Below are 111,386 nucleotides of genomic sequence, written 5' to 3' on the forward strand. Positions count from 1 at the left end.
CCCGAAAAAACGGCCGCCTGCCTGCATCAGCCGGGTTTGCGATGCCCGGCTGATGCATCCAGTAAACCACAAATCCTCCACACAAGCCCGAGCATGACGGAGGTGAGGTCTTGCGCCTTTCTCACCCTCATGGCCGGAGCGATCCGGCCATTTTTTTGTCCACCCTCATAATAGTCGGTTCCCGCCATTCACACGATGCGCTAGAGCTTGATCGATCATGATCATGCGGAGGGATCTATGCTGGAACTGATTTGGCGCGGCATTGCCATGGGCATTGGCGGCACCGTGTTTATGGATATATGGGCAATCGTGCTGCACCGGTTCTTCGGCCAGTCCGCGCCGAACTGGGCGCCGATCGGCCGCTGGTTCTGGCATGTGCCGAAAGGTACGATATTTCACGACAGTATCGCCACGGCTGAACCCTATGAACATGAGCTGGCGCTCGGCTGGATTTCACATTACGCCGTCGGCATTGTTTATGGCGTCATTCTCGCGCTGGTGGTTCCGGCCGCGTGGTTTGCCGACCCCTCCTTCATTGAGCCGTGGATCGTCGGCATCATAACGGTGGGCGCGGGCTGGTTCCTGTTGCAGCCGGGGCTCGGCATTGGCTGGGCGGCGTCGAAGACCCCCAACCCGAACAAGGTCCGCTTTCTCAACCTCGTGGCCCATACGGTTTTCGCCCTCGGCATGTATGCCGTGGCGCTTTTGATGCGCTAAATGAAAAGGGGGCTGAAAAGCCCCCTCTACTGTCCGGTTCTCAGATATTCGCCGAGAACGTATCGCAATCTTCGACACGGCCGCTCTGGAAACCGCGCTTGAACCATTCCGCGCGCTGTGCCGAGGTGCCGTGGTTGAAACTGTCAGGCACCACATAGCCCTGGGTCTGCTTCTGCAGCGTATCGTCGCCGATCTGGTGGGCGGCGTTCAGCGCTTCCTCAAGGTCACCGGTTTCGAGAATACCCTTCTGCTCGGTGAACTTGCCCCAGATGCCGGCATAACAATCCGCCTGAAGCTCGACACGCACCGACATCTTGTTGGCATCCACCTGGCTCATCGACTGGCGGCGGCGGTTGAACTCCGGCAGAACGCCGGTCAGGTTCTGGATGTGGTGGCCCACCTCATGCGCAATCACATAAGCCTGCGCGAAATCGCCGGCCGCGCCGAAACGCTGGTCCAGTTCCTTGAAGAAGCTGGTGTCGAGATAGACCTTGCGGTCGCCCGGGCAATAGAACGGGCCGCTGGCGGCGGAAGCATAACCGCAGGCGGAAGACACCTGACCGGAGAACAGAACCAGCGTCGGCTTCTGATAGGTCTCACCGGCGGACTGGAAAATGCCGCTCCACGTATCTTCCGTTTCGGCCAGCACGGTGCGCACGAAAGCCGTCGTCTCGTCCGATGACTGGCCTTGCGGACGCGTACCCGCCTGCTGGCCGCCGGATTGCTGCGTCGTACCGCCGCCATCCAGTGAAATATCGCCGCCCGAAAGCAGCGTCAGCGGGTTGATGCCGAGCACCCAGCTTATCAGCAGGATGACCAGAATGCCGCCAATACCGATACCGCCGCCGCGCCGCCCGATAGGCACACGCATTCCGCCACGGGAAAAAGGATCGTTGCCCGACGGCCCCGATCCCGCCGACATGCCGCGCCGGTCCTCGATATTGTCCGACTGGCGGCGCCCTCTCCATTCCATGCTATTCTCCCGGCGGATATCGCCTTAACAAGCTGCCTTATAACGGCACTATAATACATCTTGTTCCGGAAGGAAGCAGAGGCAGTAAACGGAGTCTTTCATGCGGCTCTGCGTCTTTGTTTCAACACGGTCAGAAACAGGAAGACAAACAGGAGAGCGCCGGCGGAAAAGGCCACAAATCCGGCTCTGCCATCACCAAAAGCAACCTCATGCATGATGCGGCCGGGAACGAAGGTAAAACCTCCGGCAATCACGATGCCGCCGAGATAAACGCTCTGCATGATCCGCATATGGCGTCTGATATCGCCGCGGCGCGCGAAATAGATCGATTGAAAACAGCCATATATCGTGAAGGCGGAAAGCAGGTGGATCGGGCTGAAACCGTAAAACATCCTCAATTCATGGATGAAGAACGTCGACACGGACGTCGTGACCATCAGCATCACCCAGATCTTGCCGAACAGCCGGTGGATGGCAGTTCCCTTGGGGCGCAGGAAGATGAAGGCGCCGAGAATGGCCGCAGGCACGACGGTGGCGACATGGAACTGCACGGCAAGCGGTGCGTCTAACAAAGGCTGGAATGACATGGGTGCTGTTTCGGCTCGGTTGAAATCACCGGCAATTTCGGCAAAACATGCGCTCAAGAAAAACGGATTGACGCCAACCGCAGGAAAACTTCGTGGATCACCCATATCTGCAATCCACGCTTCGTGAAATGCACGCCATTCTGCAATCGCGCAGGCTGTGGCTGACGTTTCTCGCCGTGCTGGCGATCTTCATCGTGACCGGACCTTTCGGAACGAGCGAAACCATGAGCTTCGCCGACCGGCTGCTTTACTGGACGATCATACAGGCCAGCGCCTGGACATTCGCCATATCCTTTTCCATCATCGCCAACAGCATCCTTGCCGGCAGCATCGAAAATATGCTGACGCGCATGATGATCGGCTCGCTGACGGCCGCCCTGCCGATCGGGCTGCTGCTCACCATCACGAACCGGGTCTTTTCAGGCAAGGAAATGGGTTTCGGCCCCTTTTTACAAAGCAGCCTGTCGTCTCTGCCTCTCTGCGCCATCTTCTGCCTGCTAAGTTATCTCACCGCCTGCCAGTCGCTCGAAACAGCGGCCAATGCCGCTACAGACACGGGCGAAGATACCAGACGCGAGGTAAAGGGCGTCGTACCGCTGCTGGAGCGGCTACCGCCGCAAAAGCGCGGAGAATTGCTGCGACTGTCGGTGCAGGACCACTATACTGAAATCGTCACCACGCGCGGGCATCAGCTCGTTCTGCTGCGTTTTTCCGATGCGCTGAAAGAAATAGGCCAGACGGGAGGCTTGCAGGTGCACCGGTCGCACTGGATTGCTGATGCCGACGCCGTCTCGCTGCGCAAACAGGCCGGTCGTCTGCATGTCATCACAAGAGACGGCACGGAAATTCCCGTCAGCCGCTCCTATAGTGCAGCGGTCCAGGCTCGTTTCAACGCACACGCCCCTGCCGGTTAAGAGTTTCTGTCGATTCCGGAATTTATGGGGTTCCGTTCTCAAAAACATTTGCCTATAAGCCGCTTCTAGCCTGAAAACATTTGAATTGCGCCCCCCGGCCGGTGATCCTTCACCCTGGCCGGTGTTTTGCGCAACCGAAAAGCGGAACGAGAGAGCCATGCCGAAGCGCCAAGATATCAAGTCCATCCTCATCATCGGCGCGGGACCGATCGTCATCGGTCAGGCATGTGAATTCGACTATTCCGGCACCCAGGCCTGCAAGGCGCTGAAGGAAGAGGGTTACCGGGTCATTCTGGTCAACTCCAACCCGGCAACGATCATGACCGATCCGGGCCTTGCCGACGCCACTTACGTCGAGCCGATCACGCCTGAAGTCGTGGCGAAGATTATCGCCAAGGAGCGTCCGGATGCGCTTCTGCCGACCATGGGCGGCCAGACCGCGCTCAACACCGCGCTCTCTCTCAAGCGCATGGGCGTTCTCGACCGTTACAATGTCGAAATGATCGGCGCGAAGCCCGAAGCCATCGACATGGCCGAAGACCGCGCCCTCTTCCGCGAAGCCATGGCCCGCATCGGCCTTGAAACCCCGCGCTCCATGCTCGCCAACGCCACCGAAATCAAGGATGCCGACCGCAAGAAGCACGAGGCGGCGCGCACCGAGCTGAAAGGCAAGCTTTCCGGTCCCGATCTCGACAAGGCGCTGGACGATCTCGAGAACCAGTGGAACCTTGGCGAGACCGACCGCAAGCAGCGCTACATGGCGCATGCCATGGCGATTGCCGCTCAGGCCATCGATCATGTCGGTCTGCCGGCCATCATCCGCCCCTCCTTCACGCTCGGCGGCACCGGCGGCGGCATTGCCTATAACCGCTCGGAATTCTTCGACATCGTGTCCGGCGGTCTCGACGCCTCGCCGACGACAGAAGTTCTGGTCGAAGAATCGGTTCTCGGCTGGAAGGAATATGAGATGGAAGTCGTCCGCGACAAGGCGGACAATTGCATCATCATCTGCTCCATCGAAAACATCGATCCGATGGGTGTCCACACCGGCGACTCGATCACCGTTGCGCCGGCGCTGACCTTGACCGACAAGGAATATCAGATCATGCGCAACGCTTCGATTGCGGTGCTGCGCGAGATCGGCGTTGAGACCGGCGGCTCGAACGTCCAGTTCGCCGTCAACCCGAAGGACGGCCGCCTCGTCGTCATCGAAATGAACCCGCGCGTCTCGCGTTCCTCCGCTCTCGCCTCCAAGGCAACCGGCTTCCCGATCGCCAAGATCGCCGCCAAGCTCGCCATCGGTTATACGCTGGACGAGCTGGAAAACGACATCACCGGCGGCGCGACACCTGCTTCGTTCGAACCTTCCATCGACTACGTCGTCACCAAGATCCCGCGTTTCGCCTTCGAAAAGTTCCCCGGCGCTTCCCCGATCCTCACCACCGCCATGAAGTCGGTCGGCGAAGTCATGGCCATCGGCCGCACCTTCGCGGAATCGCTGCAGAAGGCGCTGCGCGGCATGGAAACCGGCCTTACCGGTCTCGATGAAATCGAAATCCCCGGCTATGAGGAAGGCGAAGGCTCCAAGAACGCCATCCGCGCCGCCATCGGCACGCCGACGCCGGACCGCCTGCGCATGGTCGCCCAGGCGCTGCGCATGGGCATGAGCGAAGAGGAAGTCCACGAGAACTCGAAGATCGACCCGTGGTTCATCGCCCAGTTCAAGGCCATCGTCGACATGGAAGCCCGCATCCGCGAGCACGGCCTGCCGCAGGATGCCGAAAACCTGCGCATGCTGAAAGCCATGGGCTTCTCCGACGCCCGCCTCGCCAGCCTGACGTCAAAGCGCCCGAAGGAAGTGGCCGAGCTGCGCAACAGCCTGAACGTTCGTCCGGTCTTCAAACGCATCGACACCTGCGCGGCCGAATTCGCTTCGCCGACCGCTTACATGTATTCGACCTATGAAATTCCCTTCGTCGGTGCCGCCCGCTCGGAAGCGCAGGTTTCCGACCGCAAGAAGGTGGTCATCCTCGGCGGCGGTCCGAACCGTATCGGCCAGGGCATCGAGTTCGATTATTGCTGCTGCCATGCCGCCTTCGCGCTGAAGGATGCCGGTTTCGAAGCGATCATGATCAACTGCAACCCGGAAACGGTTTCCACCGACTACGACACGTCCGACCGCCTCTATTTCGAGCCGCTGACGGCCGAAGACGTGATCGAGATCATGCGCGCCGAACAGGAAAAGGGCGAATTGGTCGGCGTCATCGTGCAGTTCGGCGGCCAGACCCCGCTGAAGCTCGCAGAAGCGCTGGAAAAGAACGGCATCCCGATCCTCGGCACTGCACCCGACATGATCGATCTTGCCGAAGACCGCGACCGCTTCCAGAAGCTGCTGATGAAGCTCGATCTTGCCCAGCCGAACAACGGCATCGCCTATTCGGTCGAGCAGGCCCGCCTCGTCGCTTCGGAAATCGGCTTCCCGCTGGTCGTTCGCCCGTCCTACGTTCTGGGTGGCCGCGCCATGCAGATCATCCATTCGGAAGGCCAGCTCCAGACCTATCTGCTCGATACCGTTCCGGGCCTCGTACCCGAGGACATCAAGCAGCGTTACCCGAACGACAAGACCGGCCAGATCAACACCCTGCTCGGCAAGAACCCGCTGCTGTTCGACAGCTACCTGACCAACGCCGTCGAAGTGGACGTCGATGCGCTGTGCGACGGCGAAAGCGTCTTCGTCTCTGGCATCATGGAGCACATCGAAGAAGCCGGCATCCATTCGGGCGACTCGGCCTGCTCGCTGCCGGTCCGTTCGCTGTCGAAGGAGATCGTCGACGAGCTGGAACGCCAGACGACGGCGCTTGCCAAGGCGCTCAATGTCGGCGGCCTGATGAACGTGCAATATGCCATCAAGGACGGCACGATCTACGTTCTCGAAGTCAATCCGCGCGCCTCGCGCACCGTGCCTTTCGTGGCGAAGACAATCGGTGCGCCGATCGCCAAGATCGCCGCCCGCGTCATGGCCGGCGAGAAGCTCGATCCGGCGATTGCCGCTTACGGCGAAAAACCCGATCCGCGCAACCTGAAGCACATCGCCGTCAAGGAAGCCGTCTTCCCCTTCGCCCGCTTCCCCGGTGTCGACATTCTGCTCGGACCGGAAATGCGCTCGACCGGCGAAGTCATCGGCCTCGATACCGATTTCGCGCTGGCCTTCGCCAAGAGCCAGCTCGGCGCCGGCGTCGACCTGCCCCGCTCCGGCGCGGTCTTCGTCTCGGTGCGTGACGAGGACAAGGAAGGCGTTCTGCCCGCCATCCGCATTCTCGTGGAAAGCGGCTTCAAGGTGCTGGCCACCGGCGGCACCCAGCGTTTCCTCGCCGAAAAGGGCATCAACGCCGAAAAGATCAACAAGGTGCAGGAAGGCCGTCCGCATATCGAAGACGCTATCCGCAACCGTCAGGTCCAGCTCGTCATCAACACGACAGACAGCAACAAGGCGATTTCTGACTCGAAGTCGCTGCGCCGCGCGACGCTGATGCAGAAGGTGCCTTACTACACGACGATGGCCGGCGCGGAAGCGGCAGCGCTTGCCATCAAGGCGCTGAAGGCCGGCAATCTGGAAGTGAAGCCGCTGCAGAGCTACTTCCAGTAAGCTGCGCGAACCGCAGGTTCCAGCGCTGAATGAAAACAAAGCGCCGCGGGTCACCATGCCCGCGGCGTTTTGCATTGCGTAATCCTGCTGCAATTCATTGCCGGTATCAAAACATCAGGTTCGAACGAGGCCCATGATGTCCCTATTGCTCAATGACGGATCGCCCGCAGCCATTCGCCGCGCCGTTGCCAAAGCTCCGGTCAAACGCTCCATGAATATACTGAAGCGCCCCGCCATCGGGTCCCGGCAATGGGAACACCTTGCCCCGACAGGCCAAAGCACCGCCTTGAGGGACTGATCATGGCTGGACGTCCACCGGGACCGGAGCGGGTGGCTTTTCCGCTGCGGATCGAACCCGCAATATTGAACATGATCCGGCACACCGCGAGCGGTGAATTGCGCAGCGTCAATGCCCAGATCGAGGTTCTTCTGAAAGAGGCCCTGTCCCGCCGCGCCACGGCGGATAAAGCAGACAAGCCGCCCTTTTAGACCGAAGGGCAACAACGCGCTACACGCCACAAAAATGCGGTGCGTACCCACGGGAAAACGACGGCCCGCATCACTGCCCTATGCCGCCTGCGCCTCCCGAACGCAATTGCGCCCTTCCATTTTCGCGCGGTAAAGTGCGCGATCCGCCATTTCCGCGAGCGTCTGGAGATCGCAGCGCATCTCGCCAGTGGCGGCAACGCCGATGCTGATGGTGACGCCGACACGCAGACCGCCGCAATCGACCTCGGTTACCGCAATCGCATCGCGAATGCGCTCGCCGATCATGCAGGCCTTGCGAACGCCGGCGCCCGGCAGGTAGATGATGAATTCCTCTCCGCCGTACCGGGCCAGCACATCCCCGCCGCGGATGCTGCCGCCGATGCGCTTCGCCACTTCCTGCAGCACACTATCGCCGACGGCGTGGCCAAAACGGTCGTTGATCGACTTGAAGTGATCGATATCCAGCAACATGGCCGCATCGGCGGGATCGGGCGTCGCAGGCATGGTCTGGAAAAAGAAACGCCGATTCTTCACGCCCGTCAGCGGGTCGGTATTCGCAAGAACCAGCAGTTTTCGTTCCGACCGCTCGGCCACGAACATCATCACGAACAGGGCAATGGCGAAGTTCAGCATGATGATGAAGAAGAACGCATTGACCAGATTGATGGTGGCAAAATCGGGGAAAAGCACGCTTTTCACCACCGATAGTGAAATGAGACCGGAGACGCCGGTGATGCCACCCAGCGCCAGGCGCGAAAGCAGCGGCTCCCTGCGCCATCTGGCGAAAAGCACCGATGCCCCGGCGAGATAGGCAAGCGATGCGCAGCCGTTGAAGAGCGCCGCGCGATACGCATTATTGTCCGCCACCTGCTGCGCGACCACCATCGCCAGTACGGAGATGAGGCAGACAATGGATACGGTTCGTCGGTCGACGGAGCGTCCATCGCTCAACGCCTTCAAGCCGAGCCAGATCAGCGCGTAACCCACAATGCCGAAAACGACACTGCCGAGCCGCCACAGGGCCGGCGACAATATTCCCCATTCGCCGTAACCGGCAAGCGTGGAGCCAATCGCCATAGAGGCGAAACCCGCCGCAAGGGGGACGGGACCGCGCAAGCCGCGATTGGTCATTTTCAGATAGATAAAACTCAAAAGCCCAACGATGTAAGAACACTTTTGCATCAGTATGACTGTCGCAAGGTCGAGTTCACCCAACATGATTTGTCCATACGGTAAATAAATTCGGAGAACTTAATTATAATATTAAGTATAAAATTTCAATAAAAATAACAGATAAATAATCAGTAAATGACACTACTGCAAGTTATGGCTCGAATCCTGAATAAATCTCCAGCGCGTAAATGGAAATTTATTCGAATATTCTAATAAAACTAATATCCTTCTTGAACCGCATCATTTCCGCCTCTTTCACCTGCCCATCGGCAAGGCGCAGGAGATAGGACGGGTGCACGGTAACAAAAAGCGTTCGACCTTCCTCCATCGGCAGAGGACGGCTCCGAATCTCCGAGAGCTTTTCCTTGCCGCCGGTCAGCGCATAAAGCGCCGTTGCGCCCATGGCAACGATCAGTTTCGGTCGGACGAGCGCGATTTCCTGATTGAGCCACCAGCGGCATTGCTCCACTTCGCCCGCATTCGGCCGCTGATGGATGCGCCGTTTGCCGCGCGTTTCATATTTGAAGTGCTTGACGGCATTGGTGATGTAGAGCTTTTTACGCTCGATACCGACATCGGCAAGAGTCCGGTCGAAAAGCTGGCCGGCCGGGCCGACAAAAGGCTTTCCGGCCAGATCCTCATGATCGCCCGGCTGTTCGCCAACGATCATGATTTCCGCATCCTCCGGCCCCGCACCGAAAACCGTTTGCGTGGCGCTGCAATGCAGGGGGCAGCGGGTGCAACGGCCGGCCTCGCGCGCCAGCGACGCGAGCGTGCCGTCCGGCACGGGTTGCGGCATCTCCCGTGCAGCGACCGCAGCCTGCAGGCGATGGTGAAAAAGCTGCGGCTGGCTTGCCGCCCTGGCGGCCATCTCCAGCACCCGCGCCTCCGCGCCGAGGATGAGGTCGGGAATGAGATCGGCTTCCGGCAGGTTCTTCCAGTATTTCTTCGGCATCTCCGCCGTCATGGCTTTGATCTTGAGGCGCGCCGGATTGAATATATTGGCATAATAGGTCCGCCAGAGTTCATCCGTCTCGTCCGTCAGATCAGGCTTCGCCGCCGCCTCCCGTGAGGTTTGCAGCTCGCTTCCATCCCATCGGGCGGACCCTTTCGGCGTGGCGATCAGCCAGTCCATATCGGTAAACCGTCGCTGGAAAAACGCTGCCGTTCGCTCGACGATGAAATGATCCGGCTCGAACCAGGCCACGAACCGCCGTCGCCCGCCCTGCCCCTGCGGCAAGAGCAATTCCTTGAAACGGACGAAGGCCGTCATCTTGTGACAATCCCGGCGCACCGATTTCTCGAGCAAGCGGGCCTCTGCAACATCCGGATCGGACTTGAACTGCAACAGGGCGCGATCCCGCTTCAGCCGCCACAATAACCGGTAAAGCAACGCAAACCGGCCGGGATCGCCATGGCAGATGACGGCCTGCGCCAGCGCCACGAACGAGGCCGGAACGGAAACCTGCCCATTGCCGGCATCGACGGTCGGCAATGACTCACCGGCGAAATCCAGCAGCCCTGCCCCGTCATCCCGCAACCGCCAGTCAATCGTCTCCGGCGGAATATCGGCGGCAAGGGCCGCACGCGCGGCATCGCGCCACTCGCCGAAATCGCCCCGCCCTTCCAGAACCGGGCCATACATCACAACAGCGATAATTGTTCGGGCTGCGGTGCAAACATCGCCCGCAAATCCGGCCTCTCGGTCAGCTTGCCCGGTGTCCAGCCCTCGGCGACGATGAAAGCCTTCACCTTTTTCAGGGAAACGCCGAAACGCGCGATATCCTCCAGCCGCAGCCGCCGGAACCGCCGTGACGATAGAACGGAGGCCACCGTCTTGGTGCCGAAACCGGGCACACGCAGCAGCATTTCCCGATCCGCCGCATTGACGTCCACCGGGAAACGGTCGCGATGTTTCAGCGCCCAGGCGAGTTTCGGGTCGATATCGAGATCAAGCATGCCGTCACCCCCGATTGCCGTTATCTCGCTGATATCGAAGCCATAAAAGCGGTAAAGCCAGTCGGCCTGATAAAGCCGGTGTTCCCGCATCAGCGGCGGCTTGATGAGCGGCAGGTTTTTCGACGAATCGGGAATGGGGCTGAAGGCCGAATAATAGACGCGTCGCAAACCGTAACTGCCATAAAGCCGGGCGCTGGTGGAGAGAATGGTGCTATCGTCCGCGCCATCCGCCCCCACGATCATCTGCGTGCTCTGCCCGGCCGGCGCAAAGCGCCTGGTCTTGCGTGTCCGGACGGTCGGCTCCCCGGCCTCCTCGATCTTCAGGCGGATATCGGCCATGGAGCGGCGAATATTGACGGGCTGCTTTTCCGGCGCGAAACGGCCAATGCCGCTATCGGTCGGCAATTCGATATTGATCGAGAGACGATCCGCATAGAGCCCTGCCTCCTCGATGAGCCTGGGCGATGCTTCGGGAATGGATTTCAGGTGGATATAACCGCGAAAACCATGGGTAACCCGCAACTCCCGCGCCACGCGCACCATCTCCTCCATCGTATGATCGGAGGAACGGATGATGCCGGAGGACAAAAACAGCCCTTCGATATAGTTGCGCCGGTAAAACTCCAGCGTCAGCCAAACCACCTCTTCCGGCGTGAACCGCGCCCGCTCGACATTGCTGGAGGAACGGTTGATGCAATAGGCGCAATCATAGATGCAGAAGTTGGTGAGCAGGATTTTCAAAAGCGAAATGCAGCGCCCGTCCGGCGCATAGGCATGGCAGATGCCCGACCCTTCCGTGGAGCCCAGACCGCCCGATGCTGCGGAGTTGCGTTTTGTCGTGCCGCTGGATGCGCAGGAGGCATCGTATTTCGCCGCGTCTGAGAGAATGGCCAGCCGTTGCCTGATCGACTTCTTCATGGGTATGTTCACTATATGTTCCATAGACGAATGTCAATGAAATAGGGTAAGATATTGATTAAGTGAGGAAATATGCGCACCTCAAATTTGCTGGCATTTCGCTGTCGTCTTCTGATATAGTCGGCTCAGTTATGATTTTGGCATGGTTCCGGAGTTCCCCTCCGGAACCTGTTTCTTTTTGTGTCTGCAAGTAACGCGACCGGAATGCGAAGGATAAAAAAATGGTAGAAAAAGTACCGATGACTCAGGGTGGATTCGTCAAGCTGCAGGAGGAGCTGCGCTGGCGCCAGCAGGAGGAACGCCCCCGTATCATCGAGGCGATTGCGGAAGCGCGCGCCCATGGCGACCTTTCGGAAAACGCCGAGTACCATGCTGCCAAGGAAGCACAGAGCCACAATGAAGGCCGCATCACCGAACTCGAAGACCTGACCGCACGCGCGGAAGTCATCGATCTCTCCAAGATGTCGGGCTCGAAGATCAAGTTCGGCGCCACCGTGAAGCTGGTGGACGAGGATAGCGACGAGGAAAAAACCTATCAGATCGTCGGCGACCAGGAAGCCGATGTGAAGGCCGGCCGCATCTCCATCTCCTCGCCCATCGCCCGCGCCCTCATCGGCAAGGAAGTCGGCGACAGCATCGAAGTCAACGCTCCGGGCGGCGCCAAGGGCTACGAGATTCTCGCGGTTCAGTGGGGCTGATGCCCTCACATGCAATGCGCCCCATGCGGGCGCATTGCTTTTCTTGACGTCTTCATTCCCCCGAATTAGCCGCAAAGACGGAAGCCCATCTTGTCCCACGTCAGTCTGAAAGATGTGCAGGTGCTTGCGCCGAACTTCAAACGCAGGCTCTCCGGCGTCACCTCCACCATCGTTCAACTTATTCCGGTGCAGAACCGGCTGGGACAGAAGGTGGCCGTCATCGGCCCCGGCCTGCCGCCGCATCTGCCGCATGTGCGCTTCCGCGATCTGTGGCGGCTCTGGCAAAACGGCCCGCAGGGTGGCCCGCGCATCTGGCATGCCCGGCGCAACCTCGAAATGTTGCCGGGTCTTTTCATGCGTGACGTGCTGCGCATGAAGGTGAAGCTGCTGTTCACCTCGGCCGCACAGAGGCGGCATTCCGCCTATACCCGGTTTCTGATTTCGAAGATGGACGCCGTGGTTGCGACCAGCACCCGCTCCGGCTCGTTTCTGGAAGTACCCCATCGCGTTGTCATGCATGGTGTCGATACCGACCTGTTCCATCCGGCAACCGGCCCGGAAGACGCAATCGCGGCAACCGGCCTGCCGGGACAATATCTCATCGGCTGCTTTGGACGGGTGCGCCACCAGAAGGGCACCGATCTCTTCGTGCGCGCCATGATCGAGCTTTTGCCCGCCCATCCGCAATGGACAGCCATTGTTTCCGGCCGGGTAACGGCGGAACACAAGGCTTTTGCCGAGGCACTCGGGGCCGATGTCAAGGCCGCCGGCCTTTCGGACCGCATCGTGTTTCAGGGTGAGGTGGACGACATCAAGCCCTGGTACCGGCGGTTGACGCTCTATGTCGCCCCATCCCGCAACGAAGGTTTTGGCTTGACGCCGCTCGAGGCCATGGCATCGGAAACGGCCGTCGTCACCAGCACCGCCGGCGCCTATGAGGAAATGATCGTCAGGGGCGAAACCGGCGCAGTCGTCGAGGCGGGTGACTATGCATCGCTCAGGGATGCGATAAGGACCTATCTTGCCGACCCGGCTCTGGCCGAGAGCCATGCAAAGGCCGGCCTTTCACATGTACGCAGCACATTTCCGCTTGAGAAAGAGGCCACGAGTCTCGGCGAAGTCTATGAGGCTTTGCGGCGCGGGTAACGCGTCTTAAGGTCACCGCAAAGCCTGCCGCTCAGATTTCCACGAGACCGACGCGCTTGACCTGCCGGATGGTGAGCATGGTGCGCACCGTATCGACGTTTTCGTCCGCCGTCAGAACCTCGATGACGAAATCCTGAAACTCGGTCAGGTTCTTCGCCACGCAGTGCAGCAGGAAATCGCTTTCGCCCGACACCATCCAGGCCTGCCGCACCAGCGACCAGCCGGCGGTTGCCGCCGCAAAAGCCTTCAAATTGCTGTCCGCCTGGCGCTTGAGACCGACCATGCAGAAGGCGACGAGATCGAAACCGAGCTTCGGCGCGTTCAACATGGCGTGATAACCTTCGATCACGCCCGCCTCTTCCAGCTTGCGGACGCGCCGGAGGCAGGGCGGCGCGGAAATACCGACCCTTTCGGCCAGTTCCACATTGGTCATGCGCCCGTCGCGCTGCAATTCGCGCAGGATTTTCAGATCGATGGCATCGAGTTCGACGCTGGTCACGGAGGAGTACCTCGTTAAGCTGTGGAACTTCCTTGTACTATTCGGCGCGGGATTCGCAACATTATGCCACCGCCCGGTCACAAAATTGCGCGCGCATCCACAACTGCCTTGTTGGTAACGCAAGGCTGCCCTTGAATAAAGACACTAGACAACCTTAAATACCGGGCAACGAAGGGGTTGTGGCCTGTCCGCCGTCATGCGGCTCCAGGGCCCGGTGCCGAAAGGCGCTGCCAGGGAAAGGCCCCGTTATTGAAAGGAACGCTTCCATGTCTGCCCGCCACACGAAGGTATTGATCATCGGCTCCGGTCCCGCCGGTTATACCGCGGCGATCTACGCGGCCCGCGCAATGCTGAAACCCGTGCTGATCGCCGGCATGGAACAGGGTGGCCAGCTGATGATCACCACCGATGTCGAGAACTATCCGGGCTTTGCCGATCCGATCCAGGGTCCGTGGCTGATGGACCAGATGCTGAAGCAGGCAACGCATGTGGGCGCGGAAATCGTCAGCGACCTCGTCACCGAAGTTGAAACCAACGTACGGCCTTTCGTCGTCAAGACCGATTCCGGTCAGGTCTGGACCGCCGATACGCTGATCATCGCCACCGGCGCCAAGGCCAAGTGGCTCGGCATTGAGAGCGAGCAGCATTTCCAGGGCTTCGGTGTTTCCGCCTGCGCCACCTGCGACGGTTTCTTCTATCGCAACAAGGATGTGATCGTGGTCGGCGGCGGCAACTCCGCCGTGGAAGAAGCGCTGTACCTCGCCCATATCGCCAAGTCGGTCACCGTCGTTCACCGCCGCGATAGCTTCCGCTCGGAAAAAATCCTACAGGAACGTCTGTTCGCCAAGGAAAACGTCAAGATTCTCTGGAACACGGAAATCGCCGAAATTACCGGCGCGCCCGCAAAGCCGCCAATGCCGCCTTCCGTCTCCGGCGTGAAGCTGCGTGACACCAAGACCGGCGCGATCAGCGAATTCCCCATCGACGGCGTCTTCGTCGCCATCGGCCATGCGCCGGCAGTCGAGCTGTTCAAGGGCAAGGTGAAGCTGAAAGACAACGGCTACATGTGGACCGCCCCCGATTCCACGGCGACCGACGTGGAAGGCATTTTCGCGGCTGGCGACGTCACCGACGACATCTACCGTCAGGCGATCACCGCCGCCGGCATGGGCTGCATGGCCGCGCTGGAAGCGGAACGTTATCTCACCGCGCATCAACCGCTTGCTGTCGCAGCGGAATAACCGAAAGGCAGGGTAGGCATGGCAATGCCATTGGACTGGGATAAACTGCGCATTTTTCATGCGGCTGCCGAAGCGGGGTCTTTCACCCATGCTGCCGACAAGCTGCATTTGTCCCAGTCGGCCATCAGCCGTCAGGTCAGCGCGCTGGAGCAGGATGTCGGCGTCAAGCTGTTCCATCGCCACGCTCGCGGTCTCATCCTCACCGAACAGGGCGAGTTGCTATACCGCACCGCCCATGACGTGCTGCTGAAGCTCGAAACCGTCAAGATGCAGCTCACCGAAACGACGGAGAAGCCAAGCGGCAAGCTGCGCGTGACGACGACCGTTGGTCTCGGCCAGGGCTGGCTGACGGACAAGGTACAGGAATTCCTGCAGCTCTATCCGGAAATGTCGATCCAGCTCATCCTCGACAATGAGGAGCTGGACGTGAACATGCGTCACGCCGATTGCGCCATCCGCCTGCGCCAGCCGCAACAGTCGGACCTCATTCAGCGCAAGCTGTTCACCGTGCACATGCACGTCTATGCCGCGCCGTCCTACATCAACCGCCATGGTGAGCCGCAGTCGATCGAGGATCTCGACAATCACCGCATCATCTCCTTCGGCGAACCGGCGCCCAACTATCTGCTGGACGTTAACTGGCTGGAAAATGCCGGACGTTCTTCCGACAATACGCGCACGCCGCATCTGCAGATCAACAGCCAGACCTCGATCAAGCGCGCCTGCCTGTTGGGAATCGGCATCGCCTGCTTGCCGGATTATATCGTCGGCCGCGATCCGGGCCTTATCCAGCTATCGCTCGCCGCAGATATTCCGTCCTTCGATACCTATTTCTGCTATCCCGATGAGATGAAAAACGCTGCAAAGCTGAAAGCCTTCCGTGACTTCATCGTCGCAAAGGCGCGGAACTGGAACTTCTGACGTTAAAATAATCGGCGTTCGGTTATAGTCTTTAAATTTCAATAACTTATATGGCGCGACACCCGAGCGGCGCACCTGCGCCGCCCGGGAGCATTGCGCATAAAATATACCGGAAATATCGAGGGCTGCGTGGTGCGCATGCCTGACCTGCACAAAAAAGAGTTGTTTCGTGCACAAAAAAGCACCATATCGCTCTCAGCTGATGCACACGGTGGCTTTTCCTCCCAGTTCCACCGCATCAGCTGTTCCCCTCTGGAGGTTTTTGACCTTCACACTTAAAGGGCCCTGGATCCATCCGGCGGCCCTCTTTTTTTACCCGCAAGAATTTTCTCCGAATTGGCGAAATATCGCATGATGCAACCTTGTTTTGCATTATTCCCACACCCATATTTTAGTCAGCTGTCACGCTCGCCCAAGGCACGCGACAGCTGTTCCCCTCTGGAGGTTTTGACCTTCAAACTTATCAGGCCGCGGAGATATCCAGCGGCCTTCTTTTTTGGAAATGCCTGCCCGCCCCTCGATCCTCACAGAGACGTGACTTGTATATCGATAATGACCGATATAAATATCGGACATGCCAGATATTGAAGAAGCGCCGATGAACCCGGAGGAAATCCTCAAAGCCCTTTCGCACCCCGCAAGGCTGAAATTCCTGGAATGGCTGAAGTCTCCGGAAAGTCACTTCTGCCAGGAGCATCCCCTCAGCATGGGTGTATGCGCCAACCAGTTTCAGATTAGCGGCCTGTCGCAATCCACCGTCTCGTCGCATCTGGCGGTGTTGCAGGCAGCCGGCCTCATAAGGTCGAAAAAGGTCGGGCAATGGGTGTTTTTCGAACGTAACGAGGAAACCATCGACGCCTTCCGCAATTATCTGCGAGCCAATCTCTGAGCCTCCCAAGCTTTGAGCCTCGGGGTGTCGGACCGGAAACCGCAAGGCGGTTTTCATTCCGGCACCCAGACAGAAAGACAGCGCGTCCCCCGCGCAATTTCGCCAACCGACCAGAAAGTGAAGTCGCATGACCAGTCTTTTCGAACCGGCACAGGCCGGCGATATCGCACTCGCCAACCGTATCGTCATGGCTCCCCTCACCCGCAACCGTTCGCCGGGCGCCATTCCCAACAATCTCAACGCCACCTATTACGAGCAGCGCGCCACGGCCGGGCTGATCGTCACCGAAGGCACGCCGATTTCTCAGCAGGGTCAGGGTTACGCTGACGTTCCCGGCCTCTACAAGCGGGAAGCGATCGCGGGCTGGAAACAGGTTACCGATGGCGTGCATTCGGCCGGTGGCAAGATCGTCGCACAGATCTGGCATGTGGGCCGCATTTCCCACACCTCGCTGCAGCCGCATGGCGGCCAGCCGGTCGCGCCTTCCGCCATTCCGGCCAAGTCGAAGACCTATATCATCAATGATGACGGCACCGGCGCTTTTGCCGAAACCTCCGAGCCCCGCGCGCTCACCATCGACGATATCGGCCTCATCCTCGAGGATTACCGCAGCGGCGCCCGCGCAGCACTGGAGGCCGGTTTCGACGGCGTCGAAATCCATGCCGCCAATGGCTACCTGATCGAGCAGTTCCTGAAATCCAGCACCAACCAGCGCGCGGATGATTATGGCGGCTCTATCGAAAACCGCGCCCGCTTCCTGCTCGAAGTTGTCGATGCGGTGGCGGAAGAGATCGGCGCAGGCCGTACCGGCATTCGCCTCTCGCCCGTAACCCCCGCCAACGACATTTTCGAAGCCGATCCGCAGCCGCTTTATAATTACGTGGCGGAACAGCTCGGCAAGCGCAATCTCGCCTTCATCCATGTCGTTGAAGGCGCAACCGGCGGCCCGCGCGATTTCAAGCAGGGCGACAAGCCTTTCGACTATGCCGCCTTCAAGGCCGCTTATCGCAATGCCGGCGGGAAGGGTCTGTGGATCGCCAATAATGGCTACGACCGTGAGAGCGCCATCGAGGCGGTTGAAAGCGGTAAAGTCGACGCCGTGGCTTTCGGCAAGGCCTTCATCGCCAATCCGGATCTGGTGCGCCGCCTGAAAAACGACGCGCCGCTCAACGAACCGAACCAGCCGACCTTCTATGGCGGCGGAGCCGAAGGTTACACCGACTATCCGGCGCTTGCCTGATAAAGGATAAAGCAAAGACGCCGCACTGCCCGAAAGCGGTGCGGCGTTTTCTTTCAGCGCAGGCTTCGCGCCTGCCGCGCGGCAAAATCGGAAAACGCACCCATGACGAAGGCGTTGGGCACATGCAGCGCCTGCAGGAAGCCATAGCCCGTTTCCCGGCCGATGCTCATCAGGGCCACCTGAAGACAGTAAAGACCAAGCAGGACCAGCGTGCGGGCAAGGTTCGGCCGCAGATCGTCATATAGAGAAGCGAGAACCGCCAGCGACAGGATTGGAACGGCGATCAGAAAGCCGAGCCCCTTGTGCAGCGAAAGCAGCGATCCATCGTAATAGATCGACAGCCCGGCCAGCAGCACCTGCGCGAAGATCAGCACCGGCACGCTTGCCGAAATCACGGCAAACACGCGACGCCGGGCCGACATCCCATTCGCAACCGCGGCCATCACACCCTGCCCCCGGCATCGGCCGGATGCGGAAGGCTCGACGGCTGCGGCCTCTGTTCAAGGCAGCCGAGGCTCGCAAGCGTCGTCGCTACCGCGATGTCGAGCGATGTTCTGGGTTCCGTTCCGAGGAAATCTGTCAGCCTGCGATTGCTCATCCGGATCGGCATCTGCCAGAGATATTGCATTTCCAGCACTTCGCGGAACAGGGGAACGAAGGGAGCGGCCAATTTGATGCCCGACCAGGATAGCTGCCGCCTCTTGACCGGATGCCCGACAACCCGCTCGATGGCTTCAACCAGTTGCAGCCCGTCGAAATCCCAGAAACCTTCCATGTGATAGACGGCGAAAGCCGGAAGCTCGCCTGCGCGGTCCAGCAGCCGGCCAATGGTTTCCGCGACATCCGGCAGATAGGCCCATTGATGCCCGGCATAGGGCGCGGCGGGATTCTGGACACTCCGGACCGGCTTTCCGGGCTTCACCAGCATCTGCGAAAACCAGTTGTTTCTCGCGTCCGGCCCAAAGAAATCCCCGGCGCGGACGATCAGCACCGGCACGCCGCGCATCGACGCCATTTTCAGCCGCCGCTCCATCTCCACACGCAATGCGCCCTTGCGGGTAAAAGGCTTTTGCGGGCTGTCTTCCGTCAGAAGCGGAAAGGCGTCCGGGCCGAAATTATAGACGCTGCCCGGAAAGACGATCCTCGCCCCGCAGGCCTCGGCGGCGGCGATGCTATTGTCGAGCATCGGCAGCACCTGGCTTTCCCAGTTGCGATATCCGGGAGGATTGACCGCATGGACGATGAGGCTCACGCCTTTTGCCGCATCCATCACATCCTGCCGGTTCATGGCGTCCCCGGTCACACGTTCGACGCCGTCCGTGGCGCCCGTTGACGTCCGCTGGCGCGTCATCGCCCTCACCCGCCATCCCCGTTGCTGCAGCATTCTGGAGACCTGACTGCCGACACCGCCATTCACCCCCAAAATCAGGGCCAGAGGCCGTTCATTACGCGCTGTATTTGCGTTGTTTTCATATATCATCGCCGTACTCCTTGTTGTGGGCTGGAGTATCGTCCCGTTCCGCGATATACGAAATTATCGAAATGAGTGGAGCAGCTATACAAAATCTTATGACCAGAAACCGTGACATCAGCTGGGATTTCTATCGCACCTTCCTCAGCGTGCTGAGCGACGGTTCGCTGTCCGCGGCCGCCCGCGAGCTTGGCATCACCCAGCCGACGGCAGGACGTCATATCGGCGCGCTGGAAGAGGCCGTCGGCTTTCCGCTGTTCATCCGCTCGCCGCACGGGTTGATGCCGACGGAAGCAGCGCTTGCGCTCCGCCCCTATGCGGAAAATCTCGCGGCGACGACCGCCGCCCTCATGCGCGCGGCCTCCGGCGAAGTCGGCAAGATCGAAGGCACGGTGCGCATCAGCGCATCCGATATCATCGGCGTGGAAATGCTGCCGCCGATCATCACGGCCATGCAGGAGGTTCACCCGCGGCTTGAGATCGAGCTTTCGCTCTCCGATACGCTGGAAGACCTTTTAAGGCGCGAGGCGGATATCGCCATTCGCATGACCGAACCGCAGCAGGATGCGATCGTGATGCGTTATATCGGCAATTTCCGTCTGGGATTTCATGCGACTCGCGACTATCTGGCAAGAGCCGGCACCCCGAAGAACATGGAAGATCTGAACCATCACCGGATGGTCGGTTTCGACCGCAAGACGCCTTTCATCCGGGCGGCCATCCAGCGGATGCGCTCGCTCGATCCGGACATACCCGATATTGAGGAAATTTCCTTTGAAATCCGCGCCGACAGCAATCTCGCCCAGCTTGCCATGATCCGCGCCAGCGCAGGCATCGGCGTCTGTCAGATCGGTCTGGCACGCAAGGACCCCCGGCTCGTTCAGGTTCTTCCAAAAATCGACATCCCGCTCCATACCTGGGTCGCGATGCATGAAAATCTCAAGACCTCGCCGCGATGTCGTGCCGTGTTCAGCGCCCTCGTCGAAGGCCTCAAGGGTCATCTTAAAGAAACCGATCCAGGCGCCCCGCCGAAACGGCGCTAATGCCGATCCCGCATCGATGCCACGCAACCCTGCATCCGCAACTGCCTGAAAGAGGCCGGCGGAATACGCAAAGTGATCCCGGCGTTGCTGGAAATCCACGGGTCGCCGATCAAAACGGTCTGGCCTGCTGCGTCGTCTTGTCGACCACCTCGGCTTCCGGCCGGTCGCCACCCTGGCTGTATTCTTCATGCCAGTGGCCGCTCTCATCCTGATAGCTGATTTCCTCGTCATCGCCCCCCACCTGCTGTTCGGCGGCAACGATGCGCGCAGCTTCGACGGCATCCGCATAAGAAGGGAATGTTTCGGAATAAGCGCCGTTCATGCGGTAGGCGAAGCCTCCGTCATGTTCGACAATTTCATATACCACTTTGGTCATGCATGGTCCTCCTGTCTCGGTAGGCGACATGGCAACCACAACCGCGTTTCAAGCATTGCACCCGATGGGACACCGCGGCATGAGCAGCATGTCCTGCAACACCACTATCCTACCAAAAGCATTCAAGCGCAAATCCTGCTTGATCTGGGGGACGATACGTCACAGCCTGAGCCGATCAGGGGGAAGGGAAATCGATGGCGGGTTCTATTCTGAAACAGGAGCGCATGCTGCTGCTGGCAATACCGGCGGCAATCGTCGCCTATCTGGCCGAACATGCAATATTCGAAGCCGGAAAAACGGCGGCGCTTATCGCCGCAGTCGCGCTGATCGGGCTCATCGTCCTGGTCTCGATGCGAGTTGCCCATCACGCCGAAATCCTCGCCACCAAGGTCGGCGACCCTTACGGCACCATGATCCTGACGCTGTCGGCCGTCGCGGTGGAAGTGCTGATCCTCGCCATCATCATGAGCGAATCCAGCTCGCCCACTCTGGTGCGCGATACGATCTATTCCGCCGTGATGATCGACATCAATGGCATTCTCGGTCTCGCGGCGCTGCTCGGCGGTCTTCGCCACGGCGAGCAGCCCTATAATGACGATTCCGGCAAGACCTATGGCGTGATGATCCTCACCGCCATGGGTATTTCGATGATCGTGCCGGAATTCATCCCCAATGAAAGCTGGCATGTCTACTCCGCCTTCACCATCGTCGCGATGATCGCGCTTTATGCCCTGTTCCTCAAAATGCAGGTCGGCCCGCACAGCTATTTCTTCAGCTACGCCTATCCCCGCAAGGCGCATCCGGCCGGGCAGGCATCGGACGGCCATGCGGAAGAGGAGGACGAAGGCAGCGTATCGCTCTCCATCGGCCTCATCATCACTGGCGTGGTGCTGATCGGTGTGCTGGCGGAATTCATGTCGGCCTTCTTAAGCGAAAGCCTCGAGGGCACCAGCGCGCCGCAGGCGCTGATGGCGGTGGTGGTGGCGACCATCTCGGCATCACCGGAAATCCTCACCGCGCTTCGGTCCGCCTTGCGAAACCGCATGCAGGCCGTGGTCAATATCGCCATGGGCGCGTCGCTGTCGACGGTCATCCTGACCGTGCCCGTCATGGAGGGTATAGCGCTTTATACCGGCCAGCCTTTCATCATGGCGATGACGCCGGTTCAGACCGTCATGGTTTTCATCACCCTCATCGCCGCGGCCATCAATCTCAATGACGGCGAGACCAACGCGATCGAAGGAATGACGCATTTCATTCTCTTCGCCACCTTCATCATGCTGCTGTTTCTGGGGCTTTGACCAAAACGAAAAAAGCCCGGCATCGCTGCCGGGCTTCTTCATTTGAGATCACAACCGATCAGCGGCAATCGGCGCAGAAGCGCTGGATGCGCTTGCAGGCCTCTTCCAGCAGCGCCTCCGACGTGGCGTAGGAAATGCGGAAGTTCGGGCCGAGGCCAAAAGCCGATCCCTGCACGACGGCGACGCCTTCGGCTTCCAGAAGCTCGGAAACGAAATCCGTATCCGTCTCGATGACCTTGCCCGACGGTGCGGTCTTGCCGATCAGGCCGGCGCAGGAAGGATAAACGTAGAATGCGCCTTCCGGAGCCGGGCAGCTGATGCCCTTTGCCTGGTTGAGCATGGAAACGACGAGATCGCGGCGGCCTTCGAAGATTTTCTTGTTGGCCGGAATGAAATCCTGCGTGCCGTTCAAGGCTTCGACGGCGGCCCATTGCGCAATCGAGCTTGCGCCCGAGGTCTGCTGGCCCTGGATCATGTCCATGGCCTTGATCAGCGGCAGCGGGCCAGCAGCGTAACCGATACGCCAGCCGGTCATGGCATAGGCCTTGGAGACGCCGTTCATCGTCAGCGTGCGGTCATAGAGCGAAGGCTCGACTTCAACCGGCGTGACAAATTTGAAATCGCCATAGGTCAGGTGCTCATACATGTCGTCCGTCAGCACCCAGACATGCGGATGCTTGACGAGCACGTCGGTTAGCGCCTTCAGCTCGTCATGCGAATAGGCGGCGCCCGACGGGTTGGACGGCGAGTTGAACACGAACCACTTGGTCTTCGGCGTGATCGCCTTTTCCAGCGCTTCCGGCTTCAGCTTGAAATTGTCTTCCAGCGTGGCGTCGACGAAAACCGGCGTACCGCCGCAGATCGCCACCATTTCCGGATAGCTGACCCAGTAGGGCGCCGGAATGATGACTTCATCGCCGGGGTTCAGCGTGGCCATGAAGGCGTTGAAAAGAATCTGCTTGCCGCCCGTGCCGACAATCGTCTGCTCCGGCTTGTAGTCCAGGCCGTTTTCACGCTTGAACTTGTCGGCAATCGCCTTGCGCAGTTCCGGAATACCCGAAACCGGCGTGTATTTCGTTTCGCCGCGCTTGATGGCGTCGATGGCCGCTTCCTTGATATTTTCGGGCGTATCGAAATCCGGCTCGCCGGCGCCAAGGCTGATCACATCGCGGCCCTTCGCTTTCAGCTCACGGGCTTTCTGGGTAACGGCGATGGTGGCGGATGGCTTTACGCGGGAGAGAATGTCGGCAAGGAAGGCCATTTTTAATCGGTCCTATTGGGGTTGACATCAGCAGAGGTTGGAAAACTTGTCATCTGCGGCATTTTCTATGTCGAAAGACAGGCCTTCTTTCAAGGTCAAAAGCCGGCTTATGTGCTGCATCGCAGAATTTAAACCTTCCTTAACCCGGAAGTAACGCTTGATACGCTACATTCGCGAGCCTAGAGGTCGTGTCTCTATAGCTGGTTGAAAAATGGCGCTCAAAAGCATCTTTTCCAGTCTTGTCCGCGAGGTCGATGGCACATGGTCCACGGCCTATAGCACCTTCAACCTGAAATCGGCCCTGCAGCCCATTTTCCGCCGCACGGCGAGCGGTATTCTCGACATCGATTCCTTCGAGGGTCTGGTGCGTCCCCATCGCAATGGCGAGCCGGTGACGCCGGGCGAATTCTTCTCGCTGGTCGCGCCGGAAGATATCGAAAATATCGACAGCATCCTGCGCACGATCCACATTCTCAACACCGGCAGGCTCAACCGGTCCCGCGCCCGCATCTTCGTCAACTTCCATCCGGGCCTGTTCCAGACCCCGGCCAAGATGCGCCAGGAAGTGGAGCGCATGCGTCTTGCCGCCCACGAGGCCGGCATGACGGCGGATCGCATCGTCTGCGAAATCTCCGAGAAAAAAGCCTCCGACACGCAGATGGTCGCCGACTTCGCCTACCACATGCACGATATCGGTTTTCGCGTGGCGCTCGATGACTATGGCGCCGGCGATTCCGACATCGACCGGGTGAAGCTCATCAAGCCGGACTATGTGAAATTCGAAGCCGGCTGGGTGCGCGATTTCATGCAGAATTCGGCGGGTGCTGCCCTTCTGCGCGTCATCGTCAGCCAGTTTCGCGCCGATGGCATAGAGCCGGTCTTCGAAGGACTGGAAGCCGCATGGCAGGTCGATCTGTGCGAGGAACTCGGCGTCCTGTTGATGCAGGGTTACGTGCTGGCAAAGCCCGAGCTTGCCCCGACCAGTTTCGACACACGTTTCCCGGAACTCGGCAGTGAATATTTTGCCCCATCAAGGGCGGAAAGAGGCCCTGCGCCACCGGCATTTTTCCGGGAAGAACGCCCCGCCGATCCGCACCCGCTGCGCCAGACCCGGACCTTCGGAAAACGCGGCCTCTGACGCCAAATCCGGCCAAACGGCTCTCCTGACCGGCTTTGCCACAATATTGCCGCAATAAATGCCGCGGAACGCCAGAATTCGGTCTCCAAGCCGTCCATTTCGAAGCCTCTTTTATCCTTTAAGAACAGGGACAAGAGGCGACAGCCATGTTTACCAACGATCGGACTTCCGTTGAAAGGTTAAGGGCGCAGAGAACGCTGTTTTCCCTCTGGATGGCCGTTGCGGCTTTTCTTGTCATCGTCACCATGGCCGCCGGCATAGCAACCTCGGCCAATGCGGCTGCCCAGGCGATCGATACCCTGCATACTTCCGCCATCCCGCAGGTGGCGACGACGACGAAAGCGGGTCCCCACATCCTGCTCATCGTCCTTTCGGCCGCGGCCTTCATCGGCCTCGGCATTGGCGGCCTGACGCTCACCCGGCGCAGCCTGAAGGACGAGGCCCGCCGCTACAAATAAGCGGCCCTTCCCTCGACTTGCGGCATCGGCAGGTTGCTGCTAAAGCACCCGGAAACAGTCATCCGCATCGCGGATCGATATTTCAAAAATCCCCGAATTGCCACGGCCGCGACTGAATGATCTTCCGGCCCTGCCGTGCTGGTGCCAACAATGACGCGTATTCAGGCCAATATGCTGCTTCTGCTCGCCGCAGCAATCTGGGGAGGCGGCTTCGTCGCGCAATCCTCCGCCATGGCCTCTATCGGCCCGTTCTGGTTCGTCGGCCTGCGTTTCGCCATCGCCGCCATCGCCGTGCTGCCCTTCGCGCTCATGGAAACAAGGTCGCTGAAATCGCCGCCGCGCCGGCGCGAAATCGGCAGCTTCATCCTCGTGGGTCTGGCCCTGTTCGGCGGCGCCACCACCCAGCAGGTCGGGCTCCTGACCACGACCGTCACCAATTCCAGCTTCCTGACCGGGCTTTACGTCATCTTCGTACCCGTGATCGCCGTCGTGCTTTACCGCCGTCACCCCCACTGGATCGTCTGGCCATGCGCGCTGATGATGCTGGGCGGCATATTCCTGCTCTCCGGCGGCGCATTCGAGGCACTGACCACGGGCGATATTCTCAGCATCATCTGCGCCTTCTTCTGGGCGATCCAGATCACGCTGGCCGGGCGCTTCGTCTCTGAAAGCGGAAGGCCGCTGGCGCTTTCCTGCACCCAGTTCGCCGTTTGCTCCCTTCTTAGTTGCATGATCGGCGTTGTGTTCGAACCGATCAGCATGGCCTCCATCGAGGCGTCGCTGGCGGAAATCCTCTATGTCGGCCTCGTCTCCTCCGGCCTCGCCTTCGTGCTGCAGGTCATCGGCCAGCGTTACACCACCGCCCCGCAGGCCGCGATATTCCTGTCTTCGGAAGCGCTTTTCGGCGCTTTGCTGGCTTCGGTGTTCCTGAAGGAAACCATTTCAAGCGCCGGCTATATCGGCTGCCTGATCATATTCGTCGCGATCCTGATCGTGGAACTGGTGCCGGAATTGACGCGCAAACGGCAAAAATCCATGGCTGGAGCGGCCTGACGCAAAAAGAACTTATTTTTCTCGTTCCGCCATAAATCCAGATAGGGCATTCAAATTTTGCCGTGAAATCCTGCGGCAAACGGCAATTATTTCATCAATTGTCGCTTCTGCGGAAAAAATATGCGATTGCGCGATGTTATTCTACCGCAGGTTTTTTATCTGACAAAAAGCCCGTGAAAACTTTTGCTTGCCAATTTTCGATAAACGCATCACTCTACCGCGGTTCGGGCAATTTGCGAGCATGGGAAGGCCTATAATTTTGCGCACTGGGGACGCTATAAACCTCGGGCGGTGGGACGAAAAACGTTGGATGAGAACGCCATTACTTCCCGCTGCGAAGGTCCATTTTCTCAATAGTCAAAAACTGCCTGCCAACGCCCACGCGGGGCAAAACTGTAATGCTGCCTGTAGCTGAACGCGGGCAGAGCGAAAAGGACCTGATGCATGGCCGAAACTGGCACCGTAAAATTCTTCAATACAGACAAAGGCTTCGGCTTCATCAAGCCAGACAATGGTGGCGCTGATATCTTTGTTCACATCTCTGCCGTACAGGCTTCTGGCCTGTCCGGACTTTCAGAAAATCAGAAAGTGAGCTTCGACACGGAACCGGATCGTCGCGGCAAGGGGCCGAAGGCAGTCAATCTGCAGATTGCTGGCTGACCCTAAAACGGCTTTCTTTTCTAGTTGAAGCCCGGCAGGAATGCCGGGTTTTTTTGTGCGTCCTGCAGGCCTTAGAGCATTTCCAGGAAAAGTGGAAAACTCTAATGGGCCGGCACTCAGAGCCCCTTGAGATAGGGGTTGGTGAGCCGTTCCTCACCCAGCCGTCCACCCGGGCCATGGCCGCAGATGAAACCGACATCGTCACCCAGCGGCAAAAGCTTGTCGCGGATGGAGGCCATCAATTGCTCGTGGTTTCCGCCCGGCAGGTCCGTGCGCCCCACCGATCCCGAAAACAGCACGTCGCCGACATGGGCGAAGTTCTGGTCGCGGTTGTAATATATGACGTGGCCGGGCGCATGGCCCGGGCAATGATACACCTCGAAGACATGATCCCCGAAGGATACCCTGTCGCCGTCCTTCAGCCATTTGTCGGGCGCGACGTTCCGAAGACCGCTAATGCCGTATTTTTCTGCCTGCGCCTCAACTCTTTCGAGCAAGGGCCGGTCGTCCTCATGCGGCCCGATGACCGGCAGCGACAGCTTTTCACGCAGTTCATCCGCGCCACCGGCATGATCGAGATGCCCGTGCGTCAGCCAGATTTCTTTCAGCGCGATGCCGTTTTCAGACACGACCTGGAGAATGACGTCCACATCCCCACCGGGATCGACGACGACGCCCTCCTTGGTATCCTGATCGAACAGGATGGTGCAATTCTGCTCGAATGGCGTGACCGGAATAATGCCCGCCTGCAATTTTCCCATATCCTGTGTCTCCTGTCTGAAAGCTCCTGCCTCCTATAGCCCGCGACCGGTGGCGGCACAATGGCGGCGGAAAAGACGCCGGCTTTCAGTGGCTGGACCAGTCTAAAAACCACCATGGAAACAGTGAGATAGCAATAAATCTTCGGCGGATGGCGGGAATTGCCGGCAAAAAATGTGGAACGCCCCGATGGTTGCGACGTTCTAGCTCCAGTCTTGAAAGGAGTGAGACACATGGACAAGACGCTTAAAATGCTCATGGCTGGCGGCGCCTTCGCCTTGATGGCCGGTTTCGCGAACGCCGCCATGGTCGCCACCACCGCATCGGATATTTCCGTTCGCTCAGGCCCCGGTGAAGACTATCCCGAAGTGGGACTGGCCACCCGCGGCAGCAATGCGGTTCTGGATGGCTGCATGGAAGGCAGCAGCTGGTGCCGGATCGAAGTCAACGGCCTGCGCGGCTGGGCCCATGCCGATTATCTGAACGTCATGTATGAGGGCTCGCCGGTCATCCTCGAGCAGCGCCGCTCGGAACTCAGCGTGCCGGTCGTGACCTATGAAACAACCTCGAGCGTGCAGGCAGAACCCAATCCCGGCGATCCGAACCTCGGCCGCGTCGGCGAAGTCGATCCACCGCAATCGGTGATGACCTATATTGACGAACATCCCGCAGACACCGTCACCTATGACGGCGATATAGCCGTCGGTAGCGTGTTGCCGTCGGATACACGTCTCGTTGAAATTCCGGACTATCAATATCGTTATGTCCAGGTGAACGACGTGCCGGTTCTGGTCGAACCTTCGACGCGACGGATCGTCTACGTCTATCAGTAAACGCACGGCGGACATCAAGAGACGGATAAAGAGCGCGGAGTTTCCGCGCTCTTTTCTATTTCCGGTAAAGGTCACTCAGGATTCCAGTTGCACCCGCACCCGCGCCATATTATCCACCGCAACAGAAAATGATCGCGGCATTCTCCCGAGCGGACGCATTTTCGGCTATGTTTACAGAATATTGGCGCATCGACGCCTGTCAGCCTATGATCAGACAGCCGCAGAATATGAAGGAACCGCAGTGCCACCGCAATCGCTCAAAACCGCCGCCGCCAGGCAGACACCGGCACTCCCGAAGGTTGACGACGGCAAGATCGACTTCGACACGATCGAGGCGCTGTTCTTCGCCTATCGCGATTTCGTCTCAGATCCCGATGTCATTCTGTCGAAACTGGAATATGGGCGGGCGCATCACCGAGTAGTCTATTTCGTCAGCCGGCAGCCGGGTATGACGGTGGCGGATCTGCTCGATACGCTGCAGATTACCAAGCAGAGCCTTGCCCGTGTGCTGAAGCAATTGATCGACGACGGTTACATCCGCCAGATGGCGGGCCCGGAAGATCGCCGCCAGCGCAGGCTCTACCCAACGCTGACGGGTCGCGAACTGGCGCTGGCGCTGAGCGAGCCGCAATCGCGCCGCATCGACCGCGCGCTGGAAGGCCTCGGGCCGGACGCCCGCGCCTGCGTGCGCAAGTTCCTGGCGCAGATGCGCAGCCCGACGACGACGACAACCGTGGAGGACGAGTGACGATGGCGACAGCACCGACAAAACGTCCGCCGGCGGATGACGATGCGGCCCATCTCCTGATCGTCGACGACGATGCCCGCATTCGCGATCTCCTGCAGCGCTTTCTGGGCGACAAGGGCTATCGTATCTCCGTGGCGGCCGATGCCGCCGAAGCCCGGCGCAAAATGGTGGGCATCCGCTTCGATCTGCTCATCCTCGACGTGATGATGCCGGGCGAAAACGGACTTTCGCTGACCCGCTCGCTGAACGAGGACAAATCCGTGCCGGTCATCCTTCTGACCGCCCGGTCGGAAGCGGATTCGCGCATCGCCGGGCTGGAAGCGGGAGCGGACGATTATCTCGCCAAACCTTTCGACCCGCGCGAGCTCGTCCTTCGCATCAACAATATCCTGCGGCGCAATACCTCGCCCGATACGCCCAAGATCGAACAGATCATGTTCGGCCCCTACAGCTTCTCCATCCCCAAAAAGGAATTGCGGCGCGGTCCCGAAACGATCCGCCTGACGGATCGCGAGCAGGAGATCATGCTGCTTTTTGCGCTGCGCGCCGGCGATACCATTCCCCGCCACGAGCTGGTGGAAGCGGAATCGGAAGTGGGCGAAAGAACCATCGACGTGCAGATCAACCGTCTTCGCCGCAAGATCGAGGACGACCCTGCCAATCCTGTCTATCTGCAAACGGTGCGCGGCATCGGTTACCGCCTGAGCGTGGACTGACGAGCACCCAACGAAGGGCGAACGCACGGCCATGGCGAGCCTCGATTTTCTCAGCACAGTCAGAAACAGCGGCGCGGCCAAGGCCTGGCGCATGTCGGGCAGATGGCTGCGCCACTGGCTGCCAACCGGCCTCTACACCCGTTCGCTGCTTATCATCATCCTGCCCATGATCCTGCTTCAGGGCGTGGTCGCGGCCGTCTTCATGGAACGCCACTGGCAGCTCGTGACGGAACGCCTCTCCGCCGCCGTAACACGCGATATCGCCGCGATCATCGAGCTTCTGCAGACGGACCCGGAGGAAGACGACTATCAACGCGTCATCCGCATCGCCCGCGACAAGCTGGATCTCAGCGTCTATATCGAACCGAAGACAGACCTGCCGGCCCCGAGACCGGAGCCGCTGTTTTCGATCCTCGACAGGATCCTCGCGGATCAGCTGACGCAGCAGATCGGCAGGCCGTTCTGGATCGATACCTATGGCAATGGCTCACTGGTGGAAATCCGCATCCAGCTGGAAGACAAGACCCTGCGCGTCTTCACCCGCCGCAGTTCGGCCTATGCCTCCAACACCCATATCTTCCTTGTCTGGATGGTCGGGGCATCGCTGGTGCTGATCGCCATCTCCATCCTTTTCCTGCGCGGGCAGATCAAACCCATCGAAGCGCTCGCCAAGGCGGCGGAAAACTTCGGCAAGGGCCAGAAGATCAGCGGCTATTCCCCCCGCGGTGCGGATGAGGTGCGGCGCGCCGGCCTCGCCTTCATCCTGATGCGCGAGCGTATCGAGCGGCAGATGGAACAGCGTACCGCCATGCTGAACGGCGTTAGCCACGACCTGCGCACCATCCTCACCCGTTTCAAGCTGCAACTGGCGCTCGCGGGTGACAATCCCGACCTCGAGGGGCTCGACAAGGATGTCGAGGACATGCAGTCGATGCTCGAGGCCTATCTGACCTTCGCCCGTACCGATGTCGAAGAGGATGTCGGCACGCTGGAGCTTCCAGCCCTTCTCGAAAAAATCGGCCATGATTTCGAGCTGCACGGCAAGAAATTCAGCTACGAGCTTTATAATATCGAGCGGATCATCGCGCGGCCGAATGCGCTGTCCCGGCTCGTCGCCAATCTGGCCGAAAATGCACGGCGCTACGCCGGCAATCTCCACATCGATATCCGCAAGGCGCCGCGTTCCATCATCATGACCTTTGACGATGACGGGCCGGGCATTCCGGAGAACTCACGCGAGGATGTGTTCAAGCCGTTCTTCCGGCTGGACGAGGCGCGTAACCTCAATGCTTCGGGCACCGGCCTTGGCCTTTCCATCGTCCGCGATATCGCCCGCAGCCACGGCGGCGATGTGACGCTCGATGAAAGCCCGATGGGCGGATTGCGGGTAATCGTCAAAATTCCGGCTTAGAGTTTTTTCGCTTTTCTTCGAATCGCGAAAACACTCTAACTCCTTGTTTCGGCGCATTTCCGGACGGAAAACCGGGCTCCACTTTTCCTGGAAATGCTCTAGAGCACCGGAGCGAAAAGTGTGACACGGACTTGCTGTTTCCGTCACCTCGGCACTGAGCCGTCAGTTCTATCAGCACATTTTCTCGCCGTTCGGCACCGGCCGCTCGACGGCGGCAAGCACGATATCGCCATTGGCATCGGCAAAACCGAGCGTCAGGACCTCGGACCGGAAAGGGCCGATCTGGCGCGGCGGAAAATTCACCACGCCCAGAACCTGCCGGCCGACAAGGCTTTCCAGCGTATAATGCACCGTGATCTGCGCCGAGGATTTCTTGACGCCGATCTCCGGCCCGAAATCGATCTTCACCTTGAAAGCGGGCTTGCGCGCTTCGGGAAAAGGCTCCGCTTCGATGATGGTGCCGACACGGATATCGACCTTCTCGAAATCGGCATAGGAAATTTCACCGCTCATGGCCCGCCCCTTCAGCCCGCCAGCTCTTCGGCGCGGTTTTTTGCGGCAGCGACCGCCCTGTCGAACAGCGGTTGCATGCCGTCTTCGGCCATCAGCACGGATAGCGCCGCAGCCGTGGTGCCGCCCGGCGAGGTGACATTCTGGCGCAGGCGCGCCGCCTCGTCGGAGGACTGATGCAGCAGCTCGCCGGCGCCGGCCACGGTTTCGCGCGCCAGACGCATGGCCACATCCGCCGGCAGACCGGCCTTGCGGCCGGCTTCGGCCATGCATTCCACCAGATAGAAGACATAGGCCGGGCCGCTTCCCGAAACCGCGGTCACCGCGTCGATATCGCTTTCGGCATCCACCCATTCGACCGGGCCGCTGACTTTCAGCAGCCCGTCCACCACCGTTTTAAGCTCCGGCGTCACCAGCTCGTTGGCATAGGCACCCGTGACGCCACGGCCGACCATGGCCGGTGTGTTGGGCATGGCCCGCACGGCGGCAACCTTGCCGAAATGCGAAACGAACGTGCCGATGGTGGTGCCCGCCGCAATCGAAACGACGACCGTATGCGGGCCCAGCAGGGGTTTCAGTGAGGGCAGCACGGCTTCCATCATCTGCGGCTTCACCGCCACGAAAAGAATACCGGCCTTGACGCCCTCGGGCACGCTTTCGCTATGGGTGGCTCCGGCTTCCGCAATCGTCGTCCGCATGGCGTCGGAAGGGCGCGGATCGATGACGATGACCTGCGATCCTGGCACACCCTTTTTCAGCCAGCCTGAAAGCAGGGCGCCGCCCATGTTGCCGGCGCCCACCAGGACGAGCGGCCCGGAAGCCTTATATACCATCTTACGCTTCTCCGACGGTCTCGAACATGACCGCTTCGATTGCACTTTTCGCATCCAGCCCCGACCAGACGACGAACTGGAATGCCTGATAATATTGTTCGCAGGCCTCCAGAGCGCTGGAAAGCAGCACTTCCACCTGCTGGTTGTTCGGTTCGGCGCCGCCCGCCAGAAGCAGGGACTGGCGGAAGATCACCACATCTTCCTGCCGCCACAGATCGAAATGCCCCATCAGCACCTGACCGTTGACCTGAGAGAGCAGACGAATGACTTCGTTGACGCGCTGGTCCGGCACCTTGATGTCGAAGGCGCAGGCAAGATGTAGCGCCTCGAACTCTTCCATCCATGAAAAGGAGACGTGATAGTCGGCCCAGTGACCGGCGACAGTCATGGCGATCTCATCTTCGCCTGAACGTTCGAACGACCAGTCGTTCGAGGCGGCGACGATCTCGATCATGTCCACGGGATTGGACTGACGCTCAATTTCAAATTCTATCAGACTCATGCGGCACCTTCTCAGCCGGTAGGAATGTCCTGTTTTGAACGCCGGGCACAAAACGCACATACAAACCGGGATAAACATTTGAGACGATTGCCCGACACCACCAGAATTACGCATTCACCCTGTCTGGAGCTTACCAGGTCTTTTCGAATCATCATTTAAAATCAGTGTATAATGGCCGAGTCCTGCTGCCACCCCTTCCCCGCCATTTTTGCTTTTTGAACAGTGGATATCTCCTCCCCCATCACCTCAGGTGAGATACATAAGCGACTCTGCCGATTGCGTTTTTTGGAAGTGTCCACAGGCCCCAAAAAATTCGTGCCGGAGAGACGTTTTTAACAACCGGGAGTCATTTCGGGCGGAATGGGCCGAAAACAAAAAGCCCCGGAATCGCAAGCGATCCGGGACCCATCGAAAAAAAGCGTTAAAAAATCAGTCTTTGGCGGCGGAAAGCTTCGCTTCCAGAGCCTCGATACGGGCGCGCAGCGCGTCGTTTTCATCACGCGCCTGAATGGCCATTTCGCGAACGGCATCGAATTCCTCGCGCCGGACGACGTCCAGACTGTTCAGCCAGCGATCCGCCTGCGCATGAAAAGCGGCTTCGGCTTCCTTGCGCACACCCTGCGCTGCGCCGGCCGCATCGGTCATCAGCTTGGCGAATTCATCCAGAAAACGGTTGGTGCCTGTCGTGCTCATGGCGCTCATCCTTCGTCGGTTCAGGGGCATCGTCTTGCCCGCTGTTGCTAGCCTTCAGGTAGGCACTCCATCGCCGCCTTGCAAGCGAAATCGAAAAATCGCAAGAGCTTGCATGGCCTACGGTATCTTGAACCGGAGCTTGAAGAATCACCTTGACCGCCGCCATCGCAATCGCCATTTTCCTTGGCGTCAGGGAGACCGGTGAGCATCATCGCCCGGCCCCTTCAGGCAATGGCTCGTTCCGTTGTCCGCCCCACAACGATGACGGAATATACGGATTGTTAGCCGCTCCCACCCAACTCGCCATCATGCCCTTCCCCAATATCGATCCGGTGGCGCTGTCCCTCGGCCCGCTCTCGATCCACTGGTACGGCATCGCCTATGTCGCGGGCATCATGCTCGGCTGGTTTTACGCCCGCCGCCTCGCCCGCACGGATCGCCTGTGGCCGAACGAGACGTCGCCGATCTCGGCGCAGCATCTTGACGATTTCATTCTTTGGGCAGCCGGCGGCATCGTGCTCGGCGGGCGCATAGGCTACATCCTGTTTTACGATCTCGCCGCGGTTGCCGCCAATCCCATCAGGGCAATCGAGATATGGAATGGCGGCATGTCGTTCCATGGCGGCCTGATCGGCACCACCGTCGCCATGATCCTCTTCGCCCGCAAGAACGGCATTCCGGTCTGGAGCATGTTCGACGTCGTCGCGGCCGTGGCACCCATCGGCCTGCTGTTCGGACGCATCGCCAATTTCATCAATGGCGAATTGTGGGGGCGCATCGCCGACGTGCCATGGGCGGTCGTCTTCCCGACCGGCGGCCCCTTCGCGCGACACCCGAGCCAGCTTTATGAAGCGGGTCTCGAAGGCCTTGTGCTCGTCATCGTTCTTGCAATCGCCATCTATGCCTTCAGGGCGCTGAAGACGCCCGGCGTCGTCACCGGCATCTTCGTCTGCGGTTACGCGCTGTCGCGCATCTTCGTGGAATTCTTCCGCGAGCCGGACGCGCAGATCGGTTATCTCGCCGGCAACTGGCTGACCATGGGCATGGTACTCTCCACCCCCATGTTCGCTCTCGGCCTCTGGGCGGTTCTGCGGGCGCGCAGCGCGGCAAAAAGCGCCTGAACGGTATGACCCGCCATGACGACACCGCTCGCGCAACGCATCAAATCACTTATCCGGCTCAACGGTCCGCTTAGCGTTACCGACTTCTTCTCGCTCTGCCTCGCTGACCCAGAGCACGGTTATTACAGGAGCCGCGAGCCCTTCGGCCGTTCGGGCGATTTCATCACCGCACCTGAAGTCAGCCAGCTTTTCGGCGAAATGCTCGGCGTTTTCGTAGTCCATGCCTGGCAGAGGCACGGCGCCCCCATGGAAACGCAATTGGTGGAAATCGGCCCCGGCCGCGGCACCATGATGTCGGACATGCTGCGCGTCATCCGCCGCATCGCACCGCCGCTTTACGAGACGATGCAAGTGCATCTGGTGGAAACCAGCCCCCGCCTTTCCGCCATCCAGAAGGAAACGCTGGCCGCACATGCGGACAGGCTGACCTGGCACGACAGTTTCGACGACGTACCGGAAGGTTTCCTGCTCCTCGTCGCCAACGAACTTTTCGACGCCATTCCGATCCGGCAATTCATAAAGACGCCGCAGGGTTTTCGCGAACGGGTCGTCAGCCTCGATGCCAATGACGAACTTGTGTTCTCGACCGGGCTTGCCGGCATAGATCCGGCTTTGCTGCCGCCGCAGCCGGAACGGCAGCCGATTGGCACCATATTCGAGATTTCGCCTGCCCGCGAAGCCGTGATGACCGCGATCTGCCAGCGCCTCTCCGTCCATGGCGGCACGGCGCTCGCCATCGATTACGGCCATCTGGTCGCCGGTTATGGCGATACGTTGCAGGCCATGCGCAACCATGCCTTCGATCCGGCGCTTGCGCATCCCGGCGAAGCCGATCTCACCAGCCATGTCGATTTCGAAAGCCTCGTAAAAACGGCCGAAGCAACCGGCGTACACGTCAACGGCACCCTGAGACAGGGCGACTTTCTCTATGGCCTCGGTCTCAAGGAGCGTGCGGCCGCACTTGCCGCCAAGGCCACGCCCGACCAGACGCTGGAAATCGCCGAAGCGGTCAACCGCCTTGCCGGCGAAGGCGCCGGCAAGATGGGGGAACTTTTCAAGGTCATCGCCGTTTCAAGTCCCGCGCTTCATCTCCTGCCGTTTCGCGCGGTGGATTGACAGCGCAATCACCTCTGGGCCAACATCGCCGCGACACACGAAGCAGGCACACTGCATCACACACGCCGCGCAACGCCGCGGCAACCGGAAACATCTCGCTTAACCGCACCTCACTGGCCAACAGCGATATTCTCCAAGGAACTCCCGCACCATGCAGAACGCAACGCTGCCGCTCCCCATCCAGAGTCCCCTGCTCGCCGATTACAGCAAAAACCGTATCCGCCACGGTTTTTTCACCCGGCAGGGCGGCGTGTCGGAAGGGCTTTATCAGGGCCTCAATGTCGGCCTCGGCTCGCATGACGAACCGGAACGGGTGCAGGAAAACCGTCGGCGCGTAACGCAATGGTTCGGCCTGTCGGCGGAGCGCCTCGCCACCGTGCACCAGATCCATTCCCCCGATGTTCTCGTGGTCGATGAAACCTATGACGGCAGCCGCCCGCAGGCCGACGCCATGGTAACCGCGACACCGGGTTTCGTGCTTGGCGTGCTGAGCGCCGATTGCGGCCCGATCCTGTTTGCCGATGCGGAAGCGGGCGTCGTGGGTGCGGCCCATGCCGGCTGGAAAGGGGCGCTGTTCGGCGTGCTCGAAAACACCATCGAGACCATGACGACGCTCGGCGCCAGCCGGGAGCGCATCGCCGCCTCGCTCGGCCCTTCGATCAGCCAGAACAATTATGAGGTCGGTCCGGAATATGTGGCGCGTTTCACCGATATCGATCCGGCCTATGCGGATTATTTCGCCGGGACGGAAAGGCAAGGTCACGCATTGTTCGACCTCAAGCAATTCACCATCGACCGGCTGACGAAAGCCGGTGTGAAGGCGGAAAATCTCGGCCTCTGCACCTATCCCGACGAACATCGCTTCTATTCCTACCGCCGCACCACCCACCGCGCCGAACCCGATTATGGCCGGCAGATTTCCGCAATCGCAATTCTGGAGGACTGACATGGCCCTGCATTTCGAGCTTTCGGAATTCGATGCCCGTCGCGAGCGTCTGCTCGCGAAAATGGCCGAGGAGAAGCTGGACGCCCTTCTGCTTTTCGCGCAGGAAAGCATGTATTGGCTGACCGGCTATGACACGTTCGGCTACTGCTTCTTCCAGACGCTGGTGGTCAAATCGGACGGCTCCATGACGCTTCTGACCCGCTCGGCGGATCTGCGCCAGGCCCGCAATACCTCCATCATCGAGAATATCCTGATCTGGGTCGACCGGCCCAATGCCGACCCGACGCTCGATCTCAAGAACCTGCTGAGCGATCTCGACCTGCTGGGCGCAAAGATCGGCGTCGAATACGACACGCACGGCATGACCGGCCGCGTCGCCCGCCTGCTGGACAATCAGCTCGCCAGCTTCTGCCAGATGAGCGACGCTTCCTATCTGGTCAGCACCCTGCGGCTCGTCAAAAGCCCGGCCGAGATCGCCTATGCGCGCAAGGCGGGCCAACTGGCCGATGCGGCGCTGGACGCAGCGTTGCCGCTCATCAGGCCCGGCGCGGACGAGGCCGCAATTCTCGCGGCAATGCAGGGAGCGGTTCTGGCCGGCGGCGGCGATTACCCCGCCAATGAATTCATCGTCGGTTCCGGCGCGGATGCGCTGCTGTGCCGTTACAAGGCCGGCCGCCGCAGGCTCGACGCCAAGGATCAGCTGACGCTGGAATGGGCGGGTGTCAGCGCCCACTACCATGCCGCCATGATGCGCACGGTGGTGATCGGCGAACAGGACTTCCGCCAGAAGGAGCTTTACAGCGCCTGCCTGCAAAACCTCACCGCCATCGAAGAGGTGCTGCGGCCGGGCAAGACCTTCGGCGATGTCTTCGACGTGCATGCCCGCGTGATGGACGAACGCGGCTTGACTCGCCACCGGCTGAACTCCTGCGGTTATTCGCTGGGCGCACGCTTCTCGCCGTCCTGGATGGAGCATCAGATGTTCCACGCCGGCAATCCACAGGAGATCACCGCCGACATGACGCTCTTCGTGCATATGATCGTGATGGATTCCGATTCCGGCACGGCCATGACGCTCGGCCAGACCTATCTGACCACGGAGGGCGCGCCGGAGCCGCTCTCGCGCCACAACCTCGATCTTCTCACAGCTTAAATCGCCGCCGGGTTTGACAGAGCGGGAAAACCGCCCTTACATTGCGCCACCTTGGGCAAGAAGGAGCGGAACATGAGAGGGAAAATCGCATGAGCCGGACGGGGTTCACCCCCCTTTTTCCGGCCATCATTGTTCCAGCGATGATGCTGGCCCTGTCAGGCTGCAACACGACGGAAGCGCTGACACCGCAGGTGGATGTCGGCCACAATGCCTCGCAATCGACACCCGTGACCCAGGGCGATCTCGACCAGATGGCCGCCGCCGCCGACCGCGCCCCCACGGGCGCTCCGGCAACCGCAACATCCGTTCCCGCCTATGCACCGCAAAATTCGTTGCAGGCGCAGGCACAGGCGCTGTCCAACGGCAGCCAGTACGGCGAGCCGCTTCGCCAGAACCAGACCGCAGCCCAGCCACCCGCCGCCGCTCAACCTGCACCCGCACAGCAGACGGCATCGCTTGCGCCCGCCTCTTCCGCAAACTCCATCCGCTTCCTGCCGATCATCGGAGCGCCGGTTCAGGCGGTGACGCCGCTGTCGCGCCAGCTCGGGGCCGAAGCGCGGGCGAAGGGGCTGACCATCCGGGCCTCCAACGACAATTCGGCCGAAAACATCCTGAAGGGATATTTCTCCGCCTTTGCCGATGGCGCCAAGGTCAATGTCGTCTACGTCTGGGACATTCTGGACGCCAATGGCGTGCGGCTTCACCGCCTGCAGGGGCAGGAAACGGTGGCGGCAAAAGGCAGCGATCCATGGGCCGCCGTGACCGACAGGGTCATGCAGGATATCGCTGCAAAAACGCTCAACGACTATTCGTCATGGAAGCAGTCTCAACAGGGATGAGGTGAAAACGGCGGGAGAAGTCACAGAGATTTCACGAAAATCATTGCGAAAGCGCGGAGTCCTCTTGCAATCGGAAGCAACAGCGCTATTAAGGCGCGCATGGCAACAAGGCGTATCCGGCAAAGGCTTTTCAGCCGGATGTTCCTCCCCTTGAACGACGCTTGGTTACGGTGGATTGAGCCCCGTGATGCAAGGCGATGGCATGGAAACAGGCGGCCGCAATGAAGGTTTTCGCAGGCAATTCGAACCGGCACCTTGCCGAAGCGATCTGCAAGTATCTTAACGTTCCTCTCGGAAATGCCACTGTAAAGCGGTTTGCTGACCAGGAAATATTCGTAGAAATCAGCGAGAACGTGCGCGGCGAAGACGTTTTCATCGTCCAGTCCACCTCCTTCCCGGCAAATGATCATCTGATGGAACTTCTCATCATGATCGACGCCATGCGCCGCTCATCGGCAAAGCGCATTACCGCGGTGCTTCCCTATTTCGGTTACGCCCGCCAGGACCGCAAGGCCGGCCCCCGCACCCCGATTTCCGCCAAGCTCGTCGCCAATCTGATCACCGAAGCCGGCGCCGACCGCGTTCTCACCCTCGATCTCCATGCCGGCCAGATCCAGGGCTTCTTCGATATCCCCACCGACAACCTCTTCGCAGCGCCCATTCTGGCCCGCGACGTGAAGGACCATTACGACACCAACAATGTCATGGTCGTTTCGCCCGACGTTGGCGGCGTGGTCCGCGCCCGTGCCCTCGCCAAGCGTCTCGACTGTCTTCTGGCCATCGTCGACAAGCGCCGTGACCGTCCGGGCGAATCCGAAGTCATGAACGTCATCGGCGATGTCTCCGGCAAGGACTGCATCCTCATCGACGACATCGTCGATTCCGGCGGCACGCTCTGCAACGCCGCTGAGGCGCTGCTGAAAAAGGGCGCCACCAGCGTCACCGCCTATATCACCCACGGCGTGCTTTCCGGCGGCGCGGTTGCCCGCGTGGCCTCCTCGAAGCTGCGCGAACTCGTCATCACCGACAGCATCCAGCCGACCACCGGTGTCCAGTCCGCGCATAATATCCGCGTGGTGAGCACCGCAGGCCTGCTCGGCGAAGCGATCAACCGCACCGCACAGGAACAGTCGGTTTCCGGCCTGTTCGACTGAGAAGCTGCGGAAACCTCGGCAATCATTCTAGGGTCTGCCGAATTGCCGCCCGGTTTAGATTTCCGGGCAGGCTGCGGTCCATCTCGAAATCGCTGGTTCCCTCGACGTCATCCTCGGCCCTGTGCCGAGGACCTAGTCACGTTGAATAAGATCAATAGGTCGCAGATCCTCGAGACAAGTCCGAGGATGACGCAAGAGTGTCTGGCGCGCTTCGCCATTCACCTCATTGAAGCGAACTCCGAAGTTCCCCTTAAGACGATGCCGCACCCGCATCCGGCGGCCGTTGCAGACGTGAGGCTGCGGCCTTGATTTTCGGCCACCAGCGCCGAACCCGGGTCAGGACAGCATGGCGACCGTTACGCCAGATACTGACCGTATCGGCTGTGACCGCATCGCCGGTAAACAGATGCCGATGACGTCCGATCACCAGCGCCCGGTAGAGAAACAGGGTCGTGAGGGCGGAAAACAGGATGGACATCACCACATCGCTGAGGAAATGCCCGCCGGCCGCGATGCGCAAGCCGGACATGAGGACGATCATACCGGCAGCGATGCTTCCCATCGCCAACCGTCCGCGCCGTTGCAGCCGGGGCCAGACGAGCACGCAGAGCGGCAGGAAGAAACTGGCGATCAGCGCGGTTTCGCCGGAAGAAAACGAGCAGTTCGAATAACATTGCGCACTGTACTGGAAAGGCGGCGTGAAAAGCTGCTGCCCACCGAATTCGGTGACGCTGAATGGGCGCGCGCGACCGATGGTCGCCTTCAGCACACCATTGACCAGAAGCCCGGCGCAGAGGATCACCGGCCCGCACAGGAAGGCCCACACCCGCCAGCCGGTTCTTTGCAGCGTGCCCAGCCGAAGATTACCTACAAGGATCACGAAAGCCAGAAGGGTGGCAAGCTCCGTTCCTTCGCGCAGCGTATCCCGCAACCATTCGGGAAACGGCTCACGGCCGGACCATGGCTGCTCGACGGGCGAGAAAAACAGGGCGGAGAATCTGAGATCGATCGAGGGAAAGGTCGCGAACAGGATGACGAGCGCCAATGTGACGAATGTCACCCAGATCGTGATCCGCATATGCGAAAGATCATTGTCCATTGCTACCCTCCGGCATGCATCGCGGCAGCAGGCGCCAGAGGCCGATTTCCCTGCCCTCGAGGAAGCCCGGCCCGGCGGTCCAGCGGGCGACCGGCGCCTCGCCGGCAAGGCAGGCCGGCAGGCCATTTGCACTTGCCAGAAACAGGGGATTTTTCGCCTCGCCGGGTTTCAGCGGGTAAAGAAGCGCATAGTGACTGGAAGGCACGCCGGTCTCGGGCAGTGCGCGCGTCATCAGCTGCTTCTCATCCCGAAGCTGATAAAAAAGCTCGGCAAGTATCGAACGGTCGGTGGCGACGATGGCGTCCGCACCCGCCTCGCGCGCCCGTAACAGACCGGTCGACACCAGCTCGGCGCGACCTAGATACCGCGCCATCGCCAGTTCACCTTTCGGCAGGCGCAATTGCGTTCCGGCAATGGTCATCAGCGGCAGCACAACGGCCACGATGCCGCCGAGCACAAGCGTGGACACAGTAAGCCAGCGCCGCGACGCCAGGACCGGCACCGCCAGCAGCACGCCGGCCGCATAGGCCCCGACCGCCCAGTTGGCGAGCGCCCGTGACATCAAACCCTGCGCGGTGATCAGCAGAACGATCGGCACCGAAAGAGCGACCAGCGCCCGGGTTTCGGCATTCTTCGCACGAATTGTTGCGACGATCATGCCGACGAAAACGAACGGTCCGACCACGCCCGCCTGCGAAAAGAAGAATTCCAGCGCGGAACCGATCTTCAGCTGGACGCCATGCCAGTTCGCATTATCCGCCGTATGGCGTGCGGTCATGAAATCATGCGCCGCGTTCCACCACAGATTGGGCGCGATGACGGCAACGCAGACCAGTGCAGCAATGATCGCGTCACGCAGCCGGATTCGCCATGCCTCACAGAGCCAGCCGGCGGCGATGAAGCAGGGCAGAAAATAGATCATCGCATATTTCGACATCAGTCCGAGGCCGAAGCAGAGACCGAGGGCGATGCTCCAGCCCAACGCCGCCCTGCCCTCGCGGCGGGCGAGCGCAAGCTTCCGCACGGAGATCATCGACAGCACGATGAACAGCATCATCGGCGTATCGGTCGAGATCAGCAGGCTGCCGAGCGTTACGGCCGGCAAGGTCAGATAGATAAGGGCGGCCAGGGATGCCAGCCTGACATCATAGATCATGCGGCCGAGGGCAAGGATGGCCGCCGCCGCCACACCATGCACCACGGGTGCGGCCAGCCGAACCTGAAAAGTGCCCTCACCGCCGCCCAGAATGGTTGCCGCGCGAATGAGCCAGCCGATCAGGGGCGGCTTGGAATAGGCGCCGAGCGCCATCTCCCTGCCCCATAGCCAATATTGCGCCTCATCGACGAAAAGGTCAGTGCGGTTGAAGGCCAGCCCAAGGACGCGCAGCGCGGTTACGAGGACGATCGCCACGAATGCAAATGTCAGCCATCGGCGCTCATCGCCTGCCTGCGCATAAGGCAGGGTCGCCGCCTCATGCATGCTGGCGGCGTTCTGCATGAATCAACCAGAGATTTCGGGCATAGATGAAAAGGCCGGACGCCTGGCCAAGAATGAAGACCGGATCGCGCCGCCAGATGGCGTAGGAAAGCAGCACCAGACCGCCGAGAACGGAAAAATACCAGAAAGCCACCGGAATAACCGAGCGGTTCGCCCGTTCCGAAGAAATCCATTGAACCAGAAAACGCATGGTAAACAGCATCTGGCCCATGAAGCCGGTGCAGACCCACAGAAATTCCTTCCAGCTGTTCACATGCAGCATGGACCATAAAGCCGGTGCGTTCACGGCAATGTCTCCGTTTTGAAAGTTTCAGCCCAGCTTGAGCGCTTGCGCCGGCGCAGCAGCCAGGCGACGCCGATCAGATCGTGGATGCCGACAAGCGCGCGGCCGATATTGGTGTAATGGGAATTTCCGTGCAGCCGCGCCCGGTGCGTGACGTCGACATGGGTAACCTGCCAGCCGTCGCGGTTGAACAGCGCCGGGAAATAGCGGTGGTGATGATCGAAATAGGGCAAGGCGAGATAGGCGTCGCGGCGGAAGGCCTTGAGCCCGCAGCCGGTGTCGCGCGTGCCGTCCTTTAATATCCGCGCCCGAAGCCCGTTGGCGAAGCGGGAGGAAAGACGTTTCCCAAGCGTATCGCGCCGACCGACGCGCTGGCCTGCCACGAGGCCAAGCCGGCTGGGAGCGCTTATGGAGAGAAGCGGCGCGAGAAGAGCCGGCAGATTGTCCGGCGGGTTCTGCCCGTCTCCATCCAGCATGCAGATGACCGGCGCACGCGCCGCCTGCACACCGCTGTGGATCGCCGCAGACTGTCCGCCCTGACGATCATGGCGGACCAGCCGCAGCATCGGGTAACGATCGCCAAGCGCAAGCACCGCATCGACCGTGCCGTCCGAAGATGCGTCGTCCACCACCACGATCTCGAAGGCGCCGACGGGCTGGCAGGCGGCAAAAATCTCCGCCACGAGCGTTTCCACACTCGCTTGCTCATTGTGCATGGGCACGACAACGGCGAAATCCGGCCTCGGTTTCACGCTGGCTCCGTCATATCCGTCCGCATTCAGTCCGCAGACATCATTGATACTGGCGAGAGAAGGAGCGCGGAAAGCTTGCATGAACATGAACAGCCGTTGAACTTCACTCGATATGCGCCCGTTCTATTGCAGTTTTATTACGGGAAACGCGTCAGTGGCGGCCGGCTATTTTTCACGGCATGCGGGAAATAATCGTACAATTCCCAGTGCTTTTAACGCGACCGTAAACAATTTTTGCCACGGTATAGCCACGTTTTTTTGGGGGGAGGAAACAGGATGCCGGGTGTAAATCCGACTGCTGTCAAAGCTAAATCATTGTCGATAAAGGCCAAATTCGCAGCGCTCGTCACGGGCGCGACGCTGGTTTCATGTCTTTCCGTGGGGCTGTTGTCCTACGAGATGGGGAAGTCGGGACTGATCGACGCCAGCGAAATCAGGCTCGAAACGGTTGCAGGCAACCAGTCCAAGCAGCTTGATGCCTATACTTTGCGCGTCGAACAGAGCATTTCCGAGCTGTCGCAGAACGCCGCAGTCGCACAGGCGCTGGAAACGATGACCACCGTCGTGCCGACGGAAAGGGATGCCATCATCCAGGCTTTCCGCCGCGAGGGCGTCTCCGAAGAGGAGCGCGCCTCCTTCAACGGCGAAGGCCTGCGACTGCTTTACGCCATTCGCCACGCCACCATCAACGCCACCATCGCCAGCGTCTGGCGCAACACCCGTGTCAGCGACATCTATGTGATCGACAAGACCGGCCTCATTATTTACACCGTGACCAAGGGGAAGAACTTCCTCACCAGCGTGACGGAACCGCAGAACGCCGCGATCAAGGACCTGTTCGACCGCATCGAAGCCGGTAAGGACGGCGTCGTCAGCACCACCGGCTTCAGCGGCGGCGAAAATGATTCGGCCATGATCGGCATGCCGCTCGCCGTCTCCAACTGGGGCCAGCTCCAGCGCAAGGGCGCCGTCATCATGCGCATCGCCGCCGATCGCATCGGCGCGGTGGTAACGCCCGAGGAAACCGGCAAGACCATCGATGACGCCGTTCTCCTGAGCGCCGACGGCAAACGTCGGGCCGGCGTACTCTCGGGCGGCGCTGATGCTGCCGTTTCCGCAAGCCTCGCCGCCCTTTCCAACGCAAACAACGCCGGAACGCTGATGGCGCAGACACCTGCGGGCAACATCTTCTATGCCTATCGCCCGGTCTCCGTCTTCGGACAGAAACATCTTCTGGCCATCGGCCAGCAGGAAAGCAAGGTTCTCGCCGCCGCCAACGATCTTGCCTTCTGGGCAACGGTTGCGACACTGGCCGTGCTTGCGATCATGACGCTGATCGGCATTTTCGTTTCCGCAAGCCTGACCAAGCCGCTGACTGGCCTTGCGGGGCTGATGGAACGCCTGAACGGCGGTGAAAACAACATCGAGATCAAGGCCGTTTCCCGTGGCGACGAGATCGGCACCATGGCGCGCGCGCTTGAATCCTTCCGTCAGGGCATTCTGGACAAGCAGCGCATGGAAGCCGAATCCCATCGCAAGAGCGAAGAACTGGACGAGGAACGCGCCCAGCGGGAAATGGAAAAGGCAAGAAGCGCGAAAGAACTGGAAGAGGCTGTCGACGCACTCGCCACCGGTCTTGCCAATCTTGCCGCCGGCAGGCTCGATCTCCGCATCGACAAATCCTTCGTGCCGTCGCTCGATCACCTGCGCATCGACTTCAACAACTCCATGGCGGGCCTGGAAGCGACCATCTCCAACATCGGCGAAAGCGCCAATGCCATCCGCTCCGGCTCCGGCGAACTGAAAAGCGCATCGGAAGACCTGTCGCGGCGCACCGAACGTCAGGCCGCAGCCCTTGAGGAAGCGGCAGCGGCACTCGGAGACATGACGCAGGCCGTCAATCTCTCGCTGTCGCGCTGCAATGTCGCCGTCGAGGCGACGGCGGGCACGATGCAGGATGCGCATAAGTCCACGGCTGTCGTGAAAGAAGCGATCGTCGCGATGGAACGTATCGAGACCTCGTCGGCCAAGATCCGCCAGATCATCGACGTCATCGACCAGATCGCCTTCCAGACCAATCTGCTGGCGCTGAATGCCGGTGTGGAAGCCGCGCGCGCCGGAGAAGCCGGCAAGGGCTTTGCCGTTGTGGCGCAGGAAGTTCGCGAGCTTGCCCAAAAATCGGCAGCCGCCGCCCGGGACATCACGACGCTGATCGCCACCTCGGCGGGCGATGTGGAAAGCGGCGTGGCGCTGGTGCTGAAGACGGGTGAAAGCCTCGAGCAGATCCAGAAACGCATCCAGTCGGTCAACGACCAGATCGGCGAGATCGCCACCGCATCGCGCGAACAGTCCGGCCGCCTCAGCGAAATCAACGCCTCCGTCAACGAACTCGACCATGTAACGCAGCAGAATGCGGCCATGGTGGAGGAAACGACGGCGGCCGCCTTCTCGCTATCCAGCGAGGCGGACGGCCTGACCGAACAGGTGGGGCAATTCTCGGTCGGTGGCGCCCGCCAACGGGACCAGCGTTACGCGGCATAAACCGCAACGAAAAAAGGCCGGAGGCAAAACCTCCGGCCTTTCTGTTTGAAGCCGGGCTCCCAGGGGCCGAAGCCCCTGGGAACACGCCGGCGATCTGGCACCACAGCCCCTCGCCGGCTTCCGGGGAGGACCTCAGAAGAAACCGACCTTGTTCGGGCTGTAGGACACGAGCAGGTTCTTGGTCTGCTGGTAATGGTCGAGCATCATCTTGTGGGTCTCGCGACCGATGCCCGACTGCTTGTAACCGCCAAAGGCAGCGCCCGCGGGATAGACGTGATAGCAGTTCGTCCACACGCGGCCCGCTTCGATGCCCCGGCCGGCCCGATAGGCAATGTTGGTATCGCGGCTCCAGACGCCTGCGCCCAGACCGTAAACCGTGTCATTGGCGATTTCGAGCGCCTCTTCCACCGTCTTGAAGGTGGTGACGGAGACAACCGGTCCGAAGATTTCCTCCTGGAAAATCCGCATCTTGTTGTTGCCTTCGAAGACGGTCGGCTGGATATAATAGCCGTCCTTCAGATCGCCCGTGAGCGTCTTGCGGTCGCCGCCGGTCAGAACCCTGGCGCCTTCCTTCTTGCCGATCTCCAGATAGCTCATGATCTTGTCGAACTGTTCCTGCGAGGCCTGCGCGCCCAGCATGGTCGACGGATTGAGCGGATCGTCCTGGCTGATGGCCTGCACCCGCTTGATCGCCTTTTCCATGAAGCGGTCATAGATCGATTCATGGACCAGCGCACGTGACGGGCATGTGCAGACCTCGCCCTGATTGAGCGCGAAGAAGGCGAAACCTTCGAGCGCCTTGTCAAGGAAGGCATCGTCCTCGTTCATCACATCGGCGAAGAAGATGTTCGGCGACTTGCCGCCCAGCTCCAGCGTAATGTTGGTGACGTTATCGGCCGCATAACGCATGATTTCCTTGCCGACCGAGGTGGAGCCGGTAAAGGCGATCTTGGCGATGCGGTTGCTCTGCGCCAAGGGCTTGCCGGCTTCGAGGCCGGTGCCATTGACGATGTTGAGGACGCCGGGCGGCAGCAGGTCTTCGATCAGTTCCATCACGATGAGAATCGAGGCCGGTGTCTGTTCGGCCGGCTTCAGCACCACGCAATTGCCCGCAGCAAGCGCCGGTGCAAGCTTCCACGCGGCCATCAGGATCGGGAAGTTCCAGGGAATGATCTGGCCGACGACGCCGAGCGGCTCATGGAAGTGATAGGCGACGGTATCGTTGTCGATTTCGCCGATCGTGCCTTCCTGGGCGCGGATGCAGCCCGCGAAATAACGGAAATGGTCGATGGCGAGCGGAATATCCGCATTGGTGGTTTCGCGCAGCGGCTTGCCGTTGTCCCATGTTTCGGCACGGGCGATGAGATCGAGATTGTCCTCAATCCGCTGGGCGATCTTGAGCAGGATGTTGGAGCGCTCCGTCACGCTCGTCTTGCCCCATTTGTCGCGGGCCTTGTGGGCGGCATCCAGCGCGAACTCGATGTCGGATGCGTCCGAGCGCGGCACTTCGCAGATCTTGTGGCCGGTGACCGGCGAAAGATTATCCATGTAGCGGCCGGATTTCGGCTCCACCCATTTGCCGCCGATGTAATTGCCGTATTTCAACTTGAAGGGCGCTTCGCCCGCTTTCTGCTGAACCTGAATGTTCATGATTTCATCCTCCCTGATGAAAACGATCCGCAGCGGATCGCATGGGAGGAAGGTGGGCCTAGATGGCGCGGTTCGGTAGAGGGGCGGCGCGGTTCCGCAGCGCACATTGTCTCACATCTGCGACAAAGGCGCCTCGATCCGGCATGATTGGCCGGATCGCACCCGCATACACCTTAATGCACGTCGAATTTCTTCATCTTGCGATGAAGCGTGGCGCGGCTGATGCCGAGCAGCGAAGCGGCCTGCGTGACATTGCCGTTGGTGCGCGACAACACGCGCCGCAGCGCCGAGCGTTCCGCTTCCGCAAGGTCGGAACCGCCATCGTGGCGCTGTTCCTGAAGAACATCGGCGGCGGGTAGACCCTGCGCGATGCGGGCATCGTCCAGCTTCAGTGCAAGGCGTGCGGCACGGGTCGCACCCAGCACGAGATCGTCCTGATCCACGGCCAGCAGCGACAGCGCCGCGCCGAACCCGCTCGGCACAACGACGATGCGCGCACCCGGAAAGGCGCGGCGGAAAAGATTGCCCTCGATGCGCTGCGCCGCATCCTTCACCGCCTGGGTGACGAAGGAGAAAGTCATCTCGTTGATGTCGTCGCGGCAGGTGGAAATATCGAGCGCGCCCGTCACCCGGCCGGTATGATCGCGGATGGGAGCCGTGGTGCAGCAGAGTTCGGTATTCGACGTGAAGAAATGCTGGTCGCGGTAGACCACCACCGAGCGCTCATCCACCAGCGCCGTGCCGATACCGTTGGTGCCCACGCTTTCTTCGCTCCAGACCGCCCCGGACCAGAGGCCAAGCGCCCGGAAATCACGATCATCGCCCGAGGCGCCGCGCCGCTCCAGCGCAACGCCCTGCGCGTCGGTCAAAAGCAGGCAGCAGCCGGATTTGCCGACGCTTTGGAAAATGCGGTCGAGTTCATCCGTGCTTTCGGCAATCAGGCCGGCCGCACTTTCGCGGGCGCGGCGGAATTCATATTCGCTGAGAAAGATCGGCTTGCGGTTTTCCTCCGGTGCAAGATGATGTTTGACCATGCAGCGACGCCAGGAGGCGACAATCGGAGAACTTGCGGCGGCGGAACGATGGCGCGCGGTTTCATACACGCGTTCCGCATGGGCGATGTCTGTCGGCATACGCTCCTCCCAAAGCTTTTCGGCGATGGTGCGCTGGAAGCGGCCATGTTTCAACAAAAAATTTCGCGACCGGCCTTGCCGGGCGCAGCCGCAGGCTGCGTCAGACTATCGGACCGCCTTGAAATAACGCCGGCCGGCGGTCACGTCCGTTTCATCCTCGGCCGAGAGGAACGTATCGTCCACGAGATTGGCGATGGAGGTCAGCGGACCGGGCTTGCCGAAAAAGAAGCCCTGCACCTGCAGGCAGCCTTCACGCCGCAGGAACTCGATATGGGCCTTGGTTTCGACCCCTTCCGCAAGCACCGGAATATTGAGGCTGTGCGCCAGAATGAGCGTCGAGCGAACGATCGCCTCCGACTGCACGTTGGTCGACAGGCCATCGATGAAGGCGCGGTCGATCTTGATCTTGTCAAAGGGGAAGCTCTGCAGCGTCGAAAGCGAGGAATAGCCCGTGCCGTAGTCGTCCATGGCGATCTTGACGCCGAGCGCCTTGAGTTTGCGGATGGTGACGAGCGCGTGGCGATGGTCGGCGATAATGCTGCCTTCGGTGATTTCCAGCTCGAGCCTTTCCGGCGCAAGCCCCGTCTCGGCGAGAATTTTCTCAACCTTGTCGGGGAAATCATTATCCGCAAGCTGCTGCGGCGCGACGTTTACGGCAATGGCGAGCGATTTTTTCCACTGAGCGGCCTGCGCGCAGGCTTCTCTCAGAACCCATTCGCCCAGTTCGACAATAAAGCCGGTTTGTTCGGCGATCGGAATGAATTCGGCCGGGGAGACCATGCCGCGTTCGGGATGGTTCCAGCGCAAAAGCGCTTCGAAACCGACGATGCTGCCGCTCTTGGTGTCGTTCTGCTGCTGGTAATAAAGCTCGAACTCGTTATTGGCGAGGCCGCTGCGCATGGCGACGGCCAGCACGTTGCGCTCACGCGCGGCCTCATCCATGGATTTGTCGTAAAAGCAGATCGTATCCGAAGTACCGCTTTTTGCCCGGTACATGGCGACATCCGCCTGGGCCATCAGCGTATCGGCATCGATGGAGCCGGTATTGCGAACCGATATGCCGACGCTTGCGCCGACCGAAAATGTCTGTCCGTTCCATTCCACCGGCTTGCTGATCTGCTCGATCAATCGCTGGGCGAACTCCGCGCCATCGGCGCGGGTGTAATAGGAATGGGTCATCGCCACGAATTCATCGCCGCCCATGCGCGCCAGAAACTCTCCGGTCTTCAGCACGGAACTCGCGCGGTCGGCGATGGCGCGCAGCACGGCGTCGCCCGCCGCATGGCCATGCACGTCGTTGATTTCCTTGAAACGGTCGAGATCGATGGACAGAAGCGCCGTATGCGCGCCCATCGAGACATGGCGTGTGCGACGATTGAGATGCTCGATGAATGCCGCCCGGTTGGGAATGCCCGTCAGCGGATCGTGCAACGAAAGATGACGATAGCGGGCAACCGCCTGCTGGGTGGACTGGGCATCGATGACATAGGTGGAGAGCCCGAGCGCCAGAAGCAGAAGCGTCACCGCAATGGCGCCTCCGCCCATGATGGCCGGCGGCAGCAGGTTTTCCGGAATGACGATACGCGGGTCGAAGGCGAAGGACATCGACGCCATGCCGGTATAATGCATCGAGGCAATGGCCAGAATAAGAAACGCCACCGCGCTATACTGGCAGAAACGGTTGAGAGGCCGGGCAATGCGATTGACCGCAATGGCGCCCAGCACCGCCCCCAATATCAGCGAGGCGATGACATAAGCCTGATCCCAGAAAAGCATGCCCTGAACATTATAGGCAGCCATGCCCGTGTAATGCATGGCCGCAATGCCAAGACCGAGGACGACGCCACCGGCTTCCACCAGCACGCTGCGCCCGCCATAGGCGGAAATGCCGAAACCGGCAGTCGTCGTGGTAATGGCGATCAAAAGCGACAGCCCGGTCAGATAGGGATCGTATCCGACATCGCCCGCCGCGACATAGCCCAGCATCGCCACGAAATGGGTGGTCCATATCGCCGCCCCACCATTGACGCCCGCCAGAAACAGCCAGTTGACCTTCTGCACGCCCGTCGCCAGACGGGCTTTCGAAAAAAGGCGCATCGAAACGAAACTACCCAGCATGCAGACGAAAACCGCTGCGGCGGTGTATCGATAGTCGTGATCGATGGTGAGGCACTGGAGAACTTTGAACATTGTCATCTACGCAATTGGAATTTTGCGTAGCCTTATCATTCGCCAAGTTTTCACCCGGTTTATGTGCATGGATAAGCATATATTAAAGGTTGCAACAAACGAGTGAATTAGTGATAACTAATAAAATTATAAAGTGGCACCCGTGAAAAACGGGCCGCTCTTGTCTTTATGCCCCGTTTGTATTATAGCGCCCGCACCCGTGTAGACACCCTTGGAGGCAACGCGGGCGGGATGGCCTTTGGCCTCTCCGGTTCAGGCCGCTTCGTTCGGCGTGAACTCTCCATATAACCTCGAAAGGAATTGCCATGAGCAAAGAATCGTATGAGCTCAAGGCCGAGGCGCGCGAACGAGTTGGTAAGGGGTCCTCTCGTGAACTTCGCCGCAACGGTTTGATTCCCGCTGTCATCTATGGTGACAAGCAGGCCCCCATTTCCATCGCCCTGTCGACCAACGAAGTCACCAAGCGTATCCACGCCGGCGGTTTCATGACGACGGTTGCGATCATCGACGTCGACGGCAAGAAGATCAAGGTTCTCCCGAAGGACTACCAGCTTGATCCGGTCCGCGACTTCACCATGCACGTCGACTTCCTGCGTGTTTCGGGCAACACGCTCGTCAACGTCGAAGTTCCGGTTCACTTCGTCAACGAAGAAAAGTCGGACATCAAGATCGGCGGCGTTCTGAACATCGTTCGCCACACGGTGGAATTCCACTGCCCGGCCAACGACATTCCGGAATTCATCACCGTCGATCTCGCTGGTCTGAAGATCGGCGACAACGTTCACATTTCGAATGTGAAGCTGCCGAAGAACATCACGCCGGTTATCGCCGACCGTGACTTCACGATCGCAACGATCGTCGCCCCGGCTGGCGGCGTTGCAGAAGAAACGACCGAAGAAGCTTCCGAGGAATAATCGGCGGCCGCAAGGCCGGACAGCTTTGAACAATGAGGCCCGTTCCGTTTTCGGAACGGGCCTTTTAGTTTTTATGAACTTTAAAACCAGAAAGCTTGCCATCCTCACCTGATACGGAACCCGTTTCAGTGTCGATTAACACTTCCATGAAACGATACCCTCGCGCTGTCGTGGAACACCGGCCGGGCTGAGGAAATGCGTGGGAAAACAGGCTTTTGCCGAAAACCCTCGCAAAACCCTCCGGGCGGACGAAACGGGGCGCAGCAAGTCTGGGGCAAAGGGTAGCTGCAATCGAACATGGCTCATTCCGTCGAAAGTCGCTTTATCGCGATTGTTTCCGGCGCACTTCTTACAGTGGTCGCCCCGCTCTTCACGCTTTTGCTGACGCTCTCCTATCACGAAGCCATTCGCAGCCAGCGTAACCACCTTGAGATTCTGCTGTCGACCAATGCGCAGGCGCTTGCCCGGCCCCTATGGGACCTTGATGACGACACCATAAACCAGATTACCGGCACCCTCATTTCCGACCCCGTGATCAGGATGGTCGAGGTCAGGGATACGTCCGGCCAGCTCGATATCGTCCAGACGGCCGGCAGCGACATCATTCAGGATGCAGCCTCGACGACGCGTGAAGTAACCTACAAGACCACGAAGGGCTCCGTCACCGTCGGGCAACTGACGATCTATTACGACAATGTCAGCCTTCTGACCTCTTTGAGCCGCACCGAACTGGCCTTCATCACGATTTTCATCCTCGCCGTCCTTACCATCGTTCTTGCCGCCATCGCCGGCAACCGCTTCATGGTCATCCGTCCGCTGATGCGGCTCGCAGCCGCCATCGAGGCGACGCGGCGTCTCGGCTCGCGCCACCACGTCGACTGGCGTTCGAAGGACGAAATCGGCCGGCTGGCAAAAAGCTTCAACGAAATGCAGACCCAGCTCGAAAAGGAAGAGCTGGAGATCAAGAATGCGCATGAGCGTAAGACGGAAATCTACAACCGCACGCCCGCCATGCTGTTTTCGCTCGACAGGCACGACCGCATTGCCGCCGTCAGTGACTATTGGGTGCAGGCGACCGGTTACGACCGCACCCGGATACTCGGCCTGAATTTCGCCGATCTCATCCATCCCGATGACCGGCTTCTGTTCCAGCAGCGCAAGACGGCTCATCCCTTGCCCGACGCCTCGCATAGCGGCATTACCGTGCGTTTCCATTGCATGGATGGCAGCGTCATGGATGCGCTCATCCTCGAAAAGGCTCTCGATTCCGGCGATGCGGCCCATCAGAGCACCTGCCTCTGCGTCATGACGGACGTGACCGAACTGCGCCAGTCGGAAAAGCGCAACCGCCAGCAGGCCATTTCCGACCACCTGACCGGCCTTTTCAACCGCCAGGGCTTCGAGGCCATTCTCGACCTGCAAATCCGCGATGCGGACCGCAATGGCAGCGAGCTGGCCTGCCTGTTCATCGACCTCGACCGGTTCAAGGCGATCAACGACAATCTCGGCCATGCCGCGGGCGACGCCGTTCTCAAACAATTCACGCTGAAGCTCGAACCGCTGCTGACGCCGCTGGACAGCGCTTCGCGGCTTGGCGGCGACGAATTCGCCATTCTTCTGGCCGGCGACAAGGTGGAAGAGCGCGCCCTGCAATTCTGCGAGCGCATCTGCGCCATGCTCGACACGCCCTTCGAGATCGAAAGCAACAGCATCCGCCTCAGCGCCAGCATCGGCATGGCGGTCTATCCCCTGCACGCCGCCAGCGCCTCCGAGCTTTTGCAGAATGCCGACATGGCGATGTATACCCGCAAGCGTACGGGCAAGAACGGCTCGCAGGTCTTCGACAGCTCGATCATGGACCGGGCGCGCGAACATGCGGAGCTGGAACGGGATATCGCGCAGGCGCTTTCCGAAGACTGGTTCGAGGCCTATTTCCAGCCGATTCAAAACCTCGCCACCGGCCAGACGGCGGGTTTCGAGGCGCTGCTGCGCCTCAACCACCCGGACAAGGGCCTGCTTTCTCCGGCCGCAATCGTCAGCCTTGCAGAAGAAAACGGCACTATCCACCGCATCGGCAATGTCATTCTCGATCAGTCGATCGCCAATCTCGCCAGGCTGTCGCGCCTGCCGGGCATGGAGCAGACCTATGTGGCGGTGAATTTCTCGCCGTTGCAATTCGAACCGGGATTGCCGACGCGCATTGCCGGCGTTCTGCACCGCCACGGCATTCTTCCCAGACGGCTGGTCATCGAGATCACCGAAGCCGTTATCATGAAGGACGATCCGCAAGTCCGGGCGATCCTCAATGCCATCCACCAGCTCGGCTGCCGCATCGCGCTGGATGATTTCGGCACGGGTTATTCCTCGCTCAGCTATCTCAGCCGTTTTCCGGTCGATATCGTCAAGATCGACCAGTCCTTCACCCGCTCGATCTGCGACGACAGGATGGACATCAGGCAGCGCAACCGCATGCTGGTCGAAGGCATCGCGGCCATCTCGCACAAGATGAACTGCGCCGTCATTGCCGAGGGCGTCGAAACGGAGGAACAGAAGGCGCTTCTGACCGATATAGGCGCGGATTTCGGGCAGGGTTATTTCTTCGCGCGTCCGCAGCCGGTCGAAAGGCTGATCACCTCACTCGATACGGCGTCCGGGCAAAACCGCGCCGCGGCGCGGCAAGCATGAACCGGCAGGGGGCAGCCATGGGATTGATCCGCTCTTGCCTGATCTTTCTTGCGCTCGCCACTCCGGCCAGCGCTGCCAAGCTCTTCCTGACCACCGAGGTCTATCCGCCCTATAATCTGCAGGCCAGCGACGGCAGCGTGCGGGGTGTCTATTTCGACCAGCTCAGAACCGTGCTCGAAGACACCGGCACCAGTTACGAAGTCGCCGTCATGCCCTGGGCGCGGGCCATCGCACTGGCCAGAACGCAGGCCATGCACTGCGTCTTCGCCGCTGCGAGAACGCCGGAGCGGGAAAAGCAGTTCAAATGGGTCACACCGATCCATATCGACCGCAACATTCTCGTGGCGCGCCGCAACGCGAATATCGAAGCCTCCAGCCTTGAGGAAGCCAAGAAATATCGGGTGGGAACCCAGCGTGGAGATTACACCGAAGCGCTTCTGGAGAAGCTCGGTTTCCCGCAGGTGGATGTTGGCGCTGATTTCGAGATCACGCTTCACAAGCTGAAGGCCGGCCGCATCGACCTGATGCCCATGTCTGAAAGCACCTTCAAAAGCCTGCCCGCCGACACGTTCAGGGAAGTGATAACCCTCACCCGGCAACAGCTTGGGCTTGCCTGCAACAAAAGCGTGCCCGACGAGGTCATCGCAAAATTACAGGCCCGGCTGGACAGGCTGATCGCCGATGGAACGCAGCAGCGAATATTCGACCGCTATAATCTCGTCAGCCCATAAGCGGCCGGTTCGGCGTTCCCGCAAAACTCATAAAAAGCAAAACTCATAAAAAGATTGACAGCCGGCGGTTTTCGGGGTGGTGACAACAGCATCATCAGGCAAAACGCGGACATGCCCCATGAAGATCATCGCAGGACTTGGTAATCCCGGCGCGCAATATGCGGTAAACCGTCACAATATCGGCTTCATGGCCGTCGATGCGCTGCAGCGCCTGCCGTCCTTTGCGCCCTGGTCGAAAAAATTCAAGGCGGAGATTTCCGAAGGCGAGATCGGCGGCGAGAAGGTCCTGCTGATGAAGCCGCTGACCTATATGAACCTTTCGGGTGAATCCGTCGGCGAAGCCATGCGCTTCTTCAAGCTTGCGCCGGCAGACATCATCGCCATCCATGACGAACTGGATTTGCCGGCCGGCCGCGCCCGCATCAAGACCGGCGGCGGCCATGGCGGCCATAACGGCCTGAAATCGCTCGACGCCCATTGCGGCAAGGAGTATCGCCGCCTGCGGCTCGGCATCGGCCATCCCGGTGACAAGGAGCGGGTACACGGCCACGTGCTCGGCGATTTCGCCAAGGCAGACCGGGTCTGGCTCGATCCGCTTCTGGACGCCATTGCCGACAATGCCGCCATGCTGGTGAAAGCCGAGGATTCGCAGCTGATGAACAAGCTGGCGCTGGCCACGGGCAGCAAGCCGGAAGCCGAAAAGCCGGCCAAGGCAGCCAAGCCCGCCGCACAGTCCCATATCCATCAGGCACGCAACAGCGCCCAGCCGAAAAAGCTGCCGGAAACCGGCCCGATGGCCGAAATGCTGAAACGCATGTTCAGCAAGAAGGACTAGATCGCGAATGTCTTCGGAGCCCACCGTCCTGCGCGCAGCCGGAGCCGGCGATCTGGCCGGATTGCTTGACCTTTACCGGGCGCTCAATCCGTCCGACCCTGAAATGACGGCAGAAGAAGCGAACACGGCTTTCGCGGCCATGCTCGCCCAGCCGGGCCTGACCGTGTTTCTTGCGACCGAAGGCGAAGACGCGGTCGGCACCGCCACGCTGCAGATCGTTCCGAACCTGACGCGCGCCGCCCGCCCCTATGCCCTTATCGAAAACGTGGTGACGCTGGAAAACCGTCGCGGCCACGGATATGGCCGCGCGGTGGTGCGCCATGCCGTCGAGGCCGCTTTTGCGGCGAACTGCTACAAGGTGATGCTGCTGACCGGCCGGCAGCGTCCGGAGGTTCACGCCTTTTACGAAAGCTGCGGTTTCGTGCAGAACAAGACGGGCTTTCAGATCCGGCAGGATTAACGCTCACTCCTCCGGCTCGGTGGTGAACATCAGCGGAAATCCCGCTTCCTTGCCGAGATCGGTCGCTTCCTTGGCCTTGGTCTCGGCGATATCGCGCTCGCAGACAACGACGACCGCGCTGCCGAAGCGGTGCGCCGTCATCATCACCCGGTGGCCGGTCTCCTCGCTCATGCGGAAGATGGCTTTCAGGACGACGGTGACGAAATCGCGCGGCGTATAGTCGTCATTCAGCAGAATGACCTTGTAGAGCTTCGGCCGCTCCAGCTTCGGTTTGACTTTCGGTTTCGGCTTGAGATCGACAGGACTGTCACTCATCATGGTCGCTCGTGCCTGTCGCTCATCGCGGTTGTTCATGGGAAAACCCCGTTGATGACGAAAGATCGATCGCTTGACCGGCTTATATTGCGCCGCAACCGCAGCATCGGCAACCCTGCCCGAAATTCCGCACCATTAAAGGTGCTTTGCCCGCACAAATCGGCCCGCGGGCTTGACCTTGCCCTGCCCTTTCCGCAAAAGGCTCCTCAACGAATTCTTTTAAACGGACAGGTTTCAAGCCATGGGCTTCAAATGCGGTATCGTTGGATTGCCAAATGTCGGCAAGTCCACTCTCTTCAACGCGCTAACGAAAACGGCAGCGGCGCAGGCGGCCAACTATCCCTTCTGCACCATCGAGCCGAACACCGGCGAAGTGGCGGTTCCGGATGCGCGCATGAAAATCCTCGCCGACATTGCCGGCTCGAAGGAAATCATCCCCACCCGCATCTCCTTCGTGGATATTGCCGGCCTGGTGCGCGGCGCATCGAAGGGCGAAGGCCTCGGCAACCAGTTCCTCGCCAATATCCGCGAAGTGGACGCCGTGGTTCACGTTCTGCGCTGCTTCGAAGATGACGACATCACCCACGTCGAAGGCCGCATCAACCCCGTGGCCGATGCCGAAACCATCGAGACCGAGCTGATGCTTTCCGATCTCGAAAGCCTTGAGCGCCGCACGGAACAGACCCGCAAGCGAGCCACCGGCAAGGACAAGGAATCGCTGGCGCAGCTGCCGCTGATGGAAGCCTCGCTGAAGCTTCTGAACGAAGGCAAGCCGGTCCGCACCCTGCTCTCCACGCTGGATGCCGAGGAACTGCGCATCCTTCAGGGCCTCAACCTCCTGACCGCGCATCCGGTCCTTTACGTCTGCAACGTCGCCGAAAGCGACGCCGTCGACGGCAACGAACATACCAAGGCCGTTGCCGAAATGGCGAAGGCCCAGGGTGCGGAATCCGTCGTCATCTCCGCGGCGATCGAATCCGAAGTCGCGCAGCTTCCCGATGAAGAGGCTAAGGAATTCCTCTCCGCCCTCGGCCTCGAGGAAGCAGGCCTCGACCGCCTGATCCGCGCCGGCTACAAGCTGCTCGATCTCATCACCTATTTCACCGTCGGACCGAAGGAATGCCGCGCCTGGACCATCGAGCGCGGCACCAAGGCTCCGCAGGCCGCCGGCGTCATCCACTCCGATTTCGAACGCGGCTTCATCCGCGCCAACACCATCGCTTACAACGACTATGTCGCCTTCAAGGGCGAAGTCGGCGCGAAGGAAGCTGGCAAGGCTCGCGACGAAGGCAAGGAATATGTGGTTCAGGACGGCGACGTCATCCACTTCCGCTTCAATACCTGATCCGGCCTTTGGCGACTTCGATAAGGTCCGCCAAGAAGGATAACCGAACATTGCGGCACGGTTTCTTCTCCCCCGCCAGGGAGAAGGTGGCCCGAAGGGTCGGATGAGGGGGCAAGCTCTCCGAATATCTCTACCCTCGCCCCCTCATCCCGCTGCCGCGACCTTCTCCCCCTCGGGGAGAAGGCGAAACGCGCGCCCACTCGCTCCAAACTACCTCCCCAAGAACCGGCCTCCCCGATTTGACCTTTACGTAAAGGGAAAAATCATTTTAGATGCCGCCGATATTGACTGTGCGAAGGGAGGAAACCATGACGCCGGTCGCGACATATGCCTATGAGGATTTTTCCGTCGGTCGGGAATTTCCTTTGGGCCCGCAATCGATTTCCGCAGAGCAGATCATCGCCTTCGCCAGCGAATTCGACCCACAGCCGATGCATCTTTCCGAAGAGGCTGGCCGCCAGAGCATTCTCGGCGGGCTGGCGGCTTCCGGCTGGCACACCTGCAGCCTGCTGATGCGGATGATGGCGGACAGCTACATCTCGAACTCGACCTCGCAGGGCAGCCCCGGCATCGATTTCGTCGACTGGAAAAAGCCGGTTCTGGCAGGCGATACGCTTGTCGGAAAATCCATCGTGCTGGAACAGCGGCCCTCCGCCTCGCGCCCCGGCATCGGCCTCGTGAAATTACGCCACGAGCTTTATAACCAGCGCGGCGTTCTGGTATCGCACGGCGAAAACACCGTGATGTTCCTGATGCGCGGCAATGGAGGCGTTGCAGCATGAAACTGGCAGAACTTTCTCCCATCGGCGAACGCGTCACCCTCGATACGCTGCATTTTTCCGCCGAAGACATCATCCGTTTTGCCCGCGATTTCGATCCGCAGCCCTTTCATCTCGACGCGGAAGCCGCAAAGAACAGCGTTTTCGGCGCTCTCTGCGCTTCCGGCTGGCACACGGGCGCAGGCTGGATGAAATGCTTCCTCTCTCACTGGGCCAAAGAGGTGAAAAGATTGAAGCTACAGGGCCTTGAGCCGCCCAAACTCGGCCCCTCCCCCGGCTTTCGCGAACTCAAATGGAAAAAACCGGTCTTCGCCGGAGACGATGTCACCTATTTCGTGACCCTGCTCGAGACCCGAGCGCTGGAATCCAGAGCCGGCGTCTGGCTGAACACCACATTTAACGAGGGCCTCAACCAGTCGGGAGAAACAGTGATGACCTTCCAGAGCGGGGTTCTGGAATTCGAATAGAAAAGCGTCGGGGCAATAGCGTCACCATTGCCCCGTTACCATCTCAGTGGCCGGAAAACTCCACCAGCGTCCGCACCTCGACGCCAAGGTCTTCCAGCTTCTTGCGACCACCGAGATCGGGCAGGTCGATAACGAAACAGGCGGAAACGATCTCCGCACCCATCTGCCGCAAAAGCTTGACCGCACCTTCGGCAGTGCCGCCGGTCGCAATCAGGTCGTCGACCAGAATAACCTTTTCGCCCGGCTGGACTGCATCCACATGCATTTCCATTTCGTCGACGCCGTATTCAAGGCTGTAGGCGACACGGACGGTGGTGTGCGGCAGCTTGCCCTTCTTGCGGATCGGCACGAAACCGGCCGATAGCTGATGCGCCACCGCACCGCCCAGAATGAAGCCGCGTGCTTCCATGCCGGCGATTTTGTCGATCTTCGTTCCGGCATAGGGTTGCACGAGTTCGTCCACGGCACGGCGAAAAGCGCGGGGGTTACCGAGCAGCGTCGTGATGTCCCGGAAGATGATGCCCGGCTTCGGATAGTCGGGAATGGAACGGATGGCAGCGGAAAGCTCCGAAGCGATAACGGTCATGGTATTTCCAGTTGAGATAAGGGAAATGGATCAGAAGGTTCGGACCACCCTATCAACTTGACGGCGGCGGACCAACTAAAAAGGGCCGGCGCTCATTCCGCCGGCGACATTCCCTCGATCCGCGCCCAGGCCGGGCAGACATCCTCGAAGGAATGCGACAGGGGCCGCAGCGCCTCGTCGTCCCTGTCATCGAAACTTCCCGAGACCAGCGCAACCGTCGGCGCGTCGTCGATGGCGCCAAGCGTGCTGCCGCAGATCGGGCAGAAAGCCCGACTGGAATAATCGGAGGATCGGAAAGTCGAAGGCGCGCCGCCCTCTCCCGTCCATGTCACCGCATCCTTCTCGAACTCCACCCAGGCAAGGCTGGGCGCACCGGAATGCCGCTGGCAGATATCGCAGGAGCAAGTGTGCGGATTGCCGGGCTCGCCCTTCGCTTCAAAGCGGATGGAGCCGCACAGGCAGCCGCCGTTACGAATTGTCGTCATTTCCACCATCCCTCTCGACACATGAAAAGGCCCCCACGGAAGACCGTAGAGGCCAATGACTGACAGGCATCTTCTCGAAGCCGATCAATGTTCCTTGTTGGCGTAGACCGATTTCTTGGTGAGATAGATCAGCGCCGTGAAGATGAACAGGAACACCATGACCATGAAGCCGGTGCGCTTGCGCTCTTCCAGATGCGGTTCTGCCGCCCACATCAGGAACGCAGCAACGTCCTTGGAATATTGGTCCACGGTCTGCGGCGCGCCGTCGTCATAGGTTACCTGATCGGCACTGATCGGCGGCGCCATCTTCAGCGCGACTGCGCTGACGAAATACGGGTTGAAATGTGTGCCTTCCGGCACCTTGTAATCCGAACCGTCCGTGTTTTTGATGCCGGCTGGCGGCTCCTGATAACCCGTCAACAGCGCATGAATATAATCCGGGCCGCCTTCCTGATAACCGCCGACAATCGGGATCATGTCGATGATGAATTGCGGAAAGCCGCGTTCTACGCCACGCGCCTTGGCGAGCAGCGACATATCCGGCGGTGCTGCACCACCGTTGGCGGCCGCAGCCGCTTCGTGGTTAGGGAATGGCGAGGGGAAATGATCAGAAGGCGCGGCCTTGCGATTGTACATTTCACCATCGGCGTTCGGCCCGTCCTGTACTTCATATTCGGCGGAGAAAGCCTTCACCTGCTCTTCCGAATAACCGAGATCCTCCAGCGTGCGGAAAGAGACAAGGTTCATCGAATGGCAGGCGGAGCAGACTTCCTTGTAAACCTTCAGGCCGCGCTGCAGCTGGCCCTTGTCATATTTGCCGAAGGGCCCTGCGAAAGACCAGCTCTGCTCCTCCGGCTTGATGATCGGAAAGTGATTGCCGGCAATCGCATGCGTGGCCTGGCCGGCGAGATCGTGGCTTTCTTCCGCCGCCGAAGCGACGGCGACGGAACAGCCGATGGCGGTGATAAACGCGATGCTCGTTACAAGCTTCTTCATTGTCGTCATCCTTCCTTCGCGCTCAGACTTCGGCAGCCGCAGATGCGGCACCCGTCTTGGCGGCGTTCTTTTCGAGAACGGCCTCGGTAATCGAATTCGGAATACGCCGGGGCGTTTCGACCAGACCGAGGATCGGCATGATGACGAGGAAGAAACCGAAATAATAAAGCGTGCCGAGCTGCGAATAGCCGACATAATTGCCTTTCAGATCGCCGGTGAGCAGGCCGATCAGGCCAGTTCCTTCCGCCGGGCGCGAACCCAGCCAGCCGAGCATGATGGCATTGACCACGAACAGCCAGAAGAACATCTTGTACCAGGGACGATAGACGGCGGAACGCACCTTCGACGTATCGAGCCAGGGCAGGAAGAACAGCACGACGATCGCGCCGAACATCACGAGAACGCCACCGAGCTTGGAATCGATGATCCAGATGTTGAAGTCGATGGCGCGCAGCATGGCGTAGAACGGCAGGAAGTACCATTCAGGAACGATATGCGCCGGCGTCGACAGAGGATTGGCCATGATGTAGTTGTCGGGGTGGCCAAGGAAGTTCGGCATGTAGAACACGAACCAGGCGTAACCGATCAGGAACACGGAAACACCGAGCGCATCCTTCAGCGTCGCATAGGGTGTGAAGGGAACCGTGTCGGTCTTGCTCTTCACTTCAACGCCGGTCGGGTTGGTCTGGCCGGTCACATGCAGCGCCCAGATGTGCAGGATCACGACGCCTGCGATCATGAAGGGCAGCAGATAGTGAAGCGCGAAGAAGCGGTTCAGCGTCGGCTGGTCCACGGCAAAGCCGCCGAGCAGAAACTGCTGGATCCACTCACCGATGGCGGGGAACGCCGTGAAGAAGCCGGTGATAACGGTTGCACCCCAGAAGGACATCTGGCCCCAGGGCAGAACGTAGCCCATGAAGCCCGTCGCCATCATCAGCAGGAAGATCACGCAGCCGAGAATCCAGAGGATTTCGCGCGGCGCCTTGTAGGAGCCGTAATAAAGGCCGCGGGCGATGTGCAGGTAAACCGCGATGAAGAAGAACGACGCACCGTTGGCATGCATGTAGCGCAGCAGCCAGCCATGGTTGACGTCGCGCATGATCTTTTCGACGGAATTGAAGGCGACCGTCGTTTCGGCCGCATAATGCATGGCCAGCACGACGCCGGTGAGGATTTGCACCAGCAGCATGACGGAAAGCATCGCGCCGAAGGTGTAGGCGTAGTTCAGGTTACGCGGGACAGGATAGGCAACGAAGCTGTCATAGATCATGCGCGGCAAGGGAAGCCGCGAATCGATCCACCTTTCGATGCCGGTGGACGGCTGATAACTGGAATGACCACTCATGAATATCTGTCCCCTTATCCGATCTTGATCACGGTATCGGATGTGAATGCAAATGTCGGGATGGCGAGGTTCTGCGGCGCCGGACCCTTACGTATGCGGCCCGCCGTATCGTAGTGCGAGCCATGGCAGGGACAGAACCACCCGCCGAAATCGCCGGCCTGGCCGAGCGGAATGCAACCGAGATGGGTACAGGAACCGACCATGACGATCCAGTTTTCCTTGCCCTCGCCGGCGGAGCGGTCGATATCCGTCGCCTGCGCGTCGGCGGCGATGTTGGCATTGCGCGCCACGGGATCCTTCAGATCGCCGAGAGCGACGGCCTTGGCTTCCTCGATTTCCTTCTCCGTGCGGTTGCGGATGAAAATCGGCTTGCCGCGCCACTTCACGGTAAGCGACATGCCCGGCTCGACCGCCGCGACATCCACCTCGATGGAGGCGAGCGCCAGCGTCGATGCATCGGGACGCATCTGGTCGATAAAGGGCCATGCAACTGCGGCGGCACCGACAGCGCCCGCCATTCCCGTCACTAGGTAAAGAAAATCGCGACGGGTCGGTTCACCCGAAGCGTCGTGATTGGTTACGTGCTCGCTCACCGCTACACCATCCTCTGCGCTGTTTTTGCCGTAAATCGCATGAGTCCTCCCGCTATGATTTGATCCAAGACAAACTCCGTCCCATCGTCCTGGTCATTCTCGCGGCATTTGAGAAACCGCGTCATGTGTTTGATCGCAAAATATTGACTGACTTGGCAAGAGCAAAGCACACAAAGCTGCCGTAATTCTGCCGGAGGGGGCCGATTTGGCTCGCATTTTTTCGCCGTCCTTGGCAGGCGGGCAACATTGTGCGCATCCATGCACCATGTTAGGAGACTTCAAGGGAGAGCGCGGAAAGCAGGGATTCGGATGACGGCGAAGCTCTCTTGCATGGTCTCCACGGCGGTGGCTGCCGTTCTTTTTGTCGCCAGCCTGCGTTATGTGACGGATTTCTGGCTTCTCGCCTTCGTCACCAGTTTCCAGCTGCACATCGCCATCGTCTGTATCCTGCTGTCATGCCTCGTTTTCTGGCTGACGCGCGACGCGGTTTCGGCGCTCCTCGTCGTCTGGTCGCTTGCGCTCGCCATCCATGCCATTGCCATGCTTCTGGAATTTTCCACATCCGCCAATCCGGCGCCGGGCGCCAAACCCTTCCGGCTGCTGTCCTTCAACGTGCTGATGGACAATGCCGCCAATGCGGATGCAATTGCCGACACGATTCTCGAATCGGGCGCGGATGCCGTTTATCTCTTCGAGGCGGCGGCGCTGAAATCGGCCCTGCCGCGTCTGCAGCAAACCTATCCGCACAGGCTTGGCTGTTACACCGGAACGCCCGGATGCGATCTGGTCATCCTGTCCAAAAGACCGTTGCTGGAAGCCCGTTTCCACAGCCTCAGCGATCTTCGCCGGGATCGGTTTGCCATAGCCCATATCGATCTCGACGGCACGGAACTGACGCTCGCCGCCGGGCATATCACCAAGCCCTATTTCGACGATTATCATCGCGACGAACTCGATGAAGTGAGTGAAATTCTCTTTCGCGTCACCGGGCCGCTCATTCTGGCCGGAGATTTCAATTCGGCCGGCATCGCCCCTGACATGCGCGCTTTCCTCGCCGCCAACGATCTGAAGAAAGCGACCTTCGAACCCGCCACATGGCCGACGGAGGCCGGCCGCTTCGGCATCGCCATCGACCACATCTTCGCCCGCGAACCGGCGACGCTGATGAAAACCACCCGCCTGCCCGACAGCCTCGGTTCCAATCATTACGGCCTGATGGCGGATTTCATGATCGGGAAATAGCCGAAGGGCTTATTGCGCCGCTTCGTCCGCGGCAAGAAAACCGCCCGACTGCCGCGCCCAGAGTTCCGAATAAAGACCGCCCTGCATGACCAGATCGGAATGGCTGCCCTGTTCGACGATGCGCCCCTGGTCCATTACGATCAGCCGGTCGAGAGCGGCAATCGTCGACAGGCGGTGGGCAATGGCCAGAACCGTCTTGCCCTGCATCAGCTCGTCCAGATTGCTCTGGATCGCCGCCTCCACCTCCGAATCGAGCGCCGACGTCGCCTCATCGAGCACGAGAATCGGTGCGTCCTTCAGCATCACGCGGGCGATTGCGATGCGTTGGCGCTGGCCGCCGGACAATTTCACGCCGCGTTCGCCCACATGTGCATCGAACCCCTTGCGACCGCGCTGATCCTCGAGCCTGGCGATGAAGTCATCCGCCTTGGCGCGCCGCGTCGCCTCCTGTAATTGCGCTTCGGTGGCATCGGTGCGGCCGAACAGGATGTTGTCGCGAATGGAGCGATGCAGCAGCGACGTATCCTGCGTGACCATGCCGATATGGGCGCGCAGCGATTCCTGCGTCACCCTGGCGATATCCTGCCCGTCGATCAGGATGCGGCCTTTTTCGACATCGTAAAAACGCAGGAGCAGATTGACGAGAGTGGATTTTCCCGCCCCGGAGCGTCCGACGATGCCTACCTTCTCGCCCGCCCTGATTTCGAGGTTGAGATGGTCGATGACGCCGTTCGCGCGCCCGTAATGGAAGCTGACATTTTCGAAACGTATGCCCGGCTTCTTCACCTCCAGCACCGTCGCCTCCGGCGCATCGACGAGACCGATCGGCTGCGAAATCAGCTCGGCGGCATTCTGCACCGTGCCGAAATTGCGCATGATGCCGTTGAACTGCGTCATCAGCCGGCCGAGCAGGAAATTGAGACGCAGCACCAGCGCCAGCGTGAAGGCCACCGCACCGGAACTGATCTTGCCGGAAAGCCACAGATCGATACAGAGCGCCGCCATGGAGGTGATCATCACGCCGGACAACAGCGCCATGGAGGCGCGCACGCCGGTGATGAACCGGGTGAATGTCATGGTCGCATGCTGGAAAATGTCGAAACCCTGTCGCATGTAGCGGTCATTGGCATCATCTCGCCCGAACAGCCGGAGCGTCTGGATATTGCTATAGGCATCCACCATGCGGCCGGAGAGCATCGAGGCGGCTTCCGCCGTTTCCTTGGAATGGTAACGGATGCGCGGCACGAAATACCGCGCCAGCAACGAGAATATCCCCACCCAGACGACAACGACGACCGCAAGCCGCCAGTCCAGCCCGCCAATCAGGAACAGCATGGAAACGGAATAAATGCCGACGAACCACACGCTTTCCATCAGCGAGGTGACGAGATCGCCCGCCGCCTGCCCGCCCGACCAGACCTTGGTGACGATGCGGCCGGAAAAATCGTTCTGGAAGAAGGTCAGCGATTGCCGCGCCACATGCATATAGGATTGCCAGCGCACCAGATTGTAAAAACCGGGCGTGATGATCTGCTGATCCACCAGCGCCGTTACCATGGTGACGATAAACCGCACGACGCCGATCAGCACCAGCATGCCCACCAGCTCGCCGCCATGGGCCGCAAGCAGCCCCGCCCAGCCCTCTTCCGGCTTCACGGTAGAGAGAATATCCACCAGCCGCCCGACGAACCAGAACAGCGCCGCCTCGATGGCCGCCGTCAGCCCGCCCAGCACCAGCATGGCGAAAAACGGCGCCTTGGCCTGCGAGATGTAGAACCAGATAAAGGCGAACGTGCTTTCAGGCGGCCGCAAATCGTCCTTGCGGGCGAAGGGCTTTATCCAGTTCTCGAAAAACTCGAAGATGCGGGTAATAACCATGATCCGGATATAGGCGGATTCCCGGAGCGGGAACAGCCGCGAACGCTTCGGGAAGAGATTATATTTCGGTAACATTCGGGGAATGAAAAAGGGCGGGAAACGTTCCCCGTCCTTAAATCGACCCAGCGATATTTTGCGCATCGGCTGCATCCCCACACCGTCACCCCGGACTTGATCCGGGGTCCAGCACGATCAAGTCCTTGATCGCGAAAGACTCCTCTCACGGCGCAGACGCGCCGTGGCTGGATGCCGGATCTAGTCCGGCATGACGGAGGAGAGGTTAGCGCACATAATCATAGGCGAGAGGGCGGGAAACCATGCTTGCCGCCCTCCGTCTTTCCTTACTCCGCGGCCACTTCCGCCTCATGGTCGGCGATGAAGCCACCGGACTGGCGCCGCCACAGGTCGGCATAGATACCGCCCATCGCCACCAGTTCCGCATGGCTGCCCGCCTCCACGATCCGGCCCTTGTCGAGAATGATGAGCCGGTCCATTTCGGTCAGCGTCGAAAGGCGGTGGGCGATCGCGATCACCGTCTTGCCTTCCATCAGCGAGAACAGGTTTTCCTGGATCGCCGCCTCGACTTCGGAGTCGAGCGCCGAGGTCGCCTCGTCCAGCACCAGAATCGGTGCGTTCTTGAGGAAGACGCGGGCGATTGCGATACGCTGGCGCTGGCCGCCGGAGAGCTTCACGCCGCGTTCGCCCACCTGCGCATCGAGGCCCTGACGACCATGCATGTCGACAAGCGTTTCGATGAAGTCCCAGGCATTCGCCCGCTTCGCCGCTGCGATCACCTGCTCGTCGGTGGCCTCGGGGTGACCATAGGCGATGTTGTCGCGGATCGACCGGTGCAGCAGCGAGGTATCCTGCGTCACGACGCCGATCAGCTCGCGCAGGCTGTCCTGCGACACCTTGGAAATGTCCTGCCCGTCGATGGTGATCCTGCCCGCTTCCAGATCGTAAAAACGCAGAAGCAGGTTCATCAGCGTCGTCTTGCCCGCACCCGAACGCCCGACCAGACCGACCTTTTCGCCCGGTTTGATGTCGAGCGTCAGCCCGTCGATCACGCCCTTGTTCTTACCGTAGTGGAAACGGACATTGTCATAACGGATTGCGCCCTGCGGGGCCGCAAGCTCAGGCGCCTTCGGAACGTCGACGATGTCGTGCGGCTTCGTCATCATCGACATGCCGTCATAGACCGTACCGATATTTTCGAATAGCGAGGTGACTTCCCACATGATCCACTGCGACATGCCGTTGACGCGCATCGCAAGGCTGATGGCGATGGCGACCGAACCGGCCGTAACCGAACCCTGCATCCAGAAATAAAGACCGAGCGCCGCCGTGGAAAACAGCACCAGGGCGTTGTTGAGGTCGATCAGGATGTTGAAGCCGGAAATCTTGCGCATCTGGCGGTGAACCGTGCCGAGAAACACGTTCATGCCCTCACGCGCATATCTTTCCTCGCGCCCCGCATGGGAAAACAGCTTGATCGTCGAGATGTTGGTGTAACTGTCGACGATCCGGCCCGTCATCATCGAGCGCGCATCGGCCTGCTCCTGCGCCAGCCGGCCGAGCTTCGGCACGAAATAAGCGAGGATGGCCATGTAGATACCGAGCCAGACCAGCAGCGGAATAACCAGTCGCCAGTCCGCCGCCGCGACCATGAACAGCATCGAGACGACGAAGCTGATCGCATAAACGAAGACGTCGATCACCTTCAGCGCCACTTCGCGGATCGCCAGCGCCGTCTGCATCACCTTGGTCGAAACGCGGCCGGCAAACTCGTTGGCGAAGAAGTTCATGGAATGGCGCAGCAGGAAACGGTGCATCTTCCAGCGCGCAATCATGCCGAAATTGCCGGCAAGCGTCTGGTGCATCGTCATGGTGTGGATCGCGCCCATCAGCGGCAGCACGAAGAGCACCAGCGCCGCCATGCCGATCAGGTGCCAGCCCTCATCGGCAAAAAATGTCTCGCGATTGGCCGTGGAAAGCCAGTCGACGATATTGCCGAGGAATTTGTAGAGCATGGCTTCCGCAATCGCGATGCCCATGGACATCAGGCCAAGCAGCAGGAGCCATGGCCATGCGGGCTTCACATAATGCCACAGGAACGGCAAAAGCTTCTTTGGCGGCACGGAGGGCGCCGAAGAGGGAAAAGGATCGAGGCGTTTTTCAAACCAGCCAAACATAGGCCAAGCTCCGGCAATCAATCGCTCCATCGTGACATGGTGAGCGGACACAAATATGGCTCACGACGGAACGGAAAAGTCTTTGGATATGGCCGTGACAGCCACATGACGAATCGAAAAATGGGAAACGCGGGCGAACCGCGGAGTAACACCTAAGCCAGCAGCGGCACGACGGGGGCCGGGAGGCGAATACGAACATCATCTAGCATGAGAACCTCCCTTGGCTGGTGTTGAAGATATGGCCTTGTAGCGCAAAATTTAGTCAATGACCAGTCGGAAAGACACCGAATACGCGAGAAAACATGCGGGTGCCGCCCAAAGGCGAACGGGCGGAGATGACCCCGCGAGGTCTCCGCCCGTTAAACGATGCGCACGTCGCCCTATTCGGCCGCGTCCTGCGCCTCTGCGCTTTCATAGCCCGCAATCAACTCGGCCATTCCGGCCTGCGTATGCCGCTTCAATTCCCGGCGGTCGCTGGGCTGCGGCGCGAAGGTAACGGTGAGCCCCGTGTCCCTTATCGTGCCGATGGCGAAGGACGCACCGGACAACATGCGCACGCCCTCATGCAGCCAAAGCGGATCGGTGGCGAAATGCTGGCCGATGCCGACCACGACGGGAATGCCCTGCCAATGCGACATGCGGTCGTAATGGATGTGGCCCGCAAGAATGCCGATGACATCATGCTCGAACAGCACCTCGTCCAGCGCCTCGGTATCCGCGAAGGAAAGCGATTCCCACTCCACCTCCGGACGGTCGAAATCGAGCGCCGGCGCATGGTGCATCACCAGCAGCTTCGGCAGTTCGGGGTGGTTTTCCAGCTCATCCTCCAGCCATTCGATCTGCCCCGGCTCGAAAGCGCCGCCAACCTTGCCCGGAACGCTGGTATCCATGACGATGATGTGGATGCCGGCAATGACCTCGGCATGGTCATAGGGCTCGTCCATATCCTCATGGCGGTCGAGCATGACCGGGTAGAAACCATCGCGGCGGTCGTGATTGCCGAGCGCAAAGAGCACCGGCATATCGAGTTCCGCTTCCGCCATCAGCCGCTTGAGTTCCTCATAGCTGCCGGCATCGCCCCTGTTGGTCAGATCGCCGCTGGCGACGATGAATTCAGGCGGCGGCACGAGCGCCTTGATCTGCGCAAGCGTCGCGGAAAGCGTGGCCGAGGTCTCGGAATAAAGATCATCGTCCTGCACCTGCGGATTGCCCACATGCAGATCGGTCAGATGGACGAAATTCACCCGTTCGGACATGGTGTCCTCCTGTTGTTGCGTGCAGAAAATCCGGCTCGAAACGGCCTGTCCCGACCATTCACGATGGTCCGGGAAAGCCCGACGATGCATTGGTGAATGGGTAGCCGCCCTGTGTGTCACGCGAATGAACATCCGGCCGGGAACGACGCCTCAAAGGGACTTTTCACAGCATAGCTGTCGCCCGGCCCCTGCCCGTGATAATCGGACGGGCAGACCAACCGCAGTGAGACGTCCATGTCCGATACCATGCCCGAAATCAGGATCGCCCTTTACCAGCCCGATATTCCCGGCAACACCGGCACCATCCTGCGGCTGGCCGCCTGTCTTGGCCTTGGCGTCGACATCATCGAGCCGGCCGGCTTCGATATTTCCGACCGCAACCTGAAACGGGCGGGCATGGATTATATCGCGGCGGCGGCGCTGACGCGCCATGTCAGCTGGGAGCGTTTCGAGGAATGGCGGGCAACCACCGGCCGCCGTCTCGTTCTCGCCTCCACCAAAGCCGCCCTGCCCTATACGAAGATCGCCTACCGCACGGATGACATCCTGCTTTTCGGCCGCGAAAGTGCGGGCGTACCGGACCATGTGCATGAAAAGGCAGAGGTGCGAATCATCATCCCTATGGTGGCGGGACAGCGCTCCATCAACGTCGCCATGTCGGCGGCGATGATCGCCGGCGAGGCTTTGCGCCAGGTGGCATGGGCATAGGCGCCATTTTTAACGCCAATTTTTCGGGCAAATACAAAATTTGACCGTTTTTACTTCAAAACTGTCGCAACCCGGCCTGTACCGAGGGCATCGAGGCTCCTATACTGATTAGCCGGACAATAAAAATCGTGCTCGCCGGAACCATCCGCCGGCGGGTGTGAGGAGACGTCGCATGCAATCCACCATTGTCATCGTCAACCTTCTCGGCGCAGTCGCGCTGCTGCTCTTCGGCCTTGCCCAGGTCAAGGATGGCGTCACCCGCGCCTTCGGCATGAAACTGCGAAGCGTGCTGGCCACCGGCACCCAGAACGGTCCGCGTTCCTTCTTTTCCGGCTTCTTCGCCACCGTCGCGCTGCAAAGTTCGACGGCGACGGCCCTCACCGTCGCCTCCTTTGCTGAACGAGACCTCATCAGGCCGCGCATGGCGCAGGTGGTGCTGCTCGGCGCCAATGTCGGCACCGCCGTTACCGCATGGATCGTGGCAGCCGGGGTGGAATGGCTGTCGCCGCTGCTGATCCTTGCGGGCATTATTTTGAAAAAGGGCAGTTCCAATGCCCGGCAGGGCGGCGGAACGGCGCTGATCGGCATCGGCCTCATGCTTCTGTCGCTGCATCTGTTGAGCGGCGCGACAGAGCCGATGCGCGCCTCGCCTGCTCTCGGCGTCTTTATCGGCCTGCTTGACGGGGCATGGCCCGTCGCGCTGATCTTTTCCGCCGTGCTCGCCTTCGTTTCGTCTTCGAGCCTCGCCGTCGTGGTGCTCATCCTGTCGCTCGCCGCCACCGGCACGCTTTCCACCGGCCTCATCATCGTGCTCATTCTCGGCGCCAACCTCGGCGGCGCCATTCCGCCGGTCATCGCCACGCTTTCCGGCCCCGCCTCGGCACGGCGCATCACCATGGGCAACCTTCTGGTGCGCACCATTGGCTGCCTCATCGCCCTGCCGCTCGCCTCCTATGGCGCGGAGTTCCTGCAGCAATTGCCGCTTTCGCCCGCAAAATTGCCGGTCGACGCCCATCTGATCTTCAACGTCATTCTGGCAGCACTGGCCTGGCCCTTCTCCGGCCTCCTGTCCGACCTGATGGCAAGGCTGGTGCCGGGCGATCCGAAAGCCGAAGACGGCCCGAATTTCCTCGACCAGCAGGCGCTGGACATGCCGGTCGTGGCGCTTGCCAACGCCACCCGCGAGGTGCTCGGCGTCGGCGACAGCATCGAGCGGATGCTGATCCGCGCCGAAAACGCCTTCAAGCACAACGATCTGACGCCGCTTCAGGAGGTTTCCCTGCTCGAAAAGAAGGTCGACCGCCGCCAGCAGGAGGTGAAGGTCTATCTGTCGCAGCTGGGGCGCAAGGGGCTTTCCGACGAAGAAGCGCGTCGTTCGATCGCCATCATCGACTATGCCATCAACCTCGAACATATCGGCGACATCATCGAAAAGGGCATCTGCGAACAGATCCGCAAGAAGGTACTGAACAGCTTCAAGTTTTCCGATGACGGTTATGAGGAATTGAAAACCCTGTTCGACATGACCATCGAGAACCTGCGCGCCGCCCAGAGCATTCTGGTAACCGGCGATTTCGAGCTCGCCCGCAGGCTGATGGAAAGCAAGGTGGATATACGCCGCCTCGAAAAACAGTCCTCCAACCGCCATCTGGAGCGGCTGCGCGACGGGCTTGCGGAAAGCATGCAGACCAGTTCGCTACATCTCGACATGCTGCGAGATCTGAAGCGCATCAACGCCCATATCGTGACCGTCGCGCATCCCATTCTGGATGAAAGCGGCGTGCTGATCGAAAGCCGCCTGCGTTATGCCGAGCCTCGCGCCTGAAGCATTTCCGGGAAATGCGAAAACGCTCTAAATTTCAATCGGCCGAAGGAAGCCGCCGCATGGTGAATTCGATGCGGTCGCCTTCCAGTTGCCGCCAGCTTTCCACTTCCGTCCAGTAGGCCGCTTTCGGAAAGCTGTCGAACCATTCGCGTGCCTTGGCGCGGGCTTCCTCGCGTCCGAGACAGAAGGTCTGCCGCACGAACATGCCATTGCGTGTCTTGTCGTCGCCCGAGCCTTCACGCGCCTTGCGGTGATTGGCGATCCTGCGCTTCAGCCCGTCGAGCGGCGGCGGTCCGGTAAATTTCGTCATGATATTCACCTCTGGCACCTACATCGATAAAGATAGTGCCCGCATGTGAACTTGGCGAGTCGAATTTGTGCGCAGGGCCTACACCTGCTAGACGCGACAGGGAATCGACTTCACCAAAGGAGAATACGCATGGAACGGCCAATCTTGCCGAAGGGCTTGCCCGACGACATCGAGGACAAGAAGGCCCTTGCCCAAGCCTGGTTCCAGCATCTTCGCGACACCATCGTTAACTCCTTCGAGACCCTAGAAAACGACCTGACCGGCCCTCTTTCCGATCAGGAGCCCGGCCGTTTCGTCCAGAAAGACTGGCTGCGCGACAATGGCGAGGGCGGCGGCGGCAGGATGTCGATGATGGAAGGCCGCGTCTTCGAGAAGGTCGGCGTCCACACCTCCACCGTCTATGGCGAATTCTCGCCGGAATTCCGCAAGCAGATACCGGGTGCGGAAGAAGACCCGCAGTTCTGGGCCTCCGGCCTCTCGCTGATCGCCCATCCCGTCAACCCCAATGTGCCGGCGGTGCACATGAACACCCGCATGGTCGTCACCACCAGCCACTGGTTCGGCGGCGGCGCGGATCTGACGCCGGTGCTGGGACGCAGAAGGACGCAGGAAGACCCGGACAGCCAGCTTTTCCACCGCGCCTTCGAAATTACCTGCAACCGCCATCCGGTTGCCGATTATCCGCGCTACAAGACATGGTGCGACGAGTATTTCTTCCTCAAGCACCGTAACGAAGCCCGCGGCATCGGCGGCATCTTTTTCGACTGGCTGCACCCGCAGGAGGAAAATGGCGGCTGGGACGCCAATTTCGCCTTCGTGCAGGATGTCGGCCGCGCCTTTAATCTGGTCTATCCGAAAATCGTCCGCGCCAATTTCAACCAGAACTGGACGGAAGAGGACCGCGACGAGCAGCTTATCCGCCGCGGCCGCTATGTGGAATTCAACCTGCTTTACGATCGCGGCACGATCTTCGGCCTCAAGACCGGCGGCAATGTCGAATCGATTCTCTCCTCTCTACCGCCGGTAGTGCGCTGGCCCTAAAAAACCTCACGTAAATTTGACGCTCATCAGCCAATTTGTCGCAAATAGCGCAAATTAGGACTTATGGAAAAATCAAGGCAATGATAGTCTCCTCCCCGCAGACGTACTGGAGGAGCTATCGTCATGATTACTTCGAACAGCATGCCTATCTCTGCTTCCCCCGAGGAAGCCCAGCATTCCATTGATACCCCTGATTTGATCGATCGCCTGGCAGCGGAAATGCGTGCCACGGGTGATCGCGAACTGCCGCATTCCTTTTATGTCGAACAGGTAAAACGCACGCTGGCCGGAAAAACGGTGAAGCGGGCGGACAATGACGAAATGCCTCGTACAAAAATTCCGGCAGCCGGCACATCCTCTGTTTTCCAGTGCTGGGCGATGCCCGAATAGGGGCCTGAATAAGGTCGAAGGACGCCGCTCTGGAACATAAGCGGTGAACATTCGTTTCTTGTCGGAGGGACAGCAGGCAATTGAATTGCTGTCCCTCACTCTCGCACATTCTCCCTGTCGAAAATCGATTCCGGTTTTCGACAGGGAGAATGTGCAGACTCAAAATGTTAGAGCGTCCTTTATGCGTCCGAACGGACGCATGGCGCTCTAAAACAGGGAGGCAAGACCATGAGACTGTTTGAATGTGGAACGCTCGTGCCCGGCTGTGCCTGGCACACGCGCGCAGATGACGACGCCGAAGTTGTGCGTCGAACCGTGGAACATATGCGATCGGCGCACGGCGAGACCGTCATCCGCGAGAACATGATCGAAAATATCAAATCCCGCATTCGCGACGAGGCAAATGCAGCCTGAGCCGCAATGCCGCCGTCGCTGACCTCAATTTTCCAGCATATCCTTCAGCCGGGCGGTCAACGCTGCCCGGTCGAGTGAGAAATTGACGTCGATCCACTTTTCCTCGAGGCTTTTCAGCACTTCGCCCACCTTCGGGCCGGCCTCAACACCTGCGGCCATCACATCCGCACCGCTCAGCGGAAAGCCCGGTTTGTGGAATTTTTCCGCCCTCGTCAGCAAAGTCGAAAGCCGCGCCACTTTCTGCATGGCCGTGTCGCCGGCAGAAAGATCGGCACGGGCCGAGGCAAGCGCCAGTTTCAGCCGCGTCTTCACGCCTTCGACGCCCTGACGATAAAGCAGCCGGTCGAGCGCTGTCTCCTTCAGCTCTGGATCAGCCGCCGGAGCCGAAGCCCAATGGGCGAGATAAGCCGCTTCGGCTTTCGACAGCCGGAGACGCGCAGCAAGGATGGTCAGCCTGTCCCTGTCCGGCGGCACGATGGCGGCAAGCCGCAGCATCGGGTCCACCGCCCAGCCGAGAGCCTGCTCCGTCGCCGCCAGCCCGTGAATGGCGTCGATGCCCCATTTTTCCGTTTCGGGAAGAATTTCCGCCAGAACGCCCGATTGCCGCATCCATAGCAGGGCGCGGGAAGGATCGCGGGCGGAAAGCAGCTTTTTCAGTTCGCTCCACACCCGCTCGGCCGAAAGCGTGCCCAGCTTGTCCTTGGCCCGCGCGCTTGCCCGCAAGCCGTCCGCATCCGGGCGGCCGGAGCCGTAATGGGCGAAAAAGCGGAAAAACCGGAGAATCCGCAGGTAATCTTCCGAAATCCGCATCGCCGCATCGCCGATGAAACGCACCGTGCCGTTCTCGATATCGGCAAGGCCATCGATAAGGTCGATGATCTCGCCCTTTTCGTCGGCATAAAGAGCATTGATGGTGAGGTCGCGCCGCTCGGCATCGGTCTGCCAGTCGGTGCCGAAGGCCACCTGCGCATGGCGGCCATTGGTTTCGACATCGCGGCGCAACGTCGTCACCTCGAAACCTTCGCCATCGATCACCAGCGTTACCGTGCCGTGTTCGATGCCGGTCGGCACCGCCTTGATGCCCGCCGCCTTGGCCCGCACAACAACCACGTCAGGGGTCAGCGTCGTCGCCATGTCGACATCGACCACCGGCAGGTCCATCAGCGCATTACGCACCGCGCCGCCAACGATCCGCACCTCGCCGCCATCGGCATTCAGAAGCGTAAAGATGCGCTTCAGCGCCGGTTTTTGAAACCAGTCCCGCCCGGCAAGGCTGCTCATGAATAAAACCTCTCGTAAATCGTCCTGACGATGCCCGCCGTAATGCCCCAAATGTAACGTTCGCCATAGGGCATTTCGTAGAAAAACCGCTCCTTCCCCTGAAAGATGCGGCTGCCGCGCCCGTGGTTGGCCGGGTCCATCAGAAAGGACAGCGGCACCTCGAAAACCTCATCCACTTCCGTCGGATTAAGCGTCAGGTCGAAGCCGGGGCGAACGATGGACAGCACCGGCTTGATGCGGAAACCCGTCCCGGAAATATAATCCGGCAGGCGCCCGACCGTTTCCACGAAGGACCTGGAAAGGCCGATTTCCTCTTCCGTCTCGCGCAGCGCCGCCTCTTCCGGTGTGCGGTCCTCGGCATCGATGCCGCCGCCCGGAAATGAAATCTGGCCGGAATGTTTGCGCAACGTCGAAGTGCGCTGGGTGAAGATCACCCGCGCATCGTTGCCATCGTCAATGACCGGCACCAGCACGGCGGCGTCCTTCAGCCTGATGCCGTTTCCAGACAGCACCACGCCCGGATTGAGCACATGGTCGCCATGCTCCCGTTCCGCCACGCCCTCGCCTTCCTGCAGCACGCGGCAGCGGAAATCGGCGGCGGTAAAAGTCTTGAATGCCGTTGTCGTCATTGCGAAAGCCGTTCCAGTTCCTTGGCGGGCATCACCGGAAAAGTCACCCCGCCCGAGCGCACCGCAAACATGTCAACGCCCTCCACGTCGATCACCTCGCCAAGTGCGACGAGATCATACATCACCGCCCGCGACACGAGGGCTTCAAGCCGGCCGCGCACCAGAAGATAGGGCTTCAATTCGCGGTTCTCACCGAAAACCTCGAACCGCAGCGGATGCTCCGGCCCCGCCTCCACCACATCGCCGACATTGGTGCGGAAGGTCAGCAGCGGCTCGCCATCATCCTCACCCGCCGTCAGCTTCATTTCCACGGCGACGAAAGGCGCATCCACGACGCGGATGCCGACTTTTTCCACAGGAGTTACGAGATAGGTTTTGCCGTCCTCATCCTTGCGCAGAACCGTGGAAAACAGCCGCACCAGCGGCGCCCTGCCGATGGGGGTGCCGAGGTAGAACCAAGTGCCATCGGCGCGGATTTCCATGTCGAGATCGCCGCAAAAGGGCGGATTCCAGCGTTCCACCGGGGCCGGTCCGCGCTTGGCGTCGCCGGTCTGTTCGGCGGCGCGGGAAATCATCGCCGCAAGCCCGGCCGCATCATCAGCCGAATTTATCGTCTCCGCTGCCATATTCGAGTCTCGCTTTGCCGATAAGGAAATACTAAGTCACGACATAGTCATTCGAATGGCGCTTGTCAGCGGCCAAGAGAGCAATAAGCTATATGCAGCGCAAAATCCGTCCCGGCCGACTGCCAGCAAAACCGGGATGCGACTGTGACAGCGGCGAAGGTATGAGGAGAGCGACATGGGCGTGATTAATACCGGCGAAACCCTCGATGAAAAGGCCATCGTCGCCGCGGCTGAAAAGGCGCTTTCCGATATCGCGGCGATCCGCACGGAAGTCTCCAAGGTCATTTTCGGCCAGGAAAAAGTGGTGCAGAACACGCTTCTCGCCATCCTCTCCGGCGGCCATGCGCTGCTCGTCGGCGTTCCCGGCCTGGCCAAGACCAAGCTCGTCACCACGCTCGGCACCGTGCTCGGCCTCGATGCCAACCGCATCCAGTTCACGCCGGACCTGATGCCTTCGGACATCCTCGGTTCCGAAGTCATGGATCAGGACGAAAACGGCCGCCGTTCCTTCCGTTTCATCAAGGGTCCGATTTTCGGCCAGCTGCTGATGGCCGACGAAATCAACCGCGCCAGCCCGCGCACGCAGTCCGCTCTGCTGCAGGCCATGCAGGAATACCACATCACCATGGCCGGCCAGACCTATGAGCTGCCGAAGCCGTTCCACGTTCTCGCCACCCAGAACCCGCTGGAGCAGGAAGGCACCTATCCGCTGCCCGAAGCCCAGCTCGACCGCTTCCTGCTTCAGGTCGATGTCGGTTATCCCGAGCTTGCCGCCGAACGCCAGATCCTGCTCGACACGACAGGCACCGCCTCGGGCGAAGCGCGCGGCGTGATCGATGCCGGGCGTCTGATGGAAATCCAGGCCCTCATCCGCCAGATGCCGGTCAGCGACAAGGTGGTGGATGCGATCCTCTCGCTCGTCCGCTCCGCCCGCCCCGGCCATGGCAACAAATTGACCGACAAACACGTTGTCTGGGGTCCGGGTCCGCGCGCCGGCCAGTCGCTGATGCTGACGGCCCGCGCCCGTGCGCTCTATGAAGGCAGGCTCGCCCCGTCGCTGGACGATGTCCATGCGCTGGCCGAACCGGTGCTGGAACACCGCATGGCGCTGACCTTTGCGGCCCGCGCCGAAGGCATGTCGGTGCGCGATGTTATCGCAGCGCTCGTGGAGCAGGCGAAGAACTGAAGCGACGTTCGCGAAAGGAGTGCCTGTGGCATCCATCGGCCAGATCGTAGACAAGACGCCGGGTAGCGAAGTTCTGGCGCGCGCGCGCCAGCGTGCCGCACTGGTGCCGGACTGCATGGTCGAGGCAAAACGCATCGCCAACACCGTCACCGCCGGCTGGCACGGCCGCCGCAAACGCGGCATCGGCGAAAATTTCTGGCAGTTCCGCCCCTATGCCGAGGGCGAAAGCCTGTCGCGCATCGACTGGCGGCGCTCGGCCCGCGACGACCATACCTATGTGCGCGACCGGGAGTGGGAAGCAGCCCACACCATCTGGCTCTGGGCCGACATGTCGCCGTCGATGATGTTCAAATCCACCCTCGGCTCCGTCTCCAAGGAAAGCCGGGCGCTGGTACTGATGCTGGCGCTGGCGGAAATCCTGGCGCGCTCTGGCGAACGCATCGGTTGCCCCGGCATCATGGAGCCGGTCTCGGCCAGAAACGCCGCCGAACGGCTGGCCGCCGCCATCATGCACGCGCCGCTGACCACGGGCATGCCGGAAACGGGCATGATCCGCGGCGCGAGCGACATTGTTCTGATTGGCGATTTTCTCGATGATGCGAAAAACGTGATGGAGAAGATCTCGCCTCTGGCGCGACGTGGCCTGCGCGGCCATGTGGTGGAAATCGCCGATCCGGCCGAAGAAACCTTCCCCTATTCCGGCCGCACCGAGTTTACCGATCCGGAAACCGGCGAAAAACTGGTGTCTGGCCGCGCCGAGACCATTCGCGAGGATTACACCCGCGCCTATCTCGCAAGACGCGAGGCGCTATCCTCGTCGCTGCGCCGTCTCGGCTGGAACTTCGTCTTCCACCGCACCGATCATCTCGCTTCCGAGGCGCTTGTGGCAGTTCACATGTATCTTTCCGGCGCGCCGGCACAGGGCGGTGGGCACCGATGAGCGCATTGCCTTTCGTCTTCACCAGCCCCTACATCCTCTTCGGCTTGCTGGCGCTGCCCGCCATCTGGTGGCTGCTGCGGCTCACCCCGCCGCGCCCCAAGGCGGAAGTGTTTCCGCCGCTGAAGATATTGGCGACGGTGCTGAAACGCGAGGAAACGCCATCGAAAAGCCCGTGGTGGCTGACCCTTTTGCGCATGGCGCTTGCCGCCGCCGTGATTTTCGCGCTCGCCGATCCGGTGGTGAACCCGCGCAACAACAGCATCGCCGGCAGCGGCCCGCTGGTGCTGGTGGTCGACAATAGCTGGGCCGCCGCGCCCGACTGGGAAAGACGCGTGGCCACCGCTCAGGCCCTGATCAGCGATGCGGAGCGGGCCGACCGCCCCGTCTCCATCAGCTTCACCGCCGATGCCGAACATGATGCCGTATCGGGAACCACAGCCGTGGCGCTGGAAAAGCTCGCCGCCGCCAAGCCGAAGCCGCTCGTTCCAGATCGTATCCGCACGGCGGAAGCCATCACCGAGGCGCTGAACGGCACGGCTCCCGGCACGATCGCCTATATTGCCGACGGTGTTCAAACCGCGCAGGATGAAAGCGCGATGAGAACGCTTGCCAGCCTCTCCCCCGCCGAATTCCGCATCGTGAAGGGCGACGGCAAGGCGATCACCGCCATTACCGGCGCCACCAACAATGCCGATGCCATGAGCGTCACACTGTCGCGGCTCGATACCGCCGAAGCCACCCGGCTGACCGTCAATGCACAGGACAGCCAGGGCCGCATTCTCGCCAACGGCATCGCGAACTTCGCGCCCGGCGCGGCCGAAACCACGGCGACGGTGGAAGCGCCCTTCGAGCTGCGCAACGATTTCGCCCGCCTCTCGCTCGAAGGCGTGTCGACGGCGGGTGCGGTGCATCTTCTGGATGACGGTTTCCGTCGCCGTCGCGTGGCGCTGCTGGCCGGCGAAACCGGCAATGATTTCCAGCCGCTGCTGCAGCCGCTTTATTACATCAGCCGCGCGCTTCAGCCTTTTGCCGATCTCATCCCGCAGCGGCAGGCCGATCTGGCGCAGGCGATCCCGGAAATCCTGCAATCCAATCCTTCGGTCATCGTCATGGCCGATATCGGCCGTCTGCCGCAGGAAACCTATGAGCCGATGCAGCGGTGGCTCGCCGGTGGCGGCACGCTGATCCGTTTTGCCGGACCGCGTCTTGCGGCAGCACCCGCCGACGATCCGCTGGTGCCTGTAACACTCAGGCAAGGCGAACGCGCGCTCGGCGGCGCGCTCTCCTGGGCCGAGCCGCAGCCGCTTGCCGATTTCCCGAATTTCGGCGCCTTTGCCGGCATGCCGAAGGCCGACGGCGTCCTCGTCAAACGCCAGGTTCTGGCCGAACCGACACCGGATCTGGCCGAACGCACCTGGGCAAGCCTTGCCGATGGCACGCCCCTCGTCACCACCCGCACTGTCGAGGCTGGCCGCATCGTGCTCTTCCATGTCAGCGCCGAGGCGAGCTGGTCCGACCTGCCGATCTCGGGCCATTTCGTCGATATGCTGCGCCGTATCGTGCAATTGTCGAAGGCGGGCGGCGCTTCCGCCAACGCCAATGCCCCGGCCGCCGCCCTTCCGCCCTTCCGGCTGCTGACGGCGGAAGGCGCGCTTTCAGCCGAAATCGGCACTGCCCGGCCGCTGGAAATGCGCGCCGGCCAGCCGCCCCGCACCGGTTTCGACAATCCCCCCGGCCTCTATGGCACAGAGGATGGTTTCGTGGCTCTCAATCTCTTACCCGCAGGTGCCACACTTCGCCCCCTCGACACGTCCGCCGCCGGTGTCAGCACCACCAGCGAAGCGCTGATCGGCGAAACGGCGAAATCGCTGCGCCCGGCGCTCTTCATCGCCGCCTTCCTGATGCTGATCGCCGACAGCCTGATCGTGCTCTTCATGAACGGCGCCTTCGCACGCCTGCCGAAAGCCCGCAGCGCCACCGCCGCCACCGTGCTTCTGGCGCTTGGCGCCTTTGCCGCCATGTCGCCAACCGACGCCCGCGCCGACGATCCCAAACCCGGCGACGAGCAGATATTCGAGCGGCTGGACACGACGCATCTCGCTTATGTCCGCACCGGCGAAGACGATGTCGACCGCATTTCCGAACAGGGCCTGCAGGGCTTGAGCGAATTCCTGACCTGGCGCACGACGCTGGAACCCGGTCAGCCCGTCGGCCTCGATATTTCCAAGGATGAATTGTCCTTTTATCCCATCATCTACTGGCCGGTTTCCGCAACGGCGCCCATGCCGTCGAGCGCCGCCATCTCGCGCATCGACGCCTATATGCGCGCCGGCGGCACCGTGCTGTTCGATACACGCGACCAGTTCTCTTCGCTCGACACCGGTGCGACCAGCCCTAACGGCGAACGCCTGCAGGCGATCCTCGCCAATATCGATATCCCACCGCTGGAGCCTGTGCCGGAAGACCACGTTCTGACGCGCTCCTTCTACCTTCTCACCAATTTCCCCGGCCGTTACAATGGTTCGCCGCTCTGGGTGGAATCGCGGCAGGGGGCGGCCAAGACCACCTCGGGCCTCTCCTCCTCCGGCGATGGCGTGACGCCGATCATGATAACGGGCAATGATTTCGCCGGCGCATGGGCCGTCGATCCGCAGGGCGCGCCGGTTCTGCCAACGGTACCGCCGGATGAGATGCAGCGCGAACATGCCTTCCGCTCCGGCGTCAACATCATGATGTATATGCTGACCGGCAACTACAAGGCCGATCAGGTCCACGTTCCCGCACTTCTCGAACGGTTGGGGCAGTGACATGACATTGACCTTCGCCCCCTTCCTGCCGTGGATCGTGATCGCCGTTCTGGCCGTCGCCGCCCTTCTCCTCTCCTTCATCGGCCTCTGGCGCGGCGTGCGCGGCGCATGGCTGCGCGGGCTGGCACTTGCCGCTTTGCTTGCCGCTATTGCCAATCCGCTGCTGACGCAGGAGGAGCGCGAGCCGCTCTCCACCATCGTTCCCGTCATCGTCGACCGCTCGCAGAGCCAGGACGTGCAGGATCGGCCGCAGATGACCGATACGGCGCTGGAGACGCTGAAAGACCGGCTCTCCCGCTTCCCGCGCATCGAGCCGCGCATCGTGGAAGTGCGCGACAATGGTGAGAGTGATTCGCCCTCGACACAGCTGTTCTCGGCACTTTCCTCCGCCGTTTCGGATGTCTCGCCGTCCCGCGTCGGCGGCGCGATCTTCCTCAGCGACGGCCAGATTCACGATATCCCCAATGCCCTGCCCAATGCCGAACAGGCGCTCGGCTTCCGCGCCCCCGTGCATGGGCTGATCACCGGCAAGGCCGATGAATTCGACCGCCGCATCGAGATCGTCCGCGCCCCGCGCTTCGGCATCGTAAACGAGGAACAGCAGCTGACACTGCGCGTCTTCGATGATGGCCGCCCCGCCGGTGGCGGTTCGGCGGAAGTGACGGTGAAGATGAATGGCGAAGAAATCGCCACGCTGCAGGCGACACCCGGCCAGCCGACACCGTTCAATTTCAAGGTTCCGCGCGGCGGCAACAATGTCATGGAATTTTCCGTCGCCGAGCTTCCCGGCGAGGTGACGGCTGCGAATAACCGCGCGGTTCACCTGATCGAAGGCATTCGCCAGAACCTGCGCGTGCTGCTCGTTTCCGGCGAGCCGCACGCCGGTGAACGGGCGTGGCGTAACCTCCTGAAATCCGACGCCTCGGTCGATCTGGTGCATTTCACCATTCTGCGCCCACCGGAAAAGCAGGACGGTACGCCGATCAACGAATTGTCGCTGATCGCCTTCCCCACACGCGAATTATTCGTCGAAAAGATCGAGGATTTCGACCTCATCATCTTCGACCGCTACCAGCATCGCGGCGTGCTGCCGATCCTCTATTACGATTACATCGCCCAATATGTCGAAAAAGGCGGCGCGCTCTTGATCGCCGCCGGGCCGGAACATGCCGGTCAGGATTCGATCGCCATGACGCCGCTCGCCTCCGTGCTGCCCGCACAGCCGACGGGTCAGGTGCATCAGGCCGCCTTCTATCCACGCCTTTCGGAAGCGGGCAAAAAACACCCCGTCACCCGTGGGCTGGAAGGTTCGGGCAACGAGCCGCCGCAATGGGGCCGCTGGTTCCGCACCATCAGCGTCGACCCGCCGCAGGGCCAGACCGTGATGCTGGGCGACGGGCAGGACCCGCTTCTGGTCCTGAACCGTCAGGGAGAAGGCCGTGTCGCCATGCTGCTGTCCGATCAGGGCTGGCTGTGGGCGCGCGGTTTCGAAGGCGGTGGCCCGCATGTGGCGCTTTACCGCCGCATCGCCCACTGGCTGATGAAGGAACCGGAGCTTGAGGAAGAGGCGCTGACAGCGCGTGCCAATGGCCGCACCTTGCAGATCACCCGCCAGACCATCGGCGACGATCCCGGTCAGGCCAGCGTGCGTTTCCCCTCCGGCAAAACCGAGAACATGGCCTTCACCAGCACCGAGCCCGGTCTTTACAGGATCGAACGCCGCATGGACGAAACCGGCCTGTTCGAGATCAAAAACGGCGATTTCACCACCCTCGTCCATGTCGGCGCGGTGGATGCGCCGGAATTCAAGGCGATGATCTCGACCACCGAAACGCTGAAACCGCTGGCCGACGCCACCAGAGGCAGCGTGCACCGTGTCACTGACAATTCCGGCCGTATCGCGCTGCCCGATATATTGCCGGTGCGCGGAGATATCAGGGTTGCCGATGAGGATCGCATGCTGATACGCATGACCGACGAGACGGTGCTGAAAGGCGTCAACACCCTGCCGCTCTTTGCCGGTTTTGCCGGGCTTGCCGCCCTGCTGCTTGCCTTCTCCGCGCTGTGGTGGCGTGAAGGCAGGTAAGGGCGTTTCCAGCGAAGAGCTTAAGGCGCTTCACGTCTCGGAACGGAAAACGGGAAACGGCTGCCGCCCGGCGGCCCGGGAAGATGAACATGAATTTCATTTTGAGCGATGTCGCTGATGCAGAGGCCGAAAAGGCCATTCGCGATCCGCTGGTGGCCTATAATCTCGCCCGTTTCGGCGAAAGCGACAAACGCGAACTCAACATCACCATTCGCGATGACGACAATACCGTCACCGGCGGTCTGGTGGGATATACCGCTCGCGGCTGGCTTTACGTGCAGCTTCTTTTCGTGCCGGAGGCCATGCGCGGTCAGGGCACAGGCCCGAAGCTGCTTGCCATGGCGGAGGAAGAAGCCAGAAAGCGCGGCTGCATGGGCGCCTATATCGACACGATGAACCCGGATGCCTTGAGAACCTATGAACGCTTCGGTTTCACGAAGATAGGTTCGCTTGCGCCGCTTTCCACGGGCCAGACGATCACATGGCTCGAGAAACGCTTCTAGCAGGCTGTTGAAAATCGTCGACGATCGCGCACGTCGTTACCCCCCTCTGTCCTGCCGGACATCTCCCCCTCAAGGGGGGAGATTGTTCCGTGGCGATGTCTCGCACCTTTCGACGGTGGAGAATGAAGCGGCGAGAAAGCCTCTTGCCGATCTCCCCCCTTGAGGGGGAGATGTCCGGCAGGACAGAGGGGGGTAACGACACCCAGCGCCGTCGATGATTTCAACTGTCGTGTACTGTGGAAGCAGATTAAATGCGACGCGCTTTATCTCTTTGCTTTTATGCATGTCTCCCAAAAACCACTGCACAGTTTTGGGAAACATGCTTTAGGCGGCGATCCCCGATACCCCACCGTCCACCGTTCGGCCCATAGCCTCGCGGATTTGCTGGCGAAGCCACACGGCTCCAGCATCCGCGTCAGTCTGCAATGTCCAGACCATGGCGACCGGCGGGAAACTCAGCGTCACCGGCACCGGGCTTATGTCCAGCCCCAGCATTGGCGCATAACGCAGCGCGATGCGTGAGGACACGGTCGCCAGCACTGCCGAGGATCGCGCCGTCGCCAGCACCGAGAGGAAATCCGGCGCGGCGGCGACGACATCGATTTCCAAGCCGCTCAGTTCCAGCGCATCCTTGATGCAGCCATGGAGGCTGTCCGTCTGCGATATGACCGCATGTTTGGCCTCCATATAGGCGTCCAGCCCGACGGGATTGGGCAGATCGAGCAAGGCCGGGTTGAAACAGCAGAGCACGCTGGAGGAATAAAGCGGCTCGCAATGGTGGCGTTGTTCCTTCGAATAGGTGCATCCGACCGCCATGTCGATCACGCCCGTATCGAGCATCGCGGTAATTTCCTGCTCCTGCCCGCTGCGGGCGAGAATGCGGATGCCGGGTGCGATCTCCCGCAGCCGCGCCGTCAAATCCGGCAAAAGCAACAGCTCCACCTCGCTCGACATGCTCAGCCGGAACGTGCGGCGCTCGGTGGCCGGATCGAACACATCCGCTGTCAAAACCGCCGCCTGCGCCTGCCGGAGCGCCTGCCGCACCGGTCCGGCCAGATTGAGCGCCCGCGCCGTCGGCTTCATCTCCTGCCCCACGCGAATGAAAAGCTCATCCTGAAACAGGGTGCGCAGGGTGGAGAGATTATGGCTCATAGCCGGCTGCTGGATTTTCAGCCGCCGCGCGGCGCGCGTAACGTTCATCTCTTCCATCATCGCATCGAAAGCGATGAGAAGATTGAGGTCGAAGGAACGGAGATTGAAATGATCGATAGTTTGCATAAGTCACATCGATTTGATTGCTGGCCTGCCTACACTTAGCTGGAGTGCGGAAAGTTTCAAGACATTCCCTCAACCTAGGAGCTCCCAATGCCGTCCCGTCGCTCACTTCTCAAAGGCGCCGCCAGCGCCATCTTCGCCGCCCCTTTCGTTGCCCCCGCCGTCTCATTCGCCAAGGCGCCGCTTGCCGTCACGCAGGCACCCGGCTTTTATCGGCTGATGGTCGGCAAGGTGGAAGTCACCGCCCTTTCGGACGGCGTCATCGCGCTGCCGCTTGCCAAGATTTACACCAACACCACGCCGGAACACGCCTCGAAGGTCTTGCAGGATGCCTTCCTGCCGGAAGAGACGCCCACCTCGGTCAACGCCTTTCTCCTCAACACAGGAGACAGGCTGGTGCTGATCGACGCCGGCACCGGCGCCTATCTCGGCCCATCCCTCGGCAGGCTCATCGCCAATATCGAGGCCTCCGGTTATAAAACCGCGGATATAGACGACATTGTCCTCACCCATATCCACACGGACCATTCCGGCGGACTGTCAGCGAATGGCAAGCGCGTCTTCGCCAATGCGACGCTCCGGGTCAATGCGCGCGAAGCCGCCTTCTGGCTTGACGAGGCAAAGGCTAAGGCGGCCCCTGAAGCGCTGAAGAAGGGTTATGCCGAAGCGAAGGAAAGCATCCAGCCCTATATCGATGCCGGCAAGTTCGAGACATTCGGCGACAATGCCGCGCCGGTTTCCGGCCTTGGCTCTATTCTTTACGCCGGCCACACGCCCGGCCACAGCGCTGTCGTTCTCGAAAGCGACGGCCAGAAAATTGTTTTCTGGGGCGATATCACCCATGGCGATATCCTCCAGTTCGATGAGCCTGACGTGGCCATCGAATTCGACGTCGACCAGAAGGCCGCCGTTGTCGCGCGCGATCTGGCATTCCGGCAGGCGGTAGAGGGCAAATATCTGGTGGCCGGCGCGCATATCGCCTTCCCCGGCATCGGCCATGTGCGCACCGACAGCACCAATTACGATTGGCTGCCGGTCAACTACACGGCGCTGTAAGCTGCGAAACAGCCTGGCCTGATCCTTAACGGGTCAGGCCATTGCACGGGAACGACGCGTCAGGTCAGCGCCACCTGCCGCGTTTCCGCATTGATCATCGTGGCGGCAATGGCGGCAAGCACCAGCAGGCCGGCGAAAATGCCGATTGCGACGCCAAAACCCTGCGCTATGGCATAACCGAGCAGGGACGGCGCCAGCAGGCCGCCGAGCCTTGCCATGGCGCCCGCAGCCCCCATGCCGGTCGCCCGCGATTCCGTCGGGTAAAGCTCCGGCGTGTAAGCATAAAGCGCTCCCCAGGTGCCGAGCAGTGCAAAGCTCATGATGAGAAGCGAGGCGGCAATCATCGCGCCCGCCGAAGCCAGCGTGAAGAGCAGGCAACCGAGCGCGGAGAGCAGGCAAAAACCGATCAGCGTCGGCTTGCGGCCCCATTTTTCGACGCCATAAGCGGCAAGCGCATAACCGGGGATCTGCGCCAGCGCCACCAGCACCAGAAAACCATAACCGCGCACGAAACCGAAACCGTCTCCGGCCAGTTTTGCCGGCATCCAGGTGAAGACGCCGTAGTAGGAAACGGAAACGAGGAACCAGATGGCGAGGATCATGATGCTGCGCTGCCGGAGCGCCGGTGAAAATATCCCCTGCCCCTTGCCCACGTCAGGCTGGAAAAGCCCGGTCCCGGCATCGAGCGGCGCACGCCCATTCGTCACCAGCATTCGGTTGACGACGGCCTTGGCTTCCTCCAACCGCCCGCTGCGCAGCAGGTAAAGTGGCGATTCCGGTACCAGAAAGCGTAGGCCAAGGCCGAGAACCGCCGGAAATGCCGTCACGGCGAAAATATAACGCCAGGCATCGGCGACACCGGCAAGGCTGGCGCCCCAGGCCGCCAGCGCCACGATCAGCGTTCCGACAGCCCAGAAACCTTCCAGAAAGACCAGCCAGCGGCCGCGATTTTTGGCGGGCAGGAACTCGGCCATCATCGCATAATCCACCGGCAGCGTGCCGCCCACGGCGGCCCCGGTCAAAAAACGCAGAACAAGCAGGATGGTGAAATCGGGCGCGAACACCGAAAGCACGCCGAACAGCGCATCGCAGGCCACGGTGACGATCAGCACACGGCGACGCCCGTAACGATCCGCCAGCCGCCCGAAACCGGCAGCACCCAGCAGCATGCCGAAAAAGAACGCCGTGCCGGTCTGCAACGCCTGCGGCACCGTCAGCCCGAAGGTTGCGGCAATCGAGGCGGCGGTGAAGCCAACCGCCAGAACCTGCATGGCATCCGCGGCCCAGACGAGGCCGAATATGCCCATCAGCCGCCGCTGATAGGCGCCTGCGCCCGCGCGCTCCAGCGCATCGTTCATGGTGATTGCCGTCATGCCCCGCCCCTTTGCAGAAATCGACTTTGACTTGCTATCGTATAGGGGGAAGAAACGGAATTGAATTCTGTGGAGGGAGACGCGTTGTTTCGAAACAGGCTACCGAAAGAAGATTTTACCACACAAGGAGATGTGCACGGCAGTCTCGATGTTTGCCATAGCGCGCAACGCCCCTTCCGTCATGCCGGACTTGATCCGGCATCCAGTCACGGCGCGTCTGCGCCGTGGGAAGAGTCCTTTCAGCCCAAAGACTTGGGCTGGCTGGATTCCGGCTCAAGGCCGGAATGACGGGGTTTTATGTCGCGCTAAAAAGCACAAAGCTCTTCCGATACCCCTCAGCCGTAAACCCTGAGCGGCTCCTCAAAACCCTCATCTTCCGCTGCGGCGGCCGGCATCACGGCCTCGCATTTGCGCCAGCCGATCTTGCCCTTCAGCCGCTGGTGCACGTCATCGCCAATCGGCACGACGAGCACCCGGTTCGGGTCGACCGGGCCCGGAAAATCGAGCGCTGCATAAGCGACCTTCTCGAAACCGAGCGGCATGTAATAGGGCGGATCGCCGATCAGGATCACGGCTTCGGAGCCCTTGCGCCTTGCAGCGGCAATGGCGATCCGGACGAGTTCCCGGCCGATGCCCTTGTTCTTGTGCGAGGGCCGAACCGCAAGGGGCCCGAGCATATGGCCCTTCACCCCGCCCGCCAGAACCGGCGTCATGCGCACCGAAGCAATGGTTTCGCCATCGTCGGCGCAGACGAAGGACAGCGACCGGTCATGCGGCCCCTGCTCACGGATGCGGGCTGCGGCACGGGTATGCCGGCCGGGACCGAATGCTTCTTCGTTGATGACGTCGATGATGGCGTCGTGCGACGCGTCCTCGGTGAGGTAGACAAGATCGTGCTTGGACATGAAGAGACCGAAACTTCCAGAATGCGGATGCGACAATAGGTGACGGCTGCGCCGGTAAGGGCGTTCAGGAGCGTCAGCGTCGTCGGAGCATCCGTGGTTCGATCATAGTCGGCAATTTCCTCAGATTTGTGAAAATTGCAGTTATCAGGAAAATTCCCACCCGTCCAGAACAAATCTCTGCGCTATCCCATTCAGTTTCCACAGGACCGGAAACGCATTGTTCAACGCCTTGCGGGTTCGCGGGAGAGTGCAGAACGGTTAGGATCGCTCAAAAGGAAACAATCAAGGAGATCGTCATGGGCATGCTGGTGGAAGGCGTATGGAAAGACGTCTGGTATGACACCAAGGAAACCAAGGGGCACTTCAAGCGCAGCGCCTCGCAATTCCGCAACTGGATCACAGCGGATGGCGCGCCCGGCCCCTCCGGAGAAGGCGGGTTCGAAGCGGAGAAGGACCGTTACCACCTCTATGTCTCCTTCGCCTGCCCCTGGGCGCACCGCACCCTGATTTTCCGCAAGCTGAAAAAGCTGGAGGACCTGATTTCCGTCTCCGTCGTCGATCCGCTGATGCTCGAAAACGGCTGGGAATTCAAGCCTGAGGGCGAGCGCACGCCGGGTGCGACCGAGGATCACCTCTTTGGCTCCTCGACGCTCTGGCAGGTCTACACCAAAGCAGACCCCAAATATTCGGGGCGTGTCACCGTGCCAGTGCTGTGGGATAAAAAACGCGGCACCATCGTCTCCAATGAATCGGCGGAAATCATCCGCATGTTCAACTCAGCCTTCAACGATCTCACCGGCTCGCAGGCCGATTATTATCCCGAAGCGCTACGCGCCGAGATCGATGCGATGAACGACGTTATCTACGACACCGTCAATAACGGCGTCTACAAGGCCGGTTTCGCCACCACGCAGGACGCCTATCAGCAGAATGCCGTGAAGGTGTTCGAAACGCTGGATATGCTGGAGGACCGCCTGAAGGACCAGCGTTTCCTGTTCGGTTCAGAACAGACGGAAGCGGACTGGCGCCTGTTCACCACGCTGGTGCGGTTCGACCCCGTTTATGTCGGCCATTTCAAATGCAATATCCGCCGCATCCACGACTATCCGCACCTGACGGGTTACTTGCGCGATCTTTACCAGACGCCCGGCGTGCCTGACACGGTGGATATGCGCCACATCAAGGAGCATTATTACCGCAGCCACCGCACCATCAACCCGACCGGCATCGTGCCCGTCGGCCCGGAACTGGACCTGACCATGGCCCATAGCCGCGAGGCGTTCTCCTGACGGAAAGCCGTTACTACCAGTGGTCGGCGATCGCCGCTTCGCCGGCAAGCTCGGCAAGGCGGCGGCGGGTTGCGGCCGTCACCCCTTCCGGCAGCTCCGACAGGTCGAAAAAGCCGCTTTCGGCAATTTCATGATCGGGCTTTTTCGGTTTGGTCTGGGAGACGTCAAGCCGGTAGAGCGCCACATGATCGCGATTGCTGCCTTCCAGATTGAGATAGACATGGATCAGCTCCGGTTTGGAGGCAGCTTCGAGATTGCCTTCTTCGCGGATTTCCTTGTGCAGTGCCATCAGCAGGGTTTCACCACGTTCCACCCCTCCGCCCGGCAGATACCAGCCCTGCAGATAGGTGTGCCGCACCAGAAAAATCCTGCCCGTTTCATCGAAACAGGCCGCACGCACACCAAGAGTTGCGCCGCGCGTGAACAGAAAAACGAAATGCAACAGGCGAATGAGGACGCGCATATGGAACGGACGGGCCTGCCGCCCGGTTGTTTCGTCATTCACCCTGGTTTCTCCCCGCCTGCCGGCTTTTATTGGACGCGCGGCATATCATAGGTTATCTCTGCCGCCATGTTCAAACTTGCGCATATTTCAGACGTCCATTTGGGGCCACTGCCAAAACTCACTTTCCGCGAACTTGCATCCAAGCGTATCACCGGTTTTGTCAACTGGCACCGCAACCGCCGCAAGCATCTCTTCACCGATACGCTGGAAAAACTGCTCGACGATCTGGAGACAAAGTCACCGGATCATCTGGCTATTACCGGCGATCTCGTCAATCTTGCGACAGGCATTGAAATCCGCGCCGCCGCCGACTGGCTGGAGGAGGTGGGCGATCCCGAAAGAACCTCCGTCGTTCCCGGCAATCACGACGCCTATGTTTCCGGCGCGCACGACAAGGCCATGCAGGCCTGGTATCCTTATGTGCGCGGCGATGGCGACCCGCTGGAATGGGACGACGACCGCAAGATTTTTCCCTATATGCGTGTGCGCGGACCCGTCGCACTGATCGGCTGCTCCACCTCGATTGCGACGCCGCCCTTTTCGGCAACCGGCTACTTCGGCAACCGACAGGCCCGCGCCACGGCGGAGCTTTTGAAAAAAGCCGGGGAACAGGGGCTATTCCGCGTGGTGATGATCCATCATCCGCCGATCCGGGGTGCCACTGCCGCCCATAAACGCATGTTCGGCGTTCGTCGCTTTGCCGCCGCTCTCGGTGTCGGTGGCGCGGAACTGGTGCTGCACGGTCATACCCATTTGAATACGGTCTACTGGCTGAACACCCACCATGGGGAAGACCACATCCCGGTCGTCGGCATTTCCTCCGCCAGCCAGGGACCGGGCGGTGAAAAACCGCGCGCGGCCTATAATCTCTTCCATATTTCCGGTGGCCCCGGCACCTGGAATGTCGCCTGTGAGCGCCACAGCCTCAATGAGACGGGGACGGGTGTAGCGCTGGAGGATGTGCGGGTGTTTTATGAAAACGGCCGGCCGCTGGGGTTTTCGCTGCTGGGGGAGTAGAGTCCGGGGCGGTGGTGTCGGTGGGTGGAGTTCACCCCCTCTGCCCTGCCGGGCATCTCCCCCTCAAGGGGGGAGATCGACTCGTGGTTGGGTCTCGCCCATCTCAACATTTGCGAATGAAGTGCCGGTAGCGCTTCTTGCTGATCTCCCCCCTTGAGGGGGAGATGCCCGGCAGGGCAGAGGGGGGTAAAGCCCCACCCTCAAAGCAAACTCACTTCGCCCGCTCTTCCAGCACCCGATTGGCCGCCGAAACAATCGCCTCCAGCGACGCCGCCACGATATTCGTATTGACGCCTGCCCCGAACAGCTTGCCGCCCGGATGCTCCATCTCGACATAAGCAATAGCCGAAGCGTTCGAGCCATGCTGCAGCGAATGCTCGGAATAATCATTCACCGACAGGTCGATGCCGAGATAAACCGACAGCGCATTGATGAACCCGTCGATCGGACCGGTTCCCTTGCCCTCGATACGCTTCACCTCGCCATTATCGGTGATCTCGGCGGCAACGATACGCACGCCCTTGAAATCGCCCGCCGGATAGGTGTGGTGATCGACGAACTTGATGCGCGCATTCGGCTGCGTCACATAACGCTCGATAAAGCGCTCGTAGATGCGCTTGGCCGGCAGTTCCACGCCTTCTTCATCGGTGATGCGCTGGATATCCTCGCGGAATTCCACCTGCAGGTTGCGCGGCAGGTTGATGCCATAATCCTGCTGCAGAATATAGGCGATGCCGCCTTTACCGGATTGCGAGTTGATGCGGATGATCGCCTCATAGGAGCGGCCGACATCCTTCGGGTCGATCGGCAGATAGGGCACCTCCCAGACGGGATGGTTGGCGACCTTGATCGCCTTCATGCCCTTGTTGATCGCATCTTGATGCGAGCCGGAGAAGGCGGTGTAGACCAGCTCGCCGACATAGGGGTGGCGCTCGGGGATCGTCATCTCGTTGGAATATTCGTAGACATCCTTGATGCGCTCGATATCGCGGCAATCCAGCTCAGGGTCCACACCCTGCGTATACATGTTCAGCGCCAGCGTCACGACGTCGACGTTACCCGTGCGTTCGCCATTGCCGAACAACGTGCCTTCCACGCGGTCAGCACCCGCCATCAGGCCCAGTTCGGTCGCCGCAATGCCGGTGCCGCGGTCATTATGCGGATGCAGCGAGATGATGACGTTTTCGCGATTGTCGATATTGCGGCACATCCATTCGATCTGGTCGGCATAGATGTTCGGCGTCGCCATTTCCACCGTCGAAGGCAGGTTCAGGATCAGCTTGTTGTCGGCTGTCGGTTTCACAACCTCGACCACGGCGTTGCAGATTTCCAGCGCCACTTCCAGCTCGGTGCCGGTAAAGCTCTCAGGCGAATATTCGAAGCGGTAGCCGCCGCCGGCCTTCGCCGCCATTTCGGTGATCATCTTGGCCGCATCGACGGCGATCTGCTTGATGCCGTGCACATCCTTGCCGAACACCACGCGGCGCTGCAATTCCGAAGTGGAATTGTAGAAGTGGATGATCGGCTTGTTGGCGCCTTCCAGCGCCTCGAACGTGCGGGTAATCAGCTCCGGGCGGCACTGCACCAGCACCTGCAGGGAGACATCGTCAGGCACATTGCCCTCTTCCACGCACCAGCGGGCGAAATCGAAATCCGTCTGCGAGGCGGAGGGGAAACCGATCTCGATTTCCTTGAAACCCATTTCGAGCAGCAGCTTGAACATGCGGGCCTTGCGGTCGTGACCCATGGGGTTGACCAGCGACTGGTTGCCGTCGCGCAGGTCCACCGAACACCAGATCGGCGCCTTGTCGATGGTCTTGCCAGGCCATGTACGGTCGGGGATATTGATGGTGGGATAAGGGCGATACTTCACGCTCGCGTCAGCCATGCCCTTGGAAATATTGGTGATCTTGCCGTCCATTTCGCTTCCTCCTTGCGCAGTCCGCGGGCGTCTTTCGCCATCGGCGGATGCGCGGCCCTTGAGGGCCTAAATCCAGTATAAAATGAGATTTCGAGATGAGGAGCGTTAGCGCCAGCGGGCTTTCGGCCGCCGGGCGCTCCTCACTGGACCCGGCAACCGCGTGTAAGGTCGAGGCTAAGAAGCGAGAGTGCACCGCACGGCGAGGTCTTCGCAGAAATCTGCGCGCTCATGCCAAAAATGGTTGCGATGCTGTTGCTCATGGCGATGTGTATAAACAGCGGCTGGCGGTCTGACAAGTGATCTTGTGTCGTGCGCCCGTTATTTTCCCTGCCTGCCGCTCTCCAGCCTTTCGGCCTAACCACGCTTCACCACCCGCTGCAACGCCATCATCAGCCCGCCGCCGATCAGGCCCCAGAAGGCCCCGGAAATGCCGCCGAAGGAAAGGCCGGAAGCCGTGATGAGGAAAGTGATGGCCGCCGCCTCGCGGGTTTCCGGCTCCCTGAAGGCTGCGACTGCGGAGCCGGAAAAGGCGCCGACCAGTGCCAGCCCCGCCACCGCCTGGATGAGAATGGGCGGCGCCAGCGCCACGAAGGCGGTAACCACGCCCGCCAGCAGGCCGAAAATAATATAGCCGACACCGCCGATGATCGCCGCCCAGTAACGCCTCTTTGGATCGGGATGGGCGTCCTCGCCAGCGCACATCGCCGCCGTAATCGCCGCTAGATTGACGGCATGGCCGCCAAAGGGTGCGGAAAGCAGCGAGAAAAAGCCGGTCGAGGCGAAAAGCGGTCCGGGCTGGGGATCGTAATGATTGACCTTCAGCACCGCTATGCCGGGAATATTCTGCGAGGCCATGGTGACGATGAAGAGCGGCAGAGCGATGGAAACAACCGCGTGGAGACTGAAGACGGGCGTTACCCACTCCATCGGCGGCGTCAGCGATTGCGCCACGCTATCAAGTGCACCCGCCGGAATTTCGACGCCGAAAATCATCACCAGCACGAAGGCGGCAAGGGCGGCGGGCACGGCGAACAGTCGTTTGAAGGCTCCCACCACGATCCAGGCGAGGATGATGGGCAATCCGAGCGCCGGGTTGAAACCGATCGCCTTGATGGGCGCAAAACACAGGCCGATGATGACGCCGGAGAGCATGGCATTGGCAAGCGGCGCGGGAATGGAGGCGACCGCCTTTCCCAGCGGCCGGAACAGGCCGGCGATGATGATCAGGATGGCGCAGATGATGAAACCGCCGACGGCCGCCGGAAAGCCGCCCTCAATGACGCCGGTGGTCGCAAGCAGTGCCGCACCCGGTGTCGACCAGGCGATGCTGATGGGTAGCCGGGTGGCGGCGGAGAGAATAATGGCGCAAAGCCCCATCGCCACCGAAAGCGCCATCAGCCCCGACGCCGCCTCGAAATCCGTCGCACCGACAGCTTTCAGGCCCTGCAGCACGACGGCGAAGGAGCTGGCGAAACCGACAAAGGCGGTGAGGCAGCCCATGAACAGGCTCTGGACGGAAAAATCTTTCAGCATGAAGCACTCTGCGGCCTGCTGTCTGTCGCAAACAACCGCAGCGGTCCGCATTGGCGACAGGCAGAAACAAAACTGAAGCGTGACGCGCGAATCCGGGGATGGCGACACGCTTTGGATGAAGCGTGATTATATTCAGGATCAAAAAAGACGCGGCTTGGCAAGATGAGCCGCCAGACTTCAGGTACGGCAACAGGGAAAACGTCATCAAAGTTTAGCGGCACGGCGCTAATCCTCCCTGCATCGCAACCGGTCATCCGCCACAAGAGGGACCCTCGCCATGCTCCGCATCGTCACCATCGTCGCCTGCTGTTTTGCGGCTTTGCCCGCCGCGGCCCAGACCCCGCCGCCGCCGGCCTTTCTCGGCCAGATCGTCGTTCCATCGGGCCTCTCCATCGATGGCGTCACCTTCGGCGGCATTTCCGATCTCGCCTTTGACAGCGAAACCGGGCGTTATCTCGCAATTTCCGATGACCGCGTGGAAAAAGGTCCGGCCCGTTATTACGAGCTGGAGCTGGCCGTGACGGAAGGCGCCGCCACGCTCAACATCGCCGCCACGCGCGAATTGAAGGACGAGACCGGCGCCGCTTTTGCGCCGAAGGGCATCGATGCGGAAGGCATCGCGCTCGACCGCAAGGGCGGCAAGCTCTACTGGTCCTCCGAACGCGACCTGAAGAACCAGCCGGCGCTTTACGTGTCGGACCTCGACGGCAGCAATGTGAAGCGGCTGGAACTGCCAAACGCATATCTCGTCGATGACGCCAAGACCAGGGGCGTACAGAACAACCTCGCTTTCGAAGGCCTGACGCTGATGCCCGGCCGGCTGATCGCCGCCACCGAAAATGCGCTCACCCAGGACGGCCCCAAGGCGACGCCGCAGGCGGGTAGCCCGGCCCGCATCCTCGTCATCGACACGGCGACGCTGAAACCGGTTGCCGAGCATGTCTATGTCACCGAGCCTATCTCTAAGACGCCGACAGCCGCCGAGCCGAAATATAACGACAACGGCCTTTCCGCCATCGCGGCCCTGCCGGATGGCCGTTTCGTCGCTGTCGAGCGCAATTTCGCCTCCGGTGTCGGCAATCACATCCGCTTCTTCATCGCCGACATGTCCCGCGCCGACAATATTCTCGGCAAGGACAAGATCGATCCAGCATCCGTGGCCGCCGTATCCAAATCGGCCTGGTTCGAAATCAACGAAGGCGATTTCGGCCTCGATATCGACAATATCGAAAGCTTCGCCTTCGGCTCGGTGGTGGATGGCAAGCAGCTCTTCGTCATCGCCTCCGATGACAATTTCAACACCGGCAAGCAGTTCACCCAGTTTGCGGCATTCGCAATTCCCGCCAATCTGGGTCAATGAAATCCGCATGAAGCAGAATGCCGGCTCTGGACCATGTCCGGGCCGGCATCGGCAATCTTGCCTTCACCAGCGGAGCAGACGTGAACCGGCAAAAGCGCCGATGATGCCGGTCATCAAGATGCCCAGCGAATACCAGATCAACACGAAAGCCATACCGTTTTCGGTGCAGAACCACGAATAGACCCACGCCCCGGCCGCACCCGCGGCAATGCCCGCGGCAAAACCCGCAAGCGTGGGATCAGCGGGAGCCGAACGCTTGAGAGCCGCGAAATTCGCCAGAAACAGCGGTAGTGCGAAAGCAACGATCAAAAACGGGCAATGCAGCGCCGACGATCCGAGAATGAGGGTCGTGTAGGTGCCGGGCACGGCAAATCCAAGCTGTACGAGCGCGATGACCGCCATGGCCACAAAAACCACCGCAAGCCACGCAAACAGGCCACCCCTGTCGCCCTCCGGCCGCGCAAGACGCATGAGGGCGAAAAATGCGGTCACGGCCAGCAGGGCATTATAGGCGGATTTAACCCAGAAACCCGGTTCGGTCATAGCGTCATTCATATCGCTGCGAAGCCCCAGAATGACGACCATCAGCAGCAGCGAAACGCCGAGCGCGGGCAAGGCCACGAACGCCAGCCTCCGCTCCAGCGCAAAAGCTCGTACGGGTTTCAGATCGCCCGCCAGTTGGTCGATGATGTCTTCCGTCTTCCTCACGTGTCCCCCCGCAACTTTGCCGCCAGGACTTTCAGCGTTCTGTGAATACCGACCCTCGCCGCAAGCTCGGTCTGGCCGGATTTTTGCGCCGCTTCGGCAATTGAGTGACCTTCGAGCTTCACCCTTCGAATGAGATCCCGTTGCCGTTCCGGCAACTCATCAAGCAGCCGCTCCACATCCATGCGGGCCGTGACCGCATCGACGGACGGTTCCGCCTCCAGCGTTTCATCGAGTTCCACTTCCGCCAGCAGGCGCGCACCCCGGCCCCGATAGTGATCGATGAGCTTGTAGCGCGCTATCGAAAAGAACCAGGCCGTGAAGGGTCGCGCACGGTCATAGGTCTCCCGCTTGGCGTGAAGCGACAACAGCGTTTCCTGTACAAGATCTTCGACATCGCCTCTGGCGGCAGCAGCCATGCGCCGGCCGTAATAGGCGATCAGCAGCCGTCTCAGGGCATGAAGCAAATGCCTGTAGGCGCCTTCGTCCCCATCGAGGGAACGCAGCATCAGCATTTTCAGTGTTTCTTCCGAAGGGCTGCCTGTCATCGTCACTATCGGGTTATTCGCAATCGGCAGGATATTGTTACATAGTGGCTTTAAAAAAATCTCGCCCGAACTTGTCGTCACAAGCGCGTGAAGATGTAACGGCCGGCCTTTCCCGGCCGAATGGACAATCGTGAGCCCCGGCACGATGCCGGCGGACATTCAACGACGTCCAGAGGAGACCCTTCATGACCCGCATTTTCACCGCCATCGCCGCCGCTTCCCTTCTGTCCGCTCTTTCCTTCGCAGGCATCGCCCATGCCGAGAGCATGAAAACCGATACGATGAAGAAGGATACCATGCATAACGACACCATGAAGACGGAGACGATGAAAAAGGATGGCATGTCCATGGCCGGCAAGAAGGCCAGCAAGAAAGATTGCATGGACAAGGCCGGCATGGAAATGGACAAGATGAAAAAGGCCGACATGATGAAGGCCTGCGACATGATGAAATAACACCGGCCTGAAAGGAAAAAGCCCGCACCGGTTTTCACCGATACGGGCTTTCTCAACTGAAAAATCGAAAACTCAGAGTTCCGACTGGCTCTCGACGATCTTGCCGACGAGGCCGTAATCCTTGGCCTCTTCCGCGCCGAGCCAGTAATCGCGATCGATGTCCTTGGCGATCTTTTCTTCGCTCTGGCCGGTGGCCTTGGAGAAGATTTTGATCAGGCGCTGGTTCATCTTGATGATTTCGCGCGCCTGGATTTCGATGTCGGACGCCATGCCGCGCGTACCGCCGGAGGGTTGGTGCAGCAGGAAGCGGGTGTTCGGCAGGCAGAGGCGGCGTTCCTTTGGCACCGAAACGTAAATCAGCGCGCCAGCGGAAGCGACCCAGCCCGTGCCGATGATATAGACCTTCGGCTTGATGAACTTGATCATGTCGTGGATGGAATCACCCGATTCGACATGGCCGCCCGGCGAATTGACGTAAACGCGAATGTCGTCGTCGCTGGCGGCGGCGAGAGCCACGAGCTGCGTGCAGACCTTCTGCGCCAGTTCCTGCGTGATGCCACCATAGATGAAGATCGAACGCGACTTGAAAAGATTCGCTTCCGTTTCCTTGCCGATCGGCAGTTCCTTGCTCTTGTCGTCTTCGTCTTCGTTCATCAACGGCTCTCTCCAGCAAAATTCGTGCATGCCCTTCGGACATAGTGCGACTTGTTACGTAAGGCAATGAGAGAAAAAGGCAAGGTTTGCCCGCCAACAATAAACAGCACCCCCGGCAGATGACGCATGGACAGCCTGTCTGCCTTCGCGATATCGTTGACGCCTCATTGCAGCGCCGCCTGCCACGGGAAGCCCCAAGATTCCGTTGCGGACGGCCATAATTTAAAGAGGGAACCATGCTGAAAAGACTAAGCCTCACTGCCGCCGCACTGGGCGTTACCGCCCTGCCTGCTTTCGCCCATCTGAACCCGGAAGAACACGGCTCCTTCATGGCCGGTGTCTCCCACCCCTTCTTCGGTGCGGATCACATTCTGGCGATGGTGGCCGTCGGCATCTGGGCCTCGCAGATCGCCGTGGCGCAGGGCGACCGCAAGGCGCTGTGGATCGTGCCTTCCGCCTTCGTCGGCACCATGGCCGCCGGCTTCCTGATGGCGGTTTATGGCATCGGGCTTCCTTTCGTCGAACCGGCCATTCTCGCCTCCGTCATCGGTCTCGGCCTGCTCGTTGCGATGGCGGCAAGGCTTCCGACAGCAGCCGCTGCTGCCGTGGTCGGCGCTTTCGCGCTTTTCCACGGCCACGCCCATGGCGGTGAACTCGGCAGCGCCGGCGCGCTTCAATTCGGCATCGGCTTCATGATCGCCACCACCATCCTGCATGCGGCCGGCATCGCGCTCGGCCTCGGCATTGCCCGTTTCGGTTCGGTAGCCAGCCGCACCGTCGGCGCGTTGACGGCGATTGCGGGTCTCTCGCTCGCCTTCGGCGGCTGACGATCATTACCGAAATTTAAAATTCGGGCCGCTTTGAAAAGCCGGAATTGAGGCCTACTTCCTTATCGTGGATTTTCGCTTCACGGTAAGGAGGCATCATATGTCACCGGAAGAAAGCCAGCTTCTCAAGTCCCTGTTCGACAGGACCAGAACCGCATCCGCCACCCCGCGTGACCGCGAGGCGGAAACATTGATCGCAGACGCCGTGCGCGATCAGCCCGCAGCCCCCTATTATCTCGCCCAGGCGGTGATCGTTCAGGAAAAGGGTCTGGAGGCGGCGGCAGCCCATATCAAGCAGCTTGAAGACCGCATCCACGCGCTGGAAAGCGGCAATGCCGCCCCGCAGGCGGCCGCTCAGTGTGGTTTTCTGAGTTCCATCTTCGGCACCGGCCAGTCACAGCCGCCAGCACCGACGCCCGCCCCTGCCCCGCAAACCTCATGGCGCAACGATACCGCCGGCCAGACGGCCGGTCCCTGGGGATCGCCCGCCGGTCAGCAATCCGGCGGCCCCTGGAGCCAGCAGCCCGGCGCGGTCGGACGTTCTTCGGGCGGTGGTTTTCTGCAGGGTGCGCTTGGGACCGCTGCGGGTGTCGCCGGCGGCATGCTGCTCGCCAATTCGCTGAGCGGTATTTTCGGCAGCCACATGTCGTCGCTCGGCCTTGGCTCGCCCTTCGGCGGCGGCAATGCCGCGGGTAACGCGCCTGTCGAGGAAACCGTCATCAATAATTATTACGGCGACAACGCCAGCCCCCAGAACAACGACGACGACGACATCCAGCAGGCCGATGACGACAGCGACGACGACGCGGATTTCGATTCAGGCGACGACGGTTCGTTCGCCTGAACCTTTAATTCGTAGAAGCCCGGATCAGCCGCGACCGCGATAGGTGGGAACGCCCTGATCCGGCAGCCACACGCCTTCGGGCGCCGGTCCGGTCTGCCAGAAGACGTCGATCGGAATGCCGCCGCGCGGATACCAGTAAGCGCCGATCCTCAGCCATTTCGGCTGCAACAGATCAACAAGCCGCTTGGCGATATAGACCGAGCAATCCTCGTGGAATGCGCCGTGGTTGCGGAAAGACTGCAAAAACAGCTTCAGCGACTTTGATTCCACCAGGAAATCGCCCGGAATATAGTCGATGACGATATGGGCGAAATCCGGCTGGCCGGTCATCGGGCAAAGCGAGGTGAATTCGGGCGCGGTGAAGCGCACCACGTAATCGGTGCCGGCATTGCCGTTCGGCACCTTTTCGAGAACGGCCTTTTCCGGGCTCTCTGGCGTATCGACCTTCGTGCCCAGCTGCGACAGGCCGGAAACATCCGTCACGGACATGGAAAACTCCTGTTTTTCAAACAATCACTTTGACGCCATGCGCCTTTTCGCCTTCCGGCTCGACGTGAATGGCAAGGCTGGCGCCCGGTATGACGTCCCTTATGGCATCTTCAAGGCGGTCGCAAATATCATGCGCCTCGCGCACCGTCATGACGGCGGGAACAACGACGTGAAAATCGATGAAGGCGGCCGCGCCGGCGCGGCGTGTCCTCAGATCATGGACGCCAATGACGCCGCCGGAATGTTCGGCGATGGCCTTCTTGATCGCCTCGTCCTCTTCCGGCTCCACGGCCCGATCCATCAGCCCGCCAAGCGAATGCAGAATGACCTTGGATCCCTGGAACAGGATGTTGATGGCCACCAGGATGGCGAGCAGCGGATCGAGAATGGCATAACCCGTCAGCAGCGCCAGAACGAGGCCGACGAGAACGCCTGCCGAGGTCACGACGTCGGACATGATGTGATGGCCGTCCGCGGCCAGCGCCGGTGAGGCGTGTCTTTTGCCGATACGGATCAGGATCGTCGCCCAGATGGCGTTGATGACGCCCGCCGCCGCATTGATGGCAAGACCAAGGGCCGGCGCTTCCGGCAGCCTCGGGTTGAAAAGACCGCCCCAGGCCTCCTGCACGATCAGCAGCGCGGCAACGACGATCAGCACACCCTCCACCACGGCGGAAATATATTCCGCCTTGTGGTGGCCGAACTGGTGGTCGTCATCGGCGGGCTTCTGCGCGTAACGAATGACGAAATAGGCGATGAAGGCCGCGACCACATTGACGGTCGATTCAAGACCGTCCGATAAAAGCGCGACCGAGCCCGTGACCCACCAGGCCACGAGCTTGAGGCCCAGCACGCCGAAAGAAAGCGGAATGCTCCAGAATGCCAGCTTCCGGACCAGCGCCCCGGCCTGCATATTGCCTTCACTGTTCATTTTTGCCCCCGTGCGGATGCGAACGAATTGCATGACCGATTGCCAAAACGCACGAACCGCGCGCACGGGGTCTCCGTGCGCGCGGTTCGCTGTTTGCGCGTTCTATCGTTCAAACCGCAGGCGAGGTCAAGAGCCGCGCGGTGACAACCCGGACCTCAATCCTCGTCTTTTTGCTCGCAGAAGCGGATACGGTTGCCGAACGGATCAATGACTTCCATGACATCGCCCCAGGGCAATTCTTCAACACCGGGATTGAGGAAGCGATATTTCTTGCCCGCCAGTTCCTTCTGATAGGCGTGAACGCCACGCATTGTGACGAAGATATTCGAACCCGGCGTCGCATCGCCGTGATGGCCGCTGAGGTGAAGCCCCATCCCGGCCCGTGAAACCTGCATGTAAAGCGGGAAATTATCGCCGAAGCGGTGTTCCCAGTCGATCTCGAAACCGAGAAAATCGACATAAAACTCGCGCGCCTTCGCCTCATCGAAAATTCTGACGATCGGAAATATCCGCTCGAAGCCGATTTCCCCGCCCGTTTGCGTTCCCGCATCGGCCATGCTGCCCTACCTTGTTTCAGACCGTAAAATGAAACCGGCCGCACAGGGTGCGGCCGGTAGGATCAGCTTATTCGGCTGCGACGATCTTGCCGTCCTGCCACTTGAACAGCGAGAAGGCCTGCGAGGTCAGGTCGCCGTTTTCGCCGTAGGTCACCTTGCCGATTGCGGTCGGGAAAGCGTCGCCGCTTTTCAGAACCTTGACGACGGCTTCGGAATCCTTGGCGCTTCCGGCCTTCTCGATGCCGGCCTTCAACACTTCGACGGCAGCGTAAGCATTGAGCGTGAAGGCTTCCGCCGGAATGTTGGCGGCCTTCAGCGCTTCGGCAGCGGCCTTGGAATCGTCGTTCTTCAGTGCGTCGGAAGCATTGGTGAAGATCGTGCCTTCGCCTGCCTGCGAACCGATGTTCCAGAACTCGCTGTTCGACAGGCCGTCACCGCCGATGACGGCAGCCTTGGAGCCGATGTCCTTCAGCTGGCGCACCAGAAGACCCGCTTCCGGATGGTAACCGCCGAAATAGACGATGTCGGCATTGTCGGACTTCAGACGGGCCGTCAGCGCGCCGAGATCCTTTTCGCCGGGCGTCAGCGCATCGTAGAGAACTTCGGTCACACCACCGGCATTCAGCGTGGTCTTGAAGGCGTCCGCCAAACCTTTGCCGTAGGCGCCCTTGTCGTGAATGATGGCGATCTTCTTGTCCTTGAGGTTGGCGAGAACATATTTCGCTGCAACCTCTGCCTGCTGGTCGTCACGACCGCAGGTGCGGAAAACGTTGGAAAGGCCACGGTTGGTCAGGCCCGGCGCGGTCGCCGTCGGCGTCACCATCAGCACGCCGTTTTCGGCAAAGACATCCGAAGCCGGAATGGCAACGCCGGACGTCACCGGACCGACGACGAAGTGGATGCCTTCGGCAACCAGCTGGTTGGCCGCGGAAACGCCCTGCTTCGGCTCACCGCCGTCATCGGCAAGCTTCAGCACGACCTGTTCGCCGAGGATGCCGCCCTTCTTGTTGATTTCATTGACTGCCGTCTGGGCGCCGTTCTTCACCTGGTCGCCATAGGCGGCGACAGGACCGGTGAGCGGCGCAATCAGGCCGATGACGATCTCGGCATGAGCAAGGGGTGCGAATGCGAAGGACGCTGCAAGCGTCACGCTGGTCAATGTCTTCAGTTTCATCCTGGTGTCTCCTTAAAGGGGGTCGCGGGACCCGGTGAGCGCCATGGGGCGCCGACCGAATGAAACTATCGGACGCCTCCCGGCGAAAACTCGTTCCATTTTTGAATTCCGAGCCTTCCACTCAACTCATACGGAAGGTTTGATGATTTATGCAAGTCACTTTGCTGGAATAGCTCTATTCGCGGTAAATCAATCGCCGGATCGGCCGTGATTGCGCCGTCTGAATGGACGCATCGACCTTCCGTAAACGCTTGGCGTTTGGCCGCCGCTGGAGGATAATACGCCATGATCGCAGCAGATGAAGAATTTCTGACGGGCCTGCCCGTCTTCCGGCATTTTGAAGACGTGGCCGACCCGGCGCTTTATCGCGCCCTGCCGCCGGGATGGGGGCTGGCCATCGCCGATATCATCGATTCGACCTCGGCAATCGGCACCGGTCGCTACAAGGCCGTCAACATGGCCGGTGCGGCGGTCATATCGGGCGTATCGAACAGTCTCGGCCGTCACGATCTGCCCTTCGTTTTCGGCGGCGATGGCGCCGCCGTCGCGGTGCCGCCACAGGGGCTCTCTGTCGCACGCACCGCGCTTTCCAATGTGCAGCGCTGGGTGAAGGACGATCTCGATCTTGCCATGCGCGTGGCGCTGGTTCCCGTCGAGGATATTCGTGAAAATGGCTTCGATATTCGTGTCGCGCGCTTTCAGGCGAGCGAGGACGTTTCCTACGCCATGTTTTCGGGCGGCGGCAACAGCTGGGCGGAAGCGCGGATGAAGGAGGGGCAATATGCCCTGCCCGCAGCCGAAACGGGCGAGCGTCCCGATCTCACCGGTCTTTCATGCCGCTGGAACCCCATTCCGGCCACCCATGGCAAGGTGGTGTCGATCATCGCCGTGCCGGGGCCGTCGCGAGACATGCCGGCATTTCGCCAACTGGTCGTCGATCTTGTCGATCTGGCCGAACAGGACGCGAGACACGGCCACCCCGTGCCCGAAGATGGGCCGAAACTCGGTTTCGTGCGCGAGGGTCTCGGCCTCGAAGCCCGTGCCGGCGCTGCCTATCACGATGTCTGGGGCAAGATGCGCCGCTCGTTTCGCATTCTCGGCGAGTCCCTGCTCGTCAGTCTCTTGAGCGTGACGGGGCTCTCGTTCGGACCGTTCAATGCGATACGCTACCGGCGTTCGGTCGCGAGCAATACAGATTTCAGGAAATTCGATGACGGCCTGAAGATGACGGTGGATATCGACGCCGCACGGCTCGAAAAAATCCGCGCGCGGCTGGAACAGGGCCGCCTCTCGGGAAGCTGTTATTACGGCCTGCACGAACAGGATGCCGCATTGATGACCTGTATCGTCCCCTCTCCGCTTTCGAGAGACCATATGCATTTCGTGGATGGCGCCGACGGCGGATATGCGGCTGCGGCAGGCCGTCTCAAGCAGCAGATGCAGGTTGCTGCACCAGCCTGAAAACCGCGCCAATACGCAGCCCCAATCCCTGTGCCGGATGCACCCGCGGCGAAGGCCGCTGAAAAGAAAAACCGGCGTCGTGCGCCGGTTTCAATCGAGTGATGCTGCCGGGCCTTAACAGGGCCTTGGGATCACGCAGCGGTCTTGCTGCTCTTCTGCGCCTGGCAGTAAATTTCCTCGAGGGAGGCGAGGATTTTTTTCACGGATTCGGAATTGCTGGAATAGTAGATGGTCTGCGCATCCCGTCGTGTCTTCACCAGCCGCTGGGCACGCAATTTCGAAAGATGCTGCGAGAGAGCGGACTGGCTGAGACCAACCTGTGAAGCGAGAACACCAACCGGCACTTCCGTATCCACCAGCGTGCACAAGATCATCAGGCGCTTGGGATTCGCCATGGCTGAGAGCAAGTCTGCAGCGGCGATGCTATGTTCCGACAGAGATTGGTTATCCATACGCTCAAGTCTCCTGATGACAGTCGAAAAAGACGGTCATGGTGGCTATTATAGGTGTTCCAAAAGGTGTTTTTATAATTCAGTCGATACGTTGTATATACCTAAATCTTGCTTATATCGTGTCCCTTTCAAAGACTATTCTTCACCGGTTATTTACTTAAAATATTGTGACCAAATTATCAGCTTTTTGCCTGTTTTTTGTCAATTTGATGATAAACATATGTATTAGCGGCAGTATTTATAAGCAATAAACGATCAAAAGTTGAGCGCCGAAATCTTGTTACCCAATGCCGGATTTTGAGGCTGCGATCTATTACCACCTTAAATTTAGCAGCGAGCTAAAGAATCTAGATTAACTTTGCGCAATTTTCTCTAAGTTTGCAATATGATTTTTATTAGTAATTATTTTCATGCATAACTTGTGATATCAAAAATATTCTTTGCTACCGTGGGAAGGTATAACTTGCGCCGCGAAGATCATCTGGAAACAGAAAAAGGGCCCTCTATGGAAGGCCCTTTCTTTTTCAGACAGGCGAATCACTATTTTTTGCGGTGACGCGTCAGACCCGCCACGACTTCATCGGCGGAAATCGTGCCGACGATCGCACCGTTGTCGACGACGCCGATCGCGCCGGAATGTTTTGACAGCGCATCGAGAATATCGATCAGCGGCGATGACGGGCGGGCGGTGGCGGCGACTGTCATCTGCCCGTTGCGTTCGTCCACCCCACGCTTCATCACATCGGCGGCGGTCAGCATGGAGATCGGGTTCATGTTCTGCACGAAATCCGCGACATAGGGCGTGGCCGGCTGCTTGACGATCTGCTGCGGCGTTCCGCACTGGATGATGCGTCCGCCCTCCATCATGGCGATCCGGTTGCCGATGCGGAAGGCCTCGTCCAGATCGTGGCTGACGAAGAGGATAGTTTTCTTCAGCCGGCTCTGGAACTCCAGAAGCTCGTCCTGCAGGCGGCTTCTGATGAGAGGGTCGAGCGCCGAGAACGGCTCGTCCATCAACAGGATCGGCGCGCCGGTGGCAAAGGCTCTCGCCAGCCCCACACGCTGCTGCATGCCGCCGGAAAGTTCTCCCACCTTGCGGTCGGCCCAGGCGGAGAGATTGACCAGCTCCAGCTGCTCGGCCACCATGCGCTTGCGCTCGGCTTCCGGCACACCGGAAAGCTCAAGCCCGAAGCCGACATTATCGGCCACATTGCGCCAGGGCAGAAGGCCGAATTGCTGGAAGACCATGGAGACCGTGTGCATGCGCAGGTCGCGCAGCGCTTTCGCCGTCGAGCGATAGGGATCGACATAGCCGGTTTTGGTCTTCACGCCGACATTGCCGCGCACCACAGGCGCAAGCCCGTTGACGGCCCTGAGCAGGGTCGACTTGCCCGAACCGGAAAGCCCCATGAGCACGAGTATCTCGCCCTCGCTGACCGAGAGCGAGGCATTGGCGACACCGAGAACCAGTCCGGTTTCGGCATTGATCTCGTCCCGCGTGCTGCCCTTGTCGATCAGCGGCAGCGCCGCATCGGGCCGGTCGCCGAAAACGATATCGACATTTCCGAAGATGATGGCGTCACTCATAGATCATCCTCCGCACCGGGAAGGCGAAAAAGCCGGTCGAGAACGATCGCCAGTATGACGATGCACAGTCCCGCTTCGAAGCCCATGGCTATATTGACGGTGTTCAGGGCGCGCACCACGGGTACGCCGAGACCATTGGCGCCGACGAGGGCGGAAATGACCACCATCGACAGCGACAGCATGATCGTCTGGGTAAGGCCGGCCATGATCTGCGGCGCGGCGAAGGGAAGCTCCACCTTGCGTAATACTTGCGACGGCGTCGCGCCAAAGGCGACGGCCGCCTCCACCAGCGCCGGCGGCGTCGACACGATGCCGAGGCGGGTAAGCCGCACCGGGGCCGGAATGGCGAAGATGACGGTGGCGATGAGCCCCGGAACCATGCCGAGACCGAACAGCACCAGCGCCGGGATGAGATAAACGAAAGTCGGGATGGTCTGCATCAGGTCCAGCACCGGGCGCATGCCGGCATAGATCCATTTGCGCCGCGCCGCCAATATGCCGAGCGGTATGCCGATGATCATGCACACGGCGCTGGCGGCGATGACGAGCGCCAGCGTTTCTGTCGTCGCCTTCCAGTAGCCCAGATTGATGATGAGCAGCAGGCCGAGCGCCGTGAAGACCGGCATGCCGACGGAGCGGCGCGTCCAGGCGGAAAGCGCCGTCAGGATCGCCACGATGATGAGCGGATGCGGCGCCTGCAGCACATAAAGCAGGGCGTTGATGACGCTTTGGAAAATGAAGGAAAGCCAATCGAAGAAAAAAGCGAGATTGCCGGTCAGCCAGTCAATGGCCTCCTTGGCATATCGGCCGACGGGCAGGCGGTTTTCAGGAGCGCTGAGCCATTCCACGGTAAGAAAAGACCTTTCGTGAACTAAAACAATTCCGGCAAAAGTGCAGAGCGGTTTTGCGTCCGGAATTGCGCAGACAACAAAGAAATAGAGCATCGTAATCCCGTTTCACCGGGATTGCTCCAATGCAGAAATGACGGCCGGCAGCGAAACTGCCGGACGCGGTGCTGGCGCATGACCTTCAATGTCTGAAAATTCACAGGCAAGGTCATGCATGGGCATCGTTATTTCCCGCTGATCCGGCCTGCCGCGCAGGCCGGATGCAGTCATGCATCGTCTTGCGGCTTAGAGGCCGAGAGCCTTCTTGGCGGCAGGCAGGGCGTCGGCGCTGCCGTCCTTGGTCTTGACGTTGGCGAGCCAGGGCTCGATCGCCGTCGGATTGGCCTTCAGCCAGGCGGTTGCAGCCGCCTCGCCCTCAAGGCCGTCATTCAGGATCTTGCCCATGATCTCGTTTTCCATGGGCAGGGAAAATTGCAGGTTCTTGAGGAACGCGCCGACATTCGGGCACTCCTCGACGTAACCCTTGCGGACATTGGTATGGATCGTCGCGCCGCCGAGATTGGGGCCGAAGACCTCGTCGCCGCCGGTCAGATAGGTCAGCTTGAAATTCGCATTCATGGGATGCGGTTCCCAGCCGAGGAAGACGATGGGCTCGCCGGATTTTTCGGCACGGGCCACCTGGGAGAGCATGCCCTGTTCGGACGACTCGACCACCTCGAATGACTTCAGACCGAAACTGTCCTTGGCCACCATGTCGAGAATCAGGCGATTGCCGTCATTGCCCGGCTCGATACCATAGATCTTGCCGCCGAGATCGGCGCTGTGGGCGGCGATGTCCTTGAAATCCTTGATGCCGAGTTCGGCGCCCTTGGCGTTGGTCGCCAGCGTGTATTTCGCGCCGGTCAGGTTTTCCCGCAGCGTTTCCACGGATTTGTCTTCGCGATAAGGCGCGATATCGCCTTCCATGGTCGGCATCCAGTTGCCGAGGAAGACGTCGATGTCCTTGTTTTTCAGGGATGTGTAGGTAACGGGTACGGAAAGAAGCTTGACGTCGGTTTCATAGCCAAGGCTTTTCAGAAGCACGGTGGCGGTGGCCGTCGTGGCGGTGATGTCGGTCCAGCCCACATCGGAAAAGCGCACTGTGCCACAGCTTGCCGGTTCCGCAGCACCGGCCGCATTGAACGTCATGGAGGAGATTGCTGCGGCCAAGGCCAGACAGCGGCTTCTATTTGCAAACATATGGCTTGCTCCCTGTTTTTTCGTTCCCTTGCCATTATCAATATCTGCCGGACACAATCAACTCGCGCGCATTTGCGTGCTTTGGCGCACCGTTTGCGACAAAATCGTGAAAATCACCGGCTTTCAACGCCCGAATGCGACAAACAGTCCGGTTGCGGAAATCTGTGTTTTTCCCGCTGCGGCACTTTTCAATCCGCTTCTTCGCCGTCAAAAGACGCTGGCTGCGGCATCGGCATAAACGGGAATCGGCTCTGTGAGTCGCGATGTGCCGATTCAACAGGTTGGAGCATTGTTAAGAAGCGTCCGAAGGACGCAAGGGCGCTCCGGGAGTGGATAATGGCAAAACTCTATTTCAATTATTCGACGATGAACGCCGGCAAATCGACCATGCTGCTGCAGGCATCCTACAATTATCAGGAGCGCGGCATGCGCACACTGATCTTCACGGCCGCCTTTGACGACCGGGCCGGCGTCGGCCGTGTCGCCTCGCGCATCGGCCTCTCCTCCGACGCCCTGACCTTCGATGACAATACCGACCTGTTCGCAGAGGTATCGGCCCTCACAGCCGAAGCGCCGGTCGCCTGCGTTTTCATCGATGAAGCCAACTTTCTCTCCGAACACCATGTCTGGCAGCTTGCCGACATTGTCGACAGGCTGAACATCCCGGTCATGACCTATGGCCTGCGCACGGATTTTCAGGGAAAGCTCTTCCCCGCCTCGAAAGAACTGCTTGCCATTGCCGACGAGCTTCGCGAAATCCGCACCATCTGCCATTGCGGCCGCAAGGCGACGATGGTGGCCCGCTTCGACAATGAAGGAAAGGTCGTGACGGAGGGCGCGCAGATCGATGTCGGCGGCAACGAGAAATATGTTTCCTTCTGCCGCCGCCACTGGGTGGAGACGTTCAAGGGCGAGTGAACATCTGCGTCCGGTTGCCGCATTTGATTTTCCGCAAAGATGGCTCCCCCGCTCCTGGGCTAAGACGACGGCGACACATTCGCGTGGATGTGCTTTCTCTCAGGAGCAAAACTATGCAGAACAGAACTGCCAAATTCGCCGGCCTCGCCATTCTCGCAGGTCTTTTCGCCTTTCCCACCCTTGCTGCCGAAATCGAAGTGAAGATGCTCAACAAGGGCAGCGACGGTCAGGCGATGGTCTTCGAGCCCGCAACAGTCAAGGCCGCCGTCGGCGACGTCATCACCTTCGTCCCGGTCGACAAGGGCCATGATGCGGCAGCCGTGAAGGACATGATCCCCGAGGGTGTCGCAGACTTCAAGGGC

Annotated in this window: 109 protein-coding genes (1 of these 109 running past the window's edge); 57 read left to right on the top strand and 52 right to left on the bottom strand. The window is 60.3% G+C overall.

What is annotated here, in order from left to right; all coding sequences use genetic code 11:
* The first annotated feature begins 237 nt into the window (after nt 1–237).
* A complete protein-coding gene (locus tag ACQZ5N_RS16950) occupies nt 238–717 on the top strand; it encodes a DUF2938 domain-containing protein (RefSeq protein ID WP_448733577.1) in 480 nt (159 codons plus the stop codon).
* Nucleotides 718–757: 40 nt separating this feature from the next.
* Here the strand turns inward: ACQZ5N_RS16950 and ypfJ are convergent, their stop codons facing one another.
* Together ypfJ and ACQZ5N_RS16960 are read right to left on the bottom strand one after the other, a co-directional pair.
* Nucleotides 758–1,690: a KPN_02809 family neutral zinc metallopeptidase gene (ypfJ, locus tag ACQZ5N_RS16955; RefSeq protein ID WP_020809202.1), complete on the bottom strand. Its 933-nt coding sequence runs from the start codon at nt 1,688–1,690 to the stop codon at nt 758–760.
* A 98-nt stretch (nt 1,691–1,788) separates the two neighbouring features.
* The gene (locus tag ACQZ5N_RS16960; RefSeq protein WP_448733578.1) at nt 1,789–2,277 is read right to left on the bottom strand and encodes a DUF2306 domain-containing protein; all 489 of its coding nucleotides are present in this window, start codon (nt 2,275–2,277) and stop codon (nt 1,789–1,791) included.
* A 92-nt stretch (nt 2,278–2,369) separates the two neighbouring features.
* On the opposite strand from ACQZ5N_RS16960, the gene ACQZ5N_RS16965 reads away from it, so the two are divergent.
* The 3 genes from ACQZ5N_RS16965 (at nt 2,370) to ACQZ5N_RS16975 (ending at nt 7,326) form a co-directional block, all read left to right on the top strand.
* Nucleotides 2,370–3,191, top strand: a complete 822-nt coding sequence (locus ACQZ5N_RS16965; RefSeq protein ID WP_448733579.1) for a LytTR family DNA-binding domain-containing protein — start codon at nt 2,370–2,372, stop codon at nt 3,189–3,191.
* A gap of 157 nt (nt 3,192–3,348) precedes the next feature.
* Complete coding sequence (gene carB / locus ACQZ5N_RS16970) at nt 3,349–6,837, top strand: carbamoyl-phosphate synthase large subunit (protein ID WP_003522842.1); 3,489 nt, start codon at nt 3,349–3,351, stop codon at nt 6,835–6,837.
* Nucleotides 6,838–7,137: 300 nt separating this feature from the next.
* On the top strand, nt 7,138–7,326 hold the full coding sequence (locus tag ACQZ5N_RS16975) for a type II toxin-antitoxin system antitoxin (protein ID WP_304981481.1): 189 nt from the start codon (nt 7,138–7,140) through the stop codon (nt 7,324–7,326).
* Between the two features lie 78 nt (nt 7,327–7,404).
* On the opposite strand, the gene ACQZ5N_RS16980 is transcribed toward ACQZ5N_RS16975, so the two are convergent.
* The 3 genes from ACQZ5N_RS16980 to ACQZ5N_RS16990 all read right to left on the bottom strand — a co-directional run bounded on the left by ACQZ5N_RS16980 (nt 7,405) and on the right by ACQZ5N_RS16990 (nt 11,376).
* Entirely contained in the window at nt 7,405–8,544 is a 1,140-nt protein-coding gene (locus ACQZ5N_RS16980; RefSeq protein WP_448733580.1) for a GGDEF domain-containing protein, read from the bottom strand.
* Nucleotides 8,545–8,695: 151 nt separating this feature from the next.
* The gene (locus ACQZ5N_RS16985; protein ID WP_448733581.1) at nt 8,696–10,144 is read right to left on the bottom strand and encodes a UdgX family uracil-DNA binding protein; all 1,449 of its coding nucleotides are present in this window, start codon (nt 10,142–10,144) and stop codon (nt 8,696–8,698) included.
* Nucleotides 10,144–11,376: a putative DNA modification/repair radical SAM protein gene (locus ACQZ5N_RS16990; protein ID WP_003522846.1), complete on the bottom strand. Its 1,233-nt coding sequence runs from the start codon at nt 11,374–11,376 to the stop codon at nt 10,144–10,146. Before ACQZ5N_RS16990 ends, ACQZ5N_RS16985 begins: the two co-directional genes overlap by 1 nt.
* 221 nt (nt 11,377–11,597) lie before the next feature.
* Between ACQZ5N_RS16990 and greA the strand changes: the two genes are divergently transcribed.
* Together greA and ACQZ5N_RS17000 are read left to right on the top strand one after the other, a co-directional pair.
* Nucleotides 11,598–12,074 carry a transcription elongation factor GreA gene (gene greA / locus ACQZ5N_RS16995; RefSeq protein WP_003522847.1) on the top strand — a complete coding sequence of 159 codons (477 nt, stop codon included), beginning with the start codon at nt 11,598–11,600 and terminating at the stop codon, nt 12,072–12,074.
* Between the two features lie 90 nt (nt 12,075–12,164).
* Nucleotides 12,165–13,220, top strand: coding sequence for a glycosyltransferase family 4 protein (locus ACQZ5N_RS17000; protein ID WP_448733582.1), 1,056 nt, complete (start codon nt 12,165–12,167; stop codon nt 13,218–13,220).
* A gap of 31 nt (nt 13,221–13,251) precedes the next feature.
* Here the strand turns inward: ACQZ5N_RS17000 and ACQZ5N_RS17005 are convergent, their stop codons facing one another.
* On the bottom strand, nt 13,252–13,719 hold the full coding sequence (locus tag ACQZ5N_RS17005; protein ID WP_448733583.1) for an Lrp/AsnC family transcriptional regulator: 468 nt from the start codon (nt 13,717–13,719) through the stop codon (nt 13,252–13,254).
* Nucleotides 13,720–13,985: 266 nt separating this feature from the next.
* Here ACQZ5N_RS17005 and trxB point away from each other — a divergent pair, with 266 nt between their 5' ends.
* The 4 genes from trxB to ACQZ5N_RS17025 all read left to right on the top strand — a co-directional run bounded on the left by trxB (nt 13,986) and on the right by ACQZ5N_RS17025 (nt 18,010).
* Nucleotides 13,986–14,960, top strand: a complete 975-nt coding sequence (gene trxB / locus ACQZ5N_RS17010; RefSeq protein ID WP_020811380.1) for a thioredoxin-disulfide reductase — start codon at nt 13,986–13,988, stop codon at nt 14,958–14,960.
* A gap of 24 nt (nt 14,961–14,984) precedes the next feature.
* A complete protein-coding gene (locus ACQZ5N_RS17015) occupies nt 14,985–15,881 on the top strand; it encodes a LysR family transcriptional regulator VtlR (protein WP_020011327.1) in 897 nt (298 codons plus the stop codon).
* A 598-nt stretch (nt 15,882–16,479) separates the two neighbouring features.
* Entirely contained in the window at nt 16,480–16,770 is a 291-nt protein-coding gene (locus ACQZ5N_RS17020; RefSeq protein ID WP_448733660.1) for an ArsR/SmtB family transcription factor, read from the top strand.
* Between the two features lie 127 nt (nt 16,771–16,897).
* Nucleotides 16,898–18,010 carry an alkene reductase gene (locus ACQZ5N_RS17025; RefSeq protein WP_448733584.1) on the top strand — a complete coding sequence of 371 codons (1,113 nt, stop codon included), beginning with the start codon at nt 16,898–16,900 and terminating at the stop codon, nt 18,008–18,010.
* 53 nt (nt 18,011–18,063) lie between these two features.
* Here ACQZ5N_RS17025 and ACQZ5N_RS17030 read toward each other — a convergent pair whose 3' ends face one another.
* Both ACQZ5N_RS17030 and ACQZ5N_RS17035 read right to left on the bottom strand, forming a co-directional pair.
* A complete protein-coding gene (locus ACQZ5N_RS17030) occupies nt 18,064–18,453 on the bottom strand; it encodes a DUF6220 domain-containing protein (protein WP_448733585.1) in 390 nt (129 codons plus the stop codon).
* Nucleotides 18,453–19,490 (bottom strand): NAD-dependent epimerase/dehydratase family protein, encoded by a 1,038-nt coding sequence (locus ACQZ5N_RS17035; RefSeq protein ID WP_448733586.1) that lies wholly within the window; start codon nt 19,488–19,490, stop codon nt 18,453–18,455. The genes ACQZ5N_RS17030 and ACQZ5N_RS17035 overlap by 1 nt, the downstream gene beginning before the upstream one ends.
* An 89-nt stretch (nt 19,491–19,579) precedes the next feature.
* On the opposite strand from ACQZ5N_RS17035, the gene ACQZ5N_RS17040 reads away from it, so the two are divergent.
* A complete protein-coding gene (locus ACQZ5N_RS17040) occupies nt 19,580–20,524 on the top strand; it encodes a LysR family transcriptional regulator (RefSeq protein ID WP_448733587.1) in 945 nt (314 codons plus the stop codon).
* 109 nt (nt 20,525–20,633) lie between these two features.
* On the opposite strand, the gene ACQZ5N_RS17045 is transcribed toward ACQZ5N_RS17040, so the two are convergent.
* The gene (locus tag ACQZ5N_RS17045) at nt 20,634–20,900 is read right to left on the bottom strand and encodes a DUF2188 domain-containing protein (protein ID WP_003522857.1); all 267 of its coding nucleotides are present in this window, start codon (nt 20,898–20,900) and stop codon (nt 20,634–20,636) included.
* A 194-nt stretch (nt 20,901–21,094) separates the two neighbouring features.
* On the opposite strand from ACQZ5N_RS17045, the gene ACQZ5N_RS17050 reads away from it, so the two are divergent.
* The gene (locus ACQZ5N_RS17050) at nt 21,095–22,201 is read left to right on the top strand and encodes a calcium:proton antiporter (RefSeq protein WP_448733588.1); all 1,107 of its coding nucleotides are present in this window, start codon (nt 21,095–21,097) and stop codon (nt 22,199–22,201) included.
* 58 nt (nt 22,202–22,259) lie between these two features.
* On the opposite strand, the gene ACQZ5N_RS17055 is transcribed toward ACQZ5N_RS17050, so the two are convergent.
* Nucleotides 22,260–23,462: a pyridoxal phosphate-dependent aminotransferase gene (locus tag ACQZ5N_RS17055; RefSeq protein WP_003522859.1), complete on the bottom strand. Its 1,203-nt coding sequence runs from the start codon at nt 23,460–23,462 to the stop codon at nt 22,260–22,262.
* 211 nt (nt 23,463–23,673) lie between these two features.
* Here ACQZ5N_RS17055 and ACQZ5N_RS17060 point away from each other — a divergent pair, with 211 nt between their 5' ends.
* The 4 genes from ACQZ5N_RS17060 (at nt 23,674) to ACQZ5N_RS17075 (ending at nt 26,771) form a co-directional block, all read left to right on the top strand.
* On the top strand, nt 23,674–24,600 hold the full coding sequence (locus ACQZ5N_RS17060; protein ID WP_059757465.1) for an EAL domain-containing protein: 927 nt from the start codon (nt 23,674–23,676) through the stop codon (nt 24,598–24,600).
* A gap of 146 nt (nt 24,601–24,746) precedes the next feature.
* Complete coding sequence (locus ACQZ5N_RS17065) at nt 24,747–25,058, top strand: hypothetical protein (protein ID WP_448733589.1); 312 nt, start codon at nt 24,747–24,749, stop codon at nt 25,056–25,058.
* A 150-nt stretch (nt 25,059–25,208) separates the two neighbouring features.
* Nucleotides 25,209–26,111, top strand: a complete 903-nt coding sequence (locus ACQZ5N_RS17070) for a DMT family transporter (protein WP_035263654.1) — start codon at nt 25,209–25,211, stop codon at nt 26,109–26,111.
* Nucleotides 26,112–26,555: 444 nt separating this feature from the next.
* Nucleotides 26,556–26,771: a cold-shock protein gene (locus ACQZ5N_RS17075; RefSeq protein WP_003494703.1), complete on the top strand. Its 216-nt coding sequence runs from the start codon at nt 26,556–26,558 to the stop codon at nt 26,769–26,771.
* Between the two features lie 116 nt (nt 26,772–26,887).
* On the opposite strand, the gene ACQZ5N_RS17080 is transcribed toward ACQZ5N_RS17075, so the two are convergent.
* The gene (locus ACQZ5N_RS17080) at nt 26,888–27,532 is read right to left on the bottom strand and encodes an MBL fold metallo-hydrolase (RefSeq protein ID WP_020811278.1); all 645 of its coding nucleotides are present in this window, start codon (nt 27,530–27,532) and stop codon (nt 26,888–26,890) included.
* A 231-nt stretch (nt 27,533–27,763) separates the two neighbouring features.
* Between ACQZ5N_RS17080 and ACQZ5N_RS17085 the strand changes: the two genes are divergently transcribed.
* The 4 genes from ACQZ5N_RS17085 (at nt 27,764) to ACQZ5N_RS17100 (ending at nt 31,238) form a co-directional block, all read left to right on the top strand.
* Nucleotides 27,764–28,363 (top strand): DUF1236 domain-containing protein, encoded by a 600-nt coding sequence (locus tag ACQZ5N_RS17085; protein ID WP_059757456.1) that lies wholly within the window; start codon nt 27,764–27,766, stop codon nt 28,361–28,363.
* Nucleotides 28,364–28,604: 241 nt separating this feature from the next.
* Nucleotides 28,605–29,111, top strand: coding sequence for a MarR family winged helix-turn-helix transcriptional regulator (locus ACQZ5N_RS17090; RefSeq protein WP_031234081.1), 507 nt, complete (start codon nt 28,605–28,607; stop codon nt 29,109–29,111).
* 2 nt (nt 29,112–29,113) lie between these two features.
* Entirely contained in the window at nt 29,114–29,827 is a 714-nt protein-coding gene (locus ACQZ5N_RS17095) for a response regulator (protein WP_003522866.1), read from the top strand.
* A gap of 31 nt (nt 29,828–29,858) precedes the next feature.
* On the top strand, nt 29,859–31,238 hold the full coding sequence (locus tag ACQZ5N_RS17100) for an ATP-binding protein (RefSeq protein ID WP_059757454.1): 1,380 nt from the start codon (nt 29,859–29,861) through the stop codon (nt 31,236–31,238).
* Between the two features lie 171 nt (nt 31,239–31,409).
* Here ACQZ5N_RS17100 and ACQZ5N_RS17105 read toward each other — a convergent pair whose 3' ends face one another.
* The 4 genes from ACQZ5N_RS17105 to ACQZ5N_RS17120 form a co-directional block, all read right to left on the bottom strand.
* The gene (locus ACQZ5N_RS17105) at nt 31,410–31,751 is read right to left on the bottom strand and encodes a tRNA-binding protein (protein WP_003522868.1); all 342 of its coding nucleotides are present in this window, start codon (nt 31,749–31,751) and stop codon (nt 31,410–31,412) included.
* An 11-nt stretch (nt 31,752–31,762) separates the two neighbouring features.
* Complete coding sequence (gene proC, locus ACQZ5N_RS17110) at nt 31,763–32,581, bottom strand: pyrroline-5-carboxylate reductase (protein ID WP_448733590.1); 819 nt, start codon at nt 32,579–32,581, stop codon at nt 31,763–31,765.
* A 1-nt stretch (nt 32,582) separates the two neighbouring features.
* Nucleotides 32,583–33,083, bottom strand: a complete 501-nt coding sequence (locus ACQZ5N_RS17115; protein WP_003522870.1) for a type III secretion system chaperone family protein — start codon at nt 33,081–33,083, stop codon at nt 32,583–32,585.
* A gap of 429 nt (nt 33,084–33,512) precedes the next feature.
* The gene (locus ACQZ5N_RS17120) at nt 33,513–33,776 is read right to left on the bottom strand and encodes an accessory factor UbiK family protein (protein WP_003522871.1); all 264 of its coding nucleotides are present in this window, start codon (nt 33,774–33,776) and stop codon (nt 33,513–33,515) included.
* A gap of 308 nt (nt 33,777–34,084) precedes the next feature.
* Here ACQZ5N_RS17120 and lgt point away from each other — a divergent pair, with 308 nt between their 5' ends.
* From lgt to ACQZ5N_RS17150, 6 genes are all read left to right on the top strand, one after another.
* Nucleotides 34,085–34,897, top strand: coding sequence for a prolipoprotein diacylglyceryl transferase (gene lgt / locus ACQZ5N_RS17125; RefSeq protein ID WP_035239431.1), 813 nt, complete (start codon nt 34,085–34,087; stop codon nt 34,895–34,897).
* Nucleotides 34,898–34,912: 15 nt separating this feature from the next.
* Nucleotides 34,913–36,013 (top strand): class I SAM-dependent methyltransferase, encoded by a 1,101-nt coding sequence (locus ACQZ5N_RS17130; protein WP_448733591.1) that lies wholly within the window; start codon nt 34,913–34,915, stop codon nt 36,011–36,013.
* Between the two features lie 151 nt (nt 36,014–36,164).
* Nucleotides 36,165–36,959 carry a peptidoglycan editing factor PgeF gene (pgeF, locus tag ACQZ5N_RS17135; protein ID WP_020811369.1) on the top strand — a complete coding sequence of 265 codons (795 nt, stop codon included), beginning with the start codon at nt 36,165–36,167 and terminating at the stop codon, nt 36,957–36,959.
* A gap of 1 nt (nt 36,960) precedes the next feature.
* Nucleotides 36,961–38,112, top strand: coding sequence for a M24 family metallopeptidase (locus ACQZ5N_RS17140; RefSeq protein ID WP_269829125.1), 1,152 nt, complete (start codon nt 36,961–36,963; stop codon nt 38,110–38,112).
* 89 nt (nt 38,113–38,201) lie between these two features.
* Nucleotides 38,202–38,951, top strand: a complete 750-nt coding sequence (locus tag ACQZ5N_RS17145; RefSeq protein WP_400156228.1) for a hypothetical protein — start codon at nt 38,202–38,204, stop codon at nt 38,949–38,951.
* Nucleotides 38,952–39,172: 221 nt separating this feature from the next.
* Entirely contained in the window at nt 39,173–40,105 is a 933-nt protein-coding gene (locus tag ACQZ5N_RS17150) for a ribose-phosphate pyrophosphokinase (protein WP_003522877.1), read from the top strand.
* Between the two features lie 250 nt (nt 40,106–40,355).
* On the opposite strand, the gene ACQZ5N_RS17155 is transcribed toward ACQZ5N_RS17150, so the two are convergent.
* The 4 genes from ACQZ5N_RS17155 to ACQZ5N_RS17170 are packed head-to-tail and all read right to left on the bottom strand — an operon-like array spanning nt 40,356 to nt 43,824.
* Entirely contained in the window at nt 40,356–41,204 is an 849-nt protein-coding gene (locus tag ACQZ5N_RS17155; RefSeq protein ID WP_448733592.1) for a phosphatase PAP2 family protein, read from the bottom strand.
* Entirely contained in the window at nt 41,194–42,702 is a 1,509-nt protein-coding gene (locus ACQZ5N_RS17160; protein WP_448733593.1) for an ArnT family glycosyltransferase, read from the bottom strand. Before ACQZ5N_RS17160 ends, ACQZ5N_RS17155 begins: the two co-directional genes overlap by 11 nt.
* Complete coding sequence (locus tag ACQZ5N_RS17165) at nt 42,677–42,964, bottom strand: lipid-A-disaccharide synthase N-terminal domain-containing protein (protein WP_031233742.1); 288 nt, start codon at nt 42,962–42,964, stop codon at nt 42,677–42,679. The genes ACQZ5N_RS17160 and ACQZ5N_RS17165 overlap by 26 nt, the downstream gene beginning before the upstream one ends.
* Before the next feature lie 20 nt (nt 42,965–42,984).
* Nucleotides 42,985–43,824, bottom strand: a complete 840-nt coding sequence (locus ACQZ5N_RS17170) for a glycosyltransferase family 2 protein (protein WP_448733594.1) — start codon at nt 43,822–43,824, stop codon at nt 42,985–42,987.
* Between the two features lie 189 nt (nt 43,825–44,013).
* On the opposite strand from ACQZ5N_RS17170, the gene ACQZ5N_RS17175 reads away from it, so the two are divergent.
* Nucleotides 44,014–46,278, top strand: coding sequence for a methyl-accepting chemotaxis protein (locus tag ACQZ5N_RS17175; protein ID WP_425647011.1), 2,265 nt, complete (start codon nt 44,014–44,016; stop codon nt 46,276–46,278).
* Between the two features lie 132 nt (nt 46,279–46,410).
* Here the strand turns inward: ACQZ5N_RS17175 and adh are convergent, their stop codons facing one another.
* The 3 genes from adh to ACQZ5N_RS17190 form a co-directional block, all read right to left on the bottom strand.
* Nucleotides 46,411–47,928 (bottom strand): aldehyde dehydrogenase, encoded by a 1,518-nt coding sequence (adh, locus tag ACQZ5N_RS17180; RefSeq protein WP_059757421.1) that lies wholly within the window; start codon nt 47,926–47,928, stop codon nt 46,411–46,413.
* Between the two features lie 173 nt (nt 47,929–48,101).
* Nucleotides 48,102–49,061 (bottom strand): helix-turn-helix domain-containing protein, encoded by a 960-nt coding sequence (locus ACQZ5N_RS17185; RefSeq protein ID WP_003522885.1) that lies wholly within the window; start codon nt 49,059–49,061, stop codon nt 48,102–48,104.
* A 105-nt stretch (nt 49,062–49,166) separates the two neighbouring features.
* Nucleotides 49,167–51,251, bottom strand: a complete 2,085-nt coding sequence (locus tag ACQZ5N_RS17190; RefSeq protein WP_448733595.1) for a putative bifunctional diguanylate cyclase/phosphodiesterase — start codon at nt 51,249–51,251, stop codon at nt 49,167–49,169.
* A 305-nt stretch (nt 51,252–51,556) separates the two neighbouring features.
* On the opposite strand from ACQZ5N_RS17190, the gene ACQZ5N_RS17195 reads away from it, so the two are divergent.
* From ACQZ5N_RS17195 to ACQZ5N_RS17215, 5 genes are all read left to right on the top strand, one after another.
* A complete protein-coding gene (locus ACQZ5N_RS17195; protein ID WP_004430287.1) occupies nt 51,557–52,165 on the top strand; it encodes a 50S ribosomal protein L25/general stress protein Ctc in 609 nt (202 codons plus the stop codon).
* Nucleotides 52,166–52,462: 297 nt separating this feature from the next.
* Nucleotides 52,463–54,850 carry a putative bifunctional diguanylate cyclase/phosphodiesterase gene (locus ACQZ5N_RS17200; RefSeq protein ID WP_448733596.1) on the top strand — a complete coding sequence of 796 codons (2,388 nt, stop codon included), beginning with the start codon at nt 52,463–52,465 and terminating at the stop codon, nt 54,848–54,850.
* A gap of 17 nt (nt 54,851–54,867) precedes the next feature.
* Nucleotides 54,868–55,581: a substrate-binding periplasmic protein gene (locus ACQZ5N_RS17205; RefSeq protein ID WP_448733597.1), complete on the top strand. Its 714-nt coding sequence runs from the start codon at nt 54,868–54,870 to the stop codon at nt 55,579–55,581.
* A gap of 118 nt (nt 55,582–55,699) precedes the next feature.
* A complete protein-coding gene (gene pth / locus ACQZ5N_RS17210; protein ID WP_448733598.1) occupies nt 55,700–56,416 on the top strand; it encodes an aminoacyl-tRNA hydrolase in 717 nt (238 codons plus the stop codon).
* 7 nt (nt 56,417–56,423) lie between these two features.
* On the top strand, nt 56,424–56,876 hold the full coding sequence (locus ACQZ5N_RS17215; RefSeq protein WP_448733599.1) for a GNAT family N-acetyltransferase: 453 nt from the start codon (nt 56,424–56,426) through the stop codon (nt 56,874–56,876).
* Between the two features lie 3 nt (nt 56,877–56,879).
* On the opposite strand, the gene clpS is transcribed toward ACQZ5N_RS17215, so the two are convergent.
* Nucleotides 56,880–57,191: an ATP-dependent Clp protease adapter ClpS gene (gene clpS / locus ACQZ5N_RS17220; RefSeq protein WP_026363868.1), complete on the bottom strand. Its 312-nt coding sequence runs from the start codon at nt 57,189–57,191 to the stop codon at nt 56,880–56,882.
* Nucleotides 57,192–57,432: 241 nt separating this feature from the next.
* Here clpS and ychF point away from each other — a divergent pair, with 241 nt between their 5' ends.
* The 3 genes from ychF to ACQZ5N_RS17235 all read left to right on the top strand — a co-directional run bounded on the left by ychF (nt 57,433) and on the right by ACQZ5N_RS17235 (nt 59,782).
* A complete protein-coding gene (ychF, locus tag ACQZ5N_RS17225) occupies nt 57,433–58,536 on the top strand; it encodes a redox-regulated ATPase YchF (RefSeq protein WP_035260423.1) in 1,104 nt (367 codons plus the stop codon).
* Nucleotides 58,537–58,844: 308 nt separating this feature from the next.
* A complete protein-coding gene (locus ACQZ5N_RS17230; RefSeq protein ID WP_065655710.1) occupies nt 58,845–59,318 on the top strand; it encodes a MaoC family dehydratase in 474 nt (157 codons plus the stop codon).
* The gene (locus tag ACQZ5N_RS17235; RefSeq protein ID WP_448733600.1) at nt 59,315–59,782 is read left to right on the top strand and encodes a MaoC family dehydratase; all 468 of its coding nucleotides are present in this window, start codon (nt 59,315–59,317) and stop codon (nt 59,780–59,782) included. Before ACQZ5N_RS17230 ends, ACQZ5N_RS17235 begins: the two co-directional genes overlap by 4 nt.
* A 43-nt stretch (nt 59,783–59,825) precedes the next feature.
* Here the strand turns inward: ACQZ5N_RS17235 and ACQZ5N_RS17240 are convergent, their stop codons facing one another.
* The 5 genes from ACQZ5N_RS17240 to petA form a co-directional block, all read right to left on the bottom strand.
* Nucleotides 59,826–60,368, bottom strand: coding sequence for an adenine phosphoribosyltransferase (locus ACQZ5N_RS17240; RefSeq protein WP_003494623.1), 543 nt, complete (start codon nt 60,366–60,368; stop codon nt 59,826–59,828).
* A 92-nt stretch (nt 60,369–60,460) separates the two neighbouring features.
* Complete coding sequence (locus ACQZ5N_RS17245) at nt 60,461–60,853, bottom strand: GFA family protein (protein ID WP_448733601.1); 393 nt, start codon at nt 60,851–60,853, stop codon at nt 60,461–60,463.
* Nucleotides 60,854–60,937: 84 nt separating this feature from the next.
* Nucleotides 60,938–61,849 (bottom strand): cytochrome c1, encoded by a 912-nt coding sequence (locus ACQZ5N_RS17250; RefSeq protein ID WP_448733602.1) that lies wholly within the window; start codon nt 61,847–61,849, stop codon nt 60,938–60,940.
* A 22-nt stretch (nt 61,850–61,871) separates the two neighbouring features.
* On the bottom strand, nt 61,872–63,194 hold the full coding sequence (locus ACQZ5N_RS17255) for a cytochrome b (RefSeq protein ID WP_142857120.1): 1,323 nt from the start codon (nt 63,192–63,194) through the stop codon (nt 61,872–61,874).
* A 14-nt stretch (nt 63,195–63,208) separates the two neighbouring features.
* Nucleotides 63,209–63,787, bottom strand: a complete 579-nt coding sequence (gene petA, locus ACQZ5N_RS17260; RefSeq protein WP_196379203.1) for a ubiquinol-cytochrome c reductase iron-sulfur subunit — start codon at nt 63,785–63,787, stop codon at nt 63,209–63,211.
* A 309-nt stretch (nt 63,788–64,096) separates the two neighbouring features.
* Between petA and ACQZ5N_RS17265 the strand changes: the two genes are divergently transcribed.
* Nucleotides 64,097–65,029 carry an endonuclease/exonuclease/phosphatase family protein gene (locus ACQZ5N_RS17265; protein WP_448733603.1) on the top strand — a complete coding sequence of 311 codons (933 nt, stop codon included), beginning with the start codon at nt 64,097–64,099 and terminating at the stop codon, nt 65,027–65,029.
* Nucleotides 65,030–65,038: 9 nt separating this feature from the next.
* On the opposite strand, the gene ACQZ5N_RS17270 is transcribed toward ACQZ5N_RS17265, so the two are convergent.
* The 3 genes from ACQZ5N_RS17270 to ACQZ5N_RS17280 all read right to left on the bottom strand — a co-directional run bounded on the left by ACQZ5N_RS17270 (nt 65,039) and on the right by ACQZ5N_RS17280 (nt 70,355).
* Nucleotides 65,039–67,048, bottom strand: coding sequence for an ABC transporter ATP-binding protein (locus tag ACQZ5N_RS17270; RefSeq protein ID WP_448733604.1), 2,010 nt, complete (start codon nt 67,046–67,048; stop codon nt 65,039–65,041).
* Nucleotides 67,049–67,248: 200 nt separating this feature from the next.
* Entirely contained in the window at nt 67,249–69,099 is a 1,851-nt protein-coding gene (locus ACQZ5N_RS17275) for an ABC transporter ATP-binding protein (RefSeq protein ID WP_003523098.1), read from the bottom strand.
* Between the two features lie 380 nt (nt 69,100–69,479).
* Nucleotides 69,480–70,355: a phosphodiesterase gene (locus ACQZ5N_RS17280; RefSeq protein WP_448733605.1), complete on the bottom strand. Its 876-nt coding sequence runs from the start codon at nt 70,353–70,355 to the stop codon at nt 69,480–69,482.
* A 234-nt stretch (nt 70,356–70,589) separates the two neighbouring features.
* Here ACQZ5N_RS17280 and ACQZ5N_RS17285 point away from each other — a divergent pair, with 234 nt between their 5' ends.
* Nucleotides 70,590–71,063 (top strand): tRNA (cytidine(34)-2'-O)-methyltransferase, encoded by a 474-nt coding sequence (locus ACQZ5N_RS17285; protein WP_448733606.1) that lies wholly within the window; start codon nt 70,590–70,592, stop codon nt 71,061–71,063.
* 172 nt (nt 71,064–71,235) lie between these two features.
* Nucleotides 71,236–72,888, top strand: a complete 1,653-nt coding sequence (locus tag ACQZ5N_RS17290) for a Na/Pi cotransporter family protein (RefSeq protein ID WP_174057138.1) — start codon at nt 71,236–71,238, stop codon at nt 72,886–72,888.
* Nucleotides 72,889–72,922: 34 nt separating this feature from the next.
* Here ACQZ5N_RS17290 and ACQZ5N_RS17295 read toward each other — a convergent pair whose 3' ends face one another.
* The gene (locus ACQZ5N_RS17295) at nt 72,923–73,198 is read right to left on the bottom strand and encodes a hypothetical protein (protein WP_003523094.1); all 276 of its coding nucleotides are present in this window, start codon (nt 73,196–73,198) and stop codon (nt 72,923–72,925) included.
* Between the two features lie 129 nt (nt 73,199–73,327).
* Between ACQZ5N_RS17295 and hemF the strand changes: the two genes are divergently transcribed.
* The 3 genes from hemF to ACQZ5N_RS17310 all read left to right on the top strand — a co-directional run bounded on the left by hemF (nt 73,328) and on the right by ACQZ5N_RS17310 (nt 75,043).
* Nucleotides 73,328–74,239 (top strand): oxygen-dependent coproporphyrinogen oxidase, encoded by a 912-nt coding sequence (gene hemF / locus ACQZ5N_RS17300; RefSeq protein ID WP_196379207.1) that lies wholly within the window; start codon nt 73,328–73,330, stop codon nt 74,237–74,239.
* A 123-nt stretch (nt 74,240–74,362) separates the two neighbouring features.
* Entirely contained in the window at nt 74,363–74,629 is a 267-nt protein-coding gene (locus tag ACQZ5N_RS17305) for a hypothetical protein (RefSeq protein WP_003523092.1), read from the top strand.
* Between the two features lie 228 nt (nt 74,630–74,857).
* A complete protein-coding gene (locus ACQZ5N_RS17310; protein ID WP_003523091.1) occupies nt 74,858–75,043 on the top strand; it encodes a DUF1059 domain-containing protein in 186 nt (61 codons plus the stop codon).
* Nucleotides 75,044–75,067: 24 nt separating this feature from the next.
* Here the strand turns inward: ACQZ5N_RS17310 and ACQZ5N_RS17315 are convergent, their stop codons facing one another.
* From ACQZ5N_RS17315 to ACQZ5N_RS17325, 3 genes are read right to left on the bottom strand one after another with little or no spacing between them, the layout of a single operon-like run.
* A complete protein-coding gene (locus tag ACQZ5N_RS17315) occupies nt 75,068–76,324 on the bottom strand; it encodes a CCA tRNA nucleotidyltransferase (protein ID WP_448733607.1) in 1,257 nt (418 codons plus the stop codon).
* The gene (locus ACQZ5N_RS17320) at nt 76,321–76,953 is read right to left on the bottom strand and encodes an NUDIX hydrolase (protein ID WP_080851189.1); all 633 of its coding nucleotides are present in this window, start codon (nt 76,951–76,953) and stop codon (nt 76,321–76,323) included. Before ACQZ5N_RS17320 ends, ACQZ5N_RS17315 begins: the two co-directional genes overlap by 4 nt.
* On the bottom strand, nt 76,950–77,579 hold the full coding sequence (locus tag ACQZ5N_RS17325) for a DUF1285 domain-containing protein (protein WP_269831406.1): 630 nt from the start codon (nt 77,577–77,579) through the stop codon (nt 76,950–76,952). The genes ACQZ5N_RS17320 and ACQZ5N_RS17325 overlap by 4 nt, the downstream gene beginning before the upstream one ends.
* 175 nt (nt 77,580–77,754) lie before the next feature.
* On the opposite strand from ACQZ5N_RS17325, the gene ACQZ5N_RS17330 reads away from it, so the two are divergent.
* The 5 genes from ACQZ5N_RS17330 (at nt 77,755) to ACQZ5N_RS17350 (ending at nt 85,101) form a co-directional block, all read left to right on the top strand.
* Complete coding sequence (locus ACQZ5N_RS17330; RefSeq protein WP_448733608.1) at nt 77,755–78,765, top strand: AAA family ATPase; 1,011 nt, start codon at nt 77,755–77,757, stop codon at nt 78,763–78,765.
* Between the two features lie 25 nt (nt 78,766–78,790).
* Nucleotides 78,791–79,705, top strand: a complete 915-nt coding sequence (locus tag ACQZ5N_RS17335) for a DUF58 domain-containing protein (protein WP_174034300.1) — start codon at nt 78,791–78,793, stop codon at nt 79,703–79,705.
* Nucleotides 79,702–82,512, top strand: a complete 2,811-nt coding sequence (locus ACQZ5N_RS17340) for a DUF4159 domain-containing protein (protein WP_448733609.1) — start codon at nt 79,702–79,704, stop codon at nt 82,510–82,512. Before ACQZ5N_RS17335 ends, ACQZ5N_RS17340 begins: the two co-directional genes overlap by 4 nt.
* A 1-nt stretch (nt 82,513) precedes the next feature.
* Nucleotides 82,514–84,598 (top strand): hypothetical protein, encoded by a 2,085-nt coding sequence (locus tag ACQZ5N_RS17345; protein ID WP_448733610.1) that lies wholly within the window; start codon nt 82,514–82,516, stop codon nt 84,596–84,598.
* A gap of 89 nt (nt 84,599–84,687) precedes the next feature.
* Nucleotides 84,688–85,101, top strand: coding sequence for a GNAT family N-acetyltransferase (locus ACQZ5N_RS17350; protein ID WP_448733611.1), 414 nt, complete (start codon nt 84,688–84,690; stop codon nt 85,099–85,101).
* Nucleotides 85,102–85,425: 324 nt separating this feature from the next.
* Here the strand turns inward: ACQZ5N_RS17350 and ACQZ5N_RS17355 are convergent, their stop codons facing one another.
* Entirely contained in the window at nt 85,426–86,379 is a 954-nt protein-coding gene (locus ACQZ5N_RS17355; RefSeq protein WP_448733612.1) for a LysR substrate-binding domain-containing protein, read from the bottom strand.
* Nucleotides 86,380–86,466: 87 nt separating this feature from the next.
* On the opposite strand from ACQZ5N_RS17355, the gene ACQZ5N_RS17360 reads away from it, so the two are divergent.
* Entirely contained in the window at nt 86,467–87,432 is a 966-nt protein-coding gene (locus ACQZ5N_RS17360; RefSeq protein ID WP_174057145.1) for an MBL fold metallo-hydrolase, read from the top strand.
* A 59-nt stretch (nt 87,433–87,491) separates the two neighbouring features.
* On the opposite strand, the gene ACQZ5N_RS17365 is transcribed toward ACQZ5N_RS17360, so the two are convergent.
* Both ACQZ5N_RS17365 and ACQZ5N_RS17370 read right to left on the bottom strand, forming a co-directional pair.
* The gene (locus ACQZ5N_RS17365) at nt 87,492–88,805 is read right to left on the bottom strand and encodes an MFS transporter (protein WP_059757366.1); all 1,314 of its coding nucleotides are present in this window, start codon (nt 88,803–88,805) and stop codon (nt 87,492–87,494) included.
* A gap of 335 nt (nt 88,806–89,140) precedes the next feature.
* Nucleotides 89,141–89,710 carry a GNAT family N-acetyltransferase gene (locus ACQZ5N_RS17370; protein ID WP_448733613.1) on the bottom strand — a complete coding sequence of 190 codons (570 nt, stop codon included), beginning with the start codon at nt 89,708–89,710 and terminating at the stop codon, nt 89,141–89,143.
* 296 nt (nt 89,711–90,006) lie between these two features.
* Between ACQZ5N_RS17370 and ACQZ5N_RS17375 the strand changes: the two genes are divergently transcribed.
* Complete coding sequence (locus ACQZ5N_RS17375) at nt 90,007–90,999, top strand: glutathione S-transferase family protein (protein ID WP_448733614.1); 993 nt, start codon at nt 90,007–90,009, stop codon at nt 90,997–90,999.
* Nucleotides 91,000–91,012: 13 nt separating this feature from the next.
* On the opposite strand, the gene ACQZ5N_RS17380 is transcribed toward ACQZ5N_RS17375, so the two are convergent.
* Nucleotides 91,013–91,504, bottom strand: a complete 492-nt coding sequence (locus ACQZ5N_RS17380; protein WP_448733615.1) for an NUDIX domain-containing protein — start codon at nt 91,502–91,504, stop codon at nt 91,013–91,015.
* A 66-nt stretch (nt 91,505–91,570) separates the two neighbouring features.
* Here ACQZ5N_RS17380 and ACQZ5N_RS17385 point away from each other — a divergent pair, with 66 nt between their 5' ends.
* On the top strand, nt 91,571–92,521 hold the full coding sequence (locus ACQZ5N_RS17385) for a metallophosphoesterase family protein (RefSeq protein WP_174057149.1): 951 nt from the start codon (nt 91,571–91,573) through the stop codon (nt 92,519–92,521).
* Nucleotides 92,522–92,732: 211 nt separating this feature from the next.
* On the opposite strand, the gene leuA is transcribed toward ACQZ5N_RS17385, so the two are convergent.
* Both leuA and ACQZ5N_RS17395 read right to left on the bottom strand, forming a co-directional pair.
* Nucleotides 92,733–94,442 carry a 2-isopropylmalate synthase gene (gene leuA / locus ACQZ5N_RS17390; protein WP_448733616.1) on the bottom strand — a complete coding sequence of 570 codons (1,710 nt, stop codon included), beginning with the start codon at nt 94,440–94,442 and terminating at the stop codon, nt 92,733–92,735.
* A 354-nt stretch (nt 94,443–94,796) separates the two neighbouring features.
* Complete coding sequence (locus tag ACQZ5N_RS17395) at nt 94,797–95,975, bottom strand: benzoate/H(+) symporter BenE family transporter (RefSeq protein ID WP_080851156.1); 1,179 nt, start codon at nt 95,973–95,975, stop codon at nt 94,797–94,799.
* Nucleotides 95,976–96,252: 277 nt separating this feature from the next.
* Here ACQZ5N_RS17395 and ACQZ5N_RS17400 point away from each other — a divergent pair, with 277 nt between their 5' ends.
* Nucleotides 96,253–97,335 (top strand): esterase-like activity of phytase family protein, encoded by a 1,083-nt coding sequence (locus tag ACQZ5N_RS17400; RefSeq protein ID WP_448733617.1) that lies wholly within the window; start codon nt 96,253–96,255, stop codon nt 97,333–97,335.
* A gap of 63 nt (nt 97,336–97,398) precedes the next feature.
* Here the strand turns inward: ACQZ5N_RS17400 and ACQZ5N_RS17405 are convergent, their stop codons facing one another.
* Nucleotides 97,399–98,043: an NrsF family protein gene (locus ACQZ5N_RS17405; RefSeq protein WP_448733618.1), complete on the bottom strand. Its 645-nt coding sequence runs from the start codon at nt 98,041–98,043 to the stop codon at nt 97,399–97,401.
* Nucleotides 98,040–98,588, bottom strand: coding sequence for a sigma-70 family RNA polymerase sigma factor (locus ACQZ5N_RS17410; protein ID WP_120357025.1), 549 nt, complete (start codon nt 98,586–98,588; stop codon nt 98,040–98,042). Before ACQZ5N_RS17410 ends, ACQZ5N_RS17405 begins: the two co-directional genes overlap by 4 nt.
* Before the next feature lie 185 nt (nt 98,589–98,773).
* Here ACQZ5N_RS17410 and ACQZ5N_RS17415 point away from each other — a divergent pair, with 185 nt between their 5' ends.
* Nucleotides 98,774–99,043, top strand: coding sequence for a pentapeptide MXKDX repeat protein (locus ACQZ5N_RS17415; protein WP_448733619.1), 270 nt, complete (start codon nt 98,774–98,776; stop codon nt 99,041–99,043).
* 72 nt (nt 99,044–99,115) lie between these two features.
* On the opposite strand, the gene ACQZ5N_RS17420 is transcribed toward ACQZ5N_RS17415, so the two are convergent.
* Nucleotides 99,116–99,697 carry an ATP-dependent Clp protease proteolytic subunit gene (locus ACQZ5N_RS17420; RefSeq protein ID WP_003523060.1) on the bottom strand — a complete coding sequence of 194 codons (582 nt, stop codon included), beginning with the start codon at nt 99,695–99,697 and terminating at the stop codon, nt 99,116–99,118.
* 236 nt (nt 99,698–99,933) lie between these two features.
* Here ACQZ5N_RS17420 and ACQZ5N_RS17425 point away from each other — a divergent pair, with 236 nt between their 5' ends.
* Together ACQZ5N_RS17425 and ACQZ5N_RS17430 are read left to right on the top strand one after the other, a co-directional pair.
* Nucleotides 99,934–100,524 carry a HupE/UreJ family protein gene (locus ACQZ5N_RS17425; protein ID WP_448733620.1) on the top strand — a complete coding sequence of 197 codons (591 nt, stop codon included), beginning with the start codon at nt 99,934–99,936 and terminating at the stop codon, nt 100,522–100,524.
* Nucleotides 100,525–100,624: 100 nt separating this feature from the next.
* Complete coding sequence (locus tag ACQZ5N_RS17430) at nt 100,625–101,368, top strand: DUF2076 domain-containing protein (protein WP_448733621.1); 744 nt, start codon at nt 100,625–100,627, stop codon at nt 101,366–101,368.
* Nucleotides 101,369–101,392: 24 nt separating this feature from the next.
* Here the strand turns inward: ACQZ5N_RS17430 and queF are convergent, their stop codons facing one another.
* From queF to ACQZ5N_RS17450, 4 genes are all read right to left on the bottom strand, one after another.
* On the bottom strand, nt 101,393–101,857 hold the full coding sequence (gene queF, locus ACQZ5N_RS17435; protein ID WP_003523055.1) for a preQ(1) synthase: 465 nt from the start codon (nt 101,855–101,857) through the stop codon (nt 101,393–101,395).
* 16 nt (nt 101,858–101,873) lie between these two features.
* Nucleotides 101,874–102,788 carry a cation diffusion facilitator family transporter gene (locus tag ACQZ5N_RS17440; RefSeq protein WP_448733622.1) on the bottom strand — a complete coding sequence of 305 codons (915 nt, stop codon included), beginning with the start codon at nt 102,786–102,788 and terminating at the stop codon, nt 101,874–101,876.
* Nucleotides 102,789–102,943: 155 nt separating this feature from the next.
* On the bottom strand, nt 102,944–103,345 hold the full coding sequence (locus tag ACQZ5N_RS17445) for a glyoxalase superfamily protein (protein WP_448733623.1): 402 nt from the start codon (nt 103,343–103,345) through the stop codon (nt 102,944–102,946).
* Between the two features lie 67 nt (nt 103,346–103,412).
* On the bottom strand, nt 103,413–104,519 hold the full coding sequence (locus ACQZ5N_RS17450) for a branched-chain amino acid ABC transporter substrate-binding protein (RefSeq protein ID WP_448733624.1): 1,107 nt from the start codon (nt 104,517–104,519) through the stop codon (nt 103,413–103,415).
* 285 nt (nt 104,520–104,804) lie between these two features.
* On the opposite strand from ACQZ5N_RS17450, the gene ACQZ5N_RS17455 reads away from it, so the two are divergent.
* Complete coding sequence (locus ACQZ5N_RS17455; protein ID WP_448733625.1) at nt 104,805–105,980, top strand: DUF3095 domain-containing protein; 1,176 nt, start codon at nt 104,805–104,807, stop codon at nt 105,978–105,980.
* A gap of 131 nt (nt 105,981–106,111) precedes the next feature.
* Here the strand turns inward: ACQZ5N_RS17455 and ACQZ5N_RS17460 are convergent, their stop codons facing one another.
* The 4 genes from ACQZ5N_RS17460 to ACQZ5N_RS17475 form a co-directional block, all read right to left on the bottom strand.
* A complete protein-coding gene (locus tag ACQZ5N_RS17460) occupies nt 106,112–106,432 on the bottom strand; it encodes an ArsR/SmtB family transcription factor (protein WP_003524068.1) in 321 nt (106 codons plus the stop codon).
* A gap of 540 nt (nt 106,433–106,972) precedes the next feature.
* Nucleotides 106,973–108,019 carry a choline ABC transporter ATP-binding protein gene (gene choV / locus ACQZ5N_RS17465; RefSeq protein ID WP_065655676.1) on the bottom strand — a complete coding sequence of 349 codons (1,047 nt, stop codon included), beginning with the start codon at nt 108,017–108,019 and terminating at the stop codon, nt 106,973–106,975.
* A complete protein-coding gene (choW, locus tag ACQZ5N_RS17470) occupies nt 108,016–108,867 on the bottom strand; it encodes a choline ABC transporter permease subunit (RefSeq protein ID WP_059754593.1) in 852 nt (283 codons plus the stop codon). Before choW ends, choV begins: the two co-directional genes overlap by 4 nt.
* A 285-nt stretch (nt 108,868–109,152) precedes the next feature.
* Nucleotides 109,153–110,055 carry a choline ABC transporter substrate-binding protein gene (locus ACQZ5N_RS17475; protein WP_448733626.1) on the bottom strand — a complete coding sequence of 301 codons (903 nt, stop codon included), beginning with the start codon at nt 110,053–110,055 and terminating at the stop codon, nt 109,153–109,155.
* Between ACQZ5N_RS17475 and ACQZ5N_RS17480 the strand changes: the two genes are divergently transcribed.
* From ACQZ5N_RS17480 to ACQZ5N_RS17490, 3 genes are all read left to right on the top strand, one after another.
* The gene (locus ACQZ5N_RS17480) at nt 110,054–110,344 is read left to right on the top strand and encodes a hypothetical protein (protein ID WP_162935798.1); all 291 of its coding nucleotides are present in this window, start codon (nt 110,054–110,056) and stop codon (nt 110,342–110,344) included. The genes ACQZ5N_RS17475 and ACQZ5N_RS17480 overlap by 2 nt on opposite strands.
* A 98-nt stretch (nt 110,345–110,442) precedes the next feature.
* Nucleotides 110,443–111,024, top strand: a complete 582-nt coding sequence (locus ACQZ5N_RS17485; RefSeq protein WP_080851141.1) for a thymidine kinase — start codon at nt 110,443–110,445, stop codon at nt 111,022–111,024.
* A gap of 113 nt (nt 111,025–111,137) precedes the next feature.
* Nucleotides 111,138–111,386, top strand: the 5' portion of a protein-coding gene (locus ACQZ5N_RS17490; RefSeq protein WP_448733627.1) for a pseudoazurin. It continues 204 nt past the right edge of the window; the window shows 249 of its 453 coding nt (coding positions 1–249); the start codon lies at nt 111,138–111,140; its stop codon lies off the right edge, out of view.

Source organism: Agrobacterium sp. 22-221-1, from assembly GCF_053522445.1.

What these genes read in the sequence shown, in the direction of transcription:
- queF (WP_003523055.1), bottom strand. Translation starts at nt 101,857, where the DNA reads ATGTCCGTGACGGATGTTTCCGGCCTGTCGCAGCTGGGCACGAAGGTC.
- ACQZ5N_RS17190 (WP_448733595.1), bottom strand. Translation starts at nt 51,251, where the DNA reads ATGTTCAAAGTTCTCCAGTGCCTCACCATCGATCACGACTATCGATAC.
- ACQZ5N_RS17100 (WP_059757454.1), top strand. Translation starts at nt 29,859, where the DNA reads ATGGCGAGCCTCGATTTTCTCAGCACAGTCAGAAACAGCGGCGCGGCC.
- ACQZ5N_RS17065 (WP_448733589.1), top strand. Translation starts at nt 24,747, where the DNA reads ATGTTTACCAACGATCGGACTTCCGTTGAAAGGTTAAGGGCGCAGAGA.
- ACQZ5N_RS17060 (WP_059757465.1), top strand. Translation starts at nt 23,674, where the DNA reads ATGGCGCTCAAAAGCATCTTTTCCAGTCTTGTCCGCGAGGTCGATGGC.
- ACQZ5N_RS17420 (WP_003523060.1), bottom strand. Translation starts at nt 99,697, where the DNA reads ATGAACGAAGACGAAGACGACAAGAGCAAGGAACTGCCGATCGGCAAG.
- ACQZ5N_RS17240 (WP_003494623.1), bottom strand. Translation starts at nt 60,368, where the DNA reads ATGACCGTTATCGCTTCGGAGCTTTCCGCTGCCATCCGTTCCATTCCC.
- ACQZ5N_RS16980 (WP_448733580.1), bottom strand. Translation starts at nt 8,544, where the DNA reads ATGTTGGGTGAACTCGACCTTGCGACAGTCATACTGATGCAAAAGTGT.
- carB (WP_003522842.1), top strand. Translation starts at nt 3,349, where the DNA reads ATGCCGAAGCGCCAAGATATCAAGTCCATCCTCATCATCGGCGCGGGA.
- ACQZ5N_RS17460 (WP_003524068.1), bottom strand. Translation starts at nt 106,432, where the DNA reads ATGGATAACCAATCTCTGTCGGAACATAGCATCGCCGCTGCAGACTTG.
- trxB (WP_020811380.1), top strand. Translation starts at nt 13,986, where the DNA reads ATGTCTGCCCGCCACACGAAGGTATTGATCATCGGCTCCGGTCCCGCC.
- ACQZ5N_RS17250 (WP_448733602.1), bottom strand. Translation starts at nt 61,849, where the DNA reads ATGAAGAAGCTTGTAACGAGCATCGCGTTTATCACCGCCATCGGCTGT.
- ACQZ5N_RS16960 (WP_448733578.1), bottom strand. Translation starts at nt 2,277, where the DNA reads ATGTCATTCCAGCCTTTGTTAGACGCACCGCTTGCCGTGCAGTTCCAT.
- ACQZ5N_RS17230 (WP_065655710.1), top strand. Translation starts at nt 58,845, where the DNA reads ATGACGCCGGTCGCGACATATGCCTATGAGGATTTTTCCGTCGGTCGG.
- ACQZ5N_RS17415 (WP_448733619.1), top strand. Translation starts at nt 98,774, where the DNA reads ATGACCCGCATTTTCACCGCCATCGCCGCCGCTTCCCTTCTGTCCGCT.
- ACQZ5N_RS17035 (WP_448733586.1), bottom strand. Translation starts at nt 19,490, where the DNA reads ATGATATATGAAAACAACGCAAATACAGCGCGTAATGAACGGCCTCTG.
- ACQZ5N_RS17040 (WP_448733587.1), top strand. Translation starts at nt 19,580, where the DNA reads ATGACCAGAAACCGTGACATCAGCTGGGATTTCTATCGCACCTTCCTC.
- proC (WP_448733590.1), bottom strand. Translation starts at nt 32,581, where the DNA reads ATGGTATATAAGGCTTCCGGGCCGCTCGTCCTGGTGGGCGCCGGCAAC.
- ACQZ5N_RS17265 (WP_448733603.1), top strand. Translation starts at nt 64,097, where the DNA reads ATGACGGCGAAGCTCTCTTGCATGGTCTCCACGGCGGTGGCTGCCGTT.
- ACQZ5N_RS17095 (WP_003522866.1), top strand. Translation starts at nt 29,114, where the DNA reads ATGGCGACAGCACCGACAAAACGTCCGCCGGCGGATGACGATGCGGCC.
- ACQZ5N_RS17055 (WP_003522859.1), bottom strand. Translation starts at nt 23,462, where the DNA reads ATGGCCTTCCTTGCCGACATTCTCTCCCGCGTAAAGCCATCCGCCACC.
- ACQZ5N_RS17145 (WP_400156228.1), top strand. Translation starts at nt 38,202, where the DNA reads ATGAGCCGGACGGGGTTCACCCCCCTTTTTCCGGCCATCATTGTTCCA.
- pgeF (WP_020811369.1), top strand. Translation starts at nt 36,165, where the DNA reads ATGCAGAACGCAACGCTGCCGCTCCCCATCCAGAGTCCCCTGCTCGCC.
- ACQZ5N_RS17020 (WP_448733660.1), top strand. Translation starts at nt 16,480, where the DNA reads ATGAACCCGGAGGAAATCCTCAAAGCCCTTTCGCACCCCGCAAGGCTG.
- ACQZ5N_RS17360 (WP_174057145.1), top strand. Translation starts at nt 86,467, where the DNA reads ATGCCGTCCCGTCGCTCACTTCTCAAAGGCGCCGCCAGCGCCATCTTC.
- ACQZ5N_RS17275 (WP_003523098.1), bottom strand. Translation starts at nt 69,099, where the DNA reads ATGTTTGGCTGGTTTGAAAAACGCCTCGATCCTTTTCCCTCTTCGGCG.
- adh (WP_059757421.1), bottom strand. Translation starts at nt 47,928, where the DNA reads ATGAACATTCAGGTTCAGCAGAAAGCGGGCGAAGCGCCCTTCAAGTTG.
- ACQZ5N_RS17455 (WP_448733625.1), top strand. Translation starts at nt 104,805, where the DNA reads ATGATCGCAGCAGATGAAGAATTTCTGACGGGCCTGCCCGTCTTCCGG.
- ACQZ5N_RS17200 (WP_448733596.1), top strand. Translation starts at nt 52,463, where the DNA reads ATGGCTCATTCCGTCGAAAGTCGCTTTATCGCGATTGTTTCCGGCGCA.
- ACQZ5N_RS17165 (WP_031233742.1), bottom strand. Translation starts at nt 42,964, where the DNA reads ATGCTGCATGTGAACAGCTGGAAGGAATTTCTGTGGGTCTGCACCGGC.
- leuA (WP_448733616.1), bottom strand. Translation starts at nt 94,442, where the DNA reads ATGGACGGCAAGATCACCAATATTTCCAAGGGCATGGCTGACGCGAGC.
- ACQZ5N_RS17195 (WP_004430287.1), top strand. Translation starts at nt 51,557, where the DNA reads ATGAGCAAAGAATCGTATGAGCTCAAGGCCGAGGCGCGCGAACGAGTT.
- ACQZ5N_RS17375 (WP_448733614.1), top strand. Translation starts at nt 90,007, where the DNA reads ATGGGCATGCTGGTGGAAGGCGTATGGAAAGACGTCTGGTATGACACC.
- ACQZ5N_RS17370 (WP_448733613.1), bottom strand. Translation starts at nt 89,710, where the DNA reads ATGTCCAAGCACGATCTTGTCTACCTCACCGAGGACGCGTCGCACGAC.
- ACQZ5N_RS17105 (WP_003522868.1), bottom strand. Translation starts at nt 31,751, where the DNA reads ATGAGCGGTGAAATTTCCTATGCCGATTTCGAGAAGGTCGATATCCGT.
- ACQZ5N_RS17075 (WP_003494703.1), top strand. Translation starts at nt 26,556, where the DNA reads ATGGCCGAAACTGGCACCGTAAAATTCTTCAATACAGACAAAGGCTTC.
- ACQZ5N_RS17295 (WP_003523094.1), bottom strand. Translation starts at nt 73,198, where the DNA reads ATGACGAAATTTACCGGACCGCCGCCGCTCGACGGGCTGAAGCGCAGG.
- ACQZ5N_RS17355 (WP_448733612.1), bottom strand. Translation starts at nt 86,379, where the DNA reads ATGCAAACTATCGATCATTTCAATCTCCGTTCCTTCGACCTCAATCTT.
- ACQZ5N_RS17025 (WP_448733584.1), top strand. Translation starts at nt 16,898, where the DNA reads ATGACCAGTCTTTTCGAACCGGCACAGGCCGGCGATATCGCACTCGCC.
- ACQZ5N_RS17290 (WP_174057138.1), top strand. Translation starts at nt 71,236, where the DNA reads ATGCAATCCACCATTGTCATCGTCAACCTTCTCGGCGCAGTCGCGCTG.
- ACQZ5N_RS17160 (WP_448733593.1), bottom strand. Translation starts at nt 42,702, where the DNA reads ATGCAGAACGCCGCCAGCATGCATGAGGCGGCGACCCTGCCTTATGCG.
- hemF (WP_196379207.1), top strand. Translation starts at nt 73,328, where the DNA reads ATGGAACGGCCAATCTTGCCGAAGGGCTTGCCCGACGACATCGAGGAC.
- ACQZ5N_RS17365 (WP_059757366.1), bottom strand. Translation starts at nt 88,805, where the DNA reads ATGACGGCAATCACCATGAACGATGCGCTGGAGCGCGCGGGCGCAGGC.
- ACQZ5N_RS17440 (WP_448733622.1), bottom strand. Translation starts at nt 102,788, where the DNA reads ATGAACAGTGAAGGCAATATGCAGGCCGGGGCGCTGGTCCGGAAGCTG.
- ACQZ5N_RS17305 (WP_003523092.1), top strand. Translation starts at nt 74,363, where the DNA reads ATGATTACTTCGAACAGCATGCCTATCTCTGCTTCCCCCGAGGAAGCC.
- ACQZ5N_RS17215 (WP_448733599.1), top strand. Translation starts at nt 56,424, where the DNA reads ATGTCTTCGGAGCCCACCGTCCTGCGCGCAGCCGGAGCCGGCGATCTG.
- ACQZ5N_RS17280 (WP_448733605.1), bottom strand. Translation starts at nt 70,355, where the DNA reads ATGTCCGAACGGGTGAATTTCGTCCATCTGACCGATCTGCATGTGGGC.
- ACQZ5N_RS16985 (WP_448733581.1), bottom strand. Translation starts at nt 10,144, where the DNA reads ATGTATGGCCCGGTTCTGGAAGGGCGGGGCGATTTCGGCGAGTGGCGC.
- ACQZ5N_RS17080 (WP_020811278.1), bottom strand. Translation starts at nt 27,532, where the DNA reads ATGGGAAAATTGCAGGCGGGCATTATTCCGGTCACGCCATTCGAGCAG.
- ACQZ5N_RS17235 (WP_448733600.1), top strand. Translation starts at nt 59,315, where the DNA reads ATGAAACTGGCAGAACTTTCTCCCATCGGCGAACGCGTCACCCTCGAT.
- ypfJ (WP_020809202.1), bottom strand. Translation starts at nt 1,690, where the DNA reads ATGGAATGGAGAGGGCGCCGCCAGTCGGACAATATCGAGGACCGGCGC.
- choV (WP_065655676.1), bottom strand. Translation starts at nt 108,019, where the DNA reads ATGAGTGACGCCATCATCTTCGGAAATGTCGATATCGTTTTCGGCGAC.
- ACQZ5N_RS17330 (WP_448733608.1), top strand. Translation starts at nt 77,755, where the DNA reads ATGGGCGTGATTAATACCGGCGAAACCCTCGATGAAAAGGCCATCGTC.
- ACQZ5N_RS17340 (WP_448733609.1), top strand. Translation starts at nt 79,702, where the DNA reads ATGAGCGCATTGCCTTTCGTCTTCACCAGCCCCTACATCCTCTTCGGC.
- clpS (WP_026363868.1), bottom strand. Translation starts at nt 57,191, where the DNA reads ATGAGTGACAGTCCTGTCGATCTCAAGCCGAAACCGAAAGTCAAACCG.
- ACQZ5N_RS17030 (WP_448733585.1), bottom strand. Translation starts at nt 18,453, where the DNA reads ATGGCCGCGGTTGCGAATGGGATGTCGGCCCGGCGTCGCGTGTTTGCC.
- ACQZ5N_RS17480 (WP_162935798.1), top strand. Translation starts at nt 110,054, where the DNA reads ATGGAGGAGATTGCTGCGGCCAAGGCCAGACAGCGGCTTCTATTTGCA.
- ACQZ5N_RS17130 (WP_448733591.1), top strand. Translation starts at nt 34,913, where the DNA reads ATGACGACACCGCTCGCGCAACGCATCAAATCACTTATCCGGCTCAAC.
- ACQZ5N_RS17450 (WP_448733624.1), bottom strand. Translation starts at nt 104,519, where the DNA reads ATGAAACTGAAGACATTGACCAGCGTGACGCTTGCAGCGTCCTTCGCA.
- ACQZ5N_RS17175 (WP_425647011.1), top strand. Translation starts at nt 44,014, where the DNA reads ATGCCGGGTGTAAATCCGACTGCTGTCAAAGCTAAATCATTGTCGATA.
- ACQZ5N_RS17475 (WP_448733626.1), bottom strand. Translation starts at nt 110,055, where the DNA reads ATGACGTTCAATGCGGCCGGTGCTGCGGAACCGGCAAGCTGTGGCACA.
- lgt (WP_035239431.1), top strand. Translation starts at nt 34,085, where the DNA reads ATGCCCTTCCCCAATATCGATCCGGTGGCGCTGTCCCTCGGCCCGCTC.
- ACQZ5N_RS16975 (WP_304981481.1), top strand. Translation starts at nt 7,138, where the DNA reads ATGGCTGGACGTCCACCGGGACCGGAGCGGGTGGCTTTTCCGCTGCGG.
- ACQZ5N_RS17430 (WP_448733621.1), top strand. Translation starts at nt 100,625, where the DNA reads ATGTCACCGGAAGAAAGCCAGCTTCTCAAGTCCCTGTTCGACAGGACC.
- ACQZ5N_RS17170 (WP_448733594.1), bottom strand. Translation starts at nt 43,824, where the DNA reads ATGTTCATGCAAGCTTTCCGCGCTCCTTCTCTCGCCAGTATCAATGAT.
- ACQZ5N_RS17320 (WP_080851189.1), bottom strand. Translation starts at nt 76,953, where the DNA reads ATGACGACAACGGCATTCAAGACTTTTACCGCCGCCGATTTCCGCTGC.
- ACQZ5N_RS17350 (WP_448733611.1), top strand. Translation starts at nt 84,688, where the DNA reads ATGAATTTCATTTTGAGCGATGTCGCTGATGCAGAGGCCGAAAAGGCC.
- ACQZ5N_RS17150 (WP_003522877.1), top strand. Translation starts at nt 39,173, where the DNA reads ATGAAGGTTTTCGCAGGCAATTCGAACCGGCACCTTGCCGAAGCGATC.
- ACQZ5N_RS17345 (WP_448733610.1), top strand. Translation starts at nt 82,514, where the DNA reads ATGACATTGACCTTCGCCCCCTTCCTGCCGTGGATCGTGATCGCCGTT.
- ACQZ5N_RS17410 (WP_120357025.1), bottom strand. Translation starts at nt 98,588, where the DNA reads ATGACAGGCAGCCCTTCGGAAGAAACACTGAAAATGCTGATGCTGCGT.
- ACQZ5N_RS17015 (WP_020011327.1), top strand. Translation starts at nt 14,985, where the DNA reads ATGCCATTGGACTGGGATAAACTGCGCATTTTTCATGCGGCTGCCGAA.
- ACQZ5N_RS17445 (WP_448733623.1), bottom strand. Translation starts at nt 103,345, where the DNA reads ATGGCCGATGCGGGAACGCAAACGGGCGGGGAAATCGGCTTCGAGCGG.
- ACQZ5N_RS17310 (WP_003523091.1), top strand. Translation starts at nt 74,858, where the DNA reads ATGAGACTGTTTGAATGTGGAACGCTCGTGCCCGGCTGTGCCTGGCAC.
- ACQZ5N_RS17085 (WP_059757456.1), top strand. Translation starts at nt 27,764, where the DNA reads ATGGACAAGACGCTTAAAATGCTCATGGCTGGCGGCGCCTTCGCCTTG.
- ACQZ5N_RS17070 (WP_035263654.1), top strand. Translation starts at nt 25,209, where the DNA reads ATGACGCGTATTCAGGCCAATATGCTGCTTCTGCTCGCCGCAGCAATC.
- ACQZ5N_RS17255 (WP_142857120.1), bottom strand. Translation starts at nt 63,194, where the DNA reads ATGAGTGGTCATTCCAGTTATCAGCCGTCCACCGGCATCGAAAGGTGG.
- ychF (WP_035260423.1), top strand. Translation starts at nt 57,433, where the DNA reads ATGGGCTTCAAATGCGGTATCGTTGGATTGCCAAATGTCGGCAAGTCC.
- ACQZ5N_RS17385 (WP_174057149.1), top strand. Translation starts at nt 91,571, where the DNA reads ATGTTCAAACTTGCGCATATTTCAGACGTCCATTTGGGGCCACTGCCA.
- ACQZ5N_RS17120 (WP_003522871.1), bottom strand. Translation starts at nt 33,776, where the DNA reads ATGAGCACGACAGGCACCAACCGTTTTCTGGATGAATTCGCCAAGCTG.
- ACQZ5N_RS17315 (WP_448733607.1), bottom strand. Translation starts at nt 76,324, where the DNA reads ATGAGCAGCCTTGCCGGGCGGGACTGGTTTCAAAAACCGGCGCTGAAG.
- ACQZ5N_RS16990 (WP_003522846.1), bottom strand. Translation starts at nt 11,376, where the DNA reads ATGAAGAAGTCGATCAGGCAACGGCTGGCCATTCTCTCAGACGCGGCG.
- ACQZ5N_RS17425 (WP_448733620.1), top strand. Translation starts at nt 99,934, where the DNA reads ATGCTGAAAAGACTAAGCCTCACTGCCGCCGCACTGGGCGTTACCGCC.
- greA (WP_003522847.1), top strand. Translation starts at nt 11,598, where the DNA reads ATGGTAGAAAAAGTACCGATGACTCAGGGTGGATTCGTCAAGCTGCAG.
- ACQZ5N_RS17155 (WP_448733592.1), bottom strand. Translation starts at nt 41,204, where the DNA reads ATGGACAATGATCTTTCGCATATGCGGATCACGATCTGGGTGACATTC.
- ACQZ5N_RS17395 (WP_080851156.1), bottom strand. Translation starts at nt 95,975, where the DNA reads ATGCTGAAAGATTTTTCCGTCCAGAGCCTGTTCATGGGCTGCCTCACC.
- ACQZ5N_RS17185 (WP_003522885.1), bottom strand. Translation starts at nt 49,061, where the DNA reads ATGCCGACAGACATCGCCCATGCGGAACGCGTGTATGAAACCGCGCGC.
- ACQZ5N_RS17205 (WP_448733597.1), top strand. Translation starts at nt 54,868, where the DNA reads ATGGGATTGATCCGCTCTTGCCTGATCTTTCTTGCGCTCGCCACTCCG.
- ACQZ5N_RS17285 (WP_448733606.1), top strand. Translation starts at nt 70,590, where the DNA reads ATGTCCGATACCATGCCCGAAATCAGGATCGCCCTTTACCAGCCCGAT.
- ACQZ5N_RS17325 (WP_269831406.1), bottom strand. Translation starts at nt 77,579, where the DNA reads ATGGCAGCGGAGACGATAAATTCGGCTGATGATGCGGCCGGGCTTGCG.
- ACQZ5N_RS17245 (WP_448733601.1), bottom strand. Translation starts at nt 60,853, where the DNA reads ATGACGACAATTCGTAACGGCGGCTGCCTGTGCGGCTCCATCCGCTTT.
- ACQZ5N_RS16950 (WP_448733577.1), top strand. Translation starts at nt 238, where the DNA reads ATGCTGGAACTGATTTGGCGCGGCATTGCCATGGGCATTGGCGGCACC.
- ACQZ5N_RS17140 (WP_269829125.1), top strand. Translation starts at nt 36,961, where the DNA reads ATGGCCCTGCATTTCGAGCTTTCGGAATTCGATGCCCGTCGCGAGCGT.
- ACQZ5N_RS17045 (WP_003522857.1), bottom strand. Translation starts at nt 20,900, where the DNA reads ATGACCAAAGTGGTATATGAAATTGTCGAACATGACGGAGGCTTCGCC.
- ACQZ5N_RS17115 (WP_003522870.1), bottom strand. Translation starts at nt 33,083, where the DNA reads ATGAGTCTGATAGAATTTGAAATTGAGCGTCAGTCCAATCCCGTGGAC.
- pth (WP_448733598.1), top strand. Translation starts at nt 55,700, where the DNA reads ATGAAGATCATCGCAGGACTTGGTAATCCCGGCGCGCAATATGCGGTA.
- ACQZ5N_RS17270 (WP_448733604.1), bottom strand. Translation starts at nt 67,048, where the DNA reads ATGCGCAAAATATCGCTGGGTCGATTTAAGGACGGGGAACGTTTCCCG.
- ACQZ5N_RS17050 (WP_448733588.1), top strand. Translation starts at nt 21,095, where the DNA reads ATGGCGGGTTCTATTCTGAAACAGGAGCGCATGCTGCTGCTGGCAATA.
- ACQZ5N_RS17400 (WP_448733617.1), top strand. Translation starts at nt 96,253, where the DNA reads ATGCTCCGCATCGTCACCATCGTCGCCTGCTGTTTTGCGGCTTTGCCC.
- ACQZ5N_RS17485 (WP_080851141.1), top strand. Translation starts at nt 110,443, where the DNA reads ATGGCAAAACTCTATTTCAATTATTCGACGATGAACGCCGGCAAATCG.